The sequence below is a fragment of the Pseudomonas kuykendallii genome (genome assembly GCF_900106975.1).
Taxonomy (GTDB): Bacteria; Pseudomonadota; Gammaproteobacteria; order Pseudomonadales; family Pseudomonadaceae; genus Pseudomonas_O; species Pseudomonas_O kuykendallii.
Window position 1 is genome coordinate 1 of the sequence record NZ_FNNU01000004.1, and the last position, 112,127, is coordinate 112,127.

The 112,127-nt window shown below is 64.1% G+C and carries 108 protein-coding genes, 2 tRNA genes and 2 pseudogenes (1 of these 112 running past the window's edge); 58 read left to right on the plus strand and 54 right to left on the minus strand.

The genetic code is table 11. From position 1 onward, the window contains the following. Window positions 1-284 (minus strand): aldehyde dehydrogenase family protein (locus BLV15_RS13315; protein WP_139210727.1); only part of this gene is annotated, 284 nt, incomplete at its 3' end. A 221-nt stretch (window positions 285-505) separates the two neighbouring features. Then, on the minus strand, window positions 506-2,992 hold the full coding sequence (pqqF, locus tag BLV15_RS13320; RefSeq protein WP_090229113.1) for a pyrroloquinoline quinone biosynthesis protein PqqF: 2,487 nt from the start codon (window positions 2,990-2,992) through the stop codon (window positions 506-508). A gap of 186 nt (window positions 2,993-3,178) precedes the next feature. Between pqqF and BLV15_RS13325 the strand changes: the two genes are divergently transcribed. After that, entirely contained in the window at window positions 3,179-3,358 is a 180-nt protein-coding gene (locus BLV15_RS13325; protein ID WP_090229116.1) for a hypothetical protein, read from the plus strand. A gap of 195 nt (window positions 3,359-3,553) precedes the next feature. On the opposite strand, the gene BLV15_RS13330 is transcribed toward BLV15_RS13325, so the two are convergent. After that, window positions 3,554-3,805: a hypothetical protein gene (locus BLV15_RS13330; protein ID WP_090229119.1), complete on the minus strand. Its 252-nt coding sequence runs from the start codon at window positions 3,803-3,805 to the stop codon at window positions 3,554-3,556. Between the two features lie 169 nt (window positions 3,806-3,974). Between BLV15_RS13330 and fdhD the strand changes: the two genes are divergently transcribed. The 6 genes from fdhD (at window position 3,975) to moaA (ending at window position 11,418) form a co-directional block, all read left to right on the plus strand. Further along, entirely contained in the window at window positions 3,975-4,811 is an 837-nt protein-coding gene (gene fdhD, locus BLV15_RS13335; RefSeq protein WP_090230358.1) for a formate dehydrogenase accessory sulfurtransferase FdhD, read from the plus strand. Between the two features lie 140 nt (window positions 4,812-4,951). Next, window positions 4,952-8,002, plus strand: a complete 3,051-nt coding sequence (gene fdnG, locus BLV15_RS13340) for a formate dehydrogenase-N subunit alpha (protein ID WP_090229121.1) — start codon at window positions 4,952-4,954, stop codon at window positions 8,000-8,002. 17 nt (window positions 8,003-8,019) lie between these two features. Further along, complete coding sequence (gene fdxH / locus BLV15_RS13345; protein ID WP_273229345.1) at window positions 8,020-8,907, plus strand: formate dehydrogenase subunit beta; 888 nt, start codon at window positions 8,020-8,022, stop codon at window positions 8,905-8,907. Then, window positions 8,904-9,539, plus strand: a complete 636-nt coding sequence (locus BLV15_RS13350) for a formate dehydrogenase subunit gamma (protein ID WP_090229127.1) — start codon at window positions 8,904-8,906, stop codon at window positions 9,537-9,539. Before fdxH ends, BLV15_RS13350 begins: the two co-directional genes overlap by 4 nt. Beyond that, on the plus strand, window positions 9,536-10,426 hold the full coding sequence (fdhE, locus tag BLV15_RS13355; protein WP_090229129.1) for a formate dehydrogenase accessory protein FdhE: 891 nt from the start codon (window positions 9,536-9,538) through the stop codon (window positions 10,424-10,426). The genes BLV15_RS13350 and fdhE overlap by 4 nt, the downstream gene beginning before the upstream one ends. 14 nt (window positions 10,427-10,440) lie before the next feature. Further along, the gene (gene moaA, locus BLV15_RS13360; protein WP_090230360.1) at window positions 10,441-11,418 is read left to right on the plus strand and encodes a GTP 3',8-cyclase MoaA; all 978 of its coding nucleotides are present in this window, start codon (window positions 10,441-10,443) and stop codon (window positions 11,416-11,418) included. Here the strand turns inward: moaA and BLV15_RS13365 are convergent, their stop codons facing one another. After that, window positions 11,419-12,720 (minus strand): aspartate aminotransferase family protein, encoded by a 1,302-nt coding sequence (locus BLV15_RS13365; protein WP_090229132.1) that lies wholly within the window; start codon window positions 12,718-12,720, stop codon window positions 11,419-11,421. It abuts the gene before it with no gap. A gap of 105 nt (window positions 12,721-12,825) precedes the next feature. On the opposite strand from BLV15_RS13365, the gene BLV15_RS13370 reads away from it, so the two are divergent. Next, on the plus strand, window positions 12,826-13,680 hold the full coding sequence (locus BLV15_RS13370) for a LysR substrate-binding domain-containing protein (protein WP_090229134.1): 855 nt from the start codon (window positions 12,826-12,828) through the stop codon (window positions 13,678-13,680). Window positions 13,681-13,776: 96 nt separating this feature from the next. On the opposite strand, the gene BLV15_RS13375 is transcribed toward BLV15_RS13370, so the two are convergent. Further along, window positions 13,777-14,208: a hypothetical protein gene (locus tag BLV15_RS13375; RefSeq protein ID WP_090229137.1), complete on the minus strand. Its 432-nt coding sequence runs from the start codon at window positions 14,206-14,208 to the stop codon at window positions 13,777-13,779. Between the two features lie 162 nt (window positions 14,209-14,370). Continuing rightward, window positions 14,371-15,000, minus strand: a complete 630-nt coding sequence (ycaC, locus tag BLV15_RS13380) for an isochorismate family cysteine hydrolase YcaC (RefSeq protein ID WP_090229140.1) — start codon at window positions 14,998-15,000, stop codon at window positions 14,371-14,373. Between the two features lie 202 nt (window positions 15,001-15,202). Here ycaC and BLV15_RS13385 point away from each other — a divergent pair, with 202 nt between their 5' ends. The 3 genes from BLV15_RS13385 to BLV15_RS13395 all read left to right on the plus strand — a co-directional run bounded on the left by BLV15_RS13385 (window position 15,203) and on the right by BLV15_RS13395 (window position 19,213). Next, on the plus strand, window positions 15,203-16,105 hold the full coding sequence (locus BLV15_RS13385) for a LysR family transcriptional regulator (RefSeq protein ID WP_090229142.1): 903 nt from the start codon (window positions 15,203-15,205) through the stop codon (window positions 16,103-16,105). A gap of 103 nt (window positions 16,106-16,208) precedes the next feature. Beyond that, window positions 16,209-17,405 (plus strand): MFS transporter, encoded by a 1,197-nt coding sequence (locus BLV15_RS13390; RefSeq protein ID WP_090229145.1) that lies wholly within the window; start codon window positions 16,209-16,211, stop codon window positions 17,403-17,405. 98 nt (window positions 17,406-17,503) lie between these two features. Next, window positions 17,504-19,213 (plus strand): amidase, encoded by a 1,710-nt coding sequence (locus tag BLV15_RS13395; RefSeq protein WP_090229148.1) that lies wholly within the window; start codon window positions 17,504-17,506, stop codon window positions 19,211-19,213. Between the two features lie 53 nt (window positions 19,214-19,266). Here the strand turns inward: BLV15_RS13395 and BLV15_RS13400 are convergent, their stop codons facing one another. Beyond that, complete coding sequence (locus tag BLV15_RS13400) at window positions 19,267-19,692, minus strand: VOC family protein (RefSeq protein ID WP_090229150.1); 426 nt, start codon at window positions 19,690-19,692, stop codon at window positions 19,267-19,269. A 103-nt stretch (window positions 19,693-19,795) separates the two neighbouring features. Between BLV15_RS13400 and BLV15_RS13405 the strand changes: the two genes are divergently transcribed. From BLV15_RS13405 to tal, 7 genes are all read left to right on the plus strand, one after another. Further along, window positions 19,796-20,662: a LysR family transcriptional regulator gene (locus tag BLV15_RS13405; RefSeq protein WP_090229152.1), complete on the plus strand. Its 867-nt coding sequence runs from the start codon at window positions 19,796-19,798 to the stop codon at window positions 20,660-20,662. A gap of 161 nt (window positions 20,663-20,823) precedes the next feature. Beyond that, on the plus strand, window positions 20,824-21,078 hold the full coding sequence (locus BLV15_RS13410; protein ID WP_090229155.1) for a ParD-like family protein: 255 nt from the start codon (window positions 20,824-20,826) through the stop codon (window positions 21,076-21,078). Continuing rightward, window positions 21,075-21,866, plus strand: coding sequence for a type I methionyl aminopeptidase (gene map, locus BLV15_RS13415; protein WP_090229157.1), 792 nt, complete (start codon window positions 21,075-21,077; stop codon window positions 21,864-21,866). The genes BLV15_RS13410 and map overlap by 4 nt, the downstream gene beginning before the upstream one ends. A 124-nt stretch (window positions 21,867-21,990) precedes the next feature. Continuing rightward, the gene (locus tag BLV15_RS13420) at window positions 21,991-22,926 is read left to right on the plus strand and encodes a nucleoside recognition family protein (protein WP_090229160.1); all 936 of its coding nucleotides are present in this window, start codon (window positions 21,991-21,993) and stop codon (window positions 22,924-22,926) included. A 144-nt stretch (window positions 22,927-23,070) separates the two neighbouring features. Then, window positions 23,071-23,400, plus strand: a complete 330-nt coding sequence (locus BLV15_RS13425; RefSeq protein ID WP_090229162.1) for a hypothetical protein — start codon at window positions 23,071-23,073, stop codon at window positions 23,398-23,400. Window positions 23,401-23,579: 179 nt separating this feature from the next. Beyond that, window positions 23,580-24,587: a tRNA dihydrouridine(20/20a) synthase DusA gene (dusA, locus tag BLV15_RS13430; protein WP_255964481.1), complete on the plus strand. Its 1,008-nt coding sequence runs from the start codon at window positions 23,580-23,582 to the stop codon at window positions 24,585-24,587. 130 nt (window positions 24,588-24,717) lie between these two features. After that, on the plus strand, window positions 24,718-25,644 hold the full coding sequence (tal, locus tag BLV15_RS13435; protein WP_090229167.1) for a transaldolase: 927 nt from the start codon (window positions 24,718-24,720) through the stop codon (window positions 25,642-25,644). A gap of 73 nt (window positions 25,645-25,717) precedes the next feature. Here the strand turns inward: tal and rssC are convergent, their stop codons facing one another. Beyond that, window positions 25,718-26,200 carry an anti-sigma factor antagonist RssC gene (rssC, locus tag BLV15_RS13440; RefSeq protein ID WP_090229169.1) on the minus strand — a complete coding sequence of 161 codons (483 nt, stop codon included), beginning with the start codon at window positions 26,198-26,200 and terminating at the stop codon, window positions 25,718-25,720. Beyond that, window positions 26,197-27,381 (minus strand): two-component system response regulator RssB, encoded by a 1,185-nt coding sequence (gene rssB / locus BLV15_RS13445; protein WP_090229171.1) that lies wholly within the window; start codon window positions 27,379-27,381, stop codon window positions 26,197-26,199. Before rssB ends, rssC begins: the two co-directional genes overlap by 4 nt. Before the next feature lie 215 nt (window positions 27,382-27,596). Here rssB and BLV15_RS13450 point away from each other — a divergent pair, with 215 nt between their 5' ends. Continuing rightward, entirely contained in the window at window positions 27,597-27,896 is a 300-nt protein-coding gene (locus tag BLV15_RS13450; protein WP_090229174.1) for a PilZ domain-containing protein, read from the plus strand. Window positions 27,897-27,953: 57 nt separating this feature from the next. On the opposite strand, the gene BLV15_RS13455 is transcribed toward BLV15_RS13450, so the two are convergent. Further along, window positions 27,954-28,655: an MlaA family lipoprotein gene (locus tag BLV15_RS13455; protein WP_090229176.1), complete on the minus strand. Its 702-nt coding sequence runs from the start codon at window positions 28,653-28,655 to the stop codon at window positions 27,954-27,956. Window positions 28,656-28,959: 304 nt separating this feature from the next. Here BLV15_RS13455 and BLV15_RS13460 point away from each other — a divergent pair, with 304 nt between their 5' ends. Continuing rightward, window positions 28,960-29,226, plus strand: a complete 267-nt coding sequence (locus BLV15_RS13460) for a DUF4404 family protein (protein ID WP_090229179.1) — start codon at window positions 28,960-28,962, stop codon at window positions 29,224-29,226. Window positions 29,227-29,262: 36 nt separating this feature from the next. Here the strand turns inward: BLV15_RS13460 and queF are convergent, their stop codons facing one another. From queF to BLV15_RS13485, 5 genes are all read right to left on the minus strand, one after another. Then, on the minus strand, window positions 29,263-30,093 hold the full coding sequence (gene queF, locus BLV15_RS13465) for an NADPH-dependent 7-cyano-7-deazaguanine reductase QueF (protein WP_090229183.1): 831 nt from the start codon (window positions 30,091-30,093) through the stop codon (window positions 29,263-29,265). 83 nt (window positions 30,094-30,176) lie between these two features. After that, entirely contained in the window at window positions 30,177-30,716 is a 540-nt protein-coding gene (locus BLV15_RS13470) for a cupredoxin domain-containing protein (protein WP_090229185.1), read from the minus strand. A gap of 92 nt (window positions 30,717-30,808) precedes the next feature. Further along, a complete protein-coding gene (locus BLV15_RS13475) occupies window positions 30,809-31,588 on the minus strand; it encodes an ABC transporter permease (protein WP_090229188.1) in 780 nt (259 codons plus the stop codon). Continuing rightward, the gene (locus tag BLV15_RS13480; protein ID WP_090229191.1) at window positions 31,585-32,517 is read right to left on the minus strand and encodes an ABC transporter ATP-binding protein; all 933 of its coding nucleotides are present in this window, start codon (window positions 32,515-32,517) and stop codon (window positions 31,585-31,587) included. Before BLV15_RS13480 ends, BLV15_RS13475 begins: the two co-directional genes overlap by 4 nt. An 83-nt stretch (window positions 32,518-32,600) precedes the next feature. Beyond that, window positions 32,601-33,221 (minus strand): glutathione S-transferase family protein, encoded by a 621-nt coding sequence (locus BLV15_RS13485; RefSeq protein ID WP_090229193.1) that lies wholly within the window; start codon window positions 33,219-33,221, stop codon window positions 32,601-32,603. A gap of 254 nt (window positions 33,222-33,475) precedes the next feature. On the opposite strand from BLV15_RS13485, the gene BLV15_RS13490 reads away from it, so the two are divergent. Together BLV15_RS13490 and BLV15_RS13495 are read left to right on the plus strand one after the other, a co-directional pair. Beyond that, window positions 33,476-35,923 (plus strand): acyl-CoA dehydrogenase, encoded by a 2,448-nt coding sequence (locus BLV15_RS13490; RefSeq protein ID WP_090229196.1) that lies wholly within the window; start codon window positions 33,476-33,478, stop codon window positions 35,921-35,923. A gap of 106 nt (window positions 35,924-36,029) precedes the next feature. Continuing rightward, window positions 36,030-36,437 (plus strand): PA2817 family protein, encoded by a 408-nt coding sequence (locus tag BLV15_RS13495; protein ID WP_090229198.1) that lies wholly within the window; start codon window positions 36,030-36,032, stop codon window positions 36,435-36,437. Between the two features lie 117 nt (window positions 36,438-36,554). Here the strand turns inward: BLV15_RS13495 and BLV15_RS13500 are convergent, their stop codons facing one another. Then, window positions 36,555-38,003 carry an MBL fold metallo-hydrolase gene (locus BLV15_RS13500; RefSeq protein WP_090229200.1) on the minus strand — a complete coding sequence of 483 codons (1,449 nt, stop codon included), beginning with the start codon at window positions 38,001-38,003 and terminating at the stop codon, window positions 36,555-36,557. 4 nt (window positions 38,004-38,007) lie between these two features. Beyond that, window positions 38,008-39,927 (minus strand): gluzincin family metallopeptidase, encoded by a 1,920-nt coding sequence (locus BLV15_RS13505; protein WP_090229204.1) that lies wholly within the window; start codon window positions 39,925-39,927, stop codon window positions 38,008-38,010. A gap of 282 nt (window positions 39,928-40,209) precedes the next feature. On the opposite strand from BLV15_RS13505, the gene BLV15_RS13510 reads away from it, so the two are divergent. Next, a complete protein-coding gene (locus BLV15_RS13510) occupies window positions 40,210-41,229 on the plus strand; it encodes a patatin-like phospholipase family protein (protein ID WP_090229206.1) in 1,020 nt (339 codons plus the stop codon). Between the two features lie 117 nt (window positions 41,230-41,346). On the opposite strand, the gene BLV15_RS13515 is transcribed toward BLV15_RS13510, so the two are convergent. Both BLV15_RS13515 and BLV15_RS13520 read right to left on the minus strand, forming a co-directional pair. Beyond that, window positions 41,347-41,422: transfer RNA gene (locus BLV15_RS13515), tRNA-Gly, on the minus strand. Window positions 41,423-41,424: 2 nt separating this feature from the next. Next, window positions 41,425-41,500: transfer RNA gene (locus tag BLV15_RS13520), tRNA-Glu, on the minus strand. A 220-nt stretch (window positions 41,501-41,720) separates the two neighbouring features. Here BLV15_RS13520 and BLV15_RS13525 point away from each other — a divergent pair. After that, on the plus strand, window positions 41,721-42,491 hold the full coding sequence (locus tag BLV15_RS13525) for a hypothetical protein (RefSeq protein WP_090229208.1): 771 nt from the start codon (window positions 41,721-41,723) through the stop codon (window positions 42,489-42,491). A 9-nt stretch (window positions 42,492-42,500) separates the two neighbouring features. Here BLV15_RS13525 and BLV15_RS13530 read toward each other — a convergent pair whose 3' ends face one another. Next, window positions 42,501-42,983 (minus strand): GAF domain-containing protein, encoded by a 483-nt coding sequence (locus BLV15_RS13530; RefSeq protein WP_090229211.1) that lies wholly within the window; start codon window positions 42,981-42,983, stop codon window positions 42,501-42,503. Next, entirely contained in the window at window positions 42,980-43,870 is an 891-nt protein-coding gene (locus tag BLV15_RS13535) for an ATP-binding protein (RefSeq protein WP_090229213.1), read from the minus strand. Before BLV15_RS13535 ends, BLV15_RS13530 begins: the two co-directional genes overlap by 4 nt. A 101-nt stretch (window positions 43,871-43,971) precedes the next feature. Here BLV15_RS13535 and BLV15_RS13540 point away from each other — a divergent pair, with 101 nt between their 5' ends. Next, on the plus strand, window positions 43,972-46,284 hold the full coding sequence (locus BLV15_RS13540; RefSeq protein ID WP_090229216.1) for a hybrid sensor histidine kinase/response regulator: 2,313 nt from the start codon (window positions 43,972-43,974) through the stop codon (window positions 46,282-46,284). Window positions 46,285-46,295: 11 nt separating this feature from the next. Here BLV15_RS13540 and BLV15_RS13545 read toward each other — a convergent pair whose 3' ends face one another. From BLV15_RS13545 to msrB, 3 genes are all read right to left on the minus strand, one after another. After that, window positions 46,296-46,751: a MarR family winged helix-turn-helix transcriptional regulator gene (locus BLV15_RS13545; RefSeq protein ID WP_245728197.1), complete on the minus strand. Its 456-nt coding sequence runs from the start codon at window positions 46,749-46,751 to the stop codon at window positions 46,296-46,298. After that, complete coding sequence (locus tag BLV15_RS13550) at window positions 46,748-47,233, minus strand: glutathione peroxidase (protein ID WP_090229219.1); 486 nt, start codon at window positions 47,231-47,233, stop codon at window positions 46,748-46,750. Before BLV15_RS13550 ends, BLV15_RS13545 begins: the two co-directional genes overlap by 4 nt. Before the next feature lie 165 nt (window positions 47,234-47,398). Next, window positions 47,399-47,797, minus strand: a complete 399-nt coding sequence (msrB, locus tag BLV15_RS13555) for a peptide-methionine (R)-S-oxide reductase MsrB (RefSeq protein WP_090229222.1) — start codon at window positions 47,795-47,797, stop codon at window positions 47,399-47,401. A gap of 170 nt (window positions 47,798-47,967) precedes the next feature. On the opposite strand from msrB, the gene BLV15_RS13560 reads away from it, so the two are divergent. From BLV15_RS13560 to htpX, 3 genes are all read left to right on the plus strand, one after another. Continuing rightward, the gene (locus tag BLV15_RS13560; RefSeq protein WP_090229224.1) at window positions 47,968-49,179 is read left to right on the plus strand and encodes a pyridoxal phosphate-dependent aminotransferase; all 1,212 of its coding nucleotides are present in this window, start codon (window positions 47,968-47,970) and stop codon (window positions 49,177-49,179) included. A 16-nt stretch (window positions 49,180-49,195) separates the two neighbouring features. Continuing rightward, window positions 49,196-49,639: a hypothetical protein gene (locus BLV15_RS13565; protein ID WP_090229226.1), complete on the plus strand. Its 444-nt coding sequence runs from the start codon at window positions 49,196-49,198 to the stop codon at window positions 49,637-49,639. A gap of 116 nt (window positions 49,640-49,755) precedes the next feature. Continuing rightward, window positions 49,756-50,628 (plus strand): protease HtpX, encoded by an 873-nt coding sequence (gene htpX, locus BLV15_RS13570; protein ID WP_090229227.1) that lies wholly within the window; start codon window positions 49,756-49,758, stop codon window positions 50,626-50,628. Between the two features lie 58 nt (window positions 50,629-50,686). Here the strand turns inward: htpX and BLV15_RS13575 are convergent, their stop codons facing one another. Beyond that, complete coding sequence (locus BLV15_RS13575; RefSeq protein WP_090230365.1) at window positions 50,687-51,337, minus strand: thiopurine S-methyltransferase; 651 nt, start codon at window positions 51,335-51,337, stop codon at window positions 50,687-50,689. A 150-nt stretch (window positions 51,338-51,487) separates the two neighbouring features. On the opposite strand from BLV15_RS13575, the gene BLV15_RS13580 reads away from it, so the two are divergent. Together BLV15_RS13580 and BLV15_RS13585 are read left to right on the plus strand one after the other, a co-directional pair. Then, window positions 51,488-51,907, plus strand: a complete 420-nt coding sequence (locus BLV15_RS13580; RefSeq protein WP_090229229.1) for an OsmC family protein — start codon at window positions 51,488-51,490, stop codon at window positions 51,905-51,907. Between the two features lie 59 nt (window positions 51,908-51,966). Beyond that, complete coding sequence (locus tag BLV15_RS13585; RefSeq protein WP_090229232.1) at window positions 51,967-52,830, plus strand: pirin family protein; 864 nt, start codon at window positions 51,967-51,969, stop codon at window positions 52,828-52,830. 10 nt (window positions 52,831-52,840) lie between these two features. Here the strand turns inward: BLV15_RS13585 and BLV15_RS13590 are convergent, their stop codons facing one another. The 7 genes from BLV15_RS13590 to BLV15_RS13620 form a co-directional block, all read right to left on the minus strand. Further along, entirely contained in the window at window positions 52,841-53,623 is a 783-nt protein-coding gene (locus tag BLV15_RS13590; RefSeq protein ID WP_090229234.1) for a dienelactone hydrolase family protein, read from the minus strand. Between the two features lie 45 nt (window positions 53,624-53,668). Then, entirely contained in the window at window positions 53,669-54,661 is a 993-nt protein-coding gene (locus BLV15_RS13595; RefSeq protein WP_090229235.1) for an HD domain-containing phosphohydrolase, read from the minus strand. Further along, window positions 54,661-58,350 (minus strand): PAS domain S-box protein, encoded by a 3,690-nt coding sequence (locus BLV15_RS13600; protein WP_090229237.1) that lies wholly within the window; start codon window positions 58,348-58,350, stop codon window positions 54,661-54,663. Before BLV15_RS13600 ends, BLV15_RS13595 begins: the two co-directional genes overlap by 1 nt. Window positions 58,351-58,643: 293 nt before the next feature. Beyond that, complete coding sequence (gene htpG / locus BLV15_RS13605) at window positions 58,644-60,545, minus strand: molecular chaperone HtpG (RefSeq protein WP_090229239.1); 1,902 nt, start codon at window positions 60,543-60,545, stop codon at window positions 58,644-58,646. A 114-nt stretch (window positions 60,546-60,659) separates the two neighbouring features. Next, the gene (locus tag BLV15_RS13610) at window positions 60,660-61,961 is read right to left on the minus strand and encodes an MFS transporter (RefSeq protein ID WP_342741563.1); all 1,302 of its coding nucleotides are present in this window, start codon (window positions 61,959-61,961) and stop codon (window positions 60,660-60,662) included. Beyond that, a complete protein-coding gene (locus BLV15_RS13615; protein WP_090229242.1) occupies window positions 61,958-62,404 on the minus strand; it encodes a PaaI family thioesterase in 447 nt (148 codons plus the stop codon). The genes BLV15_RS13610 and BLV15_RS13615 overlap by 4 nt, the downstream gene beginning before the upstream one ends. Further along, complete coding sequence (locus BLV15_RS13620; RefSeq protein WP_090229244.1) at window positions 62,401-62,877, minus strand: PaaI family thioesterase; 477 nt, start codon at window positions 62,875-62,877, stop codon at window positions 62,401-62,403. The genes BLV15_RS13615 and BLV15_RS13620 overlap by 4 nt, the downstream gene beginning before the upstream one ends. Window positions 62,878-63,047: 170 nt before the next feature. On the opposite strand from BLV15_RS13620, the gene BLV15_RS13625 reads away from it, so the two are divergent. Continuing rightward, on the plus strand, window positions 63,048-63,311 hold the full coding sequence (locus BLV15_RS13625) for a hypothetical protein (RefSeq protein WP_245728198.1): 264 nt from the start codon (window positions 63,048-63,050) through the stop codon (window positions 63,309-63,311). Between the two features lie 77 nt (window positions 63,312-63,388). Here the strand turns inward: BLV15_RS13625 and BLV15_RS13630 are convergent, their stop codons facing one another. The 13 genes and pseudogenes from BLV15_RS13630 to sdhC all read right to left on the minus strand — a co-directional run bounded on the left by BLV15_RS13630 (window position 63,389) and on the right by sdhC (window position 78,050). Then, window positions 63,389-63,778 carry an MAPEG family protein gene (locus BLV15_RS13630; RefSeq protein WP_090229246.1) on the minus strand — a complete coding sequence of 130 codons (390 nt, stop codon included), beginning with the start codon at window positions 63,776-63,778 and terminating at the stop codon, window positions 63,389-63,391. Beyond that, window positions 63,775-64,509 carry a DUF599 domain-containing protein gene (locus BLV15_RS13635; protein WP_090229248.1) on the minus strand — a complete coding sequence of 245 codons (735 nt, stop codon included), beginning with the start codon at window positions 64,507-64,509 and terminating at the stop codon, window positions 63,775-63,777. Before BLV15_RS13635 ends, BLV15_RS13630 begins: the two co-directional genes overlap by 4 nt. A gap of 93 nt (window positions 64,510-64,602) precedes the next feature. Continuing rightward, a pseudogene (locus BLV15_RS22530) lies at window positions 64,603-65,118 on the minus strand (methyl-accepting chemotaxis protein); the annotation flags it as partial. A gap of 342 nt (window positions 65,119-65,460) precedes the next feature. Beyond that, a pseudogene (locus BLV15_RS22535) lies at window positions 65,461-66,564 on the minus strand (HAMP domain-containing protein); the annotation flags it as partial. 152 nt (window positions 66,565-66,716) lie between these two features. Next, window positions 66,717-67,604 carry a succinate--CoA ligase subunit alpha gene (sucD, locus tag BLV15_RS13645; RefSeq protein WP_090229252.1) on the minus strand — a complete coding sequence of 296 codons (888 nt, stop codon included), beginning with the start codon at window positions 67,602-67,604 and terminating at the stop codon, window positions 66,717-66,719. Continuing rightward, on the minus strand, window positions 67,604-68,770 hold the full coding sequence (gene sucC / locus BLV15_RS13650) for an ADP-forming succinate--CoA ligase subunit beta (RefSeq protein ID WP_090229254.1): 1,167 nt from the start codon (window positions 68,768-68,770) through the stop codon (window positions 67,604-67,606). The genes sucD and sucC overlap by 1 nt, the downstream gene beginning before the upstream one ends. A gap of 153 nt (window positions 68,771-68,923) precedes the next feature. Next, window positions 68,924-70,360 carry a dihydrolipoyl dehydrogenase gene (lpdA, locus tag BLV15_RS13655; protein WP_090229256.1) on the minus strand — a complete coding sequence of 479 codons (1,437 nt, stop codon included), beginning with the start codon at window positions 70,358-70,360 and terminating at the stop codon, window positions 68,924-68,926. 84 nt (window positions 70,361-70,444) lie between these two features. Continuing rightward, complete coding sequence (gene odhB, locus BLV15_RS13660; RefSeq protein WP_090229258.1) at window positions 70,445-71,674, minus strand: 2-oxoglutarate dehydrogenase complex dihydrolipoyllysine-residue succinyltransferase; 1,230 nt, start codon at window positions 71,672-71,674, stop codon at window positions 70,445-70,447. Window positions 71,675-71,738: 64 nt separating this feature from the next. Further along, entirely contained in the window at window positions 71,739-74,570 is a 2,832-nt protein-coding gene (locus tag BLV15_RS13665; RefSeq protein ID WP_090229259.1) for a 2-oxoglutarate dehydrogenase E1 component, read from the minus strand. Window positions 74,571-74,821: 251 nt separating this feature from the next. Next, the gene (locus BLV15_RS13670) at window positions 74,822-75,526 is read right to left on the minus strand and encodes a succinate dehydrogenase iron-sulfur subunit (protein ID WP_090229261.1); all 705 of its coding nucleotides are present in this window, start codon (window positions 75,524-75,526) and stop codon (window positions 74,822-74,824) included. Between the two features lie 11 nt (window positions 75,527-75,537). Continuing rightward, window positions 75,538-77,310, minus strand: a complete 1,773-nt coding sequence (sdhA, locus tag BLV15_RS13675; RefSeq protein WP_090229263.1) for a succinate dehydrogenase flavoprotein subunit — start codon at window positions 77,308-77,310, stop codon at window positions 75,538-75,540. Window positions 77,311-77,313: 3 nt separating this feature from the next. Next, a complete protein-coding gene (gene sdhD / locus BLV15_RS13680; RefSeq protein WP_090229264.1) occupies window positions 77,314-77,682 on the minus strand; it encodes a succinate dehydrogenase, hydrophobic membrane anchor protein in 369 nt (122 codons plus the stop codon). After that, on the minus strand, window positions 77,676-78,050 hold the full coding sequence (gene sdhC / locus BLV15_RS13685; RefSeq protein ID WP_090229266.1) for a succinate dehydrogenase, cytochrome b556 subunit: 375 nt from the start codon (window positions 78,048-78,050) through the stop codon (window positions 77,676-77,678). Before sdhC ends, sdhD begins: the two co-directional genes overlap by 7 nt. Window positions 78,051-78,405: 355 nt before the next feature. Here sdhC and gltA point away from each other — a divergent pair, with 355 nt between their 5' ends. Further along, window positions 78,406-79,692, plus strand: a complete 1,287-nt coding sequence (gltA, locus tag BLV15_RS13690; protein WP_090229268.1) for a citrate synthase — start codon at window positions 78,406-78,408, stop codon at window positions 79,690-79,692. A 60-nt stretch (window positions 79,693-79,752) separates the two neighbouring features. On the opposite strand, the gene BLV15_RS13695 is transcribed toward gltA, so the two are convergent. Beyond that, entirely contained in the window at window positions 79,753-80,361 is a 609-nt protein-coding gene (locus BLV15_RS13695) for an START domain-containing protein (RefSeq protein ID WP_090229270.1), read from the minus strand. A gap of 55 nt (window positions 80,362-80,416) precedes the next feature. After that, window positions 80,417-80,668, minus strand: a complete 252-nt coding sequence (locus BLV15_RS22330) for a YkgJ family cysteine cluster protein (RefSeq protein WP_090229273.1) — start codon at window positions 80,666-80,668, stop codon at window positions 80,417-80,419. Window positions 80,669-80,827: 159 nt separating this feature from the next. Between BLV15_RS22330 and BLV15_RS13705 the strand changes: the two genes are divergently transcribed. Continuing rightward, a complete protein-coding gene (locus tag BLV15_RS13705) occupies window positions 80,828-81,169 on the plus strand; it encodes a DMT family protein (protein ID WP_090229275.1) in 342 nt (113 codons plus the stop codon). 46 nt (window positions 81,170-81,215) lie between these two features. Here the strand turns inward: BLV15_RS13705 and BLV15_RS13710 are convergent, their stop codons facing one another. Beyond that, window positions 81,216-82,088 (minus strand): NAD(P)-dependent oxidoreductase, encoded by an 873-nt coding sequence (locus BLV15_RS13710; RefSeq protein ID WP_090229276.1) that lies wholly within the window; start codon window positions 82,086-82,088, stop codon window positions 81,216-81,218. A gap of 97 nt (window positions 82,089-82,185) precedes the next feature. Here BLV15_RS13710 and BLV15_RS13715 point away from each other — a divergent pair, with 97 nt between their 5' ends. The 5 genes from BLV15_RS13715 (at window position 82,186) to BLV15_RS22115 (ending at window position 85,687) form a co-directional block, all read left to right on the plus strand. Next, on the plus strand, window positions 82,186-82,737 hold the full coding sequence (locus BLV15_RS13715) for a 3'-5' exonuclease (protein WP_090229278.1): 552 nt from the start codon (window positions 82,186-82,188) through the stop codon (window positions 82,735-82,737). Between the two features lie 61 nt (window positions 82,738-82,798). Continuing rightward, window positions 82,799-83,080 carry a pyrimidine/purine nucleoside phosphorylase gene (gene ppnP / locus BLV15_RS13720; RefSeq protein ID WP_090229279.1) on the plus strand — a complete coding sequence of 94 codons (282 nt, stop codon included), beginning with the start codon at window positions 82,799-82,801 and terminating at the stop codon, window positions 83,078-83,080. A gap of 209 nt (window positions 83,081-83,289) precedes the next feature. After that, complete coding sequence (locus BLV15_RS13725) at window positions 83,290-83,829, plus strand: PAS domain-containing protein (protein ID WP_090229281.1); 540 nt, start codon at window positions 83,290-83,292, stop codon at window positions 83,827-83,829. A 500-nt stretch (window positions 83,830-84,329) separates the two neighbouring features. Next, window positions 84,330-85,295 (plus strand): methyl-accepting chemotaxis protein, encoded by a 966-nt coding sequence (locus tag BLV15_RS22335; RefSeq protein WP_245728205.1) that lies wholly within the window; start codon window positions 84,330-84,332, stop codon window positions 85,293-85,295. A gap of 215 nt (window positions 85,296-85,510) precedes the next feature. Beyond that, the gene (locus tag BLV15_RS22115) at window positions 85,511-85,687 is read left to right on the plus strand and encodes a PA1571 family protein (protein WP_175534360.1); all 177 of its coding nucleotides are present in this window, start codon (window positions 85,511-85,513) and stop codon (window positions 85,685-85,687) included. Window positions 85,688-85,744: 57 nt separating this feature from the next. On the opposite strand, the gene pdxB is transcribed toward BLV15_RS22115, so the two are convergent. Further along, complete coding sequence (gene pdxB / locus BLV15_RS13735; protein ID WP_090229285.1) at window positions 85,745-86,887, minus strand: 4-phosphoerythronate dehydrogenase PdxB; 1,143 nt, start codon at window positions 86,885-86,887, stop codon at window positions 85,745-85,747. A gap of 113 nt (window positions 86,888-87,000) precedes the next feature. On the opposite strand from pdxB, the gene BLV15_RS13740 reads away from it, so the two are divergent. After that, window positions 87,001-88,389: an MATE family efflux transporter gene (locus BLV15_RS13740; protein WP_090229287.1), complete on the plus strand. Its 1,389-nt coding sequence runs from the start codon at window positions 87,001-87,003 to the stop codon at window positions 88,387-88,389. Here BLV15_RS13740 and tusA read toward each other — a convergent pair. After that, window positions 88,386-88,625: a sulfurtransferase TusA gene (tusA, locus tag BLV15_RS13745; protein ID WP_090229289.1), complete on the minus strand. Its 240-nt coding sequence runs from the start codon at window positions 88,623-88,625 to the stop codon at window positions 88,386-88,388. The two genes, BLV15_RS13740 and tusA, sit on opposite strands and share 4 nt — an antisense overlap. A 48-nt stretch (window positions 88,626-88,673) precedes the next feature. After that, window positions 88,674-89,726, minus strand: coding sequence for a 23S rRNA (cytidine(2498)-2'-O)-methyltransferase RlmM (gene rlmM, locus BLV15_RS13750; RefSeq protein WP_090229291.1), 1,053 nt, complete (start codon window positions 89,724-89,726; stop codon window positions 88,674-88,676). Window positions 89,727-89,983: 257 nt separating this feature from the next. Between rlmM and acnA the strand changes: the two genes are divergently transcribed. Then, window positions 89,984-92,659 carry an aconitate hydratase AcnA gene (acnA, locus tag BLV15_RS13755; RefSeq protein WP_090229293.1) on the plus strand — a complete coding sequence of 892 codons (2,676 nt, stop codon included), beginning with the start codon at window positions 89,984-89,986 and terminating at the stop codon, window positions 92,657-92,659. Window positions 92,660-92,707: 48 nt separating this feature from the next. Here the strand turns inward: acnA and BLV15_RS13760 are convergent, their stop codons facing one another. Continuing rightward, a complete protein-coding gene (locus tag BLV15_RS13760; protein ID WP_090229295.1) occupies window positions 92,708-93,409 on the minus strand; it encodes an alpha/beta family hydrolase in 702 nt (233 codons plus the stop codon). A gap of 53 nt (window positions 93,410-93,462) precedes the next feature. Between BLV15_RS13760 and ccoN (BLV15_RS13765) the strand changes: the two genes are divergently transcribed. From ccoN (BLV15_RS13765) to BLV15_RS13840, 16 genes are all read left to right on the plus strand, one after another. Further along, the gene (gene ccoN, locus BLV15_RS13765) at window positions 93,463-94,887 is read left to right on the plus strand and encodes a cytochrome-c oxidase, cbb3-type subunit I (protein WP_090229298.1); all 1,425 of its coding nucleotides are present in this window, start codon (window positions 93,463-93,465) and stop codon (window positions 94,885-94,887) included. 12 nt (window positions 94,888-94,899) lie between these two features. Further along, entirely contained in the window at window positions 94,900-95,511 is a 612-nt protein-coding gene (gene ccoO, locus BLV15_RS13770) for a cytochrome-c oxidase, cbb3-type subunit II (protein ID WP_090229301.1), read from the plus strand. Window positions 95,512-95,515: 4 nt separating this feature from the next. Continuing rightward, complete coding sequence (locus tag BLV15_RS13775; RefSeq protein ID WP_090229305.1) at window positions 95,516-95,701, plus strand: cbb3-type cytochrome oxidase subunit 3; 186 nt, start codon at window positions 95,516-95,518, stop codon at window positions 95,699-95,701. Beyond that, window positions 95,698-96,636 (plus strand): cytochrome-c oxidase, cbb3-type subunit III, encoded by a 939-nt coding sequence (gene ccoP / locus BLV15_RS13780; protein ID WP_090229306.1) that lies wholly within the window; start codon window positions 95,698-95,700, stop codon window positions 96,634-96,636. Before BLV15_RS13775 ends, ccoP (BLV15_RS13780) begins: the two co-directional genes overlap by 4 nt. A gap of 327 nt (window positions 96,637-96,963) precedes the next feature. Then, window positions 96,964-98,391, plus strand: coding sequence for a cytochrome-c oxidase, cbb3-type subunit I (gene ccoN, locus BLV15_RS13785; protein WP_090229310.1), 1,428 nt, complete (start codon window positions 96,964-96,966; stop codon window positions 98,389-98,391). A 14-nt stretch (window positions 98,392-98,405) separates the two neighbouring features. Then, on the plus strand, window positions 98,406-99,017 hold the full coding sequence (gene ccoO / locus BLV15_RS13790) for a cytochrome-c oxidase, cbb3-type subunit II (RefSeq protein ID WP_090229313.1): 612 nt from the start codon (window positions 98,406-98,408) through the stop codon (window positions 99,015-99,017). 6 nt (window positions 99,018-99,023) lie between these two features. Further along, the gene (locus tag BLV15_RS13795; RefSeq protein WP_090230367.1) at window positions 99,024-99,212 is read left to right on the plus strand and encodes a cbb3-type cytochrome oxidase subunit 3; all 189 of its coding nucleotides are present in this window, start codon (window positions 99,024-99,026) and stop codon (window positions 99,210-99,212) included. Further along, window positions 99,209-100,165 carry a cytochrome-c oxidase, cbb3-type subunit III gene (ccoP, locus tag BLV15_RS13800; protein WP_090229316.1) on the plus strand — a complete coding sequence of 319 codons (957 nt, stop codon included), beginning with the start codon at window positions 99,209-99,211 and terminating at the stop codon, window positions 100,163-100,165. The genes BLV15_RS13795 and ccoP (BLV15_RS13800) overlap by 4 nt, the downstream gene beginning before the upstream one ends. 115 nt (window positions 100,166-100,280) lie before the next feature. After that, window positions 100,281-101,693 (plus strand): cytochrome c oxidase accessory protein CcoG, encoded by a 1,413-nt coding sequence (ccoG, locus tag BLV15_RS13805; protein ID WP_090229319.1) that lies wholly within the window; start codon window positions 100,281-100,283, stop codon window positions 101,691-101,693. 12 nt (window positions 101,694-101,705) lie between these two features. After that, the gene (locus tag BLV15_RS13810; protein WP_090229321.1) at window positions 101,706-102,203 is read left to right on the plus strand and encodes a FixH family protein; all 498 of its coding nucleotides are present in this window, start codon (window positions 101,706-101,708) and stop codon (window positions 102,201-102,203) included. 8 nt (window positions 102,204-102,211) lie between these two features. Next, a complete protein-coding gene (locus BLV15_RS13815) occupies window positions 102,212-104,680 on the plus strand; it encodes a heavy metal translocating P-type ATPase (protein ID WP_090229324.1) in 2,469 nt (822 codons plus the stop codon). Further along, a complete protein-coding gene (gene ccoS / locus BLV15_RS13820) occupies window positions 104,677-104,883 on the plus strand; it encodes a cbb3-type cytochrome oxidase assembly protein CcoS (RefSeq protein WP_090229327.1) in 207 nt (68 codons plus the stop codon). Before BLV15_RS13815 ends, ccoS begins: the two co-directional genes overlap by 4 nt. Continuing rightward, window positions 104,876-105,583, plus strand: coding sequence for a sulfite exporter TauE/SafE family protein (locus BLV15_RS13825; protein WP_090229330.1), 708 nt, complete (start codon window positions 104,876-104,878; stop codon window positions 105,581-105,583). The genes ccoS and BLV15_RS13825 overlap by 8 nt, the downstream gene beginning before the upstream one ends. A 227-nt stretch (window positions 105,584-105,810) precedes the next feature. After that, window positions 105,811-107,193: an oxygen-independent coproporphyrinogen III oxidase gene (gene hemN, locus BLV15_RS13830; protein ID WP_090229332.1), complete on the plus strand. Its 1,383-nt coding sequence runs from the start codon at window positions 105,811-105,813 to the stop codon at window positions 107,191-107,193. Between the two features lie 164 nt (window positions 107,194-107,357). Beyond that, the gene (fnr, locus tag BLV15_RS13835) at window positions 107,358-108,092 is read left to right on the plus strand and encodes a fumarate/nitrate reduction transcriptional regulator Fnr (protein WP_090229335.1); all 735 of its coding nucleotides are present in this window, start codon (window positions 107,358-107,360) and stop codon (window positions 108,090-108,092) included. Between the two features lie 108 nt (window positions 108,093-108,200). Next, a complete protein-coding gene (locus BLV15_RS13840) occupies window positions 108,201-108,749 on the plus strand; it encodes an adenine phosphoribosyltransferase (protein ID WP_090229336.1) in 549 nt (182 codons plus the stop codon). 8 nt (window positions 108,750-108,757) lie between these two features. Here BLV15_RS13840 and BLV15_RS13845 read toward each other — a convergent pair whose 3' ends face one another. Then, complete coding sequence (locus BLV15_RS13845) at window positions 108,758-109,435, minus strand: TetR family transcriptional regulator (RefSeq protein ID WP_090229339.1); 678 nt, start codon at window positions 109,433-109,435, stop codon at window positions 108,758-108,760. A 114-nt stretch (window positions 109,436-109,549) separates the two neighbouring features. On the opposite strand from BLV15_RS13845, the gene BLV15_RS13850 reads away from it, so the two are divergent. Further along, on the plus strand, window positions 109,550-111,091 hold the full coding sequence (locus BLV15_RS13850; protein ID WP_090229342.1) for a flavin-containing monooxygenase: 1,542 nt from the start codon (window positions 109,550-109,552) through the stop codon (window positions 111,089-111,091). Beyond that, the gene (locus BLV15_RS13855; RefSeq protein ID WP_090229344.1) at window positions 111,088-111,969 is read left to right on the plus strand and encodes an SDR family NAD(P)-dependent oxidoreductase; all 882 of its coding nucleotides are present in this window, start codon (window positions 111,088-111,090) and stop codon (window positions 111,967-111,969) included. Before BLV15_RS13850 ends, BLV15_RS13855 begins: the two co-directional genes overlap by 4 nt. A gap of 8 nt (window positions 111,970-111,977) precedes the next feature. Here BLV15_RS13855 and BLV15_RS13860 read toward each other — a convergent pair whose 3' ends face one another. Continuing rightward, window positions 111,978-112,127, minus strand: partial view of a hypothetical protein gene (locus tag BLV15_RS13860; RefSeq protein ID WP_139210728.1) — the 3' portion only. It continues 474 nt past the right edge of the window; only the last 150 of its 624 coding nucleotides appear in the window; its start codon lies beyond the right edge, outside the window — the gene reads right to left on this strand; the stop codon is at window positions 111,978-111,980.

The following is a 112,127-nucleotide window of genomic DNA, read 5'->3' on the forward strand; positions in this document are numbered from 1 at the left end:
AGGTTGGCTTCGATGCGGTCGGCGATCTTCAGCAGGATCAGCGAACGGTCCTGCACCGAGGTCTTGCCCCAGGCGTCGGCAGCGGCGTGCGCGGCGTCCAGCGCCTTGTCGATGTCGGCCGCCGAGGAGCGTGGGAACTCGCCGATCACCGAGCCGTTCACCGGCGAGGTGTTGGTGAAGTACTGGCCGTCCACCGGCGGCACGAACTCGCCACCGATGTAGTTGCCGTAGCGCGGTTTGAGGGTAACGACGGCGCCAGGGGTGTTGGGTTGGGCATAAATCATGATGCTTACCTCGTTGTTGTTCTGATCCGCTCGGTGAGCGGATCCCGATTGATCGGTGTCCTGCGCTCTAGCCTATTCCGCCGGAGGCCGACCACGACTCGTCAATTGGTAGTAGATGGCTCCCTTGAGAGCGTCAAGCCGGCGCGCAGAAAGCCCGGAATTAGCGGCGACTGGATGGGAAGCACAGCCCCGCTGCGCGTCAATCAACCGCAATGCGCCGCTCAGCCGAGCGACCAGCGCGGATCCGGTGGCGCCGCGTTGGCCAGCGCCAGCCAGCCGGCCTGTGCCTGGCGCACGCAAGCCAGGGCGTCGAGCAGCGCCGCACGATTCAGCTCCTGCACACACCGGGCGATCCGCTCGGCAGGCTGCTTGCCCGGCTGTGCGTAAAGCGCCCAGCGCGCTTCGGCCAGGGCGCGGAAGGTCGCGGGCGGCTGCCACAACTGCGCCGCCATCGGTTCGCGGAGCGTCTCCAGCGCCTCGTCGGTGAGTTGCCCGAGGCGCTCTTGCTGCCCTTCGAGAAATGCCAGCAGATGCCCGAAAATCTCCGCCACCGAGGCCTTCGGCGATTGCACGGCGAACAGCAGGCCGGCCTCCTCGCCCACCTGCCGATAGCCGCAATAGACGCCGTAACCCAGCTGCAAATCGGTGCGCATGTACGTGTAGAAAGCCCCCTGCAGCACATTGCCCAACAAGCGCCAGGCGGCTTCAGCCGGGGCATCGAGACCCGCTTGCCGGGCGAAGAGCAGCAAGGCCTGCTCCTTCTGCCCGGCCACTTCGATCCAGCGGCAGGTGGATCGGACGTTTACCGCCGACACCCCTTCGAAAAGCCCCTGGCCCGGCAGCTCGCCCAGAACGGCATTGATCGTTGGCGAAGGCTGGCCCAGACCGAAGGCGTCCCAACGGGCCTGGTGGTACAGCGCCCTCCACGCGCCGGGAAGCGCGTCCGCCGGCAATTCCGCCACCGACACCGAGCCTTGCAGCGCGCCAGGCAGTTCATCGAGCAACTGTCGCAGGAGCATCCCGCCGGCAGCTCGTGGCGCCGGGTCCAGCGCGTCGCGCCAGTCTTCCGCGGTGGGCTGCCGCAGGATTTTCAGCGCCTCCGGCAGAACCCGATCCACCACGCTGGCCAGGCCGCCAAGGCTGAGCACCCAGTCCCGTGCCGAGCATTGCAAGCGCAGCTCGACACCGGCCTCGCCGGCGGCTTGGACGAGCGGTGCCAGCGCCGCCTGCGCGGCACCGGCAAACACATCGGCAACCGGCGTCGACCAGCGCCAGCGCAGGAACAGCGCCGCGTGCCCGGGCGGAATGTCCGCGTCGTTCTGCCAGCGTAGCCCCGCAGGTACTGGACATACGGCGCGCGGCGCAGCAGCCGATTTCAGAAACGGGTTGCGCTCGGGCAGGCACCAGGCGACGGGCGCTCCGCGCGCACGGGACAATCCTTTCGAGCATCGGGCGCGCAACGCGAAGCCTGGCCGTTCCAGCAGCGGCAGCTCGCGCGTCGAGGTGACCACCGACACCATCGCGCCTGGCGTCAACTGCGTCAGCAAGGCGGCTAACGCGGGCGCCTCGACAGGCTCGTTGCCGCCCTTCTCGACCGCCATTCGCACCGCATCGAGGGCCGAGCAGGTCTGCCAACGGACGGAACGGATTAGGAACTCCTGCTCGCGCACGTCTGCCCAGTCGCTCCGGGTAGCGAAGAACTCCAGCCACGAAAACAGCAGCGTGACGATCTCGCTCCAGGTCGCCTCATCGGCCGACGCGCCCTCGATATCGATGGCGATCAGCGCCTGATCATCCGCCCGATAAACCCGCCGCGGCGAAACCCGCTCGGCGTATCCCCGCTCGCGCAACGTCGCCTGCAAGCCGCCTGACGGGGCACTGCGCAGCACCCGGAACAGGCACTCCAGCGCGGCGCCCGCCGCGGTCGGCAGCACCAGCGGGAAGTACAGCGCGAGCTGCGTCGGACCAGGCGCCTGCACCTCGACATGCGCCGGTTCCAGCCTTAAAGCCGGCGGCTGGGTGGAGACCCGGGCGCCTGGCGCAAGGTGCCGGCCATGCCGCTTGGCGAGGGCCGCTAAGGCGTCCAGTGGTTGCGCACCGGCGATCAGCACATGCGCCTGTCCCGCGTGATAGAAACGCCGATGGAAGCCATGCAACGCCTGCTGGAACGTCTCCTCCTCTACCGGCAGCGTCTCGCGGTTGCCGGCGTGGAAGTCGCCGAACGGGTGATGCGCCGCGAGCGCCAGGCCGAGCGCCCCATCCATCAGCGTTTCACGGTCCTCGCCGCGGGCGAGGAATTCGGCCTGCAGCACCTCGCGTTCGCGCCTCTGTGCGCCCGGATCGAGCGCCGGGCGCGCCAGCATGTCGAACAGCCGCGCCAGCGCGCCGTCCAGCGCGAGCGGAGGCACTTCGCAGAAGAAATCGGTGTGGCGCGCCTGGGTACTGGCATTCACCTGACCGCCGACGCCCTGTACGAACGCCATCAGTCCCTGGTCGGCGGGAAATCCCGCGCTGTCGAGAAACAGCAGGTGTTCGAGGAAATGCGCCAGCCCGGGATACTCGCGCGGCTCGTCGTGGCTGCCGGCGGCCACCCGCACCCAAGCCGCGCAATGCTGGGCCTGGGGCACCTGCAGCAGCGTCACGGCGAGGCCGTTATCCAGCGTCATGCGGCGCTGGATAACAGGCGCGTGCTCAGCGATATCGGTCATGCAGCGGTCCTTGAGACGAGAGCCGCCAGCATCGGCGAGCGCGCAGGCGGAGGCAAGAATACCTTCGGCGCATCTAAAGGTGCCGTTGGGCGGTGGGGATGGCCCATGGCCGCATGCGGGGGAAACCTTTTCGCCGGGCAGGGTCTACTCCATACACGGACGCGTTCCGTTACCGAGGATAAGACGATGTCTCCCGTACTCATGATCGTCATGCTGATATGCGCCTGGATGGCGGTTGCCCTCGCGATGCTCTGGGGCATGCTGCGGCTGACACGCCGGCACGCTCCAACCGCGAAGCAGAAGCCGCAGGAACCGCCTGTCGAGCGTCGCCGCCACGGCCATGGCCGGCCCCTGCACGGCCACTGAGCGCCGCTTCCACTCCCAATGAAAAAGGGCTGACCGCGAGGTCAGCCCTTTTTTTTGCGCCTCGCATCGGACGAGGCTGAATGAGAAAGCGGCAGGCCCCGGAACGGGCTGCCGACGGCCTGAGTGTCGCGCTGGCCATTTGGGGACGGCGCGATGATAACTGTTCATCCATACAGCCTTCAACCATGCGCGACGTCACTCGTCCGGTTCGTCATCCGCGCCGAAACAGGGAATGCCCTCTTCGTCGATGGTGGTGATGCGGTCGATGATGGCCGCTGCCGTGCGTTCCGCGGTTGGCAGATCGGGGAATTCGACGTTGGCGGTGATCTCGTAGACCCCGTCATGCAGGCCCCTCTCGCCGAGCACCATCACGAAGGCCTTGATGGTGTTGCCATCCTGCATCGCACCGGACCAGGCACGGTGATTATCGAAAACGCGTTGACCCATGACGGACTCTCCTCGTTTCGCGGCGCGGGTGGCCGTTGAAAACATAGGAGGCGAGATGGCCCAGGAAGTTGCCTGATCGAAAGATGGGTAGATGTCCGAAGGTCTATTAGCCTTACAGTTAAAGAGGATATAAACTCGCCACCGCCAAATTGCCGCAGTGTGTTTTTTCATGCCGACGCCGATCTCCAATTGCCGGTCCACGCCTCAGACGGAGGCGCTTCCTGACGTCTCCCATGCGTACCGATATGCCGAGATAGACGGCTCCCAGTCGTCCGGCGAAGCTGCCCTGGCGAGCGAAATCGCGCTGGCTATCAGCTACAACGGCCTGGCGCACGCGGTGATGATGGTGACGCCCGAGGCACTGGAGGATTTCGTGGTCGGCTTCACCCGAACCAGCGGAACCGTCCAGCGGATCGACGAAATCTACGACATTCGGATGGAAGGACACGGCGACGCCTGGCACGTAGACCTGCTCATCGGCAGCCGTGCCTTCTGGCAGTTGAAGCAGCAGCGCCGGCAGCTGGCCGGTAGCAGCGGCTGCGGACTCTGCGGTGTCGACAGCCTCGACCAGGCGCTGCCAACCCTCGCCGGCCTGCCCCGTTCGCCACTACCTGACGCCACGCACCTGCAGGGCCTGCGCGAACGCGTCGGCGAAGCGCAGTCACTGGCGCGGCGAAGCGGCGCGTTGCATGCCGCGCTGTTCGTCGATGACCACGGCGAGATACGCCTGTGCCGAGAGGACATCGGTCGCCACAACGCCCTCGACAAGCTGATAGGCGCGCTCGAACGCCAGCGCATCGACGCGGCCCGCGGCTTCGCGGTGGTCACCAGCCGTTGCGGCCTTGAACTGCTGCACAAGGCGGTGCGCGCCGGCCTCGGCACCCTGGTCAGCCTCGCCGCACCCACCGCACTGACGGTGGACTGGGCGCGCCGGCATAACCTCAACCTGATCCACCTGCCACAGCGCAGCGCTGCACGCGTCTACAGCCCGGCACCCGGCGGCTGAAACGCAACGACGCCAGCCCGGAGAACGCTGCCTGCGGACAGGTTCGGGCCTGAGAGAACGACAAAGACAAAGCAGAGCGTGGCCACAAGCACACGCTCATTCCGGCGCAAACCGTGATGCGCCGTTTTGGGGAGATCGATATGCAGATCGGCAGAAGACAGTTTTTCAAGCTATGCACCGTCGGTGCCGCCAGCGCGAGCGCCGCGACCCTTGGTTTCGCTCCTGGCGTCGCCCTCGCCAGCCAGTCGCGCCAGTACAAGCTGCTGCGCGCCCGTGAAACGCGCAACAACTGCACCTACTGCTCGGTCGGTTGCGGTGTGCTCCTGTACAGCCTCGGCGACGGCGCGAAGAACGCCAAGGGCAAGATCTTTCACGTCGAGGGCGACCCGGATCACCCGGTCAGCCGCGGCTCGCTGTGCCCCAAGGGCTCCGGCCTGGTGGACTTCATCAACAGCCCGGACCGCCTGAAATACCCCGAAGTCCGCGAGCCCGGCAGCAACGAATGGAAGCGCATCGGCTGGGACGAGGCCATCGAGCGCATCGCACGCCTGATGAAGGACGATCGCGACGCCAACTTCATCGAGCGCAACGACAAGGGCCAACTGGTGAACCGCTGGGCCAGCACCGGCTTCCTTGGCTCCTCCGCCGCCAGTAACGAAACCGGCATCCTCGACGTCAAGTTCGCCCGCGGCCTGGGCATGGTCCACCTGGAAAACCAGGCCCGCCTCTGCCATGGCCCCTCCGTCGCCGGCCTCGCGCCCTCGTTCGGGCGTGGTGCGATGACCAACAACTGGGTCGACATCAAGAACGCCGACGTCATCCTGGTGATGGGCGGCAACCCGGCCGAGGCCCATCCGGTGGGCTTCAAATGGGCGGTCGAGGCGAAGATCCACAACAACGCCCATCTGATGGTGGTGGATCCGCGCTTCAACCGTACCGCCGCCGTAGCCGATTTCTATTCGCCGATCCGTGCCGGTGCCGACTCGGCCTTCCTGCTCGGGGTCGCCCACTACCTGTTGAGCAACGACCGCATCCAGCACGAATACGTCAGGGCCTACACCAATGCGCCGCTGATCGTGCGCGAGGACTACGGCTTCGACGACGGGCTGTTCAGTGGCTACGACGCCGACAAGCGCGCCTACGACCGCGCCTCCTGGACCTACGAGCTGGGCGAGGATGGCTATGCCCTGCGCGACGAGACGCTGCAGCACCCGCGTTGCGTGTTCAACCTGCTGAAGAAGCACGTCGAGCGCTACACGCCGGAGATGGTGAGCAGCATCTGCGGCACCCCAATAAAGGACTTCCTGCACGTCTGCGAGAAGCTCGCGTCCACCAGTGTCCCCGACCGCACCACCAGCATCCTCTACGCGCTGGGCTGGACACACCATGTCGGTGGCTCGCAGATCATCCGCGCCTCGGCCATCGTGCAGTTGCTGCTCGGCAACATCGGCATGCCCGGCGGCGGCATCAACGCGCTGCGCGGCCATTCCAACGTGCAGGGCTTCACCGATCTCGGCGTGCTGGCGAACATGCTGCCGGGCTACCTGACGCTGCCGAGCGAAAGCCAGCAGTCGTTGCAGGCCTACCTGGACGAGCGCACGCCGAAGACCCTGGTGGATAAACAGATCAACTTCTGGCGCAACACGCCGAAGTTCATGGTCAGCTTCCTCAAGGGCATGTATGGCGAGAACGCCACCGCTGAGAACGACTTCGGCTACGACTGGCTGCCCAAGTGGGACCGCGCCTACGACGTGATGGCCTACGTCGAGCAGATGCACAAGGGCCAGGTCAACGGCTACGTCGTGCAGGGTTTCAACCTGATCGCCGCCGCGGCGTCCTCGGGTAAGGTGCGCGAGGGGCTGGCGAAGCTCAAGTACCTGGTGGTGATCGATCCGCTGACCACCGAGACCTCGTCCTTCTGGCAGAACCACGGCGAGTTCAACGACGTCGATCCGGCGCAGATCCAGACCACCGTGTTCCGCCTGCCGTCGTCCTGCTTCGCCGAGGAAGATGGCTCGATCGCCAACTCCGCGCGCTGGCTGCAATGGCACGCCGCGGCGCAGCCGCCACCGTTCGAGGCGCAGCACGACGGCAGGATACTCGGCAGCCTGATGACCAGGATCCGCGAGTTGTACCAGCAGGAAGGCGGCACCTGCCCCGAGCCCCTGCTGAAGCTGGACTGGCATTACCACGACCCGAAGAGTCCGCATTCGGAAGAGCTGGCCAAGCAGATCAACGGCTACGCCCTGGCCGATCTCTACGACGACAGCGGCAAGCCGATCGCGAAAAAAGGCGAACTGCTTTCCAGCTTCGCCCATCTGCGCGACGACGGCAGCACCAGCAGCCTGTGCTGGATCTACACCGGCCAATGGACGCCCGCCGGGAACATGATGGCGCGTCGCGACAACACCGACACCGGCTTCGGCAACACCCCGGGCTGGGCCTTCGCCTGGCCGGCGAACCGCCGTCTGCTCTACAACCGCGCCTCGGCGGACCCAAGCGGCAAGCCGTGGGACCCGAAGCGCGCCTTCCTGCACTGGGACGGCAACGCCTGGGCCGGCGCCGACGTGCCCGATTACCCGGTCGGATCGCCACCGAACAGCGGCGTGAGCCCGTTCATCATGCTGCAGGACGGCGTCGGCCACCTGTTCTCGATGGGCGCGCTGGTCGACGGCCCGTTCCCCGAGCACTACGAGCCGGAGGAAAGCCCGATTCCGGCCAACCCGCTGCATTCCGGCAGCGGCAAGAGCCCGGTGACGCGCATCTTCAAGGATGACCTGCCGAGCTTCGGCGGCCGCGAGGATTTCCCCTACGTGGCGACGTCGTACTCGATCACCGAGATGTTCCGCCACTGGACCAAGCACTCGCGGCTGAACGCCATCGTGCAGCCCGAACAGTTCGTCGAGATCAGCGAGAAGCTCGCCGCCAGCAAGGGCATCGCCGCCGGCGACACGGTCAAGGTGTCCAGCCAGCGTGGCTATATCCGCGGCAAGGCGGTGGTCACCAAGCGCGTGATGACGCTGCAGGTAGCCGGGCAGGAAGTGGAACAGGTCGGCATCCCGGTGCACTGGGGCTTCGAGGGGGTAACCCGCAAAGGCTTCCTGGCCAACATCCTGAGCCCGCGTGTGGGTGACGCCAACACGCAAACCCCGGAATACAAGGCCTTCCTTGTCAACGTCGAGAAGGCCTGAGGAAACCCGTCATGTCCATGCAGTCCCAAGACATCATCAAACGCTCCGCCACCAGTGCGCTGACCCCGCCTCCCCACGCCCGCGACCAGCAGGCGGAAGTGGCCAAACTGATCGACGTGAGCATCTGCATCGGCTGCAAGGCCTGCCAGGTGGCGTGCTCCGAATGGAACGACCTGCGTGACGAGGTCGGCGAGAACTTCGGCGTCTACGACAACCCGCGCGACCTGTCGGCAGAAACCTGGACGCTGATGCGTTTCGCCGAGTACGAGAACAGCGAGTCCGGCAAGCTGGAATGGCTGATCCGCAAGGACGGCTGCATGCACTGCGCCGATCCCGGCTGCCTCAAGGCCTGCCCGAGCCCCGGCGCGATCGTGCAGTACGCCAACGGCATCGTCGACTTCCAGTCCGAGCACTGCATCGGCTGCGGCTACTGCGTCGCCGGTTGCCCGTTCAACGTCCCGCGCCTGAGTGGCAAGGACAACAAGGCCTACAAGTGCACGCTCTGCGTCGACCGCGTATCGGTCGGTCAGGAACCCTCCTGCGTGAAGACCTGCCCGACCGGCGCGATCAACTTCGGCAGCAAGGCCGACATGCAGTTTCTCGCCGGCCAGCGCGTGGCCGAGCTGAACGGCCGCGGCTTCGCCAACGCCGGGCTGTACGACCCGCAAGGCGTAGGCGGCACCCACGTGATGTACGTGCTGCACCACGCCGACAAGCCCGAGCTGTACCACAACCTGCCCAAGGACCCGCGCATCAGCACGGCGATCCAGGGCTGGAAAGGCTGGCTCAAACCGATAGCCGCGGCGGCTTTCTTCGCCACCATCGCCGGCACCCTGTTCCATTACGTCGGTGTCGGCGCGCAGACCCTGGACCCTGAACAAGAAGACGAGGAGGAACAGGCATGAAGCGGAAAAACGCGATCCTGCGCACGCCCTACACGGTACGCATGTGCCACTGGCTGATGGTCGTCTGCTTCTTCTTCGTCGCGATGTCGGGCCTGTCGTGGTTCTTCCCCTCGCTGAGCTGGCTCAACAGCCTGCTCGGCGGCCCTCAGCTCGCGCGCATCCTGCACCCGTTCATGGGTGTGCTGATCTTCCTGTTCCTCGCCTACCTGTTCATGCGGCTGGTGCGCCACAACCTCCCGGAACCCGGCGACAGCAAGTGGTTCGCCGAAATCGGCCAGGTGCTCAAGGGCGATCACAACGAAGAGCTGGACACCGGCAAGTACAACGCCGGGCAGAAGGTGCTTTTCTGGGGAATCATGGGCCTGATCTCGCTGCTGCTGATCAGTGGCGTGCTGATCTGGCGGCCGTATTTCGCCCCGCTGTTCTCGATTCCGACGATCCGTATCGGCCTGTTCCTCCACGCCCTCGCCGGCATCCTGCTGATGCTGCTGGTGATCGGCCACATCTACCTGGCCTTCTGGGTGAAGGGCTCGGTGGACGCCATGTCCAGCGGCTACGTCAGCCGCAAATGGGCGCGCACCCACCACCCGCGCTGGTACCGCCAGGTCACCGGCAAGAAGGACGCACCATGAACAGCATCAGGCTGACCCCGGTCGAGCAGCCCCGCGGCGGCATCGGCCGGATCGAGCCGCTGCTGCTGCCACGTCTCGACGGTCTTTACAGCCGTCGCGCCTCGCGCCTGCGGGCCCTCGCCGAGGGCCACGCGATGGCTGACTACCTGAACTTCGTCGCGCGCATCGCCGCTGCGCAGCAGCGGTTGCTGGAACGCGCACCGCTGCCCGCGGAGGTCGGAACGCGGCTGGCGCCCGACGACGGGGCCCCCCTGGACGCCCTCAGGTTGCCGCGCGCCCCGTACTGGCAGCAATTGCTGCACGGGCTCGCCGATGAGTTGCTGGGCGACGCCACGCCGCCTGTGCGCAAGGTGCTGGAAGGCTTGCGCGAGCAGTCGCCCGCGCAACTGGAAACGCTGGCCGACGCCCTGCTTGGCGGCCGCCATGCCGAGCTCGGCAGCGATCGCGCGCTGTTCCTCTGGAGCGCCCTGTCGCTGTACTGGACGCAACTGGCCGCGCGCCTGCCGCTGCATGCCAGCGCCGGCCCCGGCGGGCAACGCCAGCTGTGCCCGATGTGCGCCCAGTCACCCGCCGTCAGCGTGATCATCGACGGCCTGCGCTACCTGCACTGCGGCCTCTGCGAAAGCCGCTGGCACATGGTCCGCGCCACCTGCAGCAATTGCGAGCATACCGGGCCGCTCGACTATTGGTCGCTGGACAGCGAGAACGCCACGATCAAGGCGGAGAGCTGCAACGAGTGCGAGAGCTACCTCAAGGTGCTCTACCTCGATCGCGATCATCAGCTCGAAGCCATCGCCGACGACCTCGCCAGCCTCGCGCTGGATGCGGACGTGGAGCGCGAGGGCTTCGCCCGCAGCGGCCTCAATCCCTTCCTGTTGCCCGGCTGACGGTGGGCGCCTTGCTGCGCGACGGCATCGGCCGCACGGTCGACTACCTGCGCCTGTCGGTCACCGATCGCTGCGATCTGCGTTGCGTCTACTGCATGGCTGAAGACATGCACTTCCTGCCGCGCCGCCAGTTGCTCGACCTCGAGGAGCTATATCGCCTGGCCCGGTTGTTCGTCGGCCGCGGCGTCCGGAAGATCCGCCTCACCGGCGGCGAGCCGCTGCTGCGTCCAGGCATCGTCGGGCTCTGCGAACGCATCGCCGCGCTGCCCGGCCTCGATGAGCTGGTGCTGACCAGCAACGGCTCGCAGCTGGTCAAGCTCGCGGCGCCACTCGCTGCCGCTGGTGTTCGCCGGCTCAACATCAGCCTCGACAGCCTCGATCCACAACGCTTCCGGGCAATCACCCGCAACGGCGATCTGCAGCGCGTGCTCGACGGTCTTGAAGCCGCGCGCCAGGCCGGCTTCGCCCGGATCAAGCTGAACACCGTGGTGATGAAGGGACGCAACGCCGATGAAGTGCTCGACCTGGTCGACTACGTCATCGCCCGTGGGCTGGACATCAGCTTCATCGAGGAAATGCCGCTGGGCGACGTCGGCCATTCGCGCGGCGAGCGCTTCTGTTCCAGCGACGAAGTGCGCGCGCTGATCGCCCGGCGTTATGCGCTGATCGACTGCGACGAACGCAGCAGCGGCCCGGCGCGCTACCTGCGTCTTCCCGACCATCCCGGCACGCGGGTCGGCTTCATCTCTCCGCACTCGCAAAACTTCTGCGCCAGCTGCAACCGCCTGCGCATTACCGCCGAAGGCCGCCTGTTGCTGTGCCTGGGCCATGCCGAAGCCCTCGACCTGCGCGAACTGATGCGCAACGAAGCCGATGACCGCGCCCTGCACGCGGCCATCGACGGCGCCATATTGGAGAAGGCCGCCGGCCACGACTTCAGCCTCGCCGGCGACGTGCAGGTGGCGCGCTTCATGAACGCCAGCGGCGGCTAGCTAACGCACGTTCTGCATCGCCTGCCCGAGCAACGCCAGGCCGAGGTCGATTTCCGCCTCGCTGACCGTCAGCGGTGGCGCGATGCGGAACACTCCGCCCATGCCCGGTAGCTGGACGATGTTCATGCTCAGGCCGAGCTTCATGCATTCACGGGTGATCGCGCTGCCCAGCTCCGAGGCCGGTTCCTTGCTCTGCCGGTCCTTGACGATTTCCATGCCCAGCAGCAGCCCGCGGCCGCGCACGTCGCCGATGCAGTCGAAGCGCTCCTGCAGCGCCAGCAGCCCGTTGCGCAGGCGCGCACCCATCAGGTTGGCGCGCTGCACCAGGCCGTCGCGTTCCACCACCTCGAGCACTTTGAGGCCGACCGCGGCGGGCAGCGGATCGGAGACATGGGTGGTGTAGAACAGATAGCCGAGTTCGTGGGCGCGCTCCTCGATCGCCGCCGAGGTGATCACCGCCGCCAGCGGCAGGCCGGCGCCCAGGGTCTTCGACAGGGTCAGGATGTCCGGCGTCACGCCCTCGCGCTCGCAGGCGAACATCATGCCGGTGCGGCCGATGCCGGTCTGCGCCTCGTCGAGGATCAGCAGCATCTCGCGCTCTTCGCACTTGTGCTTCAGCGCCGCCATGTAGCCGTCGGGCAGCTCGATGATCCCGCCGGAGCTGAGGATGGGTTCGGCGATGAACGCCGCCATGTTGCCGCTCGATTGCCGATCGATCAGGTCGAAGGCGTAATCCAGCTCGCCTCGCCAGTCGAACTCGCCGTTGCGCTCGAAGCGCGGGCGGTAGGGAAACGGCGCGGGAATCGCGAACGAGCCGACTGCCGCCGGTCCCACGCCGCGCCGGCCGGCGCTGTAGGTGGCCGACGCCGCGCCTCCGGTCATGCCGTGCCAGGACTGGGCGAACCCCACGATCTCGTACTTGCCGGTAACCAGCTTGGCCATGCGGATCGCCGCCTCGTTGGATTCCGCCCCTGTGCTGAGCAGCATCGCGCGATCCAGCCCGGCCGGCGTCTTCTCGGCGAGGCGCGTCGCCAGCTCCACCACCGGGCGCGAGAGCATGCCGCTGAACAGGTGATCGAGCCGCTGTGCGTATTCGCCGATCACCGCGCTGATGTCCGGGTGGCAATGGCCGAGCACCGCGCTCATCTGCCCGGAGGTGAAATCGAGGATGGCGCGGTCGTCGGCGTCGTAGACGAAGCTGCCGGCGGCGCGCTCGATGATCAGCGGCTCGAAGGTGCCGCCGTAGCGGATCAGGTGCTGGCGGGCGTTGCGCCAGAAGGTCGGATCGTCGTTCGCGGACATGGGCCATCTCCTTGCATCGGGCATCGGGGGACTTGCAGTCTAGGAAGGCCACGGTATTAACTGAAACGAATAGTTCTTATACGAGTCAGCAGGGAGGCTTATACCGTGGCGCTTTCGCTGGACATCGACCTGTTGCGCTCCTTCGTGATGATCGCCGAGGCCCACTCGCTCAGCCGCGCGGCGGAACGTATCGGCCGCACCCAGTCGGCATTGAGCCAGCAGGTCCGCCGTCTCGAGGAGATCGTCGAGCAACCCTTGCTGCAACGCACCGGACGCGGCGTGCTGCTGACCTATCAGGGCGAGCGCTTGCTCAATCATGCCCAGCGCATCCTGCGTCACCACGACGAGGCAATGGCCGAGCTCTCCGGCAAGGGCCTTTCCGGGACGCTGCGCTTCGGCTGCCCGGACGATTACGCCGCGGTGTTCCTGCCGCACCTGTTACGCGGCTTCGCCAGCCAGCACCCGCAGGCGTCGGTGGAAGTGGTCTGCGCGCCGACGCCGCGCCTGCTCGAACAGATCGACAGACACGCTCTCGACCTGGCGCTGATTTCGCTGGCCGAAGGCAGCGACAAGGCGGTGATCCGTCGCGAGCCGCTGGTCTGGGTCGGTTGTCCGGGCACCGGGGCGGCGGATTTCGCGCCCCTGCCGCTGGCGCTTTCGCAGCCCGACACCCTCGATCACCTGGCCGCCTGCAACGCCTTGCGCGCGCTCGGCCGCGAATACCGCATCGCGTACGCCAGCAGCAGCCTGGCCGGACTGATCGCCCTGGTACGCTCCGGCCAGGCCGTGGCGGTGCTGACCCAGACCGCGGTGCCGGCCGACCTGCAGATACTCGCCGGCGACGCCGCCCTGCCCGTTCTACCCAGCGTCGGCATCGCCCTGAGGTTCGGCCAGGGGCAACCGACGCCGCTGGTGGACGCGCTGGCCGAACACATCCGCCAGTTGCTCCCGAGCCTTTGAACGCGCGACCTCCTCCGATAAATGCCTATCGGCCGCTCGACCCTTGGCCCATGAAAAAGCCCCGCCTGGGCGGGGCTTGCGTCTGCCGCTGAACCGTCAGTCGGTTTCGTCGACGATGCCGATGGTGAAACCGCTGATCGAGGTGATCTTGCCGCGCCACAGCACGCCTTCGTTGGTGGGCACGAACTGGCCGCCGGTGAAGACCTTGGCGTCGCGCAGGTGGATGTAGGCGATGTTCTTCTCGTCGTCGCCCTTGACCGGCACTTCGTAGATTGCCTTCCACTCCTGCACGTATTCGAGCATCTTCGCCGCGGCGGCCTGGTCCCAGTAGCCGGTGAGTTGCGCGTGAAACGCGTCCAGGTATTCCTTGCCGCTGATGAGGATGCCGGAGACCAGCCCGGCCGGGATGGTCAGGGTGATCGGCGTGGGGATGCCCATGTTGGCGAGCAGTATGACCTTGCGTATCAACCAGTCGGCGTCCGGGGAATCGCCCCGCGATGCATTACTGAGTTCCGCTTCTTCCGGCATAACCAATGTCTCCGTCGACAGATGAGGGGCGTAGCTGCCTCAACGGTAGTCCATCCCGATGACAACCGCCTGACTGCCGTCACTCCGGCACGCGGTAGCGCACTCCTCCGGGCAGAAAAATGCCCGCGCGCGGCGGGCATTCTTCTCCAAGTGACAGCGGAATTACTTGGCGGTCAGCGCCGAGTAGCTGTTCATCAGGTTGCGGTAGTTCGGGATGCGCGGCGACAGCAGGTTGGCCAGGCCTTCCATGTCGTTGCGCCAGTCGATCTGCAGCTCGCAGGCGACCGAGAACCAGTTCACCAGCTGGGCGCCGGCAGCGGTCATGCGCGCCCAGGCGGCCTGTTGCACGGTTTCGTTGAAGGTGCCGGACGCGTCGGTCACGACGAACACCTCGAAGCCTTCGGCCAGCGCCGACAGGGTCGGGAACGCCACGCAAACGTCGGTCACGACGCCGGCAATGATCAGTTGCTTGCGGCCGGTGGCCTTGACGGCCTTGACGAAATCTTCGTTGTCCCAGGCGTTGATCTGGCCCGGACGCGGGATGTACGGCGCATCGGGGAACAGTTCCTTGAGTTCCGGAACCATCGGTCCGTTGGGACCGTTTTCGAAGCTGGTGGTGAGGATGGTTGGCAGTTTGAAGAACTTGGCCAGATCGCCCAGCGCCAGCACGTTGTTCTTGAACTCGTTCGGCGAGAAATCCTGTACCAGCGAGATGAGACCGGTCTGGTGGTCGACCAGCAGAACGACGGCGTCGTCCTTGTTGAGGCGGTTGTATGGTTTGGCAGTGCTCATGGTTCACTCCTGGGTAACTAGGGGTTCGGATCGAGCAGCCCCTGCATCGCAACGCGCTCGATACTCGGTAATACCCTAGTGATCGCCGCCTACGGCGAATTGGACGAATGTGCTTATTTCCAGAAGCCTGCCTGGCGGTGTTTCCAAAAGCGCCTGCGCCGGTATGCTTGCAGCCTGTTTTCGTCACGGGCAACGAGTGCACATGGACAAGCTGCTGGCGTTGAGGATGTTCGTCGGAGCCGTCGAAGCCGCCGGGTTTTCCGCCGCCGCGCGCCAGCTCGGCGTGGCCACCTCCTCGGTGACGCGGACCATCGACAACCTGGAAGCCGAGCTGGGCGCCGCCCTGCTCAACCGCTCGACCCGCCGGGTCAGCGTCACCGAGGCGGGCAACGCCTATTACCAGCATGCCCGCGACATACTCGCCGCGGTCGAACGGGCGGACGCCGCCGTCGCCGACCGAGGCAGCGAACCCAGCGGGCAGCTGCGCATCAGCGTGCCGGTGGAGTTCGGCCGACAGATCATCGCGCCGCGGCTGCCGGACTTCCTGCAGCGTTACCCGCGCATCGAGCTGAGCATGACGCTCACCGACGAGGTGGTGGACCTGCAGAGCGAACGGGTCGACGTATCGGTGCGCCTCGGCAGCCTGGTGGTCAGCGCGGACGTCATCAGCCGCACCCTCGGGCACTTCCAGCGCTGGCTGCTGGCGAGCCCGGACTATCTGGCCGCGCACCCGCCGATAGAGCGCCCTGGCGACCTTCTGGCCCACGCCTGCCTGCGCTTCGACTACGCCAACGGTTGCCCGGCGTGGACCTTCCGCCAGGCTGGCGAGGAGGTTCGCGTCGACGTCCAGGGCCGCTTCAAGAGCAACAACGCCGATGTGCTGCGGCGCATGGCGCTCGGCGGCGCCGGCGTCGTCCTGCTGGCCGACTGGCTGGTGCGCGAGGACGTCGACAGCGGTCGACTGGCCCGCCTGCTCGCCGAGCAGCAGATCAACCCGGGCGAGGCGCAAGCCAGCATCAACGCCCTCTTCCTGCCCAACCAGCGCGGCTCGGCACGGGTCGCCGCCTTTCTCGACTGGCTCGAGGACCTGCTCCAGCGACACTGAACGTTGTGCCGGGCGCAATGCTGCATTGCACGGCGACCCGATTCTCCCGCACGACCTCCTGACTTAACGTGGCCTCACCCTTTTCGCTCACCGAGAACCCGACATGACCGATTCAACATCCCACTCGGCCGCCGCTCCCCACCCGCTCACCCAGGGCATGGTGCTGCTGTTCGCCTTCTGCTGCGGCGCCATCGTGGCCAACCTCTACTACGCCCAGCCGATCGTGGCGCTCATCGCGCCCGCGGTGGGGCTTTCGCCGCATGGCGCCAGCCTGATCGTCTCGCTGACCCAGATCGGCTACGCGGCGGGGCTGCTGTTCCTGGTGCCCCTGGCCGACCTGCTGGAGAACCGCAAGGTGATGCTGGCGACCGCGCTGGTCGCCACCGCGAGCCTGCTGGCCGCGGGCTTTTCCAGCCAGCCGAACACCTTCCTGGCGCTGTCGCTGCTGATCGGCTTCAGCTCGGTGTCGGTACAGATCCTGGTGCCACTCGCCGCGCACCTGGCGCCGGAAGCGACCCGCGGGCGCGTCGTCGGCAACATCATGGGCGGCCTGCTGCTGGGCATCCTGCTGGCCCGCCCCCTGGCCAGCGTGATCGCCGACCATTTCGGCTGGCGCGCGGTTTACCTCGCCGCGGCGGCGGTGATGCTGGCGATCATGGCGGTGATCTTCTTCACCATCCCGCGCCACGAGCCGGACCACAAGGCCAGCTACGCGCAACTGCTGAACTCGCTCATCGGCCTGCTTCGCAGCCAGCCAGTACTGCGCCAGCGTGCGCTGTACCAGGGCTTGATGTTCGCCGGCTTCAGCCTGTTCTGGACCACCGCGCCGATCGAGCTGGCGCGCCAGCACGGGCTGTCGCAGAGCGCCATCGCGGTGTTCGCCCTGGTCGGCGCGATCGGTGCGATCGCCGCGCCCCTCGCCGGCCGCCTGGCGGACGCGGGCCACACGCGCCGCGCCTCGATGCTCGCCATGGGGCTGGCACCGCTGGCGTTTCTGCTCGGCCTCAGCGGGCCGGGCTACAGCGTGGTCGGCCTGGCGATCACCGGCGTGCTGCTGGATTTCGCCGTGCAGATGAACATGGTCCTCGGTCAGCGCGAAATCTACGCGCTGGACCCCAAGAGCCGTGCCCGGCTGAACGCGCTGTACATGACCAGCATCTTCGTCGGCGGCGCCTTCGGCTCGGCCGTCGCCAGTCCGCTCTACGAAGCGGCCGGCTGGCCCGCCGTGGCGCTGCTCGGTGCGGCACTCCCAACCACCGCGCTGGCGGCCTTCCTGTGGAACGCGCGGCGCCGCGGATAGAAGACGGCGAGCGCCGCCCGCACTGTTTCTGGAATAATCGAGCTCAGGAAAAACGGCGGCTCGCCGCATGAACCCACACGAAAAAAAGCGGTGCCCGCATGTTTGAAGTAACCGAGGTTTGCATTGCCGAGCTGCGTGCTGCGCTCGAGTCCGGCCGGACCACGGCGGTCGAGCTGGTGAAGGCGTATCTGGCCAGGATCGACGCCTACGACGGCCCCGAAACGCCCACCGCGCTGAATGCGGTGGTGGTTCGCAACCCCGAGGCGCTGGCCGAGGCCGAGGCGTCCGACGCCCGCCGCGCCCGCGGCGAAACGCTCGGACCGCTGGACGGCATTCCCTATACCGCCAAGGACAGCTACCTGGTGAAGGGGCTGACCGCCGCCTCCGGCAGCCCCGCCTTCAAGGACCTCGTAGCCCATCGCGATGCCTTCACCATCGAACGCCTGCGCGCCGCCGGCGCGATCTGCCTGGGCAAGACCAACATGCCGCCGATGGCCAACGGCGGCATGCAGCGCGGCGTCTATGGCCGCGCGGAAAGCCCCTACAACGCCGCCTACCTCACCGCGCCGTTCGCCTCGGGCTCCTCGAATGGCGCCGGCACCGCGACCGCCGCCAGCTTCGCCGCCTTCGGCCTGGCCGAGGAAACCTGGTCGAGCGGACGGGGCCCGGCGTCGAACAACGGCCTGTGCGCCTATACGCCGTCGCGCGGGGTGATCTCGGTCCGCGGAAACTGGCCGCTGACGCCGACCATGGACGTCGTGGTGCCGTACGCCAGGAGCATGGCCGACCTGCTCGAGGTGCTCGACGTGGTGGTGGCCGAAGACCCGGACACCCGCGGCGACCTCTGGCGGCTGCAGCCCTGGGTGCCGATCCCCGATGTCGCCTCGGTGCGCCCCGCGTCCTATCCGGAGCTGGCCGCCGGCGCCGACGCGCTGGCGGGCAAGCGCTTCGGCGTGCCGCGCATGTACATCAACGCCGACCCCGCCGCCGGCACCAGCGAAAAGCCCGGCATCGGAGGCCCGACCGGGCAACGCATCGAGACCCGTGCCTCGGTGATCGACCTCTGGGAACAGGCACGCCAGGCCCTGGAAGCCGCCGGTGCAGAGGTCATCGAAGTGGATTTCCCGCTGGTGTCGAACTGCGAGGGCGACCGTCCGGGCGCGCCGACAGTGTTCACCCGCGGCCTGGTGTCGCCGGAATTTCTCCATGACGAGCTGTGGGAGTTGAGCGCCTGGGCGTTCGACGACTTCCTGCGCGCCAACGGCGATCCAAAGCTCAACCGCCTGGTCGACGTGGACGGCCCGCAGATCTTCCCCCACGATCCCGGAACCCTGCCCAACCGCGAGGATGACCTGGCGGCCGGCATGGACGAATACGTGAAGATGGCCGAGCGCGGCATCACCCCGTGGGACCGCATCGCCACGCTACCCGACGGCCTGCACGGGCTGGAGCGGACGCGCAAGATCGATCTGGAAGACTGGATGGACGCGCTCGGCCTGGATGCCGTGCTGTTCCCGACAGTCGCCGACGTGGGCCCGGCCGACGCCGATGTGAACCCGGTTTCGGCGGACATCGCCTGGAGCAACGGCGTCTGGGTCGCCAACGGCAACCTTGCGATCCGCCATCTGGGCGTGCCGACGGTCACGGTGCCGATGGGGGTGATGGCGGACATCGGCATGCCGGTCGGGTTGACCTTCGCCGGCCGCGCCTACGACGACTCGCACCTCCTACGCCTGGCATCGGCGTTCGAGTCGAGCGGCAGCAGGCGGGCGATACCGCCGCGCACACCGCCCCTGTCACACGGCTAGGGCGGACGCTCGCCGGGCGCGGCGCGCCCTTCCCCAGGACGCGCCTGCCGCAGCTACTTCGCGAAGAGCTGGCCGATGTCCTTGAACGCCTTGAACTCCAGCGCATTGCCGCAGGGATCGAAGAGAAACATCGTCGCCTGTTCGCCGACCTGCCCCTGGAAACGAATGTAGGGTTCGATCACGAACCGGGTGCCGAAGGATTTCAGCCGCTCGGCCAGTGCCTCCCATTCGTCCCACTGCAGCACGATGCCGAAATGCGGCACGGGCACGTCGTGGCCATCCACCGCGTTGGTCCCGGCATGGCGCTGCGAGTCGGTCTCGGGGTGTTCGTGGATCACCAGTTGGTGGCCGTAGAAGTTGAAGTCGACCCAGTGCGCGCTCGAACGGCCCTCCTGCAGACCGAAGGTTTTGCCATAGAAGGTGCGCGCGGCGGCAAGGTCGTGCACGGGAATCGCAAGGTGGAACGGTGAAAGGCTCATTCGGCACTCCAGGCATCTCATGGGTTTTCGCCGCATCCTAATGAGCGACTTCCATTAATAAAAACAATATATATTTCTCAGATCCACAAACAGGATTGATCTAATGATTCGAGAGCTGAAGACGCTCATCGCCGTTTCTCGCGAGGGCACCTTCGCCGCCGCGGGCAAGCAGATCGGGCTGACGCAGGCCGCGGTCAGCGCCCAGATGCAACGCCTGGAGCGCGAACTGGGCTACGAACTCTTCGACCGCAAGGGCCGCGCGGCGCAGCTCAACGCGCGGGGGCGGCAGACGCTTTCACAGGCGCAGGAACTGATTCGTCTCTATGCCGGCCTCGGCGCGCCGAACGGCGCGCCGGCCGATGCGCTGGTCAGCGTCGGCGCCATCGCCTCGGTTCAACGCGCACTGCTGCCGGGCGTGCTGGCGAGGTTTCACCGGGAGAATCCGCACTGTCGTACCCGCGTGCTTCCCGGTTTGTCGATGGAACTGGTCAACCTGGTGGACGCCGGCGAGATCGACATGGCGGCGGTCATCCGTCCGCCCTTCTCGCTGCAGAGCGATCTGCAGTGGACGACCCTGGCCTGCGAGCCCTACCGCCTGCTGGTCCCGCGCGACGTGCCGGGCGATGACTGGGCGGAGCTGCTGTCCAGTCAGCCGTTCATTCGCTACGACCGCTCCTCGTTCGGTGGCCGGCAGGTCGAGCGCTTCCTGAGGCAGATGCATCTTCCCGTGCGGGATGTCTGCGAACTCGACGAGCAGGAGGCCATCGTCGCCCTGGTGGCGAATGGCGTGGGTGTAGCACTGGTTCCGCAGGCCGCAACCTACCGCCGCTGGCCGGCATCGGTACGCACCGTGGATCTCGGCAGCCACACCTTCCATCGCGATATCGGCCTGGTCCACCGAGCCAACCCGAATCCGAACGAGGCGTCCGCCCGGCTGATCCACCTGATCGGTGAAGCGGCCGCCGCCTGAGGAACTCGATGCTGGTCGCGATGCGCCAGTTCGCGGCACATGGGAATCATGCATCGAGGTGGTCAGAGCAAAGGCTGGCGCCTCGCGGGTCAGCGCCGAATTGCGAACCTCATCGTCAGCCACTAATATACGATACATAGTCGTTTCGTATAAGGCTCACCATGGGTATCGTGAAGATTTCCGAAGAGATGCACGAGAATCTGCGCATCGCCAGCACCGCATTGTCCCGTTCGATCAACGCCCAGGCCGAGCACTGGATGCGTATGGGCATGCTTGCCGAGCTGCACCCCGATCTCGACCACCGGGCGATCTGTCGATTGCTGGTACGTGCCGAGCAGGCCGGCGGCTTCAACCTGAGCCGGCTCTGCGAGCTTGAACGCGCCGCGACGGATTCGGTACCGGAGGTGGCGCCATGAGGCCGACCGTGGTCATTCACACCCCTGAAGAGATCACCCGCTCAGGCGCCGCGGGTGCCCTGGCGGCGCAAGTGCTGGCGATGATCGCACCGCACGTGAAAGCAGGCGTCACCACCGATTCGCTCGATCAGCTATGCAACGCCTTCATCGTCGACGAGCTGAAAGCCATTCCGGGCAACGTGGGCTATCACGGGTACTCGAAAACCCTGTGCATCTCGGTCAATCAGACGGTCTGCCATGGCATCCCTTCCGCGCGCGTGCTGCGCGACGGCGATATCGTGAACATCGACGTCGCGGTGGTGAAGGACGGCTGGTACGGCGATACCAGCCGCATGTACCTGGTGGGCGAGCCATCCCCGGAAGCGCGCCGGCTGGTGACCACCACCTACGACGCGCTGTGCGCCGGCATCAGGGTCGTCCGCCCGGGCGCCACCACCGGCGACATCGGTCATGCCATCCAGACGGTGGCGCAGAACGCCGGCTTCAGCGTGGTCCGTGAGTACTGCGGCCACGGTATCGGGCGGATCTATCACGACGAACTGCAGATTCTTCACTACGGCCATCCCGGTCAGGGGACGAGGCTGAAAACCGGGATGATCTTCACCATCGAGCCCATGCTGAACGCCGGCAAGCGCCACGTGGTGCAGCTTCCGGACGGCTGGACCGTGGTCACCAAGGATCAGTCCCTGTCGGCGCAGTGGGAACACATGGTGGCCGTCACCGAAGACGGCTTCCAGGTCCTGACCCAATGGCCGGACGGCACCGGCGAGTACCCCGCCATCGCGTGACACAGGCTGCCGAGGGCGGTGGGCGCAGACAACGGAAGGTCGCTCCCCGATAAAACGCTTTCATATCCGGTAGTATCACCGCCCCTCTGAAACCCGCACGCCAGGGCACTGACCGGAAACTCCCGTGGACATCATCAGCATCATCATGACGGCTGGCCGATCGGCCGTTGAACTCGCCCTGTTCGTCCTCCTGCCCATCATGGTCGTCATGCTGTCGGTCATGCGGCTGCTCGAAGCGGCCGGCATCATGGACTGGATCGTCGCGAAGATCGCCCCGGCGCTGCGGCCCGCCGGCCTTACCGGATTGAGCGTCTTCGCGCTGCTGCAGGTGAACTTCGTCAGTTTCGCGGCCCCGTTGGCGACGCTCTCCACGATGGAACGGCGCGGCACCTCGGACCGTCATCTCGCCGCCACCCTGGGGATGGTGTTCGCCATGGGCCAGGCCAACGTGGTGTTCCCGCTCATGGCGCTGGGGCTGAACCTCGGGCGGGTACTCGCGCTGTCCATCCTCGGCGGGCTGGTTGCGGCTATCGCCACCTACTACCTGTTCGGCAGGAAGCTGTCGTCCGAGGAAGCGACGCTCGATGAAAGCGTGGCTCACGCGACCCTCAACGACCCCAAGGGCGTCATCGCGGTCATCAACCACGCCGGCGCCGAAGCGGTGCGCATCGCCTTCGGCGCCATTCCAATGGTCGCCCTGGCGCTGGTGGCGGTCGGCGTGATCAGGGATGCCGGCGGTTTCGCCCTGATAGAGTCCATCGCCGCACCGGCCCTGCGGCTGGCGAACATCGACCCCGCGGTGATCATGCTCACCCTGACCAAATACATGGCCGGCGGTACGGCCGTACTCGGCGTGCTGGTCGACATGCAGCGCAGTGGCCAGATCGACACCGCGTTCATCAACGCCAGCGCCGGCTGGCTGATCCACACCCTCGATCTGCCCGGCGTGGCGATCATGATGTCCGCCGGTCCGCGCGTGGCGAAAGTCTGGAAGCCCGCCGTGGCCGGCGCCGCGCTGGGCATTCTCGTGCGTACAGTGGGCCAGGCGCTGCTGAGCTGAGCGGCACGCGTTCGGTGCCGGGCAACAGTGGCCCGGAGCCGGCGCAGTTTGCCGATCAGCGGACCTCGCCGATCGAAACTGCGCGGCGATTCGCCGGGTCTACCGCCCAGAGCAGCCACTTATCGCCCGAGCGAGCCCCGCGAGATGCACAAGATCCTGATCACCGCGTATCAGCACGACGAAGGCCGTATAGCGCGGTTGAACCGTTCGCTTGGCTATGCCGAAGCCGTTCTCGAACACCAGGGCGAGCCCTCGCTGTTTCCCTACCTGCGCTCGATCCACGATCACAAGGGCGAACTGGAAGTCGGCTGGCTCATCGAGCCGCGCGACCTGCAGCGAAAGGCGCTGGAACGCGCCTGGGAAAAGCTCGGCAACGAGACCGTCGACCGCGTCGAGCACCTGCTGCCCGACGGCGCCCCGGACCCGGAGTACCCGGAGGAACAGCGCGCGGTTCCCAGGGACCGCAAACCCTGAGCTTCGCGCAGGCCCGCCCCTTCACGCCAGGGCGCCACCGCCCATAACCCAGGCACCAATTGTTCCGGGTAAGCCTTACAATGCGCCCCTTCGCACGCATTCGGACGTTCGCCTCGACCGACGCGCCGTGCATCCACCTGCATACCGCATGCATCAACCGCTTCGCGCCGGGCTCCATCTTGCAAAAATCGACAGAAAAATCCCCTGCTCATCAGGGCGCTGTAAGCAGACGCTTCTCCGTCGCGCCGATGATGGACTGGACGGACAGGCATTGCCGCTTCTTCCTGCGCCTCCTCTCGCGCCATGCGCTGCTGTACACCGAGATGGTCACCACGGGCGCGCTGCTCAAGGGCGACCGCGAGCGTTTCCTGCGCTACGACGAGGCCGAGCACCCACTGGCGCTGCAACTGGGCGGCAGCGTGCCGGCCGAACTGGCCGCCTGCGCGGCTTTCGCCGAGCAGGCCGGCTACGACGAGGTCAACCTCAACGTCGGCTGCCCCAGCGACCGGGTGCAGAACAACATGATTGGCGCCTGCCTGATGGCGCACCCGACGCTGGTAGCCGACTGCGTGAAGGCGATGCTCGATGCGGTGAGGATCCCGGTGACGGTGAAGCACCGCATCGGCATCAACGGCCGCGACAGCTACGCGGAGCTTTGCGATTTCGTCGGCCAGGTGCACGACGCCGGTTGCACCCGTTTCACCGTGCATGCGCGGATCGCCATTCTCGAAGGTCTGTCGCCGAAGGAGAACCGCGAGGTTCCGCCGCTGCGTTACGACATCGCCGCCCAGTTGAAGCGCGACTTCCCTGGTCTGGAGATCATCCTCAATGGCGGGATCAAGACCCTCGCCGAATGCCGGACGCATTTGCAGACCTTCGACGGCGTGATGCTCGGCCGCGAGGCCTATCACAACCCCTACGTGCTGGCCGACGTGGATAGCGCGCTGTATGGCGAAAAGACACCGCCGATCAGCCGCGCCGACGCGCTGCGGGCGATGCGCCCCTACATCGCCCGGCATCTGGCGGATGGCGGCGCCATGCACCACATTACCCGGCACGTACTGGGCCTCGGCCAGGGATTCAACGGCGCCCGGCGCTTTCGCCAGCTGCTTTCGGTGGATGTGCACAAGACCCGCGACCCGCTCGGTTTGCTGGATCAGGCCATCGGGCTGCTCGAAGGGCACTGACGAATAAATCCCAAGGAACGCCCGCCGCCCAATTCGATCAAAGCCCTGCCCGGCCCGTCCGGCCCTCGCGCTCTTGAGCGGCGCGGGGCCCCTCGGGTAAGGTCAGGCCATCGCACAGGAAAGAGTCCTCATGACCTCGAAGCTGGAACAACTCAAGCAATTCACCACCGTCGTCGCCGATACCGGCGACCTCGACGCCATCACCCGCCTGAAGCCCGTGGACGCCACCACCAACCCTTCGCTGCTGCTCAAGGCCGCGTCCCTGCCCCGCTACGCCGAGCTGCTGGGCACCGCGGTGACCGGATGCGACGGCGACCTCGGCCTTGCCTCCGACCGCTTCGGCGTCGCGGTCGGCCAGGAAATCCTCAAGGTCATTCCAGGCCGCATCTCCACCGAGGTCGATGCACGCCTGTCCTTCGACACCGACGCCACGCTGCGTCGCGCCGAGCGCCTGATCGAGCTGTATGACAAGGCGGGTATCGGCCGTGAACGCGTGCTGATCAAGATCGCCGCCACCTGGGAAGGTATCCGCGCCGCCGAGGAGCTGGAAAAGGCCGGCGTGCAGACCAACCTGACCCTGCTGTTCTCCTTCGCCCAGGCCGCCGCCTGCGCGGATGCCGGCGTATTCCTCATCTCGCCCTTCGTCGGGCGCATCTACGACTGGTACAAGAAGGCCGAAGGCCGCGACTACGTCGGCGCCGAAGATCCCGGCGTCCAGTCCGTATCGCGTATCTACGCCTATTACAAGGCCAACGGCTACCAGACCGTGGTCATGGGCGCGAGCTTCCGCAACCTCAGCCAGATCGAGGAACTGGCCGGCTGCGATCGCTTGACCATCAGCCCGGAACTGCTGCAGAAACTGGACGAGGACCAAGGCGTCCTGGAGCGCAAGCTGAACACCGGCGGCCAGGGCGAATCGCGCCTGGTGCTGGACCAGAGCCGTTTCCGCTGGGCGATGAACGAAGACCCGATGGCGACCGAGAAACTCGCCGAGGGCATCCGCCAGTTCGCCCGCGACCAGGAGAAACTCGAGCTGCTGCTCGCCGCCAAGGTCTGACGCAGTCGCCCAAACGAAACGGGCGATCTCCCTGCGGAGATCGCCCGTTTTGCATTATGGATTGCCTGAGCGGTCAGCTACGTTCGAGTGCGTTCACCAGATCGTGGAACGCCTCGCGATTGGACTCGTTGAGCCCCATCAGGATGCGGTGCGCCTCGAGCACCTTGGCGCGCACAACCTCTTCCGACTGATCCTGCGACGGCAGGTCGGTCAGGCACTCGGGGCACGGCAGCGGGCTGTCGACGATGTTGAACACCTGGTCGAAGCCCATGGATTGCAGCAGGCGCGTGATGTCCGGATGGGTGGTGACCACGGTCGGCAACAGGCCGACCTTCTGCCGCGAGAGAATCGACAACTTGGCCAGCAGGCCGAGGGTAGTGCTGTCGATGCTGCGCGTTTCGGTGAGGTCGATGACGATCGCCGAGAAATTCAACGCCGTGAAAATCTGCTCGATCGTGGCATCCAGCGCCGAACACAGGGTCAGGCGTATCTCACCGACGAACTTGAGAACGAAGGTGCCTTCCTGCTCGGCAAACTGAATTCTACCGCTACTCATGCAAGGTTCCTGCTCAGGACCAGGAGGGCAATGTCATCCGGCATTTCGCCCAGCGTGGCCAATCCGAAAACCTGACGCAACCCGTCTAGGGTGCCGCCAGCCGACCGCACTAGCTGCGGTAACTCGGCTTCCTTGTCTTTGAGCGTATCGCCCGGCAAAAGGTCCAAAATCCCATCCGAGAGCAGCGTCAGGCTGAACGCCTCCGGCAACTCCAGGAGGTTGTCCTCGTAGGTGGCCTCGTTGAACAGGCCGACCGGCAATCCCTTTCCCTGTAGGTAACGCGCTTCCTTGCCATCGAAGAGCACAGGCAGCGGCAGATGCCCGCCGATGCTGTAGGTCAGCGTACCGCGCTCCTCGTCGATCACCCCCCCGACCATGGTCACGTGCTTGCCCAACTTGGTGTTGATCAGCCCGCGATTGATATGGCCGAGCACTTCGGACGGTTTGAAGTCCGGAAGCATTCCGTTGCGCCGCGATTCGTAGAGCAGCCGGGTGGTCATGAACTTCAGCAGCACGGTGACGAAGGCGGACGAGGCGCCATGCCCGGAAACGTCCGCGAGGTAGAACACGATCCGCCGGTCGTCGACGCGAAAGTAGTCGACGAAGTCCCCCGACAGATACAGCGAAGGAATGATCTGGTGGGCGAAATGAAGGCCGTCCGAGGTCCAGGGCGTCACTGGCAGCATGTTCATCTGCACGTGGCGACCGGCATTCTGGTCTTCCTGGAGCAGGTGCAGGCTGGCCTGCAGCTCGCGGTTGGCGTTTTCCAGCTTGACCCGGTAGCGGTCGTTTTCCGCCCGCAGGTAGGCACGATCCAGAGCGCGGCGTACCGAGTGCTCGAGCACGGCCAGGTCTTCCAGCGGCTTGATCAGGTAGTCGGCGGCGCCCAGGCGCAGGGCCTCGACGGCATCGCTCATCACGCCGGCACCGGAAACGACGATGACCGGCGTCTCGACCTCCAGGGCGCCGATACGACGAATGAGCTCGAGCCCGTCGACCTGAGGCATGCGCAGGTCGCAGATCACCAGATCGGGATGTTCGCGTTCGAAGATCTGCAGGCCGGAAAGGCCATTGCTCGCTTGCAGAACGCTGAAGCCGCTGTCTTCCAGATAGGCCGCGAGGCTTGCACGTACGGCCTCGTCGTCATCGATGATAAGCAGCTTGGCACTGGGATTGTGCATGAGGTATCCAGGCAAACGGCGCCGCGGACGGTTGGACTTATGCTCCTGGCCGATCAGCCAGGGCGCTTCACCGGTTCGATTCAGGCGCAGACGGTACTCCCATCCGCCAGTCGATTCAAGCATCTGGCCAGCATGGCCGGAGTGGCCTTTACACCTGAAATCGACGGGGGTTATAAGAGCCGGAACGCGCCGTACAATAACGAGAGGACACGGCCATGAGCCAGAATGATCACGCCTACAGCGAGAAACGCGATTTCATCCGCATGCGAGTCGAAGCCCCCGTGGTTCTCAGGCACGCCGGCCAGGAGATCCCCGCGCTGTGCCTGAACCTCTCCAGCACCGGCATGCAGCTGGAAGCCGAGTGCGCGCTGGCCATGGGCGACAAGGTCCAGGTGCACATCGGCTCCGATCACGCCCAGCTAAAGAGTCTCGATGCCGAGGCCGAAGTGGTGCGTGTCGCCGACCTGGGCGACGGGCGGCAATCCCTCGGCCTCGCGATCCTGTCGATGAACTGAACCTGCAGAGACGAAGAAGGCGGCCCATTGGCCGCCTTCTTCATTTCTGCATCCGACTCAGAAGTCGTCTTCGACGTCGCCATCCTTGACCCGGAACTCGCGGTTCTGCAGGTAGGCGTTGCGCAGGAACACGTACTTGTCGCCGCTGATCATCTTCTCCGCGTCCAGCAGGCTGGCGCGGGTGTCGATGGTGTCGACGGCGAAGGTCACGTTGCGGGTCGGCACATGGTCGATGTACGGATAGACGTTGAGGAAGCTGTCCGGGATGCGCGCCGGCGCATCGCGCAGGGTGCTCGGACCGAGCAGCGGCAGCACCACGTACGGGCCGCTGCCGACGCCCCAGGCGCCGAGGGTCTGGCCGAAGTCTTCGTCACTCTTCTGCAGGCCCATGTACTTGGCCACGTCGAAGAAGCCCAGCAGGCCGAAGGTGGTGTTGAAGATCAGGCGGCTGGTATCGACGCCGGCGTCATGCACTTTCCCCTGCAACAGGTTGTTGACCAGGTTGGTGACGTCGCCGATGTTGCCGAAGACGTTGTGAATGCCGTCCTCGAGGAACTGCGGGGTGACCGCCTGGTAGCCCTGGGCGAGCGGCTTCAGAGCGTAGGTATCGAGGGTGTCGTTGAAGCGGAAGATGCCGCGGTTGACGCTCTCCCACGGATCTTCTTCAGCGGCGTGGGCGACCAGCGGAAGCAGTGCCAGGGCAACACAGGCGAACGAGCGTGCGACGCCCTGAATCCAGCCAGTACCGATGTCGCGCATGAGGTGTCTCCTTGAAAATCCTGTGGCAGCCCGCCACGTCCGGGCGCGCAGTATAGGGCTTGATACAAAACCCGTGAAGCGGGCTCCGGCGCCGGTAGCGCGTCAGTGCCGGTTTCGCGGGGCGTTTTGTGCGCCTATCGACGCAGGGCTTGCCCGCGGTCAGCGAATCCGCTCGAACGCCGGCGGACTCATTGACCCACGCGCCCGCCGCGGCGTTCCCGGTGATAACCTGAAACCAATCTCACGGACCTTTCGAATCGGTGCAGGGTCCATGTTCTGGCTCATACAAGAAGGGAGAATCGCCATGTCTGCAAACGACCTGCAGCTGCAACTGGAAGACCTGCGCAAACAGCTGGACCAGGAACCGCCACTCAACGATGAGGAGCGCGCGTCGATCATCGAGGTAATGAACCAGATCGAGATCCAGCTGGCCTACGAGAACACCCAGCCGCCCAGCCCGAACCTGGTGGACGGCGTGAACCTGGCGGTCGAGCGTTTCGAAGTCAGCCATCCCACCCTCGCCGGCACCCTGCGCAACGTGATGCAGACTCTCGCCAGCATCGGCATCTGATGCCGTCCACGCCCCGGCAACGCCGGGGCGCCTGCCTCACTGCCGGGCGAGTCGCCGGTTGTCGAAGGTCGTCGCGTGGTTGCTGCGATACGGGTTGATGTCCAGGCCGCCGCGGCGCACGTAGCGCGCATGCACGCTGAGACGCTCCGGCTGGAGCAGATCGAGCAGATCCAGGTAGATGCGCTCCACGCACTGCTCGTGGAAATCCGAGTGCTGGCGGAAGCTCACCAGATAGGCGAGAAAACGCGCGTGGTCCAGTTTCGGACCGCAATACTCCACCACCAGGGTGCCCCAGTCAGGCTGACCGGTGACCGGGCAGTTGGACTTGAGCAGGTGGCTGTGGAAACTCTCCTCGATCACTTCGTCCGCGTTGCAGCGCAGCAGCTCGGCCCGCGGCCGGCTGAAGTCGTCGATCTCCACATCCAGCTCGTCGATGCACACGCCGGCCGGCTCGGCGATGCCTTCCTCCGCCACCCGCCCCAGCGTCTTCAAGGTCACCGCCACCGTCGCACCCGCGGCGGCGGACAGGTCGCGGGCCAGCAGAGCCTGTAACTCGTCACCGGATGCGAAGCGGGTCTGGTTCAGCGAATTGAGATAGAGCTTGAACGACTTGGACTCGATGATGTTCGGTGAGTCCGCCGGAATCGCGAACTCGCCCACCGCCACCACCGGCTTGCCCGACACCGTCAGCCAGGACAGCTCGTAGCAGTTCCAGTAATCCACGCCCGAATACGGCAGGCTCTGCGCGGTCAGGCCCAGCTCCGCCCATTTCGGCGCGCGCGGGATCGGAAACAGCAGCGACGGCGTGTAGGTAGAGACGTACTCGCTGGACTTGCCTAGCGGCGAGTGTTCGGCGGGATGCTGCATGGCGATGGACCTGACGGGGCGAAAAACGCGGCAAGTCTATACAGTCGCCGCCCCGATAAAAACCGCAGGTGCCGGAAGGTGCCTCAGTCGATGCGGATTTCGCCCACCATGCCGGCCTGGTAATGGCCGGGCACGTTGCAGGCGAACTGCAGCCCGCTGGCCTCGGTGAAGGTCCAGACCAGCTCGCCGGTCTGTCCCGGCTGCACGAGCACGCTGTTGGGGTCGTCATGGGCCATGCTTGCGGCCGGGTTCGCCTCGCCATGGCTCATTTCGACGCCGTGATCCATGCCCGCCATGTTGGCGTGCCCGGCCAGCGCGCCGGCGCTCTGCATGTCGAGCATTTCGCGCTGGTGCGCCGCGTGCATCTGCGCATCACCGAGGTTGAATTCGTGGACCAGCTTGCCCTCGTTCTTCAGCACGAAGCGCACCGTCTCGCCGGCCTTCACTTCCAGCACCTTCGGCGCGAAATAGATATCGCCCAGCGTCACCTCCACCGTCCGGGTGGCATCGACAGCCTTGCCGGGCGCGCCGAAAACGAAGACCTGGGCGGGCGCATGGGCCTGGGCGAGTTGGCAGAACAGCGCCAGCGCGCCGCAGACGAGGGTGGAAGAACGTGACGGCATGCTGAACTCCTGAAAGTCGACGGGTGCGAGTCGCCCGAGTATAGGAAGCAGCGCCGTCGCCGACGCTGCCGTGGATCAGCGACCGCCCCCGCTCACTGGCGCATGCCGCGACCGCTCACCAGCAGGCGGATGCACACCAGATAAAGGACCGCGGTCGCGCCCAGCATGAACACCACGGCGGTGCCGATATGGATGTCGGATACGCCGAGGATGCCGTAGCGGAACGCGTTGACCATGTGCAGGATCGGGTTGGCCAGCGACACCACCTGCCAGAACGGCGGCAGCAGATGGATCGAATAGAACACCCCGCCCAGGTAGGTCAGCGGCGTCAGCACGAAGGTCGGGATGATCGAGATATCGTCGAAGTTGCGCGCGTAGACCGCGTTGACGAAGCCGCACAGCGAAAAGATCGTCGCCGCGAGGAAGATCACCAGCACCGTGATGCCCAGGTGATGCAGCGTCAGGTGGGTGAAGAACAGCGACAGCATCGTGACGATCGCCGCCACCGCCAGCCCACGCAGGACGCCGCCGATGACGTAGCCGATGAGGATGATGTGCGGCGATACCGGCGAAACCAGCAGTTCCTCCACCGAGCGCTGGAACTTGGCGCCGAAGAAGCTCGACACCACGTTGCCGTAGGCGTTTGTGATCACCGACATCATGATCAGCCCGGGCACGATGTACTCCATGTAGCTGAAGCCACCCATCTCGCCGATACGCGCGCCGATCAGCCGGCCGAAGATCACGAAGTACAGCACCATCGTGATCGCCGGGGGCAGCAGCGTCTGCGGCCAGATACGCAGGAAGCGCCGTACTTCGCGGTAGACGATGGTCTGCAGGGCGACCAGGTTGGGACGCAGTTCGCCGCTCATTTCGCCACCTTCGCCAGGTTCTGTTCGACCAGAGACACGAACAGCTCCTCCAGCCGATTGGTCTTGTTGCGCAGGCTCAGCACCTCGATGTTCTGCGCCGCCAGTTGGGCGAACAGGTCGGTGATGCCGAGACTCTTCTCGACTTGCACCTCGAGGGTGTGCGAGTCGATCAGGCGCGCCGGATAACCCTCCAGCTGCGGTTCGATCAGCAGCGACTCCTTGAGGTCGAGGAGGAAGGTTTCCGCATGCAGCTTGGCCAGAAGCGCCCGCATGCTGGTGTTCTCGACGATCTGCCCGTGGTCGATGATGCCGATGTTGCGGCACAGCTGTTCAGCCTCTTCCAGATAGTGCGTGGTGAGGATGATGGTGATGCCCTTCTTGTTCAGCTCGGTGAGGAAGCTCCACATCGAACGACGCAGCTCGATGTCCACGCCGGCGGTGGGCTCGTCGAGGATCAGCAGGCGCGGCTGGTGAACCAGCGCGCGGGCGATCATCAGGCGCCGCTTCATCCCCCCGGACAGCTCGCGGGACGCGGCGTTGCGCTTGTCCCACAGGCCCAGCTGGGTGAGGTATTCCTCGGCGCGCTCGCGGGCCTGGCGCAGCGGAATCCCGTAATAGCCGGCCTGGGTGGTGACGATGTCGAAGACCTTCTCGAACTGGTTGAAGTTGAACTCCTGCGGCACCACGCCGATGCAGCGCTTGAGCGCCGACGGCTGGGCGTCGAGGTCGTGGCCGAACACGTTGACCGTGCCGCCGCTCTTGTTCACCAGGGTCGAGAGAATGCCGATGGTGGTGGACTTGCCGGCGCCGTTGGGGCCGAGCAAGGCGAAGAAATCGCCTTCGGCCACTTCCAGATCGATGCCCTTGAGCGCCTGGAAGCCGTTGCCGTAGGTCTTGGTCAACTGCCGGATGGACAGTGCAGAACTCATAGTGGATGCACGCGCGAGAAAGAGAGTGGATTAGATAGGGGCGGAAGGTTCCGATTGCAACCGGGTATTTCCTGGAGCGGCGCTCAGGTGAGCGCCGTCATCACCGCACGCTGGAAGGCCGGACGCTCGCGCAGACGCGCATACCAGGCTTCCAGATGGGGCAGCGAGGGCCGTTCGATCGGCATCTCGAACCAGGCGTAGATGAAGCTTCCCAGTGGAATGTCGCCCATGCCGAACGCCTCGCCGGACAGCCACGGCTGCCGGGCCAGAGCCTGCTCGGGAACCGCCAGCAGCTTGGCGCAGAGGCTACGCGCCGCTTCGATGGCGGCGACGTCGCGGTCGGCTTCGGCAGTGCGCAGCATTCCCCAGAATACCGTGCGGTAGGGCGCAGCCAGCGACGAGGTCATCCAGTCCATCCAGCGATCGGCACTGGCGCGCGCCTGCAGTTCCGCCGGCTGCAATCCGCCGTCGGCATGCTTGGCGCTCAGATAGCGGACGATGGCGTTCGACTCCCAGAGCACGAAACCGTCGTCCTCGATCAGCGGGACCAGGCCGTTGGGGTTCTTCGCCCGGTACTCCGCGTCGCCGACCACGCCGAAGGCGCCACCGGCGTCGATCTGCTCGTACGGCAGGCCCAGTTCCTCGGCGCACCAGAGCACCTTGCGCACGTTGTTGGAGTTCTTGCGGCCCCAGATCTTCAGCATCACGTACCTCGGCTCGTTCCATTGCAATGGTCGAAGTCTACCTTCCCCGAGACCGTCATGGGCCATGACGATGGGCGAACTCCCCTATCCGCCGGGGGTCACTATCCACGAAGCGGTCGGCTCGAGATGGACGATGATCCACCCAGGATCGCACCATGGCGATCCGCTCGAACCGCTCCTGCCGCCACCACGAACGGTGGCGGCCAGTTCCAGACAGCACTGCCTTCGAATGCTGTCTTCACGGAGGACTTCACATGCTGGTCGTTTGGTTGCTGGTTCTTGTCGTCGGCATCGCCCTGCTCGCCCACTGGCGCGTATCGCCACTGCCGTCCCTCGCCGTCGTCGCGGTCTACCTGGTCGCCATGGGCGTTTCCGGCGATGCGCCGGTGTTGCTCATGCTGGTCCTGTGGCTGCTGTGGTTGGCCATCGCGGTGCCGCTGCTGCTGCCCGATTTCCGCCGCCGGGTGTTCAGCGGGCCGCTGTTCAACTGGTTCCAGAAGGTGCTGCCGCCGATGTCGGCCACCGAAAAGGAAGCCATCGATGCCGGCACCGTATGGTGGGACGGCGAGCTGTTCAGCGGCCGGCCCAACTGGGACGTGCTGCTCGACTATCCTGCGCCCAGGCTGACCGACGAAGAACGCGCCTTCATCGAGGGGCCGACCAACGAACTCTGCGCCATGGTCAGCGAATGGGACATCGCCCAGCGCATGGACCTGCCGCCCGAAGCCTGGGACTTCATCAAGGCCAACGGTTTCTTCGCCCTGATCATTCCCAAGCAGTATGGGGGCAAGGGCTTCTCCGCCTACGCGCACTCGCAGATCGTGATGAAGCTGGCCACCCGCAGCGGCGACCTGGCATCCACGGTGATGGTGCCCAACTCCCTCGGTCCGGCCGAACTGCTGCTGCACTACGGCACCGAGGAACAGCGCAACCACTACCTGCCAAGCCTCGCCAGCGGCCAGGATATCCCCTGCTTCGCCCTCACCGGCCCGCATGCCGGCTCCGACGCCGGCGCGATGACCGACAGCGGAATCATCTGCAAGGGTGAGTGGGAGGGCCAGGAAGTGCTCGGCCTGCGCCTGACCTGGGAAAAGCGCTACATCACCCTCGGGCCGGTCGCCACCCTCCTCGGCCTGGCCTTCAAGACCTACGACCCGGACCATCTGCTCGGCGAGCAGGAGGAGCTCGGCATCACTCTGGCGCTGATTCCGACCTCCACGCCGGGTGTCGAGATCGGCCGCCGCCATGTCCCGCTGGGCGCGGCGTTCATGAACGGTCCGAACTCCGGCAAGGACGTCTTCGTCCCGCTGAGCTACATCATCGGTGGCGAGGAAATGATCGGCAAAGGCTGGATGATGCTGATGAACTGCCTGTCTGTCGGACGCTCGATCTCGCTGCCGGCGGTGGGCACCAGCGCGGCCAAGGCCACCGGTTACGCCAGTGGGCGTTACGCGCAGATCCGCGAACAGTTCAACGTGCCGCTGTCGGCATTCGAGGGCATCCAGGAAGCGCTGGCGCGCATCGGAGGCAACGCCTGGCTGATGGATGCCGCCCGCGTGCTCACCGCCAATGCGGTCGACCTGGGCGAGAAACCCTCGGTGCTCTCCGCGGTGCTCAAGTACCACCTGACCGAGCGCGGTCGCGAGTGCATCGCCCACGCCATGGATATCCACGGCGGCAAGGGGATCATCATGGGGCCGAAGAACTACCTCGGCCGATCCTGGCAGGCGGCGCCGATCTTCATCACCGTTGAAGGCGCGAACATCCTGTCGCGCAACCTGATGATCTTCGGCCAGGGCGCGATTCGCTGCCATCCGTTCGTGCTCAAGGAAATGGCCCTGGTCCACGAACCGGACCGCGACGCGGCGCTGGTGAAATTCGACCGCCTGCTGATGCAGCACATCGGCTTCGCCGTCAGCAACGCCGCCAGCACGCTGGTGCTCGGGCTCAGCTTCGGCCTGCTCGGCAAGGCGCCGGGGCGCGGCTTGTCGCGCCGCTATTTCCGCTCGCTGAACCGCCTGGCAGCCGCCTTCGCCATGCTCGCCGACCTCAGCATGATGCTGCTGGGTGGGGAGCTGAAGCGCCGCGAACGGCTCTCCGCGCGCCTCGGCGACGTGCTCAGCTACCTGTATCTGGGCTCGGCAGCGCTCAAGCGCTTCCATGATCTGGGTTACCCGGCGGAGCAACAGGCGTTGCTGAGCTGGTCGCTGGAGGAATGCCTGGGCAAGGCGGAACTGGCGCTGGAGGGCATTCTCGCCAACTTCCCGAACCGCCTGCTGGGTGCCCTGCTGACCCTCGTGGTGTTCCCCTTCGGTCGCCGTCACCCCGGCCCGAGCGACGAGCTGGACGCCGAAGTAGCCGCGATCCTCGGTCGCCCCGAAGGCGACCCGGCGCTGGAGCAACTGCTCGACGGCTGCTTCCGCCCGCAGGACCCGAACGACGCGGTGGGCGGCCTGAAACACGCCTTCGACCTGCTCGCGTCCAGCCACGCCACCTCGCGCAAACTGCACAAGGCGCTGAAGGACGACCAGTTCCAGCCCAAGGCCGGGCAGAACCCGATCGATGCCGCCCTTGAGGCTGGCGTGCTCAGCAGCGAGGAGGCGCACACCCTGCACCAGGCTGAAATCGCCCGACGCGCGGTGATCGACGTCGACGACTTCGCCAAGGAAGACCTACTGCCCAGCGCCGACAAGGTGCGCTGAATCCCAACGGCGCGCCGGGCCGGGGTAACCCGGCCCACATCGGCTAGCCACATGGCCTGGCCTACGCGGCCCCGCTATGATGCGTGCCCCACTTCACAGGTATCCCATGGCCACTTCATACATCAATCACAACCTGACCCTGCTGGCCCACCTGCGCGGCATCCTGATCGCGCTCGGCGAGGCCGAACAGATTCCGGATGAAAGCCATGCGCTGTTCGTCGAGCGTTTCGACGAGCTGGTCAAGGCGCTGCCGAACATCCCCGAGGAACGCCACCTCGGCCAGGACATGATCTGCCAGGTGTTCCACCGCTACCCGCAGATCGCTCACCTGGTGCCGCGCGATCTGCTGTGGTTCTTCGGCGGCGACTGCCTGCATTTCATGCCGGAGGAGGAAATCGCCCAGTTCCAGGACCTCGAGGAACGCCGCTTCGCAGCCGAAGAGAAAGGTGAACCCTTCGACTGGGGCCAGGAGCGCCAACTCCTGTCGCTGCCCGAGCAGACCGCCAAGCACTAACGAGCGCGCCAAAAAAGGCCCTCGTGAATCGATCGCGAGGGCCTTTTTTTGTCTGCGGGGTGCTCGCCTTCAGGCGGCCGGCCGGCATCGCCGAAATCAGGCCCAATCATCGGCGCGTCATACCACGCAGCGAATACCCAGCTCGACCCACAACCCATCCTGCGCATAGCTCAGCTCCGCCGGCGCGCGGCTGCTGGTGGGGTTCTGCGCGAAGATACCGGCCTCGCGCTCGGGATCGCTGTCGCCGACCAGCACGCGGCGTTGCGTGCGCGCTTGCAACGCCGTCAGCAGTTCCGGGTAAGGCATCTGCCAGCCCTTGCCCTCGGCGACGGCCGCGACCACCGGGATCATCGCCACGAGGCGCGAGTCGGTCATCTTCTCGAGGCCAAGGGCCTTGGCGGTGGCGTTGTGGCTGCAATGGTGGCCGACCTTGTACAGCGTGACCCGCCGCAGGATGTCGTCCAGCACCTGTGGCGCCGGCTCGCCATCGATGGCGGCGCGCGGATAGGTCTGGTCGCCCCAGAAGATCCAGTTGCCGACCTGGGCATCGCCGGGGAACAGCAGTACCTGGCCATCGGGCAACTCGAACGCTAGCACCAGGCTGGTGTTGTTGGTGTCGGAATCCATCTTCAGGGCAATGCACTCGGCGCTGTCGAGCCATTCGTCCTCGATGTTCCGCCACGCCTGGGCGTCGTCGAAGTAGCGCTGCTCGATGCTCGCCAAAGGACCGGAAGGCCGGGCCGTCCCCGCCTTTCGCGCCTCTTCTCGGCTGCGCCGATGCGGCTGGGCGAAAGGCGAACCCTGCTCCACCACGGGTTCCCCCAGCGCCCGCAGGGCGTGGTCCTCCAACGCGATCGCCTCGTCGAGACTGCTCAGGTAAACCTCCTTGCCGGCGCCCGCCGAGGGAAGGTCCTTGCGCAGGCGCTGCTCGTCGCGCGGCGGCCCCATCACGTTGACCTTCAGGGTCGGTGCCGCCCGCGGCCGGACCACGTCGCCCGGTTCCAGGTAGCGCGTTGCCTGCCCGCCCGCCTTGCGCCGCAGCCGTTCGATGATCGACTGCTTGGCGCCTACTGCATCACCGCCGTCGGCAGACGGGATGAATTCCGCCAGCGCCGCCACCGTGCCGATCCTCGGGTCCTGGCTGAAGGCGCTGCTGGAACGGGCGATCGCGGTAACTTTCGCCAGCGCGCTTTTCACCTTGTCGAATCGGGCGTGCAGACGGATCGCCTGGGGATCGCTCGGGTTCTCCGTCCACGCGAGCCAGAGCTCGTCGATGGTGAACGCGTCGCCGAAGAAGCGCTCCTTCTCGTAGAGGAAACCGGACAGGTGATCGTGGTGCTCGTGGGTCAGCACCACCAGATCCAGCACCCCGCCGGTGGTGGCGTGGAGGTCGTCGACGATGCGCTTCATTTGCTCTTTCGCGCCCTTCACGCCCTGCAGCACGCCGCAATCGATGAGGATGTGGATGTCGCGTCCGGCCTGGCCGTAGCGCAGCAGAAAGCAGTCACCGAGGATGCCGCGGTACATGCGTACCGCCATGGAGCCGTTGGGAATGGATGTGCCCATGGGGTCAGACTCCGCGGTGAGTCATGGCGAACGGATTGTCCTGCTTGCGCGGCCCCCGGTAGGTCATCGCCAGTCCGGCCTGCCCGGACTGCAGGAAATGGCGTTGCGCATCGAGGCGAACACCGTCGTCGATGCGCTTGCGGATCACGTAGCGCAGCGAGCCGTCGCGCAGATCGATGATCAGCGTGGCGCCGCCGCGAAAGGTGAAATCCCAGCTACCGGGTTCCGCCGGTGCCAGCGGGAGAGCGTCCTGCGCCAGTTGTCGTTCTTCGGAGAAGTAGCCGCGACGACGCTGGGTGATTTCGATCACCAGTTGCCGCAGATCCTGCCCGTCCGGCCCGGCGCGCCGGCTGGTGCGCACCGAGTGGACTTCTACGGCAGGCTGCCTGGCGTGCCCGCGCGTGCCGGGGAACAGCGAACCGGCGATGCCCTCGGCCGCCTCGCGGGCCATGAACCAGACACCGAGCGTGCGCTCCCATTGCGGGTCGCTGGCCTGGGAGCGCATCAGCCACTGCCAGACCAGCAGGCGGTTCTCCTCGGATTGGGCGAAGGCCTTGTCGCGCTGGTACTGCGGCGTCAACCGCAACTGGGCGGCGGTTTTCCCGTGTGCCGAGTATTTGAACTGCAGCAACTCGTCCACCGCCGGCGGGTCGATGGGCGACTCCCAAAGCAGGCTGTCCGGCGCCAGCGACAGGCACCGGTCGGGCAGGATGCCGCGGCGGCGAAACGCCTGGATCACCGCCAGGCGGTAGTGCATCGGATCGTCCGGCACCAGATCGGTGTCGGCGGTGACGATGGCGCGCAGGAACTCGCCGAAGTGCACGTCCACCGGCGGCAGGTAATCCAGCGCGCGGATGCACAGGCGCAGCACATGATCGGCGGACTTCACCGCCTCGCGGGTCAAGCGGTCGATCAGTTCGGGCGCCAGCGGCCGCGGATTCTGCTCGTCGCCACCGAAAAGGCGCATCAGGTCCGCCGTGCGTTGCTCGTAGATGGTGACGAAGGCATCGAAGATGGCTGCCACCAGGATCGCGCCCCGCTCGTGCGGCTCGGTCAGCGTCGCCAGCAATGTGGGATCGGGCAACTGGTCGCCGTTCTTGTCGTCGATGGCTTCGCGCAGCGCCGCGTAGCGCCCGGTCGCCTCGCCGAACTGGCGCGCCAGCCCGGTGAGCCAGGAACGTTCGGACAGGCGACCGCGGCGCATCGCCAACTGGCTGGAAACGACTTCCGGCAGGGTGAAATGCATCATCAGTGCGACGATGTCGGCGAATGCCTCGTGGAAAGCCAGGCTGTCGACGCTGGTCGACTCGATGTAACGCCGGTGCAGCCCGTCGAGGATCGCATGGGTGGTTTCGTGGGCGATGATGTCGTGGGACAGCGCGGTGAACACCCAACCGCCCGGCAGGTTCACCCCCGGATCGCTCAGCGACGCCTTGAAGTAGCCGAACAGCAGGGCCTTCTTGCTCGGACTGTAATAGGCGTTGGCCTCGCGCAGCGCATGCGGATAGATGCGCAGCTTCGGCACCGGCTGGTACTGCTCGCCATTCCAGATGGGCGACCAGAAGATCTTGCGCCCCAGCGCCCGCTCGAACAGCTTGATGGTCTTCATGGCCACGGCGAATACCATCTGCTGATGGAAACGCGGATCGCCCTCGGACGGCGTCAGGCCATCCTGCGCCAGCAGATGCGGGTGGTTGAGGTCCACCGGCTGGTAGAACTGGTCGCTGGCGGGATCGACGTCAATGACCTCCAGGTATTCGTTCACCGGCCCCGGCGAAATGCCCTCCTCCCAGCGTTCCTCCCAGGGAATCGACACCGTGGCGTGGTTGATCCGCGCCGTCTCGATCAGCGTCGAGGCCTGTGGATCGAGGGCGTACACGCGCAGCTTGCGCATGGCCGGTCGCAGGTACTCGGAGTTGCCCATCGGATGCCTCCTTGCCAACGGCATTGACCGAGCGTGGTGAACGGCAGGAAGACCCAAGCGCTGCCGGGGTGCTTGCAGTCAAGAGTCGAATCAGACCGCTGTCAAAAGCCGTTCATAGACCGATTAGGCCTCATCGTTATCGCCACATCGACTAGCTGTATGACGATTTTGCCCGCCCCAGCCGTTGGCGGACGCAGCCGCGCTGCTAGCCTATCTCCCTGCTTGAGCCAGCGATGTCCGCGCTTCTGGCCAGAGGCACCCGCAGCCACAGAGGACATCGACATGGCGATCGAGCTGAATGGACAAAGCAAACGCATCGGGCTGGCGCTGTCCGGCGGAGGATTTCGCTCGGCGGCGTTTCATCTGGGCGTGATGCGCCAGCTCGAGGCGCTCGGCCTGCTCGGCAAGCTGGACCTGATCAGCTGCGTCAGCGGAGGCAGCATCGCCGGTGCCAGCGTGGCGCTGAACTGGCAGGCGCAGAACAGGCTGGGGCCGCTCGACAGCTACCTGCGCACCCAATCGATCGCGGTGGCCTCGTTCATTGGTGGCGCCCTGGACATCTTCGAGACCCGCCTGGAGAAACTCGCCGACTCCTACGACAAGCATCTGGTCGGCGGAAAGACGCTGGCGGCCTTGAGCGCGGGCCCACGCCTCTATCTGAACGCCACCAACCTGGCGACCGGCAACCTGTTCTTTTTCGTTTCCGGCGGCGGCAAACCCAGCGAACTCGGCGAATACGAACTCGGCGTGATTGAAGCTCCGGCCTTCCCCCTGAGCCTGGCAGTCGCGGCGTCCTCGGCGTTTCCACCGGTCTTCCCGCCCCTGCGCCTAGGACCCGACCGCTACCAACCGAGGGCCGAGTTCGCCATGGAGTACGTGACCCTGACCGACGGTGGCGTCTACGACAACATGGGCATCAACCCGCTGCTGGCGAAGAGAAATGCACTGGACTACCTGATCGTCAGCGACGGCGGCAAACCCTTCGCTCTCGACAGCCGCCCAACGGAATCCGGCGCCATCGTCCTGAAGGCCGGGCTGGACATCATGATGGAACAGATACGTGGCCTGGAATTCGACCGCCTCGAGCATCGCGCTCTGGCCGGCGTCGGGCCGAAACCGATGTGGTTCTCCATAGACAGCACCGAAGGCGAGACCCAGGCCGGCGACGCCGCTTTCGCCTCGGCCATCGATACCAACCTGAGGCGGCTGTCCGAAGCGGAAATGAACGTACTCACCCGGCATGGCGCCGCACTGGTGAAAGCACGCCTCGAGAGGTACGCACCGGAACTGCTGGCCGGCTAGCTTCGCTGGGGACGCCGCGCGGGAGAGAACCGCGCATGGGAAGAATGAGAAACGAAAAAGGCGGCCCGGAGGCCGCCTTTTTTGGCTATCAGGCTTTGGTGAGCCTGACTGCAGATTTGGAGCGGGAAACGAGACTCGAACTCGCGACCCCGACCTTGGCAAGGTCGTGCTCTACCAACTGAGCTATTCCCGCAATGGCGTCCCCTAGGGGACTCGAACCCCTGTTACCGCCGTGAAAGGGCGGTGTCCTAGGCCACTAGACGAAGGGGACGCAGCCCGGAACTTACAACTTCTTTTCCGGCTTCCGGCGTTTCGCTTTTGGCTTCACGCTGGAAGTGGCGCGCATTCTATTTAGCCTTCGAAAGGTCGTCAAGCACCCTTCAAATATTTTTTTAAATCAACGACTTCAACTGCTGTCAGCGCGCCACTATCGGATGACACGTCAAGTCTCTACACTCGGGCAAAACGCGCACACTACTAAGGTGAAGAAGATGTCACCCATCGTCATTTCGGTCCTGGTAGCCGCCGGCATCCTGCTATTGCTGGGCATCGGCTACATCAACCACATGGTGGAAAACAATGCGCTGGAGAAAGCGCGGCTGCGCGCTGACCTCACGGACCGCACCCGTCGCATCGGCGATCTGTCGGAGGTCTTCCCCGGGCAGTACATGACGCCGTCGCTCAAGCTGCTGCTGGTCGGGCTGGAGCTCAAGCTCAGCGAACGGCTGCTGACGGTCGACAAGAACAACGCCGAGCTGCGCGCCCGCATCGCCTACCTGCAGCCGCTGTTCGCCCAGGGTGAAGGCATAGTCCCGGGCAACCCGCCGCAGCCGATCAACAATGACGGTCAGGCCAAGGAAGTGCGTTTCCAGCTGGAAACCCTGCACGGGCAGATCACCCGCGCCGCCCAGGAAGGCCTGCTCTCGGCCAACGATGCCAAGCAGTGGATCGCCAACGTGCGGCACATTCTGGTGCTGCTCCACATCGAATTCTTCACCAACCTCGGCCAGCAGGCGCTGCAACAGAAGCTGCCGCGTCAGGCGCGGCTGGCCTACGAGCGTGGCGTGCAGTTCCTGCGCAAGCAGCCCAACGTCGCGCAGTACAAGGCGGAGCGCGAGAAGCTGGAGCAACAGCTGGCGCAGACCGAAGCGATGATCCTCGCCTCCGACCAGCCGCATCTGGAAGAAAACACCGAGCTGAATGCCGGCCTGTCGCAGCTGGAGGAGGATGACGTCTGGCAGAAGAAGAAAATCTACGACTGAGGACTGCGCTCAGCAGTCGGTCAGCCGCAGGAAGATCGCCGCCAGGCGCTCCAGGCCCTGCTGGTCCGCCTCGCCGAAGCGGGCCAGGTCGGGGCTGTCCAGATCGAGCACGCCGATCAGTCGCCCGTCCTTGAGCAATGGAATGACCAGTTCGCTGTTCGAGGCGCTGTCGCAGGCGATGTGGCCCGGAAATGCATGCACATCCTCGACCCGCTGGGTCTTCCCGCTTGCCGCCGCGGTGCCGCAGACGCCACGCCCGAAGGGAATCCGTACGCAGGCCACCTTGCCCTGGAACGGCCCCAGCACCAGTTCCTTGCCACGCGCCAGGTAAAATCCCGCCCAGTTCAGGGCGCCAAGCTCGTGAAACAGGAATGCCGAGAACTGCGCAGCGTTGGCGATGAAATCGCGCTCGCCGGCCAGCAGCGATTCCAGTTGCGCCGCTAGCAGGCCGTAGCCTTCGAGCCCCTGGCCAACCTCGTCGAGCGCGATCATGCCTCGGTCCCCAGCAGTTGCAGCCCGACCCACTGGCGGGCGAACTGGTACGCGCAGCGCCCGTTGCGGTTGCCACGGCCCGAAGCCCAGCGGATCGCCTGCTTCTCCAGCTCCTCGCTACAATGCCATTGCAGGCCCGCCTGCTCTGCCATGCTGCCGATCCAGTGGCGCACGACATCGAGGAAATGCTCCTGGGTGAAGGGGTAGAAAGACAGCCACAGGCCGAAGCGGTCGGACAGCGCAATCTTGTCCTCCACCGCCTCGTTGGGGTGCAGCTCGCCATCCACCATCTGCCAGTTCTCGTTGTCGCTCTGCTTCTCGGGCACCAGATGGCGGCGGTTCGAGGTGGCGTAGAGCAGCACGTTCTCCGGCGCGCGCTCCAGCGAGCCGTCGAGCACACTCTTTAGCACGCGGTAGTCGCCCTCGCCCGCCTCGAACGACAGGTCATCGCAGAACAGCACGAAACGCTGCGGCAGACGCATCAGTTGCTCGACCACCCGCGGCAGATCGGCCAGGTGATCGCGCTCGATCTCGATCAGGCGCAGGCCGGCGGCGGCGTTTTCAGCCAACAGCGCCCGGACCAGCGACGACTTGCCGGTGCCGCGCGCCCCCCAGAGCAAGGCGTGGTTCGCCGGCAGGCCGTCGAGGAACTGCCGGGTGTTGCGCGCCAGTTGCTCGCGCTGCCGGTCGACGCCGATCAGGTCGTCGAGGTTCAGGTCGAGGCTGACCTGCAACGGCAACAGGAAACCGGAGCGCCCTTCGCGCTGCCAGCGCGCGGCCAGGCATTGGCTCCAGTCGAGCGGCGGGCGCACCGCAGGGAGCAGCGGATCGAGGCGGGCCAGGACGCTTTCGGCACGTTCCAGAAAGGCGGACAAACGGGGTTCCATCGAATACTCCTGCGACTCGTCGATGACGCGCCGAGCGATGCCGGCGACGCGATTGATTGGGCTATGCTTGGACGGCGACGGACTCGAGTTGGCCGCTACCCATGGATATATCGTTCACCGACCGCTTGTCATTCAAGCAGGCCAGCCTGACGGTACTGGTAGCATTCATTCTCGGCACGCTACTGAGCCTGATCCAGGTTGGCGTCGATTATGCCAGCGAAGATGCGTCCATCGATCGCGAGATGCAGACGCTGCTGGAAATCGCCCACAACCCCGCGGCGCGCATCGCCTACAACATCGACGCGGAACTGGCGCAGGAACTGGTCGAAGGCCTGCTGCAATCCCCCGCCGTGATCCGTGCGGAAATCATCGACAACGACGGGGTGACCCTGGCGAGCGTCAGCCGGACACCGCATGTCGACGGCTATCGGCTATTCAGCGACATGCTGTTTGGCGAGCACCGCGGCTTCGAATCGACCCTGTTCGTCGACCACGACCCCGGCGAGAACCTCGGTCTGCTGCGTCTGCAAGTCGACACCTATGCCTTCGGCGACCACTTCCTGCGCCGCTCGTTGATCACCCTTCTTTCCGGCTTCGCCCGCAGCCTGCTGCTTTCGCTGATCCTGCTGGTGATGTTCTACGCCATGCTGACCAAGCCGCTGGCCGGCCTGGCGCGCGCGCTGAGCACCCGCGACCCGCGCGATCCGCATCAACGGCTGGAACTTCCGGCGGGCCACGAGCACGACGAAATCGGCGTGCTGGTGCAGGCCATCAATCAGCAACTGCAGCTGACCAGTGCCGAGATCGAGCAGCGCCGCGAAGCCGAGAATCGACTGACGCACTACCTCGGCGAACTCGAAGGCATCGTTTCGGCGCGCACCGCCGAAGTGGAAGCGGCTAACGCGCGCCTCACGGCCTCCAACCGCGACCTGCAGGCCGCCAAGCGCACCGCCCAGGAAACCGCTCAGGCGCGTGCCGCCTTCCTCGCCCACATGAGCCACGAAATCCGGACACCGTTGAACGGCCTGCTGGGGATGCTTTCGCTGTCGATGGACGGCCCGCTCGGCACCGAGCAGCGCCAACAGCTGTCGATTGCCCACGATTCGGGCAAGGTCCTGGTGGAACTGCTCAACGATATCCTCGACCTGTCCAAGTTCGAGGCCGGGCAACTGGAGCTGGAGCGGATTCCCTTCGATCTGGGCAGCCTGGTGGAGGACACCGCCAGCCTGCTGTCACAGAACGCCAGCCCCGGCGTGGAGTTGACCTGCCTGATCTCGCCGGGGCTGCCGAGCCAGTTGCTGGGCGATCCGACGCGTGTCAGGCAGATCGTCAGCAATCTGCTTTCCAATGCGCTCAAGTTCACCCGCACGGGTCGCGTCGATGTGAAGGTCCGGCCCAGCGCGAACGGTGTCTGCATCATCGTCCGCGACACCGGGATCGGTATCCCGCCCGCGGCCCAGGCGCGGATCTTCCATCCGTTCGCCCAGGGCGGCGCCGGCATTACCCGCCAGTACGGCGGCACGGGGCTCGGCCTGGCGCTGGCACGGCGGCTCTGCGAAGCCATGCAAGGCGAGTTGGAGCTGGATTCGCGCGAAGGCGAGGGCAGCCAGTTCATCGTCGACCTGCCACTGCCGGCGCACCAGCTCGCCGCGCCCGTCCACCGCATGAACGGGCGGGTCGTCGCGCAGATCGCCGCCGACAGCGGCCTGGATGAACTCCTCGATACCTGGCTGCCGGTGTTCGGCCTGGAATACCGGCGCCAGGACCCTTCGCAGTCGCTCTCCGGGACGCAGGTCGATCTGCTGATCAGCGATCGCGCGGAAAACCTGCTTGGCCTGCGAGCCGAAACCTCGGCGCCGCTGCTGCTGATCACGGCCTACGGCAACTTCCTGCCGACCGAGGAAACGGCGCACCTGGCACCGCTCGAGCAGTTGGCACGACCGCTGTCGCGCGCCGCACTCGCGCAGTCGCTGTCACGCCTGCTCGGCCAGGAGCCGACCAACGTCGACCCACAGCAGCGCGAGGAAAAGCCGTTGCGCCGCGCACGGGTGCTGCTGGTCGAAGACAACGCGGTCAACCAGCTCGTGGCCAAGGGCATGCTCGGCAAGCTGGGCTGCGAGGTGGCCGTTGCCGGACATGGCGCCGAAGCGCTGGCGTACCTGGAGGAGCAGGACGTCGATCTGGTGCTGATGGACTGCAACATGCCGGTGATGGACGGCTACGAAGCCAGCCGGCGAATTCGTCGCGACGGACGCTGGGCCGACCTGCCGATCATCGCGCTCACCGCCAATGCCCTGCCGGACGAACGCGAGCGTTGCCGCAGCTGCGGGATGAACGATTACCTGGCCAAGCCGTTCCGCCGCGAAGAACTGGCAGCGATGCTCGACACCTGGTTTTCACCCTCCGCCCACTAGCGAACCGCCCTTCAGCGATCGAGCAGGTGCAGCAGCCGGTCCAGACGTTCGCGCAGCTCGATCAGCTCACCAGCATCCACATCCGCCATGCAGTGCAGGCGCTGCTGCACCGGCGGAACCTGGCCACGCAAGGCCAGGCCAGCCTCGGTGAGACCGAGGTGCACTTCCCGCTCGTCCCGAACGGCGCGCTGCCGGCGCACCAGGCCGAGTTGCTCGAGGCGCTTGAGCAACGGCGTCAGGGTCCCGGAATCCAGCATAAGGCGCTGGCCCAACGCCTTGACCGTCGGCTGCCCGGGGTCGCTGGCCTGCCACTCCCAGAGCACCATCATCGCCAGGTACTGCGGATAGGTCAGGCCGAGCGCATCGAGCATCGGCTTGTAGCCACGGATGACCGCCCGCGAGGCGGCGTACAGCTTGAAGCAGACCTGCTGATCCAGCGCCAGACCGGCCTCCTCGGCTGGACTCACTTGAGCAGCGCCTCGATCTCGCCGGTGAGTTCCTCGGGCTTGGTGGTGGGCGCGAAGCGCTTGACCAGCTGGCCATCGGCGCCGATCAGGAACTTGGTGAAATTCCACTTGATGCCCTGGCTGCCGAGCAGGCCGGGAGCGCGCTTCTTCAACTGGACGAACAGCGGGTGCGCGGCGGCGCCATTGACGTCGACCTTCTTGAACAGCGGGAAACTGACACCGAAGTTCAGTTCGCAGAATTCGGAGATGGCGCTCTCGTCGCCGGGTTCCTGCTTGCCGAACTGGTTGCACGGGAAGCCGAGCACCACCAGGCCACGGTCCTTGTAATCCTGCCAGAGCTTCTCCAGGCCCTGGTATTGCGGGGTGAAGCCACACTTGCTCGCGGTGTTCACCACCAGCAGGGCCTTGCCACCGAAGTCGGCGAGGGATTTCTGTTCGCCCTTGATGGTGGTGCAGGGTATGTCGAGGAGTACGTCGCCCATGGTCGTTGTCCTTATCGAGGGAAGAAGGCGAAACATAGCAATCAATTGAATTGCACACAATTTATCTTGATCCGCAGGACCTTTTCAGTTCGCCAATTGCTACGTCACAGCGCCAGGTAAGGTGGGCTGAAGCCCACCCTACGGAAGGCGGTGCGTCTGCCGGAATCAGGCGTCGCGCGGTTCCAGCTTCAGCGACGCCGAGTTGATGCAGTAGCGCATGCCGGTCGGGCGCGGACCATCGGGGAACAGGTGGCCGAGGTGGGCGTCGCAGCGCGCGCAGCGTACTTCGACACGGTGCATGCCGTGGCTGAAGTCCTCCAGTTCGCGGATCGCCTCGGGCGACACCGGCTGGAAGTACGCCGGCCAGCCGCTACCGGAGTCGTACTTGGTTTCGGAGTCGAACAACGCGGCGTCGCAGCAGGCGCAGCGGTAGAGGCCGGGCGTCTTGCTGTCGTTGTACTTGCCGGTGAACGGGCGCTCCGTACCGCCCAGGCGGCAGATGTGGAACTGCTCGTCGGAGAGCTCCTCGCGCCAGGCGTCCAGGGGTTTTTCAAGCTTATCCATGGGGTTACCTCGTAGCGGAAAAAAGCCCGGGCTGTACCTTTTCCGGTCATCGGGCCGGACGTATCATGCCTGACTTTCGACAGCGGCCTGGCGTCCGGGTTGCGGCCCGCCCCCTCTCCGCCCTCCTCCAAGCGCGACCGTCCGCCGCGCCATTCGGGACATCCAGCCTCATGCAGTTCAGCAAATCGAACAAGCTCGCCAACGTCTGCTACGACATCCGCGGCCCGGTGCTCAAGCACGCCAAGCGCCTGGAAGAGGAAGGCCAGCGCATCCTCAAGCTGAACATCGGCAACCCGGCGCCGTTCGGTTTCGAGGCGCCCGAGGAAATCCTCCAGGACGTGATCCGCAACCTGCCCACCGCGCAAGGCTACAGCGACTCGAAAGGCCTATTCAGCGCACGCAAGGCGGTGATGCAGTACTACCAGCAGAAGCAGGTCGAAGGCGTCGGAATCGAGGACATCTACCTGGGCAACGGCGTTTCCGAACTGATCGTGATGTCGATGCAGGCGCTGCTCAACAACGGCGACGAGGTGCTCATCCCGGCCCCCGACTACCCGCTGTGGACCGCCGCGGTGGCGCTTTCCGGCGGCAAGCCGGTGCACTACCTATGCGATGAACAGGCCGGCTGGTTCCCCGACCTCGCCGACATGAAGGCCAAGATCACGCCGAACACCAAGGCGATCGTGCTGATCAACCCGAACAACCCGACCGGCGCGGTGTACTCCAAGGAAGTGCTCGAGGGCATCGTCGAACTGGCGCGGCAGAACGGGCTGGCGCTGTTCTCCGATGAAATCTACGACAAGATCCTCTACGACGAGGCGGTGCACATTTCCACCGCTTCGCTGGCGCCGGACGTGCTCTGCCTGACCTTCAACGGGCTGTCCAAGTCCTACCGCGTGGCGGGTTTCCGTTCCGGCTGGGTGGCGATCTCCGGGCCCAAGCAGCATGCGCAGAGCTACATCGAGGGCCTCGATATCCTCGCCAACATGCGCCTGTGCGCCAACGTGCCGAGCCAGCATGCGATCCAGACCGCGCTGGGCGGCTACCAGAGCATCAACGACCTGGTACTGCCCAACGGCCGCCTGCTGGAACAGCGCAACCGCACCTGGGAGCTGCTCAACGACATCCCAGGCGTCAGCTGCGTCAAACCGATGGGCGCGCTCTACGCGTTCCCGAGGATCGACCCGAAGGTCTGCCCGATCCACAACGACGAGAAGTTCGTCCTTGACCTGCTGCTCTCGGAGAAACTGCTGATCGTCCAGGGCACCGCGTTCAACTGGCCGTGGCCGGACCATTTCCGCGTGGTCACGCTGCCGCGCGTCGACGATCTCGAACAGGCCATCGGGCGTATCGGCAACTTCCTCAAGACCTATCGCCAATGAGCCAGCGGGGCGCCTGATGGATCTGCAGATCGACGAGTTCTACAAGGATGCCGCCGCCGGCATGCTGCTGCTCTATCAGGCGTTTCCGCGCAAGGTGGGGCTGTACGTCGTCGACCTCATCGGCTTCGAGGAGCCCGACGAGTTCGGCCTGCCGAGCAAGCGTCACCAGAGCTGCCTCGGCGCGCTGATCTGGCTCGCCGACGAGGGCTATATCCGCTACGAGTCGAGCATCCGCTACGAAGCCCTCGATCAGGCGGTGCTCAGCGAAAAGGGCTTCCTGCGCCTGTCCAGGCCAGTGCCGCATGTGGCCGGCGGCGCCGAACTGCCGGCGGCCGTGCGCCGTGTGCAGGGCACCCTCGCCCATCAGTTACGCGAGGCGCTGGCCGAAGGCCAGAGCGAGCGCATCGCCCGGCTGGCCCGGCTGATCTTCGACCGTGCGCCGACATCCTGCGCCGAATGACCCGCCCAGAGGCGCCCAGGACACAGTTTGATACCAGAGCTTGGTTGAACTGGCCGATGGCGCCCCTTATATAGCCGACGTACTTACTCTGTTATCCCGTGAGGATCGTTTTAACCATGATGCGCATCCTGTTGTTCCTGGCCACCAACCTGGCGGTACTGGTCATCGCCAGCATCACCCTCAAGCTGCTCGGGGTGGACCGCTTCACCGGTCAGAACTACGGCAGCCTGCTGGTCTTCTGCGCCGTCTTCGGTTTCGCCGGCTCGCTGATTTCGCTGTTCATCTCCAAGTGGATGGCGAAGATGAGCACCGGCACGCAGATCATCAGCCAGCCGCGTACCCGCCATGAGCAGTGGCTGCTGCAGACCGTCGAGCAACTGTCCCGCGAAGCCGGCATCAAGATGCCCGAAGTGGGCATCTTCCCCGCCTACGAGGCGAACGCCTTCGCCACCGGCTGGAACCGCAACGACGCCCTGGTCGCTGTCAGCCAGGGCCTGCTCGAGCGTTTTTCGCCGGAGGAAGTGAAAGCCGTACTGGCCCACGAGATCGGCCACGTGGCCAATGGCGACATGGTCACCCTGGCGCTGATCCAGGGCGTGGTGAACACCTTCGTGATGTTCTTCGCGCGGATCTTCGGCAACTTCGTCGACAAGGTGATCTTCAAGAACGAGGACGGCCACGGCATCGGCTACTTCGTCGCGACCATCTTCGCCGAGCTGGTGCTGGGCATCCTCGCCTCGATCATCGTCATGTGGTTCTCGCGCCGTCGCGAATTCCGCGCCGACGAAGCCGGCGCCAACCTGGCGGGCACCAACGCGATGATCGGTGCGCTGCAACGCCTGCGCTCCGAGCAGGGCGTGCCGGTGCAGATGCCCGACAGCCTGACCGCGTTCGGCATCAACGGCGGCCTGAAGAATGGCCTGGCCGGCTTGCTGATGAGCCACCCGCCGCTGGAGGAGCGCATCCAGGCGCTGCGTCAGCGCGGCTGATTCGGGCAGACATGAAAAAGGGCGGTCTCGACCGCCCTTTTTGCTGCCTGCGACTCGGCTATCGATGCAGCCTATAGACGCTCTCCTCCAGCCGCGTCAGCCCGCGCTGGAGGAACCTCCAGTTTTCACCCAGCACGTCCAGCGACTCCAGCGTGTCGATCCGCCAGCCCGCGTACAGCTGGCGAACCTCCGCGTCGGCGACGGCGAACGGCGGGCCGCTCATCTGCGCCTGGTCATAGTCCAGGGTGATCAACAAGCCTTCGCTGCGGGACGGCAGGATACGCTCCAGGTGCTCGACGTAGGCCCGGCGCATCGGCGGTGGCAGTGCGATCAGCGCGGCGCGGTCATAGATGGCCACGCAATCGGCGACGTCCTCGGCGCTCAGCGCGAAGAAATCGCCACACCACAGTTCGACGTCGCCATGCCGATGCACGCTGAACGCGCCGCGCTGCTCGACCTGCGCCTCCAGCCCGCGCTCGGCGAAGAAGTCCTGCACCGCCCGCTCCGCCAGCTCGACGCCGATCACGCGCAGACCGTTCGCCGCGAGCCAGTCGATGTCCAGGCTCTTGCCGCACAGCGGCACCAGCACCTGAGCGCCCTTCTCCACGCCCAGCGCGGGCCAGTGACGGCGGAGGTAGGGGTTCACCTCATCGAGGTGAAAACCGATTTCGTTGCGTGACCAGCGTGCCTGCCAGAAATCCGCTTGCATCGTGTTCGTCTGCTCCATCGTGGTCGGTGCCTGGCAGAATAATCCAATCGGCGTGCCTGCGGCGCCTCCCGCCCACGACTTTCAAGCGGCAGGGAACGTCGTCGATAATAAGCGCTCCATTGGGTAGCCTTCCCGCATGAGAGAACAACGATGAGCGTGATCGTCAGCAGCGAATCCAGCGACAACTACCGCCAGCGCATCGAGGTGGACGAACGCCACGAGCTCTACACCGACCTGCCGACCTCGGCCGGCGGCGAAGGCAGCGCGCCCGATCCACACGATTACTTCGACGTCGCCCTGGGCACCTGCAAGGCGCTCACCGTGACCCGCTACGCCCGCGACAAGGGCATTCCGCTAACCGGCGTGAGCGTCGAGGTCAGCCACGATGGCAGCGAGGAGCGCCAGGGCCGCTATGCCATGAGCGTGGTGCTTACGCTCAAGGGATCGCTGACCGCCGAGCAGCGCGCCAGCCTGCTGCGCGTAGCGGACAAATGCCCGCTGCACAAGCTGATGACCACCGCCGAGGTGAGCATCGACACCCAGCTAAGCGAAGGCGCCTTCAGCCAGTAGCGCTTTTCTGCCGGTCGTAACGCGGGCATCCTCCTCGCACCTTCAACTGGAGCGTCGTCATGTCCGAACTTCGCCTTCTGCGTGCCCACCGCGAGGAACTCGCCGGCCAGGCCATCCTGCGCAGCCTGCCGGCTGCGCAATGCCGCAGCGTCGGCCCCTTCGTGTTTTTCGACCACATGCTGCCGACGCAGTACGCGCCCGGCCATGGCATGAACATCCAGCAGCACCCGCACATCGGCCTGTCCACCCTCACCTACCTGTTCGAGGGCGAGCTGCTGCACAAGGACAGCCTCGGCTCGGCACAGCGGGTGCGCCCTGGCGAAGTGAGCTGGATGACCGCCGGCAGCGCGGTGGCCCATGTCGAGCGCACGCCCGAGGCGCTGCGCGAACGCGGCTCGCAGCTGCACGGCCTGCAGGTCTGGCTGGCGTCGCCACGCGCGGACGAATGCGGCGAGCCCTGCTACAGCCATCACCCGGCCGAGAGCCTGCCAGCCAGCGAAAACCTGGGCGTGCATATCCGCCTGATCGCGGGAGAGGGTTTCTGCCTGAAGTCACCGGTGCCGGTGCTCTCGCCAACGCTGTACGCCGAGCTGCGCCTCAGCGCAGGGGCGTCGCTGGTGATTCCGGCGGAACACGAGGAACGTGCGCTCTACCTGATCGATGGCGAGGCGCTGGTGGAGGATCAGCCGCTGACGGTGCAGACGCTGACGGTGTTGCCGCCCGGCGAAGCCCTGACGCTGAGCGCCTGCGCGGGCTCGCACCTGGTGCTGATCGGCGGTGCACCGCTGGACGGGCCGCGACGGATGAACTGGAATTTCGTCGCCAGCGACCCGGCGCTGATCGAGCGCGCCCGTCAGCGCTGGAGCGCGGGCGACTGGCCGCAAGTGCCCGGCGAAACCGGGCGCATCGAGCTGCCAGCCTAGAGCTGCCCGATCAGGCGCGCGGCGCGAAGGCTTCGCTGAAGAAGTCGTCGAGCGCGCGGAACGCCCGCGCCGCGACTACCGGATGGTATTCGGTCATCCCCGGCATGTTGGCCGCCGGGTTGCTGAACGAGTGCACGGCGCCACCGTATTGCACCAGTTGCCAGTCAACGCCGGGCGCCGCCTGCATCTCGGCGATGAAGCCCTGGACCTGAGCTTGCGGCACCAGCGGGTCATTGGCGCCGTGCAGCACGAGAATCGAGCCGCGGATATTGCGGGCGTCTTCCGGGTTCGGCGTATCCAGGGTGCCGTGCAGGGAAACGAAGCCCTTCAGCGGCACACCGGCGCGGGCCATTTCCAGCACCGTACAACCACCAAAGCAGAAGCCGATGGCGCCCAGACGATCAAGGTCGAGCTGCGCTTCGCCGGCCTGGGCCTGGAACGTCGTCAGCGCCGCTTGCGCGCGCTTGCGCAGCAACCCGCGGTCGGCGCCCAGCGGGCCAATGGCGGCGCCCGCCTCGTCGGCATTCTGCGGACGCACGGCGCTGCCGTAGAGATCCGCGACGAAGACCACGTAACGCTCGCCGGCGACACGCGCGGCCTTCTTCAATGCATTGCCGGTCACGCCCATCCAGTTCGGCACCATCAGCAGGCCGGGCCGCGGCGCGGCCAGCGAGGCGGAATGCACCAGCCAGCCTTCGTGGGGCGTCCCGTCGATTTCATAGGCAACCGGTTTGGCCAGCACCTGGGCGGCAGCCAGCTCGGCTACGGCGTCCTGCAGGGAATTCGAGGTCATCAGGTTTCTCCGTTGGAATGAAAAGTCGGTCCGCCGGAGCGGGATTCACTCCTCCGCCCAGCGGGCCTTGATTGCGAGTACGTCCGGCAGACAACCCATGAACAGCTCGACCAGCCGCGGATCGAAATGCCGTCCGCTTTCACGCCGGAGCAGGTCCAGGGCGTCCTCCACCGTCCATGCCGCCTTGTAGGGGCGCACGCTGGTGAGCGCATCGAAGACATCGGCAATCGCGACGATACGCGCCTCGAGCGGGATGGCTTCGCCTGCCAGCCCGAGAGGATAACCCGAACCGTCCCATTTCTCGTGATGCCCGAGCGCGATGCGTTGCGCCGTGCGCAAAAGGCCGGAGGGGTGCTCGCCGATGATCCGCGCGCCGATGGTCACGTGGCTGCGCATGACCCGCCATTCGTCTTCGTCGAGGGCGCCGCGCTTGCGCAGGATCGCGTCGGGGATGCCGATCTTGCCGACGTCGTGCATCGGCGCGGCGTGCAGCAACTCCTCCGCCTGGGCCGCGCTGTAGCCGGCCGCACGCGCGAGCACCTGCGAGTAGTGACTCATGCGGATCACGTGGAGACCGGTTTCGTTGTCCTTGTACTCCGCCGCCAGCCCGAGCCGCTGGACGATTTCCAGGCGGGTCTGGCGCAGCGTCTCGACATGCACCAGCGACAGATGAGTGCGCAGTCGCGCCTTGACGATCGGCGGGCTTACCGGCTTGGTGATGTAGTCCACGGCTCCGACCTCGAACCCCCTGGCCTCGTCGTCGATGTCCGCCAGGGCGGTGACGAAGATCACCGGTATGCCCGCGGTGCTTGGCTCGGCCTTGAGTGTGCTGCACACCTCGAAGCCGGTCATGCCGGGCATCATCACGTCGAGCAACACCAGATCGGGCGACTCGGTGAGGGCCAGCTCGAGAGCCTTGGCGCCAGATTTGGCGAAGAGCAGGCGGTAGTCGTCCTGCAGGATGTGCCGGAGCACCTGCAGATTGGTCGCCTCGTCGTCGACCAGCAGCAGCTTTGGCCGACTGTCCACTCGATCCATCAGGCGACCTCCTTCCCGCTCAGCCTGTCCTGCAGAGCCCGCAGCTGTTGTGCCGCCCGCTCGAATTCGAAATCGTCGAGCGCCTGCTCCAGCTCCGCCGCCGCGACGGCCCCGCCGAGGGCGCCGCGCACGGAGGCCCATAGCGGCTCGTTCAGCTCGCCATGTTCCAGGCTGTCGATGAAGTCCGGCAGCAGCGCCTGCAGGGCCGCTGCATCGTAGGGCATGCCTTGCGCATCGCGCTGCGGGGCGGACCGCGGCTCACGCTGCGCCAACGCGTCGGTGACCGCGGCTAAGGCGCTGGCCAATTGCGCCTGGAGATCGTCGAAGGCGTTCATCGCCGGATTCTTCAGCGCCTGTTCCAGCGTCGCGGCGCACTCACGAACGTCGCCCAGCGCCAGGTTGCCCGCCACCCCGCGCAGGCGGTGAACCAGCGCGAGGGCGGCGTCCCGATCGCCGCCAAGCAATGCCTCGCGGAGCCGCGCGCCGGCTTCCCGGTTCTGCTCGTGGAAACGCTCGATGGCGTCGCGCAAGGCCGCTTCGCCGCCCCAGAGACTCACGCCCCGGACCCAGTCGATGGCGCCGCCAGGGGCCGATTCGCCCACCGACGGCGCGCTGACCGCGGGCCGCAGGCCGAATACCCGGGCCAGCTCGGCGAACAGCGCGGCCACGTCGATCGGCTTGGAAGCGAAGCCATCCATGCCGGCTTCATGGGCGCTGCGGCGGTCCTGGTCGAGCACGCTGGCGGTGATCGCGACGATCGGCGTCCGCGGCATGCCTTGCTGCGCCTCGATGGCGCGAATCCGCCGGCTCGCCTCCAGCCCATCCATGCCGGGCATCTGCACATCGAGCAGGAGCATGTCGAAGCGGCCGGACTCGAACGCCACGACGGCTTCGGCGCCGTCGCGCGCCTGCACGATACGGTGGCCCTGCTCGCCGAGGATCATGCTCAGCAGCTCGAGGTTCTGCGGCACGTCGTCGGCCAGCAGGATGTCCAGCGGCGGCAGCTCCTGACGCAGCGGCGCCAGGGCGAGCGGGCCGGCGTCGACCGCCTTCAGCGGCAGCAGCACGTGGAACACGCTGCCGACGCCCAGCTCGCTCTCCACGGTGATGTCGCCGCCCATCAGCTCGCACAACTGGCGCGCGATGGTGGTACCGAGACCGGTGCCGCCGAAGCGCCGGCTCATGGAGGCGTCGGCCTGGGCGAACGGATCGAAGATTTTCTGCAGACGATCGGCGGCGATGCCGATACCGCTGTCCTCGATGCGCAGGTGCACACGCCCCTGGTCGTCGAACACCGCCAGGCGCACGCCGCCCTTCTCGGTGAACTTCACCGCGTTGCCGAGCAGATTGGTCAGCACTTGCTGCACGCGCAGCGGGTCGCCGGAGAACCAGTCGCCAAGCTCGGCCGAATAATCCAGCGTCAGGCTCAGCCCCTTGGTCTCGGCGCTCAGGCTGAGCGAGGCAACCAGTTGTTCGCACAGCTCGCGCAGCGAGAACGACACGCTCTCCAGCTCCAGTGCGCCCTTTTCCAGTTTGGCGGTGTCGAGGATGTCGTTGAGCAGCCCCAGCAGCGAACGCGCGGAGTGCCGCACGGTTTCCAGATGGCGACGCTGGGTCGGGTCCAGCGAGGTGCCGAGCAACAGCTCGGAGAAGCCGATCACCGCGTTCATCGGCGTCCGGATCTCGTGGCTCATGTTGGCCAGGAACGAGGTTTTCGCGGCCGCGGCCTGTTCGGCGCGCTCCTTGGCGAGGCGCAACTGGTTCTGGATTTCATGGCGGGCGCTGACGTCGGTGGCGAACTTGACGATCTTGAACGGTTTGCCATCGCTATCGAAGATCGGGTTGTAGGACGCCTGAATCCAGATGTTTCGCCCGTTCTTGCCACGTCGATGGTATTCGCCGGCATCGTATTCACCCGCGCGCAGACGCCGCCAGAAGTCCTGGTACTCGTCGCTGGCGACGTAGTCGGGATAGCAGAACAGGCTATGGTGCCGGCCCTGGATTTCCTCCAGCGTGTAGCCGGAAAGCGCCAGCAGGTTCGCGTTCGCGGTGAGTACGCGCCCCTCCAGATCGAACTCGATCATGCCCATCACGCGACTGATGGCTTCCACGGTGCCTTCGTATTCGGCGTTGCGCAGCTTACTCTCGGTGATGTCCAGCATCACCCCGTCGACCCATTGCGGCTGGCCCTGGTCATTGAGCACGGCGCTGCCGCCCTCCCAGATCCAGTGCTCGTGACCCTCGCGATCGATCAACCGGTACTCGATCACATAGCTTTGCCCGGCCGCGATGGAGGCCCTCACCTCGTCGTCGAACGCTTTCATGTCGTCGGGATGAATCAGTTCGCCGATGCGCACTTCCTGCGCCATGAACGCCTCTGCCGGCCAGCCGGTCAGCCCCTCCACCGCGTCGCTCATGAACAGGGCGGTCCAATACTTGTCCAGCAGCACGCGGAACGACACCCCGGGGATGTTGCGAATCAGCGAGCGGTATTGCTGCTCGCTTTCGCGCAGCGATTGCTCCATCGCCTTGCGCTCGCTGATGTCAGAAATGAAACCGACGAAGAGGACCTGGTCAGGCAGCATCGCCATGCCCAGCGCGAGGCGGATCGGCAGCAAGGTGCCGTCGCGGCGCAGCCCGAGCGTTTCGCGGCTCTGTCCGACGATGTCCACCGGCTCCCCGTGCACGTAGGCATGCAGGTAGCCGGCGTACTCACGGCGCACGGATTCCGGCATCAGCATCTCGAAGTGGCGGCCGATCAGCTCTTCGGTAGACCAGCCGAACAGCCGTTCGACCAGGCGGTTGGCGCTGACGATCTGGCCCCGCTGGTCGAGGGTGATGATGCCGTCCACCGCCGTGTCCAGCAGCGTGCGCATCTTCGATTCGCTGCTCTGCATCTGCAGGTACATCAGCCGGTAGCGCAGCAGGCTGTTGGCGGCCAGCACGAACACGCTGAGGGTCAGCGCGATCAGGGTCACGGCGAGGGCGATGTAGTTCGCGTGCAGCGCGCTCTGGGCAACTTCCAGCGTCGGGCTGCCGACGAAACGGGCGCCGATCATGCCGGTGTAGTGCATGCCGGAAATCGCCACCCCCATGACGCTCCCGCTGACCAGCACTGCCTGGAACGAGGACAGATTCTTCACGCGCGCCAGGCGAAAACGAATCCACAACGCCAGCACGGCAAGGCCGACCGCCACCACGATCGACAGGGCGAACCAAATCGGATCGAAACGCAGCAGCGGGCCCATGCGCATGGCCGCCATGCCGGCGTAGTGCATGGCGCCGATCCCGGCGCCCACCAGCAGGCCGCCGACCCACAGGGCACTGGCGCTCAGGCGCGGTCGCGAGAGTAACTGCAGGGCGACCCAGGACGCACCAAGGCTCGGCACCACCGACAACACGGTGATACCCGGTTCGTAGCTGACTTCGCTACAGAGCTGCAGGGCCAGCATGCCGATGAAGTGCATCGACCAGACGCCACCGCCAAGGGCCAGCGCACCGGTACCGATCGCCACCTGGCGATAGAGAAGGCTGACGCTGGCGCGCGCCACACCGGCCATTTGCAGCGCCATGCTCGAGGTGAACACCGCGATAGCCAGCGAAAGCAGCACCAGCCACGGGTTGTAGCTGGCGAGCAGGAGCAGGCCCGGGTCGCGGGTATCGCCGAACAGGGAAATCAGTTCATTCATGGGGCGGTTCTACGTGCACTCAGGAGCTGACAGCTGACGAGCCCTAGCCGGCAAGCCTGGGGAGCGCCTCGGGGCGCTTATGATCGATTGAAGACGACGGCCCGATTCGGTCGCGCAGCCGAGTGACATCAATATGCCACCATGATACCTCAGCGGCGCGCCCAGCCTAAAGCCTCCTCGCGGAAGGGCCTCATTGATCCTCTGTAACGACCCGATTGGTTTTTTCTGTACCCGAAACGACAAAAGGCCCGCCTCCGGAAAGAGACGGGCCTTCTGCTGACCGCTTACTCAGCTCAGGCGGAAAGCTCGACCAACAGCTTGTTCAGCCGGCGCACGTAGCTGGCCGGGTCCTTCAGGCTGTCTCCCGCAGCCAGGGCAGCCTGGTCGAAGAGGATGTGGCTCAGCTCGCCGAAGCGGTCCTCGTCGGGCTCGCGATCGAGTTTCTCGATCAGCGGGTGCGTCGGGTTGAACTCGAAGATCGGCTTGGAATCTGGCACCTTCTGCCCGCTGGCTTCGAGGATCTGGCGCATCTGCAGGCCGAGATCGGCCTCGCCAATCGCCAGGATCGCCGGCGAATCGGTCAGGCGGTGCGACACGCGCACCTCCGCCACCTGTTCGCCCAGCGCCGCCTTGAGGCGTTCGACCAGGCCTTCCTTGGTCTTCGCGACCTCTTCCTGGGCCTTCTTGTCCTCTTCCGAATCCAGCTTGCCGAGGTCCAGATCGCCGCGCGCGACGTCGACGAAATGCTTGCCGTCGAATTCGGTGAGGTAGCTCATCAGCCACTCATCGATGCGGTCGGTGAGCAGCAGCACTTCGATGCCTTTCTTGCGGAAGACTTCCAGGTGCGGGCTGTTCTTCACCTGCGCGTAGCTTTCGCCGGTCAGGTAGTAGAGCTTGTCCTGACCTTCCTTCAGGCGCGAGACGTAGTCCGCCAGGGAGACGCTCGGCTCTCCGGATTCGTCGGAGGTCGAGGCGAAGCGCAGCAGACCGGCGATCTTCTCGCGGTTGGCGAAGTCTTCCGCCGGACCTTCCTTGAGCACCTGGCCGAAGTGCTTCCAGAAACTCTTGTACTGCTCGGGCTCGCCCTTCGCCAGTTTCTCCAGCATGTCCAGCACGCGCTTGGTCAGCGCCGACTTCATCGAGTCGACCACCGGGCCGGACTGGAGGATTTCGCGCGAGACGTTCAGCGACAGGTCGTTGGAGTCGATCACGCCCTTGATGAAGCGCAGGTACAGCGGCAGGAACTGGTCCGCCTGATCCATGATGAACACGCGCTGCACGTACAGCTTGAGGCCCTTGGGCGCTTCGCGCTGGTACAGGTCGAACGGCGCGCGGGCCGGGACGTAGAGCAGCGAGGTGTACTCGAGCTTGCCCTCGACCTTGTTGTGGCTCCAGGCCAGCGGGTTCTCGTAGTCGTGGGCGACGTGCTTGTAGAACTCCTGGTATTCCTCGTCCTTCACCTCGGTACGCGGACGCGTCCACAGGGCGCTGGCGCGGTTTACGGTTTCCCACTCGGTTTCGGCCGGCTTCTCTTCGTCGCCGTGATGTTCCTTCGGCAGCTCGATGGGCAACGCGATGTGGTCGGAGTATTTCTTGATGATGTTGCGCAGGCGCCAGCCATCGGCGAACTCTTCCTCACCCTCTTTCAGGTGCAGGACGATGCGCGTGCCGCGCTCGGCCTTGTCGATGTTCTCGACCTCGAATTCGCCCTCGCCCCTCGACGACCAGAGCACGCCTTCGCTGGCCGGCTGGCCGGCGCGGCGGGTGAACACCTCGACCTTGTCGGCGACGATGAACGCCGAGTAGAAGCCCACGCCGAACTGGCCGATCAGGTGGGAATCCTTCTTCTGGTCGCCGGAAAGGTTCTTCAGGAAGTCGGCGGTGCCGGATTTGGCGATGGTGCCCAGGTGCGCGATCACATCCTCGCGGCTCATGCCGACGCCGTTGTCTTCGAGGGTGACAGTCTTGGCGTCCTTGTCGAAGCTGACGCGAATCTTCAGCTCGGCGCCGCCCTCGAGCAGCTCGGGCTTCGCCAGCGCCTCGAAGCGCAGTTTGTCGGCGGCATCGGAGGCGTTGGAAATCAGCTCACGAAGGAAGATTTCCTTGTTGGAATACAGGGAATGGATCATCAGGTGCAGCAGTTGCTTCACCTCGGTCTGGAAGCCCAGGGTCTCTTTGCGAGTTTCCACACTCATCGTCATCGAACTCCACATGGATGGCACAAGCCGCAGTAGCGGCGGATGTCACCAAGGTGGGGGCTTCGTCTGGGATTTCAAGTGTTTAGCCAGGATCGCAGGGATAACGGGCGGCTAGGGTTCGAGCAGCTCGATGGCGCTGACCTGCTCCGGGGAGAAGCGGAACAACGCCTCGCCGGGCAGCTTCACGGCGCGACGGATCACGATGTGCCCGTCCGTATCGAGCCCGCCGAAGCGTCCCTCGGCATTCACGCCACGCTCGCTGCGCAGGCGGATCAGCCTGCCGCGATAACGGGAAGGCTGCTGGAGCAGGCGCTCGACGCTCAGCGGCCGGGGCTCGCTGGCGACAGGCTCAGGCGGGCTGGCCGGCGGCTGCGGATCGGTCGCCTGGACCACCGGCCGGCGTGGCGAATCCACCGGGGCCGGCCGCTCATCCGGCACGCGGGGATAATGATCGCCCTGCACGAACCAGCCACGCTGGGGGGTCTTGCTCAGCTGCAGCGTCAGGCGCTGCGACCTGCCGGCGATCGATGCCTGCACGACGACGTCGGCGCGGCTCGCCGGCCACGCCAGCCCGGCGAGCGGTTGCACGCGCACCTCGCGGGTGGCGAAGCGGCGCTGCAGGTAATCGGTGATCACGTAGCGCAGCGTGTCTTCGTTATCGAGATGGGTATCGACCCCCTCCTCGCGGTAACGCAGCCGGTCGGCGAACAGTTCGACACGGCCGTTGAGGCGGGTGGCGTACGGCGCCGGTAGCGACAGGTGGAATTCGCCGGCCAGCTTGTTCGGCGCCAGCGGTTGCAGGTCGAGGTGCAGGCTGTAACCCTCGCTCAGGCTTCGCACCTGCGGCAACTGGCTTCCCGGCGCCAGCCAGCTCAGCTCGACGTCCGCCACGCCCGGGCGATCCTCGGGAAGTACGTCGAGGCGCACCACACCCGTCACCGGGCGGTGCAGACGGATGCGCAGCTCGCGGTGAGCGGCGCCCTCGCCCTCCTCGCGCAGGCTGAGCACGCCGTCGATCAGCTCGCCCTGCTGCGGTGCGAAGCGCTGGCCGTTGAGCTGGCCGTTGAGGCGGATGTCCAGTTCCGGCGGCGACGTCGGCTCGCGTCTGGCCCAGTCGAGGCTGAAAATCCGCTCCAGACGCTGAGGATCGCTGCCGGCCATCATCGTCAGCCCGACCACCAGCGGAATGACGCCCAGTGCGCACAGCAGCACGGCCCTGCGTGCCAGGTTCCAGCGGAACAGCACGAACAGCAGGGTCAGCGGCGGCAGCAACGCACCGATGCCCCACAGCAGGCTGCTGCGAAAGGCCAGCAGCACCAGCCAGAGCAGCCCGATGGCGATCAGCAGCACGCCGCTGCCCGCCAGCAGCGTCGCCATACCGATGTCGCTCAACCCGGAAAACGCTTCGTTCAAGGCTTGTCGACCTTGAAATGCGCCCGCGCGGTGGCGATCGGCTCGCTCTGGCGGCTCTGCCAGGCGGTGATCGCGACATTCGCCACGCGCCGCCCCTGGCGCCAGACCTGGCATTGCGCGTAGGTATCGCGGTAATGCCCGGCACGCAGGTAATCGATGGAGAAATCGATGATCTTCGGCATGTGCGGAATGCCCATGAACATCAGCAGGTGCAGCAGACCGGCCTGCTCCATGAAGCCGGCGATGACCCCGCCGTGAATCGCCGGGAGCGTCGGGTTGCCGATCAGATCCTTGTTCGCCGGCAAACGGAACACCATGTCCTCGCCCATCCGCAGGCACTCGACGCCGAGCAGCCGCGCGTAAGGAATCAGGGCGATCAGGCCGTCGTAGTCGTTCCTCTCATGGGCGTCGCGCACCTGCTGGTTGAGATCGAGCGCGGTCATGCGCCACCGCCCTGGATGTCGCGCGTGACCGGAGCACCCGCGCGGGCGTTCTTGCCCATCCGCATGAAGGTGCCTACGACATGGGCGATCGGCTGCTGCGGATCGTCCTGATAGGCGTAGCCGCGGGTGAAGATGACGTTCTCGGTGACGCGGTAGCACTCGGCGAAGCCGAAGACATCCTTGAGCGGTTCGGCCGGATGCATGTAGTCGATGCGCAGGTCGAGCGTCGGGCAGATCTCGAACTCCGGCAGCACGCAAACCGTCGAAATGCCGCACGTGGTGTCCATCAGGGTGGTGATCGCGCCGCCGTGGATCACGCCTGTTTCAGGGTTGCCTACGATCTGCTGGCTGTACGGCAGGCACAGTGTCAGCCCCTGTGCATTACCGGCATGTACCTGCATGCCGAGCACCTGACAATGGCGCAATGCGGAGAGGAAGCGCGTGGCTTTCTCGACGATGGCGGTTTCACTCATACGACATTTCCGGGTGATTTTTATGCCGCCGATGATACCCGCTCCACCGCGCGCCAGGCAGCTTAGCAACCCTCGGCGAGAATTTTTGCTCGATAGATAAGGAACTTAGGCGCAAACGTACCGTTCAAACGGGGTGAGATTTGGAAGGTCACTCTGAGGAGAAATACAAAATGAACAAATCCCTGTCCCTCGCCTTGATTCTGGCGGCCAGCATGGGCCTTGCAGCCTGCGACAGCGGTTCCGAGAACAAGAAGCAAGATGCTCAGGAACACGCCAACGAAGCTCAGGAGCATGCCAACAAGGCAGCCGAAGAGCAGAGCAAGGCGGTCGAGGACACCAACGAAGCGAACCAGGAAGCCGCCGAGGAAGCGAAGGACGACGGTCAAACTCCGCCGCCACCTGCCGCCACTCCGGCACCGGAAGCCAACAAGTAAGATCGTATCGCGACCTTACCGTAGGCATGAAAAAGGCCCGCCAAAAGCGGGCCTTTTCTTTTGTCGGGAAAAAGCGCTCAGAGCGTCGGCGTGAGCATCAGCAACAGGCAGCAAGCGAGGCCGACGAACCACACCAGGCTGCGCTGCCAGGTCAGCCCGATGTAGTAAAACCACAGATAGACGAGGCGGCTGATCACGAAGATGACCGCCAGTGCGTCGACCAGCCAGCCGTGGGTCTGCGTGGTATGCGCCATCAGCACGCCGGCAAGGAACAGCGGGAAGATCTCGATGCTGTTGAGGTGGGCGGCCAGGGCCCGCGCGCCGGCGCCCGTCAGGTTAGCCTGCTGCGCGCGCGGATGGCGGTTATCGTAGCCGCCGTTTTCGGCGTTCATTGCCTTGGCCACCGGCAGCTTGGCGAGGTAGATCAGCAAAGCGGCGATGAATACACACCAGAAAGGTACGCTCATTCATTTTTCTCCTTGGGCGGCTCTGCCGCGTGAGTGGGGGTGTAGACCATGACCTTCAATACATCGGAGTGGAACTCGCGGCGGTAGAGAACGAGCACCACCCCCGCGGTGACCAGCATGAACAACCACGGATGGATGAACCAGCCGAGCATCGCCATACCGAAATAATAGGCCCGCAGGCCGAAGTTGAACTGGTTGGCCGCCATGGAGATCACCCGCGCCGCGCGCTCGGCGAAGGATTTGCGCTCCAGCTCGTTGACGTGCCGCTCCCCCACCATCGGCGCGGAACCGACCAGCGTCGAGGCGAAGTTGTACTGGCGCATGCACCAGCTGAACGTGAAGAAGGCGTAGACGAAGACCACCGCCAGGCCAAGCAGCTTCAGCTCGGACAGCGGACGGGTAGCGTCCTTGACGAACGGCAGGTCGGCCAGCAGCGACACCGCACGGTCGCTCGAGCCGAGCACGGTAAGCACACCCGCGAGAATGATCAGCGTGCTGGAGGCGAAGAAGGAGGCGTTGCGCTCCAGGTTGCCGATCACGTTGGCATCGGCGATCCGGTTCTCGCGCAGCAGCATGCGGCGCATCCAGTCTTCCCGGTACAGGTGCAGCACGCTGGCGAGGCAGGCGGTATCGCGCCCTTTCCAGCTGGCGTAGAGCGTGTAGCCGATCCAGCAGAAAATGAACCAGCACAGGGCCAGCAGATCGGGCAGATAAGCGGTGGGCACGAACATGGGACCTCCTTGTGAGCCGGCGCGATTATAGCCAGCCAGCCACTGCGAGCGCCCGACATAAAGCGCCCACCCCGACGCCTCCCATCCGCCAATTCAGACCTGGAACTGCTCGATCAATTGAACCAGCTGACCTTCCAGCAGGTGGATCTCCTGCGCCGAACGCCGCGTGCGCTCGACGGTATCCGAGGTCTGGGCGGTGATCTGGTTGGCCCGCAGAACGCTATTGCCCACCATGTCGGCGACGCTCGCCTGCTCATGGGCCGCGGTCGCCATCGCCTGGATGTTCTCGTCGATCGCATCCACCGCGACGGTGATTCCGCCGAGCGATTCGCTGGTCTGCTCGGCACGCTCGCGGGCATGACCTACCGCCTGCTGGCTATCGCTCATCATCTCGATGGAGGACGCCGTGCGTCGCTGCAGGGTCTGGATGATCTCCTGAATCTCCTCGGTGGACTGTTGCGTGCGCTGGGCCAGCGAGCGCACCTCGTCCGCCACCACGGCGAAGCCGCGGCCCATTTCGCCCGCCCGCGCCGCCTCGATGGCGGCGTTCAACGCCAGCAGGTTCGTCTGCTCGGCGATCCCGCCGATCACCCCCAGCACCGAACCGATACGCCCGCTGTCCTCGCGCAGCGACTCGATCACCGTCGCCAGACTGTCGACCTTGCCGGACAGAACCAGCATGGCCTCCTGATTCGCCCGGACCCGTGCCAGGCCGACACCCGCGGCCGTGCGTGCATCCTGCGACAGCGCCTGGCCGGCGCGCGCATTGCCGGACATCTCCTGCGCACTCGCTGCCATCTCCACCATCGCCGAGGCGATCTGGTCGCTTTCCTCGCGCTGCTGCTGCACGTCGCGATGCGCGCGCTCGGCGGATTCCTGCAGGTCTTCGGCGGACTTCTGCAGGGTGTGCGAGGCGCTGGAAACCTCGGCCACGGTGCGCCTGATCTTCTCCACGAAACGGTTGAAGTTCTGCGCCAGCTGGCCAATGTCGTCCTGCCCCTGGACCGGCAGGCGCCGGGTCAGATCGCCCTGACCGGCTGCCATGTCCTCGAGCATCAGGTTGATCCGCGCCAGCGGGCGCACCAGCGCCGCGCCGACAGCGTAAGCCGTGAGCCCGGCCACCAGCAGCGCCGCCAGCACCAGCCCCCAGAACAGCAGGTTGGCACGCGCCACGGTGCTGTCGGCGTCTGCCGCCGCGGCATCCATCGACTGCATGATGCTTCGCTGCAACTGGCTGGCGAGGTCGGCGATCTGCGGGTCGATGGCATCCATCTTCTGCAGTGTCGCGTTGCGCGCGCCCACCAGTTGCACGGCCTTGTCCGCTGCGGCCTTGTACAGCTCAAGGCTCTGCAACGCGCCGTTCAGTTTGTCCTGGGTACTCTGACTGCTGGTTCGGTCGCGCAGAACGCTCATGGTGCTCTGCGCGTTGCCCAGTTCGGTCTGGAACGACTTAACCTGATCGGGCTGGTTCTCCTGCAGGAACTGGTAGAGGTACTGGCTTCCCAGCAGCAGATGGCGCATCGCTGCGCTGGAATAGAACACCGCGTCGAGGTTGAAGTCCTGCTGGGCGTTTTCCAGGATCGAGCTGAGAACCTTCTCGATCGCCGGGCCTTGCCGGCCGAGTTCGCCGCTGATCAGCTTCTGGTGTTCCTGGCTGAGCGGCACCAGTGATTCGCGGAACAACTGGCTGTACTGCGCATGCAGCCTCTCCATGGAGGCCAGCAGTTGCATGCGCTGCGGATCCCTCAGGTGCGCGCTGGTCTGCTCCAGGGCAGCGCCGAGATGGCGGTCCAGTTCGAGAAACTCCTGCTCGGTCGCCTGATCGCCGCTACGCGCGTAGTGCCGCACGCTCAACTGCAGCCGCGCCATGCTGTCGGCGACCTTGGCGACCCGGTCCATTCCCGGCCCGAGGTTCTGGGTGACCACCTCTACGCGGCTGGCGATGCTGCGCAGCGACAACGACGAAACGACGCCGAGCGCTATGAGCAACAGACAGAGCATCGCGGGAACCACGGCCATTTTCAGTGCTATACGCAGGTTGGCGAACCACTGCATGGAACGGTTTCCTCGGTTACATGAGCCAGCGCGGACAGCGTGCGGGCGATAACGACTTATCGACCGCTCTGCCTCAGGCTTGAGCGCTGGATTTCGTAAGGCGGAAAAGAAAAAGGCCACCCGAAGGTGGCCTTTTTCACATCAAGTCAGCCTCAGGCTTTCTTGACTTCCCAACCGGTCAGCTCGGCCAGGGCCTTGCCGATGTCGGCCAGCGAACGAACGGTTTTCACACCGGCGTCCTGCAGCGCAGCGAACTTCTCGTCCGCAGTGCCTTTACCGCCGGAGATGATGGCACCGGCGTGGCCCATACGCTTGCCTGCCGGAGCAGTCACGCCAGCGATGTAGGACACCACCGGCTTGGTCACGTTGGCCTTGATGAAGGCAGCGGCTTCTTCCTCGGCGGAACCACCGATCTCGCCGATCATGACGATCGCTTCGGTCTTCGGATCAGCCTGGAACAGCTTGAGGATATCGATGAAGTTCGAGCCCGGAATCGGGTCGCCACCGATGCCTACGCAGGTCGACTGGCCGAAGCCGGCGTCGGTGGTCTGCTTGACGGCTTCGTAGGTCAGGGTGCCGGAACGCGACACGATGCCCACTTTGCCCGGCAGGTGGATGTGACCCGGCATGATGCCGATCTTGCACTCGCCAGGAGTGATGACGCCCGGGCAGTTCGGCCCGATCAGGGTCACGCCCAGCTCGTCGCACTTGACCTTGGCTTCCAGCATGTCGATGGTCGCGATGCCTTCGGTGATGCAGACGATCAGCTTGATGCCGCCGAATGCCGCTTCCAGGATCGAGTCCTTGCAGAACGGAGCCGGAACGTAGATCACCGAAGCGGTAGCGCCGGTGGTCTCGACGGCTTCCTTGACGGTGTTGAACACCGGCAGGCCCAGGTGCGTGGTGCCACCCTTGCCCGGAGTCACGCCGCCAACCATCTGGGTGCCGTAGGCGATCGCCTGTTCGGAGTGGAAAGTCCCCTGCGAACCGGTGAAGCCCTGGCAGATGACTTTGGTGTCTTTATTGATCAGGACGCTCATTACTTGCCCTCCGCAGCTTTGACCACTTGCTCTGCAGCGTCGGTCAGGCTGGTTGCCGCGATGATGTTCAGGCCGCTTTCAGCCAGGACCTTGGCGCCCAGCTCGGCGTTGTTGCCTTCCAGACGGACGACCACCGGAATCTTCACGCCGACTTCTTTCACGGCGCCGATGATGCCTTCGGCAATCATGTCGCAACGAACGATACCGCCGAAGATGTTCACCAGAACGGCCGCGACGTTGCTGTCGGAGAGAATGATCTTGAACGCTTCGGTAACGCGTTCCTTGGTAGCACCACCGCCGACGTCGAGGAAGTTGGCCGGCTTGCCGCCGTGCAGGTTGACGATGTCCATGGTGCCCATGGCCAGGCCAGCGCCGTTGACCATGCAGCCGATGTTGCCTTCCAGGGCAACGTAGTTCAGTTCGAACTTGGCAGCGTGGGCTTCGCGCGGATCGTCCTGCGACGGGTCATGCATCGCACGCAGCTTCGGCTGGCGGTACATGGCGTTGCTGTCGATGTTGATCTTGGCATCCAGGCAGTGCAGGTTGCCGTCCTTCTTGATCACCAGCGGGTTCACTTCCAGCAGAGCCAGGTCGTAGTCCTGGAACAGCTTGGCCAGGCCGACGAAGATGTGGGTGAACTGCTTGATCTGGTCGCCCTTGAGGCCCAGCTGGAAGGCCAGTTCACGGCCCTGGAACGGCTGAGCGCCGACCAGCGGATCGATGGTGGCCTTGAGGATCTTCTCGGGAGTGTCGTGAGCGACCTTCTCGATGTCCACGCCACCCTCGGTGGAAGCCATGAACACGATACGGCGGCTGGAACGGTCGACGACGGCGCCGAGGTACAGCTCCTTGTCGATGTCGGTGCAGGACTCGACCAGGATCTTGGTGACCGGCTGGCCGTTGGCGTCGGTCTGGTAAGTCACCAGACGTTTGCCCAGCCAGTTGGCGGCGAACGCCTTGGCGTCTTCCTTGCTCTTGACCAGTTTTACGCCGCCCGCTTTACCGCGGCCGCCAGCGTGAACCTGAGCCTTGACGACCCACTCGGTACCACCGATTTTGTCGCAGGCTTCTGCGGCTTCTTCCGGGGTGTCCACGGCGAAGCCTTTGGATACGGGCAGGCCGTACTCAGCGAACAGCTGCTTACCCTGATATTCGTGAAGATTCATGCTTATCTACCGTCTTCGTTAGGTATTGCGCATTCGGCGCTGCGTTAGTGCTGCCGCGCCACCTGTGACTGCCCTTTTGAGGAAACAGTCCGATGGGCATTCCGCGGCAAGCCTGGTGGCAGGATACGGGCAACCCATCGTGGTTCTGATCGCTTAGCGCTTTTTGCGGTTGGCGATATGAATGGCATGGCCATTCACTGCCAGAGCGGCTTCATGCAGCTGCTCGGACAGGGTCGGGTGCGAGAACACCATCATGCCCAGGTCTTCGGCACTGGTGCCGAACTCCATGGCGATGGCGCCCTGCTGTACCAGCTCGGCGGCGCTAGGGCCGATGACGTGAACGCCCAGCACGCGGTCGGTCTTGGCGTCGGCGATGATCTTGACGAAACCGGCGGTGTCATTGGCAGCCATGGCACGGCCACTGGCGGCGAACGGCGCGACACCGACGTTGACTTCGACACCTTCGGCCTTGAGCGACTGCTCGCTCTTGCCGACCCATGCGATTTCAGGGTGGGTGTAGATCACGCCCGGAATCAGGTCGTAGTTCATCTGCGCCTTGTGCCCGGCGATACGCTCGGCCACTACCACGCCCTCTTCCATTGCCTTGTGCGCGAGCATCAGGCCACGGACCACGTCGCCCACGGCGTAAACGCCGGGAACGCTGGTGGCACAGAAGTCGTCGACGAAGATGTAGCCACGCTCGTCGAGGTCCACGCCGCTGTCCGCGGCCAGCAGGTCGGTGGTGACCGGACGACGGCCGACGGCGACGATCAGCTTATCGTAGGTTTCCTTCTGCTCGCCGTTGGCGTCGGTGAAGGTCACGGTGACTTCGCTGCCGTTGATCTCGGTGGCGGTCACGCGCGCGCCCAGACGAATCTTCAGACCCTGCTTGGTGAGGATCTTCAGCGCTTCCTTGGCGACCTGGTCATCGGCGGCCGGGAGGAACTTGTCCAGCGCCTCGAGAACGGTCACTTCAGCGCCCAGACGGCCCCAGACCGAACCCAGTTCGAGACCGATGACGCCAGCGCCGATCACGCCCAGGCGCTTGGGCACGGACTGGAAGTCCAGCGCGCCGGTGGAATCGACGATGACGTTCTGATCGATCGGTGCCGGCGGGATTTCCACCGGGCGCGAACCCGAGGCGATGATCACGTTGGTCGCTTCGAGGATCTCGGTGCTGCCGTCACGGCCGGTGACTTCTACCTGCTTGTTAGCCAGCAGCTTCCCGTGGCCTTCGAAGGAGGTCACGCCATTGGCTTTGAACAGTGCAGCGACGCCGCCGGTGAGGTTGCGGACGATCTGGTCCTTGCGGGCGATCATGGTCGGCACGTCGATGGTGACGCCGCTGGCCTCGATACCGTGGACTTTGAAGCCTTCGTGGGCTTCGTGGTACTTCCAGGTGCTGTCCAGCAGCGCCTTGGATGGGATGCAGCCGACGTTCAGGCAAGTACCGCCGAGAGCGATCTTGCCTTCCTTGCCGACATACTTCTCGATGCAGGCGGTCTTCAGACCGAGTTGCGCGGCGCGAATGGCAGCCACGTAGCCGCCAGGGCCGGCACCGATCACTACCACGTCGAATTTCTGGCTCATAACAATCTCCATCAACTTTGAGCTTCAAGCGGCGAACCGCCAGCGGATCCTGTTAAGGCTCGGCTGGCGGACAGCGGCCGTGGGTTAGATGTCCAGCAGCAGGCGCGCAGGATCTTCCAGCAGGTTCTTGATGGTCACCAGGAAGCTGACCGCTTCCTTGCCGTCGATCAGGCGGTGATCGTAGGACAGCGCCAGGTACATCATCGGACGGATGACGACCTGACCGTTGACGGCCATCGGACGCTGAAGAATGTTGTGCATACCGAGGATCGCGGCCTGCGGCGGGTTGACGATCGGAGTCGACATCATCGAACCGAAGGTGCCGCCGTTGGTGATGGTGAAGGTGCCCCCGGTCATCTCGTCGATCGACAGCTTGCCGTCACGGGCCTTCTTGCCGAAGGTGGCGATGCCGCTCTCGACTTCGGCCAGGTTCATCAGTTCGGCGTTACGCAGTACCGGAACCACCAGACCGCGGTCGCTGGAGACGGCGACGCCGATATCCTGATAGCCGTGGTAGACGATGTCGGTGCCGTCGATCGAGGCGTTGACCGCCGGGAAGCGCTTCAGCGCTTCTACCGAGGCCTTGACGAAGAACGACATGAAGCCCAGGCGCACACCGTTGTGGGTCTTCTCGAAGAGGTCCTTGTACTTGGAGCGCAGGGCCATCACTTCGGTCATGTCGACTTCGTTGAAGGTAGTCAGCATGGCCATCGAGGACTGTGCCTCGACCAGACGCTCGGCGACCTTGGCGCGCAGGCGGGTCATCGGAACACGCTTCTCGACGCGCTCGCCGGCAGCGAAGATCGGCGCCTCGGCGGCTGGAGCCGACGGTTTGGCGGCTGCAGCGGGAGCGCTCTTCTTGGCTTCGATGGCGGCGACGACGTCTTCCTTGGTCACACGGCCGCCCTTGCCAGAGCCTTTGACACTGTTCGGATCGATGCCGTTTTCTTCAGCCAGCTTGCGCGCGGCAGGCGCCAGCATCGGCTCCTCACCAGCGGCGGCGGCAGGCGCTGCAGCTTGCGCCGGAGCGGCGGCAGGGGCAGCAGCGGCAGGAGCCGGAGCAGCCGCACCAGCACTACCTTCGGTCAGACGGCCGAGCAGTTCGCCGCTGAGCACGGTATCGCCTTCGTTCTTGACGATTTCGGCAACCACGCCATCCGCTTCGGCGAGGACTTCCATCACCACCTTGTCGGTTTCGATATCAACGATCAGCTCGTCACGTTTGACGGCGTCACCCGGCTTCTTGTGCCAGGTAGCGACGGTGCCGTCGGCGACCGATTCCGGGAAAGAGGGGGCTTTGATCTCGATAGCCATTATCAGGGTTCCTATTGATTCGGTTTCTTCTGGAGGCGGCTATGGCCGCCTCGGCACGAAGGCGTTAAACGTTGAAAGCGTCCTGGAGAAGTTTTTCCTGCTGCTCAGCGTGCAGGGAAGCGTAGCCACAGGCAGGCGCAGCGGAAGCGTCACGACCGGCATATTCCAGGAACAACTCCGGTTTCTGCGCAACGGCGACTCGACGCATGTGGTGCTGGCTGCAATACCAGGCGCCCTGGTTCATCGGCTCTTCCTGACACCAGACGATGTGCTTGAGGTTGCCGTACTGCGACAGCACTTCCGCCAGATCGTCCTCAGGGAACGGATAAAGCTGCTCGATACGAACGATTGCCGTATCGGTGCGGCCTTCCGCACGACGCTTCTCAAGCAGGTCGTAGTAGACCTTGCCGCTGCAGAGGATCACGCGTTCGACCTTCTGCGCGTCGAGTTGATCGATCTCCGGGATGACGGTCTGGAAGGAACCGTTGGCGAGATCTTCCAGGGTCGAGATCGCCAGCTTGTGGCGCAACAACGACTTCGGCGTAAGGGCGATCAACGGCTTGCGCAGCGGACGGATCACCTGGCGACGCAGCATGTGGTAGACCTGCGCCGGAGTGGTCGGTACGCAAACCTGGATGTTGTGCTCGGCACTTAGTTGCAGGTAGCGCTCGAGACGCGCGGAGGAGTGCTCCGGCCCCTGCCCTTCATAGCCGTGCGGCAACAGCATGGTCAGCCCGCACAGACGGCCCCACTTGTGCTCGCCACTGGTGATGAACTGGTCGATCACCACCTGTGCGCCGTTGGCAAAATCGCCGAACTGAGCTTCCCAGATCACCAGCGCGCTTGGCGTGGTGGTCGAGTAGCCGTATTCGAACGCCAGGACGGCCTCTTCCGAAAGGAAGGAGTCGTACAGGTCGAAACGTGGCTGATCCTTGACCAGATGCTGCAGCGGGATATAGGTCCCGGCGTCCTTCTGGTTGTGCAGTACCGCGTGACGGTGCGAGAAGGTGCCACGGCCGATGTCCTGGCCAGTCATGCGAACAGGGTGGCCTTCGAACAACAGAGTCGCGTACGCCATGGTTTCGGCGAAGCCCCAGTTGATCGGCAGCCCGCCGGCAGTCATTTTCTGACGGTCTTCGAGGATCTTCGAAACCTGACGCTGGACGACGAAACCTTCCGGTACTTCGAGCAGCTTGTTCGACAGTTCCTGCAGCGTCTTGAGGTCGAAGCGGGTGTCGTGACGCGCGGTCCAGGCATGGCCCAGATACGGACGCCAGTCGACGAACAGCTCCTTGTTCGGCTCCTTGACCAGGCTTTTCACCACGTGCAGGCCGTTGTCCAGGGCGGTACGGTACTCGTCGATCTTCGCCTGAACGCGCTCGGCATCGAGCACGCCAGCCTGGGTCAGAGTCTCGGCGTAGAGCTCGCGCGTGGTGCGCTGCTTGGCGATCTGCTGATACATCAGGGGCTGGGTGCCACTCGGCTCGTCGGCCTCGTTGTGGCCACGACGGCGGTAGCAGACCAAGTCGATGACCACGTCACGCTTGAACTGCATGCGATAGTCGATCGCCAACTGGGTGACGAACAGCACGGCTTCCGGGTCGTCGCCGTTCACGTGCAGGATCGGCGCCTGGACCATCTTCGCCACGTCGGTCGCGTACTCGGTGGAGCGCGCGTCTTCCTGACGGCTGATGGTGAAGCCGACCTGGTTGTTGATCACGATACGAATCGTGCCACCAGTCCTGAAGCCGCGGGTCTGCGACATCTGGAAGGTTTCCATGACCACGCCCTGCCCCGCGACAGCGGCATCACCGTGGATGGTTACCGGAAGCACCTTGTCACCGGAAAGATCGTTGCGACGATCCTGACGGGCACGCACCGAACCCTCGACCACTGGAGAGACGATTTCCAAGTGCGACGGGTTGAACGCCAGTGCGAGGTGAACCTCACCGCCGGCGGTCATCACGTTGGACGAGAAGCCCTGGTGATACTTGACGTCGCCGGAACTCAGACCCTCGACCTTCTTGCCTTCGAACTCGTCAAACAGGTCGCGCGGGTTCTTGCCGAAGGTATTCACCAGCACGTTCAGGCGGCCACGGTGGGCCATACCGATGACGATTTCCTTGTTGCCGTAGGAACCCGAGCGCTGAATGATTTCATCCAGCAGCGGAATCAGGCTCTCGCCACCTTCCAGGCCAAAACGCTTGGTACCCGGATACTTGGTACCCAGGTATTTTTCCAGGCCTTCAGCGGCGGTGAGGCGCTCGAGCAGATGGCTACGCACTTCGGCGGAAAACGCCGGGCGGCCGCGCACGCTCTCCAGACGCTGCTGGAACCACTTGCGCTGCTCGGAGTCGACGATGTGGGTGAACTCGGCGCCGATGGTGCGGCAGTAGGTCTGCTGCAGGGCTTCCTGGATTTCACGCAGGGTGGCTTCTTCCTTGCCGATGTAGAGCTCACCGGTACGGAACGTGGTATCCAGATCGGAATCGGTCAAGCCGTAGTGATTGATCGCCAGATCGGCAGGAGTCGCGCGCTGAGCCAAACCCAGCGGGTCGAGCTTGGCAGCCTGGTGGCCACGCATGCGGTAGGCCTGGATCAGACGCAGGACTTCAACTTGCTTCTTCTCGTGCTCGCTGCTTACGCTCCCGGCGGATACCGGCTGAGCGCGACGCTGATTCTTGGCGAGCAGAACGAAGTGATCGCGGACCGTAGAGTGCGAGACATCGGTGGCAGCGCTGCCATCGGTCGGCAGCTTCTGGAAATAGGTGCGCCACTCTTCTGGCACAGCGTTGGGATCGTGCAGGTAGAGCTCGTAGAGCTCTTCCACATAGGCAGCGTTACCACCGGAAAGGTGGGCACTGTCCCACATGCGCTGCATTACGCTTTCTTGCATGCTTGGTCACCCTCGGTAAGGGGACACCATCAGCGTGGTCACCGCTCAAGACCGGTCTGGACTACAGCTCAGACAGATTCAAACGGACCTCACAGATAGCCCGGGTACCAGCCCGGATGCCCCTGCTGGTCTTCATATTTTTCGAATAGGGACCACGACTTTTTGGGCTGAGGTCCTGACTAAAACTGCAGTGCCGGTTGAAAACCGGCGCTGCAGGCACTACTGGCGTTGCAGGTATAGCAGATCGTGAATCAGGTCCCGCTTTGCAGAAGCATGTTGCGAACGTGGCCAATTGCCTTGGTCGGATTGAGACCTTTCGGACAAACGTTCACGCAGTTCATGATCCCACGGCAGCGGAACACGCTGAACGGATCGTCCATAGCAGCCAGACGCTCTTCGGTCTGGGTATCGCGGCTGTCGGCCAGGAATCGGTAGGCCTGCAGCAGCGCAGCGGGGCCGAGGAACTTGTCGGGATTCCACCAGAACGAAGGGCAAGAAGTCGAGCAGCAGGCACACAGGATGCACTCGTACAGGCCATCCAGCTTCTCGCGCTCTTCCGGCGACTGCAGACGCTCGATGGCCGGAGCCGGCGTGTCGTTCTGCAGGTACGGTTTCACCTTCTCGTACTGCTTGTAGAAGATGCTCATGTCGACGACTAGATCACGAATGACTGGCAGACCCGGCAGCGGACGCACCACCAGGGTGTCGCCTTTCACGACTGCGGACAGCGGCGTGATGCACGCAAGGCCGTTCTTGCCGTTGATGTTCATCCCGTCGGAGCCGCAAACACCTTCGCGGCAGGAGCGGCGATAGGAGAAGGTCACATCCTGCTCCTTGATCAGCGCCAGAACGTCGAGGACCATGATGTCCTTCCCGTCGGTGTCGACCTGGAACTCCTGCATGTGCGGAGAGGCATCCTGCTCGGGGTTGTAGCGATACACACTGACTTTCAACATGGCAGCCACCCTTAGTAAGTCCGAACCTTGGGTTCGAATGGCGGAACGGTCTTCGGCGCGAAGTTCACCGCGCGCTTGGTGACACGCTTGTCACCCGGGAAATACAGCGAGTGGCACAGCCAGTTCTGATCGTCACGATCTTCAAAGTCCTCGCGGGCATGAGCGCCGCGGGATTCTTTGCGCTCTTCGGCGGCAATGGCGGTAGCCTCGGCCACTTCCAGCAGGTTCTGCAGCTCCAGCGCCTCGATGCGCGCGGTGTTGAACGCCTGGCTCTTGTCGGCGATCTTCACGGTGGAGATACGCTGACGCAGATCGGCCAACTGGGTAATGCCCTTCTGCATGTACTCGCCGGTGCGGAACACACCGAAGTAGTTCTGCATGCAGTTCTGCAGTTCCTTGCGCAGCGGCGCAACGTCTTCACCCGAGGTGCGTTCGTTGAGGCTGTTGAGGCGGGAAAGCGAGGACTCGAGATCGGTTTCGCTGGCGTTGCGATAATCGATGCCTTCCTTGAGCGCTTTCTCCAGGTGCAGACCGGCGGCACGACCGAAGACGACCAGGTCGAGCAGCGAGTTGCCACCCAGACGGTTGGCACCGTGTACCGACACACAAGCGACTTCGCCCACGGCGAACAGACCCGGGATCACGGTATCGACGCCATTGGCGTCCTGAGTGATCGCCTGCCCATGGATGTTGGTGGCAACGCCGCCCATCATGTAGTGGCAGGTTGGGACGACCGGAACCGGAGCGACGACCGGATCGACGTGCGCGAAGGTCTTGGACAGTTCGCAGATACCTGGCAGCCGGCTGTGCAGCACTTCCTCGCCGAGGTGATCGAGCTTGAGCATCACGTGGTCGCCATCCGGACCACAACCGTTGCCGGCAATGATTTCCTTGACCATCGAGCGTGCAACGACGTCACGACCGGCGAGGTCCTTGGCGTTGGGCGCATAGCGCTCCATGAAGCGCTCGCCATGCTTGTTGATCAGATAACCGCCTTCACCGCGGCAACCCTCGGTAACCAGCACACCGGCCCCGGCGATACCGGTCGGGTGGAACTGCCACATCTCGATGTCCTGCACCGGCACACCAGCACGCAATGCCATACCGACACCGTCGCCGGTATTGATCAGGGCGTTGGTGGTGGAGGCATAGATACGTCCGGCGCCACCGGTGGCAAGCACGGTAGCCTTCGAGCGGATGTAGGCGGTTTCACCAGTTTCGATGCATATGGCGATCACACCGACGATCACGCCGTCCTGGTTTTTCACCAGATCCACGGCATACCACTCATTGAGGAACGTGGTGTTGTTCTTCAGGTTGGCCTGATACAGCGTGTGAAGCAGCGCGTGACCGGTACGGTCGGCAGCCGCGCAGGTACGAGCCGCCTGGCCGCCCTTGCCGAAGTCCTTGGACTGACCACCGAACGGGCGCTGATAGATGCGGCCCTGCTCGGTACGGGAGAACGGAAGACCCATGTGCTCGAGCTCGAACACGGCTTCCGGACCTACGGAACACATGTACTCGATGGCGTCCTGGTCACCGATGTAGTCGGAGCCCTTGACGGTGTCGTACATGTGCCAGCGCCAATCATCGTTCGGATCGGACGACGCAATGGCGCAGGTGATGCCGCCCTGAGCGGAAACAGTGTGCGAGCGAGTCGGAAAAACCTTGGTGACTACTGCTGTCTTGAAGCCGGACTGAGCGAGCTGCAGCGCAGCGCGCATACCGGCACCGCCGCCGCCAACGATGATGGCGTCGAACGAAAGCGTACGAATGTTAGCCATGAATCAGATACCCCAAAGAATCTGCACACCCCAGACGAAGTACGCGAACATGGCAATGCCGCAAACCGCCTGGAACAGGAAACGCACGCTGGTGGCCCACTTGCCGATGGCCATGGCGGTCAGGTAGTCGGTGGAGATCGTCCACATACCAACCCACGCATGAACCCCGAGCGCAACCAGAGCCAGCAAGCTGAAAATACGCATCCAGTTATGGGAGAACAGACCGTGCCAATCCGCATAGCTCAGATTGGGATGGAAAAGCAGGTAACCAAGCAGAAAAAGAAAATAAGCCGCCAGAACAACGGCAGAAACGCGCTGCGCCATCCAGTCATAGAGGCCCGAACGCGAAAAGTTCGTAACGTTAGTTACCATATCCACACCCCCGCCAGAACGATGAGCACCACCGAGACGGCGATGACAATCTTCGAGCCCGTCTTGCCGCCTTCCAGTGTCTCACCAACACCGGTATCCATGACCAAGTGGCGCACGCCGGCCACCAGGTGATACAACAAGGCTGACAGCAGGCCCCAAATCACGAACTTAGCCAGCGGACTGGTCAGGTACATCTTCACGTCGGCGAAGCCTTCCTCGGACGAAAGCGACTTGTCGAGCACGAAAAGCATGACGGCAAGGCCTACGAAAAGGATGACACCGGAGATGCGGTGAAGAATGGACGTATAAGCGGTGATAGGGAGTTTTATGGTCCTAAGATCTAGGTTTACAGGTCGTTGGCTATTCACGGCTGTTTTTTTCACGCTGAGGCCCCAACAATCAGGGCAAGTTGTAGGGAAGTGCGCTGGTCAGGTCCCACTACCCAGGGAGTGACAACCCCAGAATACAGGCCTTAAAGCCCTGGCGGTCGGGCATCGAGTATAGACAGTTAGGACACTAATGACAACGCAATCACCTGCCCCAAAGAGCGGATTGCGCTGGCCTCACAAAAGGCGTAAATAGCCGATTTTCAAGACCCTCAATCACCCTCAAAGCCGTCTACCGCCTAGCCTCCACGCAAATTGACTTTCGGATTTATCACTCTATAGTGATGCGGGCCCTGCATGGGGGCAGGATGATACCAAGCATAAAATAGGAGGCCTCATGGCTGACAAAAAAGCGCAGTTGATCATCGCAGGCTCTGACCCTGTAGAACTGCCCGTTCTGACCGGCACTGTTGGTCCCGATGTAGTTGACGTACGGGGCCTCACCGCCACGGGTCGTTTCACCTTTGATCCTGGCTTTATGTCCACCGCCTCTTGCGAGTCGAAGATCACCTATATCGACGGCGACAAAGGCATCCTTCTTCATCGTGGCTACCCGATCGAGCAGCTCGCCGAGAAGTCCGACTACCTGGAAACATGCTACCTGCTGCTAAACGGCGAACTGCCGAATGCCGAGCAGAAGGCCCAGTTCGTCGGCACCGTGAAGAACCACACGATGGTTCACGAGCAGTTGAAGTCGTTCTTCAACGGTTTCCGTCGTGATGCTCACCCGATGGCGATCATGTGCGGCGTGGTCGGCGCGCTTTCGGCCTTCTATCACGACTCCCTGGACATCAATAATCCCAAGCACCGCGAAATCTCCGCGATCCGTCTGGTTGCCAAGATGCCCACCATCGCCGCCATGGTTTACAAGTACTCCATGGGCCAGCCGATGATGTATCCGCGCAACGATCTGAACTACGCGGAAAACTTCCTGCACATGATGTTCAACACCCCGTGCGAGATCAAACCGATCAGCCCGGTGCTGGCCCGCGCGATGGATCGGATCTTCATCCTCCACGCCGACCACGAACAGAACGCTTCCACCTCCACCGTTCGCCTGGCCGGTTCTTCGGGTGCCAACCCGTTCGCCTGTATCGCTGCCGGTATCGCCGCCCTCTGGGGCCCGGCGCATGGTGGCGCCAACGAGGCCGTGCTGGCGATGCTCGACGAGATCGGCGACGTATCGAACATCGACAAGTTCATCGCCAAGGCGAAGGACAAGGACGATCCGTTCAAGCTGATGGGCTTCGGCCACCGCGTCTACAAGAACTTCGATCCGCGCGCCAACGTGATGAAGAAGACTTGCGACGAAGTCCTCGCCGAGCTGGGCATCCACGATCCGCAACTGGAACTGGCGATGAAGCTGGACGAGATCGCGCGCAACGATCCTTACTTCAAGGAGCGCAATCTGTACCCGAACGTCGACTTTTACTCGGGGATCATCCTCAAGGCGATCGGCATTCCGACCAGCATGTTCACGGTCATCTTCGCCCTGGCACGCACCGTGGGCTGGATTTCCCACTGGAAGGAAATGCTTTCCAGCCCGTACAAGATCGGTCGTCCCCGTCAGCTGTATACCGGCTATCCGCAGCGCGACTTCACCGAACTGGACAAGCGCGACTGACATCTGGCGAACAAGAAAAAGGCTGCCGAGGCAGCCTTTTTCTTTGCCCGGAAGAAAGTCCTACTTCTTCTCAGCGCGCTCGCGCAACCCCTTAAGGGTATTGAACGGCGCATCGACCACGAAGCTGTTGGCCAGCCACGAAGGGACGCTGCCACCCGGCTCGGTCTGTACCTGATAGGTCACTTCGGTCTGGCCCGGGCCTTTGGGCGTCAGCTTCCACAGGCCTTCAACCTTGGCTACGCGTACATAGCCGTTTTCCTCGGGCAGGTAATCGGCGACCCCCTCCAGGGTACGAGTCAGACTGCCGTCGGAACCCTGTGTAGTCGTGATGTGCAGGATCGAATCACGCGCAGTGACCGGCCACGGAGGCGTGAAGTAGGTGTGGGTCCAGGCCTGGTCGCCCTCCTGCTTGAGCAGCTTCTGCTCCTTGCACTCGAAGATCCACGCACAGGAACCGCTGACATCCTCCTGCAGCGCACGAATGGTGGCGATGTCCGCCTTGACGGTGGTGACGCCGCGATAAGCCTTGTACTTGGAGCCGGCTACCGGGCTCAGGTAGATGCTGATGCCCGCCTCCTCCTTCTCCAGCTTCCAGTCATCGGCATGAACGATCGTGGGCAGTACGGCTGTGAATCCGCAGACCAGCGCCAGTTGATGCAAAAGCCTCATTTATTTTTCTCCTTATCAAAGACTCGAGCGACTCGACGAATCCGTCGAGCGCACGCTAAGCGGTCGCCTGCTCCAGCCAACCGAGCAGGCTGATCGCCTCTTCGCGATTGCTCCCGCAAACCGAAGGTTCGGCCTGGAACTGCGAGCACACGGGCGGCCTACCCGGAGCGCCGAACAGCGCGCACAGGTAGTCGACCGAAAGATGGATGCAACGTTCGCCCGCAGGCTTGCCGTGGGGCATCCCTGGAATGGGCGAACTTATCGAAGGGGCGATGCAGCAAGCACCGCAACCGGGACGGCATTGCATGGCGACAGGCGACCTCGTGAAACGGGACCAAGGGTTCTACGGGCGGCGATATTACCTGCACGCCGCACGGATGGCAGCCATCCAATTGATGGCAGCGAGGCTTGGCGGCGCGATGGGCAGGCAGTAGGCTCAGCGCCCTTACATTCCGGAGCTTCGCCGATGCCGATCTGGTTGCAAACCGCTGCCCTGTTGAGCCTTTCCAACATCTTCATGACGTTCGCCTGGTACGGCCACCTGAAGACGCTGCACAGCAAACCGTGGTTTGTCGCTGCGCTGATCAGTTGGGGGATCGCACTGTTCGAATACATGATCATGGTGCCGGCGAACCGGATTGGTTACACGACGATGTCGGTGGGCCAGCTGAAGATCATGCAGGAAGTGATCACGCTGTCGATCTTCGTGCCATTCAGCGTGTTCTACATGCAGCAACCGCTCAGGCTGGACTACCTGTGGGCGGGCCTTTGCCTGCTGGGCGCGGTGTATTTCATCTTCCGCGCCTAGGGCTCAGTGAAGTGGGCGGACGGCCGAGCGCCCGCCCGCATCGCCGTCACTTGGTCGGCTTGAGCCGCGCCAGCAGGCTCGAGGTATCCCACCGGTTGCCGCCCATGGCCTGGACTTCGCCATAGAACTGGTCGACCAGCGCCGTCATCGGCAATTGCGCGCCGTTGCGACGGGCCTCTTCCAGCAGGATCGAAAGGTCCTTGCGCATCCAGTCGACGGCGAAACCGAAGTCGAACTCGCCGGACAGCATGGTCTTGTGGCGGTTGTCCATCTGCCAGGATTGCGCGGCGCCCTTGCCGATCACCTCCATCACCGCCAGGCCGTCCAACCCTGCCTGCTGCGAGAAGTGCACGGCTTCCGCCAGCCCCTGTACGACACCCGCGATGCAGATCTGGTTGACCATCTTGGTCAGCTGGCCGCTACCCACCTCGCCCATCAGTCGCGACATCCGTGCGTAGCTCTGGATCACCGGCTCGGCGCGCGCGTAGGTTTCCGCCGCGCCACCAACCATTATCGTCAGCACCCCGTTCACCGCGCCCGCCTGACCGCCGGAAACCGGCGCATCGAGAAAGCCCAGACCGCGTTCTTTGGCGGCGGCTGCCAGTTCGCGCGCGACCGTCGCCGAGGCGGTGGTGTGGTCCACCAGTACGCTGCCTGCGGCCATCCCGGCGAAGGCTCCCTCGTCGCCAAGAACCACGCCACGCAAGTCGTCGTCGTTGCCGACGCAGACCATCACCAGCTCGGCGCCCTCAGCCGCTTCGCGGGGAGTGGCGCCACTGCTGCCGCCATGTTCGGCGACCCACTGCTCTGCCTTGGCCGCCGTGCGGTTGTACACACGCACCTCGTGCCCTTTGCTTGCCAGATGCCCGGCCATGGGATAACCCATGACGCCCAGGCCGATAAAAGCAACTTTCGCCATGACACACCTCTAGATTTGCGGTGTCGAAGCCTAGCACGGCATCCATCCCGTTCTGAACGCCGTTGAGCGCGCCCCACCCGATCACTGGAGGAAGCCTATGGGACACTGGCTGGTACTCGATCTGGAAGCCACCACCGAGGAAGGTGGCTGGCCGGTCGACGAAATGGAGATCATCGAAATCGGCGCCAGCCTGGTGGACGCCACGGGTCGTGAAATCGACCACTTCCAGCGTTTCGTCCGCCCGCTTCGGCGCCCCTTGCTGACTACGTTCTGCCGCGAACTCACCCATGTAACGCAGAACGACATAGATGCCGCGCGGCCACTGAGCCAGGTCTGGCCCGCCTTCGAGCGCTGGCTGGAGCCGCATCACCCACGACTTCAGGGTTGGGCGAGCTGGGGTGATTACGATCGGCAGCAGTTGCACCTGGAGTGGCAACGTCAGCAACTGGGCAGTCATCTCTCCAGCCTTGCCCATACCGATCTCAAGCGCCACTTCGCCAAGGTCCGTCAACTGAAACGTCCGGTAGGCCTGCATGCCGCGCTGGCGCTCGCCGGCATGAGCTTTCAGGGCCAACAGCATCGGGCCCTCGACGACGCCCGCAATACCGCGCGCCTGCTGCCGCTGGCGTTCGACGGCCGAACGGGATGACGCACCGCAGCGGCTTGGGCATACTGGCCGCCCAATTTGAATCCCCCTTCGAGGAGCCCGCATGTTCAAGGTAAACGAGTACTTCGACGGTACCGTAAAATCCCTTTCCTTCGAGCTGAACCAGGCCCCGGCCACCGTCGGCGTCATGGCCCCCGGCGAGTACGAGTTCGGCACCAGTCAACTTGAAGTCATGCACGTGATCGCCGGTGCGCTGACGGTCAAACTGCCAGGCAGCGATGCCTGGGAAACCTTCGACGCCGGCACCCGCTTCACCGTACCGGCGAACAGCAAGTTCCAGCTCAAGGTGTCCGTGGATACCGCGTACCTCTGCGAATACCACTGACCCGCCGTCGACCCCGTAACCGGCGGGGTCGCCTCCCTCCCCGCGTCATCGTGCTCATCGAATCCTGAAACGCCGCCCTGCGGCTCCGCGCTTAAAAACAGCTCTGCCCCCTATCCCTGAGCCCGTCTCTACGATGCCGAATTGATCCCGAGCATTCGGCGGCGTATTGGGGTGCGGCAAAATACAGCACTCACCAGGGGAGTGCGCGGATGAAGAACAGCATCAAGCCGACGGGAAAAGAAGTCCGGTTCAATGATCGGGAGATGATCATCTCCAAGAGCGATCTCAGCGGGCGAGTGACGTACGCCAACCGCTGCTTCATGCGTGTCGCCAACTATTCCGAGACTCAGGTGCTCGGTCAGCAGCACAGCCTCATCCGCCACCCGGACATGCCGCGTGGCGTGTTTAGACTGCTCTGGGACACCCTGCAGCAGAACCGCGAGTTCTTCGGCCTGGTGAAGAACATGAATTCGGACGGCGACTTCTACTGGGTCTTCGCCAACATCACCCCGGATTGCGACCTCCAGGGCAACATCATCGGCTACTACTCCGTCAGGCGCCCGGCTCCGGCCTCGGCGGTGCGCGTCATCGAGCCGGTGTACCGCCGGATGCTGGAGATCGAGCGCAACGAACCGAAGAACGAGGCGCCCCTCGCCTCCCTTGCCTATCTGATGGAGCTGCCGGCGCAAGAAGGCCTCAGCTACGACCAGTTCATCCTCAACCTCTACCAGCAAGGGGAACGGCAATGAGCCAGGCCATGCGCAGTCAGACCAGCCGACACAGCCCCTTCCTCAATCAGAAATTCATCATCTGCTGCACGGTCTTCGTCACGCTCAACCTGCTGCTGGCCGGCTGGCAGATGCTGACCCTGGGTTTCAGCTGGCCGCAGGTCCTGGTGCCCTGCATCTCGATCGCCTTCAGCCTGTACGCCATCGCCCACAGCAAGCGGCCCATAGCGACGCTCAACCAGATGGCGCGGGTGATCCTCTCCTGCCGCGAGGGCGATCTGCACCAGCGCATCACCCACACCGCCGGCCTGGGCGAAGTCGGCAAGGTCGCCTGGGAACTGAACGAGTTTCTCGATCTGGTGGAAACCTACTTCAAGGAAATCAACACCTGCTTCGGCATGGTCGCCGAGCGCAAGTTCTACCGCCGCGCCCTGTCGGCCGGGCTTCCCGGCGAGTTCGCCACCTCGCTCAGCCATATCAACCAGGCAATCACCGCGATGGAGGAAAACACCCGCTACGTGATGCGCAACCGGTTGTCCTCCAGCCTGCATGCGCTGAACACGTCCAACCTGCTGACCAACCTGCGCGGCAACCAGAACGACCTGAACGTCGTCGCCGCGGAAATCGAATCGGTTGCGGCGATCGCGGAGCGCAACCGCGACAACGCCCATGACAGCCGCCAGGAAGTCGATCAACTCAACGACTCGCTGGCCCACATCAACGAACGCATGCAATCGATGGCGGAGTCCGCCGATGCGCTGGGCAACGCCAGCGGCAGCATCGGGCAGGCGCTGCGGATCATCGCAGAGATCGCTGAGCAGACCAACCTGCTGGCGCTCAACGCGGCGATCGAAGCGGCCCGCGCGGGCGACATCGGCCGCGGCTTCGCCGTGGTCGCCGACGAGGTGCGTGCCCTGGCACACCGCACCAAGCAGGCCACGGGCGAGATTTCCGGAATCATCGGCGGGTTCCGCGAGCGCGTGGGAGTGATGGTCGAACAGACGCTGAGCACCGGCCAGCAGAGCGCAAAGGTCAGCGCACAGGTGGACGCCTTCCGCAGTCGCTTCAGCGAATTCGCCAGCAGCTCGCAGTCCACCATCGAGCAGCTTAGCCGCGCCAAGGACCTGTCCTTCGCCTCGCGGGTGAAGATGGACCACATCATGTACATGCAGAACGCCTACGCACGCGTCGAAGGCACCGATAGCCAGTACGGCATCGACGAGGGCAGCCCGCAGGACTGGTATCACAACGGCACGGGCCAGGCCCTGTTCGGGCAGACCAGGGCCTATCGCGACCTGGAGCGCCCGCAGTCGGACATGCATCAAGCCGTGGCCAAGGCCATGGACCTGTCCGCCCAGGACTGGGAGAGCGACGAGCAGGTGCACGATGGCATCGTCAATGCCTTCAACAGCGCCGAAGGCGCCAGCCGCGAGGTGATCCGGCAGATCGGCAACATGGTCGACGAAAAGCACCGTGCCCAGGCGTGAGTGCCGGCCCGGCGCAGCGACCGCAGGTCGAGAACCACAGACGCGCGTTTCATTTCGCGAACTCCGCGCCGACAAGCAAGGTCAACCACGAGAGCCGGGCGGACGCGATTGCGGACAGGCCGGCCTTCGTTTTCTGGCGCCTCGACAGGTGCCCAATGTCACGGTGCGTTCATCTGGGTTGCCTAGACTGCGCGCGAACCGATGAGGAGACAGCGATGAATCAACCCCATGACGACAATGAACCCCGCGTGGTCCATGTCGACCCGCAACAGCCGGTCGGCGGCGCCATCATCGATGCGCACGGCCAGGAAGTGCCGATCACCGAGAAGATGATCCAGCACGCCTGCGAGGAGCTGGATGACGAATGGTTCCTGGCGCCCGCCAAGAACTGAGCCCTCGCGCACAATGAAAAAGCCCGGCACAAGCCGGGCTTTTTCATTGATGCCGGATCAATCCAGCGTGCAGCCCAGGGCCCGAACCCAGCGCGCCAACTCGCCGGCCTCCCCGTCCAGGGTAACCCGCAGGCCATCGATCTCGCGGCGCAGCGGGTAATGCTTGCGCAGCGCATCGAAGGCGCCACGACGCGACGAGGGATCGCCGTGCAGGCTGCGGCGGAAATCCGCGTCGTCACGCCGAGGGTCGTACACGGCGCGACAGAGCGTAGCCAGGGCCCATTCGGAATCGGCGTCGGCCTGCAACGCGAGTTGCGTCAGCCAGGGCGCGGGAAGCAGAGCGTCCAGGCTCACTTCGGCGGCAACACCCAGCCACTCGCAAAAGGCGCCATGGATCTGCGCCGTGCCACGCAGCTTGCCGTCCAGGCTGTAGCCGGCGATGTGCGGCGTAGCGAGGCGGCACAGCGCCGCCAGTTGCGGATCGGCCAGCGGCTCGCCTTCCCAGACGTCGAGCACCGCGTCGAGATCCGCTCGCCGCTGCAGGATGTCGCTCAGTGCAGTGTTGTCGACCACCGCGCCCCGCGCCGCGTTGATCAGCCACGCCCCCGGCCTGAGCGCCGCAAGCTGCTCGCGCCCTATCAAATGATGGGTCGGCCAGGCGCCCTCGCGCGTCAGCGGCGTGTGCAGGCTGATCGCATCGCACTCGCGCAGGATGGTCGGCAGGTCGACGTAATCGCCGCCCTCCAGCGCCTGCCTGGGCGGATCGCACACCAGCACCCGCCAGCCCAGCCCGCGCAAAACGTCGAGCAGGCGCCCGCCGACCTGGCCAGCACCGACCACCCCGTAGCAACGCTCGCGCAGCGAGACGCCGTGGTGCTCCGCCAGGGCGAGCAGGCTGCCGAGCACGTAATCCACCACACCGCGTGCGTTGCACCCCGGCGCGCTTGCCCAGGCGATGCCGGCTTCATTGAAATAGTCGAGATCGAGGTGGTCGGTGCCGATGGTGCAGGTGCCGACGAAACGCACCACGCTATCCCGCAACAACTCCCGGCTGACGTCGGTCACCGAGCGCACCAGCAGGACCTCGCTGTCGCCTAGCGCCGCGCGATCGATGCCGCGGCCGGGCTGGCGTCGAATGGGGCCGAAGGCGCCGAAGAAGGCATCGACCAGGGGAATGTTTTCGTCGGCGAGGATTTGCATGCACGGGCTCCAGTTCGAGGCGGCCATTCTAAGCCATGCGACGACATCCGGGTTTTCCGCCCCTTCGTCGCTGCGTACACTACGCGGCCTTTCCGCACCCGCTCAGGATCACCATGTCGTTGAAATCCCGCTGGGGCCGGGTGCGCCAGGAGCTTGGCGCGCTGTTCCGCCTCGCCACGCCGATCATCATCGCCCAGTTCACCCATACCGCCATGGGCTTCACCGATGCGCTGATGGCCGGGCGGGTGAGCCCACGCGACCTCGCCGCGGTGGCGCTGGGAAACTCGATCTGGGTGCCGCTGTACCTGTTCATGACCGGCGTGATCCTGGCGACCACGCCCAAGGTTGCCCAGCGTTTCGGCGCAGGCCAGCCGCAGGAGATCGGCCCGCTGGTTCGCCAGGCGTTGTGGCTCGCGCTGTTCCTCGGCTGCAGCGCCGCCACGCTTCTTTGGCATGCGGACGTGGTCCTGCGCGCCATGGGCGTCGAGACCAGCCTGATGGAGCCCAGCATGGGCTACCTGCGCGCCATGGCCTTCGGTTTTCCGGCCGTGGCGATGTACCAGGCGCTGCGCTGCTTCAGCGACGGTATCGGCTATTCCCGGCCGAGCATGTTCCTCGGCATCTTCGGGCTGCTGATCAACATCCCGGCGACCTATGTATTCGTCTTCGGCAAGCTGGGCCTGCCGGCGATGGGCGGCGTGGGCTGCGGCTGGGGCACGGCGCTGGTGATGAACTGCATGCTGCTCGGCCTGCTGGGCTGGATCAAGCTGGCGCCGCGCTACCGCCCCAGCCAGCTGTTCGCTCACTTCGAGACCCCGTCGTGGCAGCCGATACGCGGCCTGCTGACGATCGGCCTGCCCATCGGCATCGCGATCTTCGCCGAGTCGAGCATCTTCGCCGTGATCGCGCTGCTGATCGGCGGGCTGGGTGCGACGGTGATGGCCGGCCACCAGATCGCGCTCAATTTCTCTTCGATGATCTTCATGCCGCCGCTGTCGCTGGGGATCGCCGTCACCGTGCGGGTCGGCCAGGCGCTGGGCCGCGGCGAGCCCCGCGAGGCGCGCTTCTGCGCCGGTGTCGGGATGTTCTCGGCGCTCTGCTATGCCTGTTGCTCGGCGACGCTGGTGATGCTGCTCAGCGAGCACATCGCACGCATCTACACCGAGGATTTGGCGGTGATCGCGGTGGCCGGCAGCCTGCTGTTCTACGTCGCGCTGTTCCAGTTCTCCGACGCCATCCAGGTAACCGCCGCCGGCGCGCTGCGCGGCTACCAGGACACCCGTGCGACGATGATCTTCACGCTGCTGGCCTACTGGGGCGTCGGGCTGCCGGTGGGTTACGCGCTCGGCCTGACCGACTGGCTGGGCGAGCCGTCCGGGCCACGCGGGCTTTGGCAGGGCCTGGTGGTCGGCCTGAGTTGTGCGGCGGTATTGCTGGCCACGCGCCTGGCACGCAGCTCTCGCAAGAGGATCTACAAGGCGGCGCGGCGCGCGAGGGCCTAGTCGGCCTTCTTGCGTATCCAGTAGAGGTAGGTGCCGCCCTCCTCCTGCTGTTCGACCAGATCGTGGCCGAGAAAGACGCAGAACTTGGGGATGTCGCGCCGCGTCGACGGATCGGTGGCGATCACCTTGAGCAGCCCGCCGGCGGGCAGGTCACGCACCTGGTTGTGCAGCATCATCACCGGCTCGGGGCAGTTGAGACCGGTGGCATCCAGAACGGCATCGTGTTGCAGGGACATCGAGGTACTCCAGAAAGGCTGGCGGTCATTGTCGCCGATGCGCCGCGCTCAGGACAGGCGGCGCAGATGGCAGGTCACTTCCTCGCGGTCGTGATAGAGCTGTTTGCAGGCAATCGAGACCTTGATCCGCCGCGCCGCGAAACCCTCTTCCAGGCGTTGCAGCAGGCGCCTGACCTCAGCGTAGCGCTGCTTCATCGGCAGTTTGAGGTTGACCACCGCCTCGCGGCACAAGCCCTCGCCGATCCAGGTTTCCAGCAGCGCCGCATTGCGTGCCGGCTTCTCGACGATGTCGCAGACCATCCAGTCGACCGGCCGCTTGGGTTTCCAGGTGAAGCCGTCGACCATCAGGTGCTGGACCAGTCCGGTATCCATCAGGCTTTGCGCCATCGGACCGTTGTCGATGGCGGTCACCAGCATGCCGCGACGCACCAGTTGGTAGGTCCAGCCACCGGGAGCGGCACCGAGGTCGACGCCGGTCATGTCGTCCGCCAGCCGCTCATCCCACTGCTCGCGCGGAATGAAGGTGTGCCAGGCCTCCTCCAGCTTCAGCGTCGAGCGACTCGGCGCCTCACGGGGGAACTTCAGCCGCGGGATGCCCATCGGCCAGAGCGCGCTGTTGCCCGCGTCGGCGATGCCGAGAAACACCTCCCGTCCGCTCCGGAACGTCAGCAGCAGGCGCGGCTTGCTCGCATCCTCGACCAGCCGACCGGCCTGCAGCAACGCCTTGCGCAGCGGCGCCTCGAACTTCCTGCAGAAAGTCGACAGTTCCTTGCCTTCGTTGGTATCGAACACTTCCAGCCACAGGCTGCCGCACACCGGGTAGCGCTGCAGTTGCTCGAGCAACACCTCGATACGCTTGGCCTCGGGCAGTTGCTGGTACTCACCGCGCGCCCACTGGCGAGGAAAGATCAGTTCGGAAAACGCCAGCTTGTGCATCAGCCTGGCGCTGCCGCCGGCCTCGCTGCAGACGAACTCGGCATAGGCGCTGTTCGGTTTCGCCTTCGAATAGCCCGCCACCTGCAGACGCGCCGCATGTTCGGCGATCTCGGCGCAGACTTCGTTCTCGAAACCGGGGCGGCAATGCAGCAACAGGGTATCCACGTGACGCTCTCCAGAAGCGGGCAACCGCGTGATGCGGCCCCCGGGCGGGGCGCGCATGATAGCCGACGCGGGAACCGGGGGCGTATCGGTCTGTCCAGTGAATGGCGGCGTGAGTAAAGCCGGCCCATCTTCCACAGTCGGCCGCACGCGGCTTCGACAGGCCAGTATTCGCCGCACCCGCTACCGTACTCAAGGCGCCGGCTCGATCCGGCACCACCGGCAACGCCCTCGACCGTGGGCCGCAAGGAGATACGCAAATGCCCTCCCTGGATAGCCTCAACTGCCGCCGCAGCCTCGATGTGGGCGGCCGTACCTACCATTATTTCAGCCTTCCGGAGGCAGCCAAGCGACTCGGCGACATCAGCCGCCTACCGGCTTCACTGAAGGTTCTGCTGGAAAACCTGCTGCGCTGGGAAGACAACCAGACCGTGCGTGGCGAAGACCTCCACGCCCTGGTCGACTGGCTGAAGACGCGCAGCTCCGACCGCGAAATCCAGTACCGCCCCGCGCGCGTGCTGATGCAGGATTTCACCGGCGTGCCGGGCGTGGTCGATCTTGCGGCGATGCGTGACGCGGTGTCCAAGGCCGGCGCCGATCCGCAGAAGATCAACCCGCTGTCGCCGGTCGATCTGGTGATCGACCACTCGGTGATGGTCGACCGTTTCGGCGATGACCAGGCCTTCGGCGATAACGTGAAGATCGAGATGCAGCGCAACGGCGAGCGCTATGCCTTCCTGCGCTGGGGACAGCAGGCCTTCGATAATTTCCGCGTGGTGCCGCCGGGCACCGGCATCTGCCACCAGGTCAATCTGGAATACCTGGCCCAGGTGGTCTGGACTCGCGAGGAGAACGGTGACACCTACGCGTACCCGGACACCCTCGTAGGCACCGACTCGCACACCACCATGGTCAATGGCCTGGGCGTGCTGGGCTGGGGCGTAGGCGGGATCGAGGCCGAAGCGGCCATGTTGGGACAGCCGGTGTCGATGCTGATCCCGGAAGTCGTCGGCTTCCGCCTGGTCGGCAAGATGCGCGAGGGCGTTACCGCCACCGACCTGGTGCTCACGGTCACGCAGATGCTGCGCAAGCAGGGCGTAGTCGGCAAGTTCGTCGAGTTCTACGGTCCCGGCCTGGACAGCCTGCCCCTCGCCGATCGCGCCACCATCGGCAACATGGCGCCCGAATACGGCGCCACCTGCGGCTTCTTCCCCGTGGATCAGGTCACCATCGACTACCTGCGCCTCTCGGGCCGCGACGAGCAACGCATCGCGCTGGTGGAGGCGTACAGCAAGGCCCAAGGCCTGTGGCGCGATGCGAACAGCCCTGAGCCTGTGTTCACCGCCAGCCTGGAGCTCGAACTGGACAGCGTCCGGCCGTCCCTGGCCGGACCGAAACGTCCTCAGGATCGTGTCGACCTGCCGGACATCGGTGCCAGCTTCGATCTGCTGCTGGAAACCAGCGGCCGCCTGCAGCAAGCCGATACCGCCGTGCCCGTGCAGGGCGAGTCCTTCAGCCTCAAGCATGGCGCCGTGGTGATCGCAGCGATCACGTCCTGTACCAATACCTCCAACCCCAGCGTGCTGATGGCTGCCGGCCTGGTGGCGAAGAAGGCCGTCGAGCTTGGCCTGCGTTGCCAGCCGTGGGTGAAGACCTCGCTCGCTCCTGGCTCCAAGGTGGTGACCGACTACCTGGCGAACGCCGGGCTCACCCGATACCTGGACGAACTCGGCTTCAACCTGGTCGGCTATGGGTGCACCACCTGCATCGGCAACTCGGGGCCGCTGCCCGAGGCGATTGGCGAAGCCATCGTCGACAACGACCTGATCGTCTCGTCGGTGCTTTCGGGCAACCGCAACTTCGAGGGTCGCGTTCACCCCATGGTGAAGGCGAACTGGCTGGCCTCGCCGCCGCTGGTGGTCGCGTTCGCACTCGCCGGCACCACGCGGATCGACATGGGCAAGGACCCGTTGGGCGTTAACGGCGAAGGCAAGCCGATCTACCTGAAGGACGTTTGGCCCAGCAATGCCGAAGTGGCGGCAGCCGTCAGCGCGGTGGATGGCGCCATGTTCCGCAAGCAATACGCCGACGTGTTCAGCGGCGATGCGAACTGGCAGGCGATAGAAACCAGCGCCGGCGACACCTACGAGTGGGACTCCAGCTCGAGCTACGTGCAGAACCCTCCGTTCTTCGAGGACATCGGCCAGCCGCCGAAAGCCCCCGAGAACATCGCGGGGGCGCGAATACTGGCATTGTTCGGGGACTCGATCACCACCGACCATATCTCGCCCGCAGGGAACATCAAGGCCAGCTCGCCGGCCGGCCTCTACTTGCAGGGGCTTGGCGTGGCGCCGGAGAACTTCAACTCGTACGGCGCCCGACGCGGCAACCACGAGGTAATGATGCGCGGCACCTTCGCCAACATCCGCATCCGCAACGAAATGCTCGGTGGCGAGGAAGGCGGCAACACGCTGTTCCAGCCCGAAGGCAGCAAGATGTCGATATATGACGCGGCCATGCGCTACCAAGCCGAGGGCACGCCCCTGGTGGTCCTGGCGGGCAAGGAATACGGCACAGGTTCGAGCCGTGACTGGGCTGCGAAAGGCACCACCCTGTTGGGGATCAAGGCCGTGATCGCCGAAAGCTTCGAACGCATCCACCGCTCCAACCTCATCGGCATGGGCGTGCTCGCGTTGCAGTTCGTCAACGGCCAGACCCGCACGAGCCTGGGGCTGACCGGTTCGGAGGTGTTGTCCATCAACGGACTGTCAGCCGACATCAAGCCGCATCAGATGCTGTCCGTGGGAGTTACCCGCAACGATGGCACATCGTTCGAATTCGACGTGCTGTGCCGCATCGACACGCTCAACGAGGTGAAGTACTTCAAGGCCGGCGGAATCCTGCACTACGTTCTGCGCGAATTGATCGCCAAATAGGGCACCCAATGCCGGCCGGCATCGAGTGGTTGGCGATTGGGCAGCCGGTCAATCAGCGACTGTCGCAGCGACGCGCTCCAGAAAAGCGGCGACTGCGACAGCCGTCCTCTCCAGATAGTCAGCGTGGGTGAACCCCGACACCTTCGTTGGCTTGAGATCGTGATCGCCGGACTCCAGCCAGAGCACCTCGACACCCGGCGCAAGTGCATAGCCTTCGACCTCCGCCGCCGCGCCCATGCGATCGCGCGTCCCCTGCACGATCAGAGCCGGCGTTCGAAGCCCCTCCAGATGCGCAACACGCGGTTTGTCCTGCTTGCCTGGTGCGTGGAATGGATAGCCCAGACAGATCAGTGCATCCGCGCCCAGCTCGTCCGCCAGCATGCTCGCCATGCGTCCCCCCATGGACTTGCCACCTATTGCCAACACACCTGTGACCTGGCGTCGCACACTGGCGTAGACCTGACGCCACGAATCAAGCAGCTGTGCCTGTGGATTGGGGGGACGCCGGATCCCGTCCTGGCGGCGTGCAGCCATGTACGAAAACTCGAAGCGCACAACCGCCACACCCCGTACCGCTAAGTGCTGCGCCATCGACTCCATGAACGGGCTATCCATCGGCGCTCCCGCCCCATGGGCGAGCAGCAACGTCGCATGCGACGAGGCGCCCGGAAGCGTCCAGAACCAAGGCTCAGAAGCACCGTCCTGAAGACGTTGATCCGTATCAATACCCCTCCCGCCCCCTTTCACCATCCTTGCCCCGCTTTATTAGAAATCTGCCCAAAACCGTGGATGGAAGCCCATACATGAACACAGCAACCAGTACCGCCTACAACTACAAGGTGGTCCGCCAATTCGCCATTATGACGGTGGTTTGGGGAATCGTCGGGATGGGGCTCGGCGTATTCATCGCCGCCCAATTGGCCTGGCCGGAACTTAACCTTAATCTTCCCTGGACCAGCTTCGGTCGTTTGCGACCACTGCATACCAATGCGGTGATCTTCGCTTTCGGCGGTTGCGCATTGTTTTCCACCACCTACTACGCGGTGCAACGCACCTGCCAGACGCGCCTCTTCGCACCGAAGCTGGCGGCTTTCACATTCTGGGGCTGGCAATTGGTGATCGTGCTCGCAGCGGTAACTCTGCCGCTGGGTTACACGACCTCGAAAGAATACGCCGAGCTGGAATGGCCCATCGACCTGTTGATCACGGTAGTGTGGGTAAGCTACGCAATCGTCTTCTTTGGCACCCTGATCACCCGAAAAACCACCCACATATACGTGGGTAACTGGTTCTTTGGAGCGTTCATCCTGACCGTCGCCCTGCTGCACGTGGTGAACAACCTGGAAATCCCGGTTACCTTCACCAAGTCCTACTCGCTTTACTCGGGTGCGACCGATGCAATGATCCAGTGGTGGTATGGCCACAACGCAGTAGGCTTCTTCCTCACTGCAGGCTTCCTCGGAATGATGTACTACTTCGTACCGAAGCAAGCCGGTCGTCCGGTTTACTCCTACCGCCTCTCGATTGTGCACTTCTGGGCACTGATCGCCGTTTACATCTGGGCAGGTCCTCACCACCTGCACTACACCGCGCTTCCAGACTGGGCCCAAAGCCTAGGCATGGTTATGTCGCTGATTCTTCTGGCTCCGAGCTGGGGCGGCATGATCAACGGGATGATGACGCTGTCTGGTGCCTGGCACAAACTGCGTACAGACCCGATCCTGCGCTTCCTGGTCGTATCGCTTGCCTTCTACGGCATGTCGACCTTCGAAGGCCCGATGATGGCGATCAAGACCGTCAACGCGCTCTCTCACTACACCGACTGGACGATCGGTCACGTACACGCCGGCGCTCTTGGCTGGGTAGCGATGGTCTCCATCGGTTCGCTCTACCACATGATTCCGAAGATCTTTGGCCGCGAGCAGATGCACAGCGTCGGCTTGATCAACGGTCACTTCTGGCTCGCAACCATCGGCACCGTACTCTACATCGCCTCCATGTGGGTAAACGGTATCGCCCAAGGCCTGATGTGGCGCGCAGTCAACGAAGACGGAACTCTGACCTACTCCTTTGCTGAAACGCTGGTAGCGAGCCACCCAGGCTTCGTAGTCCGCGTTATCGGTGGCGCGATCTTCTTCAGCGGCATGCTGCTGATGGCCTACAACACCTGGCGCACCGTGCGTGACGCCGAGCCGGCGCAGATCGAAGCTTCGGCGAAGATGGCCTAAGGAGAGCTCGCGATGAAAAAGCATGAAATTCTTGAGAAAAACGTCGGCTTGCTCGCCCTGTTCATGGTTCTGGCAGTAAGCATCGGCGGCCTGGTTCAGATCGTGCCGCTGTTCTTTCAGCAGGAAACTACGCAGCCGGTCGAGGGCCTCAAGCCCTATACCGCACTGCAGCTGGAAGGCCGCGATATCTACATTCGTGAAGGCTGCGTAGGTTGCCATTCGCAAATGGTCCGTCCGTTCCGCGCCGAAACTGAGCGCTACGGCCACTACTCGGTCGCCGGTGAAAGCGTATGGGATCACCCCTTCCTCTGGGGCTCCAAGCGTACCGGCCCGGACCTGGCTCGTGTCGGCGCTCGCTACTCTGACGATTGGCACCGTGCGCACCTGTACAACCCGCGCAACGTCGTCCCCGAATCGAAGATGCCTGCATATCCCTGGCTGGTCGAAAACCGTCTCGACGGCAAAGATACCGCAGCGAAACTAAAGGCCATGAAAACCCTGGGTGTTCCTTACACCGATGACGACATCGGCTCCGCTGCCGATTCCGTCAAAGGAAAAACCGAGATGGACGCGTTGGTCGCCTATCTGCAGGTTCTGGGAACCTCACTGAAGAATAAACGGTAACGCTATGGATATCGGGACTCTACGCGGGCTGGGCACGGTGTTGGTGTTTGTAGCTATCGTCGGCGTCGTGCTTTGGGCCTACAGCAGTCGGCGTAAGCAAAGCTTCGATGAAGCCGCCAATTTGCCTTTCGCTGATGAGCCCAAAACCAAAGCGTACGACCAGCAAGATTCTAGGAGTAACAACGAATGACTTCTTTCTGGAGTTGGTACATAACCCTCCTGACCATCGGCACGTTAGTGGCGCTGCTCTGGTTGGTTTTCGCCACTCGCAAGGGCGAACAAAAAGGCAGTACCGATCAGACGCTGGGGCACTCCTTCGATGGCATCGAGGAGTATGACAATCCGCTGCCGAAATGGTGGTTCCTGCTTTTCGTTGGGACTATCGTCTTTGCAATTGTTTACTTGGCACTCTATCCGGGCCTTGGCAACTGGAAAGGTGTACTCCCGGGTTATGAAGGCGGCTGGACTCAAGACAAGCAATGGCAGCGTGAAGTTGACAGAGCGAATGCCGAGTACGGCCCCATCTTTGCCAAGTACGCATCGATGAGCATTGCCGATGTTGCTAAGGATGAGCATGCTCTGAAAATGGGCGGACGCCTCTTTGCAACCTACTGTTCGGTTTGCCACGGCTCGGATGCCAAAGGCGCGGTTGGCTTTCCCAATCTCACCGATAGCAACTGGCGCTGGGGCGGCGACCCCGACACCATCAAGACCAGCATCCTGCAAGGTCGCATTGCCGCCATGCCAGCATGGGGGGAGATCCTCGGCGAAGATGGCGTGAAGAACGTAGCGGCCTACGTTCGGCAGGAGCTAGCCGGGCAAAAGCTGCCGGAAGGTGTCCAGGTTGACGTCGCGGCAGGCCAGCAGGTTTTCAATGGAAACTGTGCGGCGTGCCACGGGGCAACGGGCCAGGGCACGCCAGTGATGGGCGCACCTGACCTGACACACCCTGCTGGTTGGATCTATGGCTCCAGCCTCGCGCAAATACAGCAGACCGTACGCTATGGCCGTAACGGCCAAATGCCAGCACAAGAAGATCACCTTGGTAACGATAAGGTCCATCTGCTTGCTGCCTATGTGTACAGCCTTTCGCAACAGCAACCTGAACACGTAGCAGGTAAATAAGCCTCAGCTGATGGCGGCGCGAAAGCGCCGCCATTGTTCTTTCGCAGAAACCCATATGCGACCAAGCGTCGCACTACCTATCGACACCCCTCCCCCTCCCCAAAAGCCATCCGCTAAGCTCTAGTGCTCTTGCGGCGCCGGCTACCCCCCAACTCATGGGCTATACCCATTAGCCGCCACCCGACTAATAAGCAGATAGTCCGCTATCACAACGCCTAGCGATAGATCGAGCTGCCGGCAACATCATTGCATTGGCTAGGGGCTTTCTACATACTGCCGCCGCTTTTTTGTCCCTTTGATTCCTCCATTAACCGTGGAACCCTTAGCATGAGCACAGCAATCCATCAAACTGCTTATAACTACAAGGTGGTCCGCCAGTTCGCCATTATGACGGTGATCTGGGGGGTCGTTGGAATGGGACTTGGTGTCCTGATTGCTGCGCAGCTAGTATGGCCGGAGCTCAATTTCGACACTCCCTGGGCCAGCTTTGGCCGCTTGCGACCGCTTCATACGAACGCAGTAATTTTCGCTTTCGGAGGATGTGCGCTCTTTGCTACATCTTATTATGTCGTGCAGCGGACATCGCAAACGCGCCTTATTTCTGACGGCCTCGCTGCGTTTACATTTTGGGGATGGCAGGCGGTAATAGTGTTAGCAGTGATAACCCTGCCGCTGGGTTACACTTCTTCGAAGGAATACGCTGAGCTTGAATGGCCCATCGACATACTGATCACCATTGTATGGGTCAGTTATGCAATCACTTTTTTCGGCACGATAGTCAAACGCAAGACCAAACATATCTATGTTGGAAACTGGTTTTACGGCGGATTCATTTTGACGGTCGCTTTGCTCCATGTCGTGAACAACATGGAGCTGCCTGTAGGTGCCTTCAAGTCTTATTCCCTTTACTCGGGCGCCACTGATGCGATGATTCAATGGTGGTATGGCCATAACGCCGTCGGTTTCTTTCTGACTGCGGGCTTTTTGGGAATGATGTATTACTTTGTTCCCAAACAAGCCGAGCGCCCTATCTATTCCTATCGTCTCTCAATCGTGCACTTCTGGGCATTGATCTCTGTCTATATTTGGGCAGGTCCGCACCACTTGCACTACACCGCGTTGCCGGACTGGGCGCAGAGCCTGGGCATGGCGATGTCGATCATCCTCCTGGCGCCGAGCTGGGGCGGCATGATCAACGGGATGATGACGCTGTCTGGTGCCTGGCACAAACTGCGTACAGACCCGATCCTGCGCTTCCTGGTCGTATCGCTTGCCTTCTACGGCATGTCGACCTTCGAAGGCCCGATGATGGCGATCAAGACCGTCAACGCGCTCTCCCACTACACCGATTGGACCATTGGCCACGTGCACGCTGGCGCGCTCGGCTGGGTAGCGATGATCTCAATCGGCTCGTTGTACCACCTGATCCCCAAGGTTTTTTCTCGTCAGCAAATGCACAGCGTGGGATTGATCAATGCACACTTCTGGCTCGCAACGATTGGCACGGTGCTCTATATCGCATCGATGTGGGTTAACGGCATCACCCAAGGCTTGATGTGGCGTGCAATCAACGAAGACGGCACTCTCACCTACTCCTTCGTCGAAGCGCTGGAAGCCAGTCATCCTGGTTATCTGGTTCGCATGATCGGTGGCGCGTTCTTCCTCAGCGGCATGTTGCTGATGGCATACAACACATGGCGCACTGTGCGCTCAGCCAAGCCGGCGGAATATGAAGCTGCCGCTCAGATCGCCTAAGGAGCCGACGTAAAATGAAGCAACATGAAATAGTCGAAAAGAATGTAGGTTTGCTGGCACTGTTCATGGTCTTGGCGGTGAGTATCGGCGGTCTCGTTCAGATCGTCCCGCTGTTTTTCCAGGCCGAGACCAATACGCCCGTTGAGGGCATGCAGCCACGCACCGCGCTTCAGCTTGAAGGCCGCGATATCTACATCCGCGAAGGCTGCGTTGGCTGCCACTCACAGATGGTTCGCCCGTTCCGCGCCGAAACGGAACGCTACGGTCACTATTCGGTTGCCGGCGAAAGCGTATGGGATCACCCCTTCCTCTGGGGCTCCAAGCGCACCGGCCCGGACCTCGCGCGGGTAGGCGGACGCTACTCGGACGACTGGCAACGTGCGCACCTCTACAACCCCCGCAACGTCGTCCCCGAATCGAAGATGCCGGCTTATCCGTGGCTGGTCGAAAATCGCCTGGATGGAAAGGACACCGCCCGCAAGCTGGAGGCGATGCGCACCTTGGGCGTGCCATACACCGACGAAGATATCGCTGGAGCCAGGGATGCCGTTAAAGGCAAGACCGAAATGGACGCGCTCGTCGCGTTCCTGCAGTCCCTGGGCACCTCAATCAAGAACAAACGGTAACGCATGATGGACATAGGGACTATTCGTGGGCTGGGCACCCTGCTGGTGTTCGTCGCCTTTGTCGGTCTGGTGATCTGGGCCTATAGCAGCAAACGCAAAAGAAGCTTCGACGAAGCTGCCAACCTGCCTTTCGCCGATGAACAGACCCCGTCCGCAGAGCGCGACGAGCAAGCTTCTAGGAGTAAAAGCGAATGACCACTTTCTGGAGTTGGTACATCACTCTGCTGACCAGCGGGACGATACTGGCCCTGCTGTGGCTGATCTTCGCGACGCGCAAGGGGCAACGCCCCGAGGCGACGGAAGACACCGTGGGCCACGCGTTCGATGGCATCGAGGAATATGACAATCCGCTGCCGAAATGGTGGTTCATGCTGTTCCTCGGCACGATCATTTTTGCCATCGGCTATCTGGTGCTTTATCCCGGAATGGGCAACTGGAAAGGCCTTCTGCCGGGTTATACCGAGGTCAAGGAAGGCAAGCCGTTTGAAAATGGCCAAGCCGGTTGGACGGGCGTGCACCAGTGGGAAAAGGAGATGGACCGCGCCGAGCAGCAGTACGGCCCGCTGTATGCGAAGTACGCAGCGATGCCGGTAGAGGAAGTCGCCAAGGACCCTCAGGCATTGAAAATGGGCGGGCGTCTGTTTGCCTCAAACTGCTCGGTCTGCCATGGTTCTGATGCGAAGGGAGCTTATGGCTTCCCGAATCTGACCGATAAAGACTGGCTGTATGGCGGCGAAGCGGCCACGATCAAGACCACCATTCTCAAGGGTCGCCAGGGCGCCATGCCGGCATGGCTGGCAGTCATCGGCGAGGACGGCATCAAGAACGTGGCGGGTTACGTGCGTAGCCTTTCCGGGCTGAAAAATCCGGACGGAATCGACCTTGCCGCAGGTCAAGAGATATTCAAAGCCAACTGTGTAGCCTGTCACGGACCTGAAGGGAAAGGCACCCAAGCCTTGGGCGCCCCGAATCTCAGTGACAAGATTTGGCTGTACGGCTCAAGCTTCAATCAGGTTCAGCAGACTCTGCGCTATGGCCGTAACGGCCGCATGCCCGCTCAGGAAGAGCACCTCGGCAACGACAAAGTGCACCTTCTGGCCGCCTACGTTTACAGCCTTTCGCAACAACCTGCTGGCGCGGAGAAGTAACGCTCAAGCGCGATCCTGCCGAACATCGACAGGGCCACGCATGACATACGCGGCAGGAAAACTGACCCAGGCCGGCATGTACCGGTCTGGGCATTCTTAAAGCCGTGGTATGAGTATGACTGAGCAGATCCCCGTTCGAGATGTCACCCCACCGGTCAAAGCCGTCGACAACGTCGACCTTTACGCCAAGCGTGAAAAAATCTACACGCGAGCCTTCACCGGGTTGTTTCGCAACCTTCGCCGTGTAGGCGGCGCACTGCTCTTCCTTCTCTACTTCGGCACTGCGTGGATCAATTGGGGCGGCCATCAGGCGGTCTGGTGGAACCTGCCAGAACGCAAGTTCTATATCTTCGGCGCCACTTTCTGGCCGCAGGACTTCGTTCTGCTCTCCTGGCTGCTGATCATCTGCGCCTTCGGCCTGTTCTTCATCACGGTGTTCGCCGGGCGCGTATGGTGCGGGTACACCTGCCCACAGAGCGTTTGGACCTGGATATTCATGTGGGCGGAAAAGGTCAGTGAAGGCGACCGCAACCAGCGCATGAAACTGGATAAGGCGCCGATGAGTGCCAACAAGTTCTTCCGCAAGCTGGCCAAGCACAGCATTTGGATTGGCGTCTCGCTGATCACCGCCATCACCTTCGTCGGTTATTTCACACCGATACGTGAGCTCGTACCTCACCTGCTCGCATTCAACATTGATGGCTGGGCGCTGTTCTGGGTTGGCTTCTTTACCCTCGCGACTTATGGAAATGCCGGCTATCTGCGTGAGCAGGTCTGCGTCTACATGTGCCCCTATGCACGCTTCCAGAGCGTGATGTTCGACAAGGACACCCTGATCGTGTCCTACGACCCACGCCGCGGCGAAACACGCGGGCCGCGCAAGAAAAGCGTCGACTACAAGGCCCAGGGCCTGGGCGATTGCATCGACTGCACCATGTGCGTCCAGGTGTGCCCCACCGGCATCGACATCCGCGACGGTCTGCAGATCGAATGCATCGGCTGCGCCGCCTGCATCGATGCCTGCGACACCATCATGGACAAGATGAACTATCCGCGCGGGCTGATCAGCTATACCACCGAGCACAATCTCTCCGGACAGAAGACCAACCTGCTGCGCCCTCGCCTCATCGGCTATGCGGTCGCACTGGTGGCGATGATCGGTTTGTTCGCCTATGCGATCTCGGCCCGCCCACTGGTTCAGATCGATGTGCTCAAGGATCGTGTGCTGTACCGCGAGAACGAAGAAGGCAGGATCGAGAACGTCTACACGCTGAAACTGATGAACAAGGCCCAGCATGACGTGACCTTGGTGATCGAAGCGGACGGTATCGAAGGCCTGCAGTATCAGGGCAAGGCGGAGGTCCGAGTCGCGGCAGGCGAGGTCCTCTCGATCCCCGTCGAGCTTTCCGTCGACCCAGAGAAACTGCCATCAAGCACCAACAAGGTCATGTTCCGCATCAGATCCGCCGATGACTCCACCCTCGAAAACGAAGCCGACAGCCGATTCATTGGCCCAAGCGTTCGCTAACTAAGGATTCTTATGCAAGCCGAAGTAGTAAGCAGTTGGTACAAGCAACCTTGGGCGTGGTTCGTCATCGCATTGCTCGCATTTTCCGTAGTTCTTGGGCTTTCCCTGCTGACGATCGCAATCCGCAACTCCGACAGCCTCGTGGTGGACAACTATTACGACGCCGGCAAGGGCATCAATACATCGCTGGACCGTGAGGTGCTCGCGCGCCAGTTGAAGATGAGTGCCGAGTTGGTGATGGACGAAAACACCGGCGTCGCTGAAATCCATCTTAAGGGCATCAGCCAGCCGCAGCAGATCGTGCTCAACCTGATCTCGCCCACCCAGCCAGAAAAAGATCGGCGAATAGTGCTGCAACCGCAGGGCGACGGCGTCTACCAGGGGCAAACCCAGGAGCCGATCGAAGGCCGTCGCTTCGTTGAGCTGCTTGGCACGGAGGGCGGCAAGGACTGGCGCCTGTTCGAAGAAGAGGAAGTCGCTCCCGGTCGGCAAATCCTGCTCGGCGACTGAGCCGCCGCATGAGCAGTACGCCCATATCTTGCTATCACTGCGGCCTGCCGGTCACCACCGGAGACCGCTTCCAGGCCCGCGTGCTGGGCGAGACGCGGGCCTTGTGCTGTCCAGGTTGCCAGGCGGTCGCCGAAGCGATCATCGCTGGCGGACTGGAGAGCTACTACAAGCACCGCAGCGAAACCTCGGCGAATCCGGAAGCCCTGCCCCGTGCCCTCACCGATGAACTCGCGCTGTACGACCGCAGCGACGTACAGCAGCCGTTCGTGCGCCACGAGAATGATCTCGCCAGCACCAGCCTGATGATCGAAGGGATTAGTTGCGCGGCCTGCGGCTGGCTGATCGAAAAGCATCTGCGCGGTGTCGATGGCATCGCCGAGGTGCACCTCAATCTGTCCAATCAGCGTCTACAAGTAAGCTGGGACGATGCCCGAGTTCCATTGAGCCAGTTGCTTCAGGAGTTGCGTCGGATCGGCTATGCCGGCTACCCGTATCAGGCCGACGCAGCCGCCGAGCGGCTCAATCAGGAAAACCGCCGGGCACTGCGACAGCTGGGACTGGCCGGGCTGCTGTGGATGCAAGTGATGATGGCGGCCATGGCTACATGGCCAGAGTTCAACCTCGATCTGTCGCCAGAGTTGGACAAGATCCTGCGCTGGGTCAGCCTGTTCCTCACCACACCGATCGTCTTCTACTGCTGCGGCTCGTTTTTCCGCGGCGCACTACGCGACCTGCGCACCCGTCACCTGACCATGGACGTCTCGGTGTCGCTGGCGATCGGTGGCGCCTACCTCGCCGGCATCTGGTCGACGGTGACAGGCGTCGGCGAGCTGTACTTCGATGCCGTCGGCATGTTCGCCTTGTTCCTTCTCTCCGGCCGCTATCTCGAACGCCGCGCCCGCGAACGCACCGCCGCCGCCACCGCGCAACTGGTCAACCTGCTGCCGGCCTCCTGCCTGCGATTGGATTCGGCGGGCCAGAGCGAGCGCATTCTGCTCAGCGAGCTGGCGATCGGCGATCGGGTGCTGGTGCCGCCGGGCTCGCTGCTGCCTGCCGACGGGCGCATTCTCGAGGGTCAGTCGAGCATCGACGAATCGCTGCTGACAGGCGAGTACCTTCCCCTTGCACGCGCCCAGGGCGACAGCGTTACCGCAGGCACGCTCAACGTCGAAGGCCCCCTGAAGGTCGAGGTTCAGGCCTTGGGCGACGATACCCGTCTTTCGGCGATCGTCCGCTTGCTGGAGCGTGCCCAGGCGGATAAACCACGGCTCGCGGAACTGGCCGATCGTGTGGCTCAGTGGTTCCTCCTGATAGTGCTGGCCATCACGGCCGCAGTCGGCCTCTACTGGTGGCAGATCGATCACCAGCGTGCCTTCTGGATCGTCCTCGCCCTGCTGGTCGCCACCTGCCCCTGTGCTCTATCGCTGGCAACGCCTACCGCGCTGACCACGGCCACCGGAAGCCTGCACAAGCTCGGCCTGCTGCTTACCCGTGGGCACTTCCTCGAAGGCCTGAACCGCATCGATACGGTGATCTTCGACAAGACGGGAACGCTCACCGAAGGTCGGCTGACCCTCGGCGGGATTTACCCGCTGCGTGATCTCGATGCCGACACCTGCCTGGCCCTCGCCGCCGCGCTGGAGAACCGCTCCGAGCACCCGATCGCCAAGGCGTTCGGCCGCGCGCCCCAGGCCGCCGAACGGGTCGAAAGCGCCCCGGGGCTTGGGCTCGAAGGCTGGGTCGAGGGCCGCCAGCTACGCATCGGTCAGCCCGCCTTCGTCGCCTCGCTCACGGCCGGGTCGGCTCCCGAGATACCGGGTGATCAGGGCCAATGGTTGTTGTTGGGTGACAACCTGGGGCCGCTAGCCTGGCTGGTGTTGAACGACCGTCTGCGCGCGGATGCTCCCGCGCTCGTCGACGCCTGCCGCGCGCGCAACTGGAAGGTACTGCTGCTCTCCGGCGACAGCTCGCCGATGGTGGGCGAGATCGCCGCACAGCTCGGCATAGACGACGCCCGCGGAGGACTTACCCCCGAAGCCAAGTTGACCGTTCTTCGCGAGCTGCGCGACAGCGGAAGGCATGTACTGATGCTCGGTGACGGGATCAACGACGTACCGGTGCTCGCCGCCGCGGACATCAGCGTCGCCATGGGCTCGGCGACTGACCTGGCAAAAACCAGCGCCGACGCCGTGCTTCTCTCCAATCGCCTCGACAGCCTGGTTCAGGCGTTCCGTATCGCCCGGCGCACTCGACGCATCATCATCGAAAACCTCGGTTGGGCGTGCTTGTATAATGGCTGCGTCCTGCCCTTCGCGGCGGTTGGCTGGGTGACTCCGCTGTGGGCGGCATTGGGTATGTCGCTGAGTTCGCTGCTGGTAGTACTGAATGCGTTGCGTCTGTCCCTGGAGAGCGACGACATCCGGCCCGCGCCCCCCCTGTCTGCCCGGCCTGAGACCGTCCAAATGGAGCATCCATGACCGCGCTGTACGTAATGATTCCGATCGCCGTTATTGTCGTCGGCCTCGCCATCTGGCTGTTCTTCTGGGCCGTCGATTCTGGCCAGTACGACGATATGGAAAGCCCGGCCCACAGCATTCTTTTCGATGACGAAGACCCACGCCACCAGGCGGGCATCGACGAAGCCGAAGGGCGTCCTGCCAAGGAACGCCCGCTTGACTGAGTTGCTGCCACTACTGGTCTCCGCGTTCATCCTCGGCCTGCTAGGCGGCGGTCACTGCCTGGGCATGTGTGGCGGCCTCATGGGGGCGCTGACCATGGCCACCCCACCCGAGCAGCGCGGACGCCGGCTACAGCTGCTGATTGGCTACAACCTCGGACGGATACTCAGCTACGCCAGCGCCGGACTGCTGATCGGCAGCGCCGGCTGGGCAGTCGCGAACAGCCCGGTGGCCCTGGGCATGCGCATCGCGGCGGGCCTGTTGCTGATCGTCATGGGGCTGTATCTGGCCGGCTGGTGGAGCGGCCTCGTCCGCATCGAGGGGCTTGGCCGGCGGCTCTGGCGCTACCTCCAGCCGCTGAGCAAACGCCTTTTGCCCGTCAACAGCCTCCCACGCGCGCTACTGTTCGGCGCGTTGTGGGGCTGGCTGCCCTGCGGGCTCGTCTATAGCACACTGCTGTGGTCGGCCAGCCAGGGCAACGCGCTGCATAGCGCGCTGTTGATGCTGGTGTTCGGACTTGGTACTTGGCCCGTGCTGCTCGCCACCGGCCTCGCAGCCGAGCGCCTGACCGCCCTGCTGCGAAAGCGCGGCGTGCGCATCGCCGGAGGGCTCTTGGTCATCCTCTTCGGCATCTGGACCCTGCCCGGCCCACACCAGGCCCTGCTGATGGGGCACGCTGGGCACACTTCAAGCCAGCATTGACGCAGCTTTGGGCATCATGTGTCAGCCGTGGCAGCGCCACCACCGCGCACGCTGAATGCGAGGCAGCTCGTCTCTGTATCGATAGCGAATCCAGACCGAAAGACCTCGCCAACCGACCGCTCGGGACGTACGAAAAGCCCTCTGCCAGAGCTGGTTGATGCAGGTCAAGGAGGCCCATGGCCGCGCCTCCTAGACTTGCCCGACCTGAATGCTACGGTACCGCCGCAATGCACGACTCCATCTGCTGGGACACCAATCTGATCCGCCGCTACGACATGGCCGGACCACGCTACACCTCCTACCCAACGGCAGTGCAGTTCAACAACGGCGTCGGTTCGTTCGATCTGCTTCATGCGCTTCGCGACAGCCGCAAAGCCATGCGCCCGCTTTCGCTTTACATCCACGTGCCGTTCTGCGCCAACATTTGCTACTACTGCGCCTGCAACAAGGTGGTCACGAAGGACCGCGGTCGCGCACTACCCTATCTCGAGCGGCTGGAAAAAGAGATCGAACTGATCGCCTGTCACCTCGACCCGCACCAGACCGTGGAGCAGCTGCATTTCGGCGGCGGCACGCCGACGTTCCTTAGCCACGACGAACTGCGTCGGCTCATGGGCCATCTGCGCAAACACTTCAATCTGCTGGATGACGACTCAGGCGACTACGGCATTGAGATCGACCCGCGCGAAGCCGACTGGTCGACCATGGGTCTGCTCCGCGAACTCGGTTTCAACCGCGTGAGCCTGGGTGTTCAGGATCTCGATCCCGACGTACAGCGCGCCGTGAACCGTCTGCAGAGCCTCGAAGAAACGCGCGCCATCGTCGATGCCGCACACACCCTGCAGTTCCGCTCGGTAAACATTGACTTGATTTACGGCCTGCCCAAGCAGGACCCGGAACGCTTCGCCCGGACGGTCGAAGAAGTCATCGCCTTGCAACCGGATCGCCTGTCGGTGTTCAACTATGCGCACCTGCCGGAACGCTTCATGCCGCAGCGGCGGATCAACGCTGCCGAGCTGCCGAGCCCGGCGAAAAAACTGGAAATGCTGCAGACCAGCATCGACCAGTTGACCGCGGCAGGTTATCGCTACATCGGCATGGACCACTTCGCCCTGCCGGACGACGAGCTGGCCATCGCCCAGGAAGATGGCACCCTGCAGCGCAACTTCCAGGGCTACACCACCCATGGCCACTGCGATCTGATCGGCCTTGGCGTCTCGGCCATCAGTCAGATCGGCGATCTTTACAGCCAAAACAGCAGCGATCTGAACAACTACCAGCAGAGCTTGGACAGCAATCAACTGGCGACACTGCGCGGCCTGCAGTGCAACGAGGACGACCGGGTCCGCCGGGCGGTCATCCAGCAACTTATCTGCGAGTTCCAACTGGATTTCGCCGATATCGAACGAGCCTACTCGATCGATTTCCGCAACTACTTTTCCGAAGTCTGGCCGCAGCTGCAGCAGATGGCGCGCGACGGGCTGATCGACCTGACGGAGGAACGCATCGAGGTCCGTCCCTCGGGACGCCTGCTGGTACGTTCCGTCTGTATGCTGTTCGATCATTACCTCGCACAGCAGAACACCCAGCGCTACTCGCGGGTCATCTGAAGGCGCATGCCTCTGCGGCATCGCAGAGGCTCGCTCGGCACACTACACCTCCCAGCGCCCCTTTGCCCCGACGCCCTTGTAGGGGGGCGGACATCTGTCGACTGGCCCTTGTTCCCCGGCTGGAGTAACCTTGCCGCTGAATTCGTCAGACCAGGTACCCCCTCATGTCCGAGTCGATCAAGGTTCGTGGACAACATCAGGCTCACTGCAAGGATTGCAGCCTGGCTCCGCTGTGCTTGCCGCTATCGCTGAATATGGAAGACATGGACGCGCTCGACGAAATCGTCAAGCGTGGCCGTCCGCTCAAAAAGGGTGAATTCCTGTTCCGCCAGGGAGATGTCTTCGGTTCCGTGTTCGCGGTGCGCTCCGGGGCGTTGAAAACCTTCAGCGTGACCGACGACGGCGAAGAGCAGATTACCGGCTTCCACCTGCCCAGCGAGCTGGTCGGCCTCTCCGGCATGGATACGGAACTCTATCCGGTCTCCGCGCAAGCGCTGGAAACCACCTCCGTTTGCGAGATACCTTTCGAGCGTCTCGACGAGCTTTCGGTACAGTTGCCGCAGCTGCGTCGCCAGTTGATGCGCGTGATGAGCCGCGAGATCCGCGACGACCAGCAGATGATGCTGTTGCTGTCGAAAAAGACGGCCGACGAGCGCATCGCCACCTTCCTGGTCAACCTGTCCGCGCGCTTCCGCGCCCGCGGCTTTTCCGCCAGCCAGTTCCGTCTGTCGATGTCGCGCAACGAGATCGGAAACTACCTCGGCCTCGCGGTCGAAACCGTCTCCCGCGTGTTCACCCGCTTCCAGCAAAACGGTCTGCTGGCTGCCGAGGGCAAGGAAGTTCACATCCTCGACCCGATCGAGCTGTGTGCCCTGGCCGGCGGCAACCTGGAGGGCTGATTCCCCCCTCCGATCCGATTCAAACGACGCGCCTGCGGCCTCCTTGCCCAGGCGCGTTTATCTTGGCGCGCCATGGCGCCAGTTCCCACTCAAGTCACAGGTTCCTCGATGATCTTCGACGAATTCGCCATCAAATCCGTTATCCGTCCGGTCGTGGACTTCCCCAAGCCGGGCGTGGTGTTTCGCGACATCACGCCGCTGTTCCAGTCGCCGCGCGCGTTGCGAATGGTCGTGGACAGCTTCATCCAGCGCTATGTGGAAGCAGAATTCAGTCACGTCGGCGCCCTTGATGCCCGCGGCTTCCTGCTAGGCCCCATCATCGCCTACGAGCTGAACAAGCCGCTGATCCTGTTCCGCAAGAAGGGCAAGTTGCCGGCCGATCTGCTGGTGGAAACCTATTCCACCGAATACGGCGATTCGGTCATCGAAGTGCAGCGCGACAGCCTGTGCGAGGGCGACTCCGTGTTGCTGATGGATGACCTTATCGCCACCGGCGGGACGCTGATCGCCGCCGCCAACCTGGTCAAGCGCATGGGCGCCAGCGTCTACGAAGCCGCCGCGATCATCGACCTTCCGGAACTGGGCGGCTCGACCAAGCTGAGCGACGCCGGTATTTCTACCTTCACCCTCACCGCATTCGCCCTCGACGAACGCTGAATCGCGGTTCAGGCGCGCCGCTGCAGGCCATCGAGCAGGCTCGCGCCGATGAACAGATCGATGATCATCTCTTCCGCCTCGGCACTCAGCGAGGCGCGCCGATCAACCTGCTCCAGATAGTCCAGTGACGACTGGAACAGGTGGCGACTGACCAGCGAAGACAGCCGCAGCAGCGTTTCTCCCTCGAGCCCTCCGAGAAGCCCGAGCTCCAGCATATCCTCGGCCATGTCACGGGCGAACGCCTCCATCACCTCGCGCAACGCGGCGCGCAGGACCGGGGAAGCACCGTGCAACTCGCGGACACCCACGATGAAACCGCTGGGATTCTGCTCGACGAAACGGAAGTACAGGCGAACCGTTTCGCGGCACACCAGGCGACTGCGCCCCAGGTCGACCCCCAGCACCATCGGCCCTATCGGTCCGTTCGCTTGCGCGCGCTGCGCCGCCTCCCGACGCAGTTCGCGCAGCGGCTGGCGCAACTGCTCGGAGAGGTCCTGGATCAGCGCCAGCCCCAGCGCATCGAGACTGTCGAAATGCCGATAGAAGGTGTTTGGATTGAGCCCCGCCTCGCGCGCGAGCTCGCGCAAACCCAGGCTGCCCAGGCTGCGCGACCCCGCCACCAGGCGTAGCGCCGCCTGCATCAACTGTTGCTTCCCCGCTGCCCTTTCCTGCTGAAGCCGAACCATCGTTTGCCTCGCGCCGCACACCCAACGGAGGTTAGGTTGCGCGATAGGTATACAGTTGTCTACCTTTCGTGGGAGTCGCTTTCAATCGCGGCGAACTACAAGAGGATTCCCGCCATGACGCTCCCCTCGGCTACAACTCCCGTCGCTCGCTGCAAGATCGCCATCATCGGCACTGGGTTTTCCGGCCTTGGCATGGCGATGCGCCTGAAACAACGCGGCGAAGAGGACTTCCTGCTGTTCGAGAAGGACCAAGGCGTCGGCGGGACCTGGCGAGTCAACAACTACCCCGGTTGCGCCTGCGACGTGCAATCCCACCTCTACTCGTTTTCCTTCGAGCCGAACCCGAACTGGACGCGGATGTTCGCCTGCCAGCCGGAAATCAGAAGCTACCTGGAAGCCTGCTGGACGAAGTACGGCCTGCAGGAGAAAACCCGGCTGGGCTGCGAAATCACCCGCCTGAGCTGGGACGAGCCCGAACAGTGCTGGCGGATCGAAGATCGACATGGCCGGCACTACAGCGCGCAATTCGTCGTTTCCGGCATGGGCGGCTTGTCCACGCCCGCTATTCCGACGTTGAACGGGCTGGAGAACTTCGCCGGCGCCCGGTTTCATTCGCAGCAGTGGGACCACGACTACGACCTCGCCGGCAAGCGCGTGGCGGTGATCGGCACTGGCGCCTCGGCGATCCAGTTCGTGCCGCAAATCCAGCCGCGGGTCGCGCACCTGGACCTCTACCAACGCACGCCGCCGTGGATCATGCCCAAGCCGGATCGAACGATCAGCGCGCGCGAGCAAGGGCGTTTCAGACGCTTTCCCTTGCTGCAGAAGGCCTGGCGCGGTGCGCTCTACGGCATGCTGGAAAGCCGCGTGATCGGCTTCTCCCTCAGCCCTCGGCTGATGAAATTCGCCGCGGAGATCGCCAAGCGACACCTTTACAAGCACGTCCAGGACTCGGCGCTGCGGGCCACGCTCACGCCGGACTACGTGATGGGCTGCAAGCGCGTGCTCATTTCCAACGACTACTACCCCGCGCTGACCCGGCCCAACGTCGCCGTGATCAGCAGCGGGATCCGCGAGATTCGCGCCAACAGCATCGTCGATCTGGACGGAAGGGAGCGGCCCGTCGACGCGATCATCTTCGGTACAGGTTTCACGCCCAGCGATCCGCTGCCGCGCGGGGTGATCTTCGGTCGCGACGGCGTCGACCTGCTCGACACCTGGCCGCTCGGCCCGGAGGCCTACAAGGGCACGCTCACCGCGGGCTTTCCCAACCTCTTCTTCCTGATGGGCCCCAACACCGGGCTCGGCCACAACTCGATGGTCTACATGATCGAATCGCAGATCAGCTACGTGCTCGGCGCGCTGGAACACCTGCAACGAGGCGATCTATCGAGCCTGGAGGTCAAGGCCGAGGCACAGCGCCAATTCAACGGAACGTTGCAGAGCAACCTTGGCAATACGGTATGGAATGCCGGCGGTTGCAAGAGCTGGTATCTGCACCCCATCAGCGGTCGCAATTGCACGGTGTGGCCCGGGTTCACCTGGCGTTTCCGCCAACTGACCAGGCACTTCGACGCCGACGCCTACCACTTCGCGAAACTGCAGCCAGCCCTCGCGCCTCGGCCTGCCATTCAACCGCAGGAGGTTGAAGCATGAAGACGTTCGCCAACAAGGTCGCCGCCATCACCGGCGCCGGTTCCGGCATCGGCCAAGCGCTGGCCCTGGACCTCGCGCGTCGCGGTTGTCACCTGGCACTCAGCGACGTGAACGAGGACTCATTGCGACATACCGCCGAACAGGCCCGCACGCGTGGTGTGCAGGTAAGCGAATCCCGCGTGGACGTCAGCGATGCCGTCGCCATGCAGTGCTGGGCAGACCGGGTGGCGGCCGAGCACGGCAGGATCAACCTCATCTTCAACAACGCCGGGGTCGCCCACGGCGGCACGGTCGAGGGCAGCGAACTGTCCGACTACGAATGGATCATGGGCATCAACTTCTGGGGAGTGGTGCACGGCAGCAAGGCGTTCCTGCCTCACCTGCGCGCTTCCGGGGACGGACATGTGATCAACGTCTCCAGCGTCTTCGGTCTCTTCGCCCAGCCAGGCATGAGCGCCTACAACGCCAGCAAGTACGCGGTGCGCGGCTTCACCGAATCCCTGCGCCAGGAGCTGGACCTCGCAGCCTGCGGGGTATCCGCCAGTTGCGTGCACCCCGGCGGGATACGCACCAACATCGCGAAAACCGCGCGGATGAATGACAGCCTGGCGGCGATCACCGGCCAGGACAGCGAGAAGGCGCGCCAGCAGTTCCATGACCAGTTGCTGCGAACCGCACCCGAGCGGGCAGCCGCGGTGATCCTCGACGGCGTACTGCGCAATCGCCGGCGAATTCTCATCGGTTCGGATGCCCGCGCTGCGGATTGGATGCAGCGGCTGCTGCCGGCGCTCTATCAGCGGCTGGTCACGGCGGCGACGCGCCTCGGTGCGCGCAGGTCGAGCAGGACGGGCGACAAGATCGGCGGCGTCACGGACTGATCGTTCGCTCAGAGCGGCGCGGCGATCCAGAACAGCGGACGCTCCAGCAACGGCACGCTGGTCTTGTGCTCGCTCTCGAAGACCTGCCGTACGCCCGCGCATTCGTGCACGAAGGCATAGGCGGCCAGACGATGGCTGCCGTCCACCAGGTAGGCGTT

Bases quoted from the DNA above. Each gene is read 5' to 3' on its own strand.
- pqqF (WP_090229113.1), bottom strand. From the start codon at position 2,992: ATGACCGATATCGCTGAGCACGCGCCTGTTATCCAGCGCCGCATGACG.
- BLV15_RS13325 (WP_090229116.1), top strand. From the start codon at position 3,179: ATGTCTCCCGTACTCATGATCGTCATGCTGATATGCGCCTGGATGGCG.
- BLV15_RS13330 (WP_090229119.1), bottom strand. From the start codon at position 3,805: ATGGGTCAACGCGTTTTCGATAATCACCGTGCCTGGTCCGGTGCGATG.
- fdhD (WP_090230358.1), top strand. From the start codon at position 3,975: ATGCCGACGCCGATCTCCAATTGCCGGTCCACGCCTCAGACGGAGGCG.
- fdnG (WP_090229121.1), top strand. From the start codon at position 4,952: ATGCAGATCGGCAGAAGACAGTTTTTCAAGCTATGCACCGTCGGTGCC.
- fdxH (WP_273229345.1), top strand. From the start codon at position 8,020: ATGCAGTCCCAAGACATCATCAAACGCTCCGCCACCAGTGCGCTGACC.
- BLV15_RS13350 (WP_090229127.1), top strand. From the start codon at position 8,904: ATGAAGCGGAAAAACGCGATCCTGCGCACGCCCTACACGGTACGCATG.
- fdhE (WP_090229129.1), top strand. From the start codon at position 9,536: ATGAACAGCATCAGGCTGACCCCGGTCGAGCAGCCCCGCGGCGGCATC.
- BLV15_RS13365 (WP_090229132.1), bottom strand. From the start codon at position 12,720: ATGTCCGCGAACGACGATCCGACCTTCTGGCGCAACGCCCGCCAGCAC.
- BLV15_RS13375 (WP_090229137.1), bottom strand. From the start codon at position 14,208: ATGCCGGAAGAAGCGGAACTCAGTAATGCATCGCGGGGCGATTCCCCG.
- ycaC (WP_090229140.1), bottom strand. From the start codon at position 15,000: ATGAGCACTGCCAAACCATACAACCGCCTCAACAAGGACGACGCCGTC.
- BLV15_RS13385 (WP_090229142.1), top strand. From the start codon at position 15,203: ATGGACAAGCTGCTGGCGTTGAGGATGTTCGTCGGAGCCGTCGAAGCC.
- BLV15_RS13390 (WP_090229145.1), top strand. From the start codon at position 16,209: ATGACCGATTCAACATCCCACTCGGCCGCCGCTCCCCACCCGCTCACC.
- BLV15_RS13395 (WP_090229148.1), top strand. From the start codon at position 17,504: ATGTTTGAAGTAACCGAGGTTTGCATTGCCGAGCTGCGTGCTGCGCTC.
- BLV15_RS13400 (WP_090229150.1), bottom strand. From the start codon at position 19,692: ATGAGCCTTTCACCGTTCCACCTTGCGATTCCCGTGCACGACCTTGCC.
- BLV15_RS13405 (WP_090229152.1), top strand. From the start codon at position 19,796: ATGATTCGAGAGCTGAAGACGCTCATCGCCGTTTCTCGCGAGGGCACC.
- BLV15_RS13410 (WP_090229155.1), top strand. From the start codon at position 20,824: ATGGGTATCGTGAAGATTTCCGAAGAGATGCACGAGAATCTGCGCATC.
- map (WP_090229157.1), top strand. From the start codon at position 21,075: ATGAGGCCGACCGTGGTCATTCACACCCCTGAAGAGATCACCCGCTCA.
- BLV15_RS13425 (WP_090229162.1), top strand. From the start codon at position 23,071: ATGCACAAGATCCTGATCACCGCGTATCAGCACGACGAAGGCCGTATA.
- tal (WP_090229167.1), top strand. From the start codon at position 24,718: ATGACCTCGAAGCTGGAACAACTCAAGCAATTCACCACCGTCGTCGCC.
- rssC (WP_090229169.1), bottom strand. From the start codon at position 26,200: ATGAGTAGCGGTAGAATTCAGTTTGCCGAGCAGGAAGGCACCTTCGTT.
- rssB (WP_090229171.1), bottom strand. From the start codon at position 27,381: ATGCACAATCCCAGTGCCAAGCTGCTTATCATCGATGACGACGAGGCC.
- BLV15_RS13450 (WP_090229174.1), top strand. From the start codon at position 27,597: ATGAGCCAGAATGATCACGCCTACAGCGAGAAACGCGATTTCATCCGC.
- BLV15_RS13455 (WP_090229176.1), bottom strand. From the start codon at position 28,655: ATGCGCGACATCGGTACTGGCTGGATTCAGGGCGTCGCACGCTCGTTC.
- BLV15_RS13460 (WP_090229179.1), top strand. From the start codon at position 28,960: ATGTCTGCAAACGACCTGCAGCTGCAACTGGAAGACCTGCGCAAACAG.
- queF (WP_090229183.1), bottom strand. From the start codon at position 30,093: ATGCAGCATCCCGCCGAACACTCGCCGCTAGGCAAGTCCAGCGAGTAC.
- BLV15_RS13470 (WP_090229185.1), bottom strand. From the start codon at position 30,716: ATGCCGTCACGTTCTTCCACCCTCGTCTGCGGCGCGCTGGCGCTGTTC.
- BLV15_RS13475 (WP_090229188.1), bottom strand. From the start codon at position 31,588: ATGAGCGGCGAACTGCGTCCCAACCTGGTCGCCCTGCAGACCATCGTC.
- BLV15_RS13480 (WP_090229191.1), bottom strand. From the start codon at position 32,517: ATGAGTTCTGCACTGTCCATCCGGCAGTTGACCAAGACCTACGGCAAC.
- BLV15_RS13485 (WP_090229193.1), bottom strand. From the start codon at position 33,221: ATGCTGAAGATCTGGGGCCGCAAGAACTCCAACAACGTGCGCAAGGTG.
- BLV15_RS13490 (WP_090229196.1), top strand. From the start codon at position 33,476: ATGCTGGTCGTTTGGTTGCTGGTTCTTGTCGTCGGCATCGCCCTGCTC.
- BLV15_RS13495 (WP_090229198.1), top strand. From the start codon at position 36,030: ATGGCCACTTCATACATCAATCACAACCTGACCCTGCTGGCCCACCTG.
- BLV15_RS13500 (WP_090229200.1), bottom strand. From the start codon at position 38,003: ATGGGCACATCCATTCCCAACGGCTCCATGGCGGTACGCATGTACCGC.
- BLV15_RS13505 (WP_090229204.1), bottom strand. From the start codon at position 39,927: ATGGGCAACTCCGAGTACCTGCGACCGGCCATGCGCAAGCTGCGCGTG.
- BLV15_RS13510 (WP_090229206.1), top strand. From the start codon at position 40,210: ATGGCGATCGAGCTGAATGGACAAAGCAAACGCATCGGGCTGGCGCTG.
- BLV15_RS13525 (WP_090229208.1), top strand. From the start codon at position 41,721: ATGTCACCCATCGTCATTTCGGTCCTGGTAGCCGCCGGCATCCTGCTA.
- BLV15_RS13530 (WP_090229211.1), bottom strand. From the start codon at position 42,983: ATGATCGCGCTCGACGAGGTTGGCCAGGGGCTCGAAGGCTACGGCCTG.
- BLV15_RS13535 (WP_090229213.1), bottom strand. From the start codon at position 43,870: ATGGAACCCCGTTTGTCCGCCTTTCTGGAACGTGCCGAAAGCGTCCTG.
- BLV15_RS13540 (WP_090229216.1), top strand. From the start codon at position 43,972: ATGGATATATCGTTCACCGACCGCTTGTCATTCAAGCAGGCCAGCCTG.
- BLV15_RS13550 (WP_090229219.1), bottom strand. From the start codon at position 47,233: ATGGGCGACGTACTCCTCGACATACCCTGCACCACCATCAAGGGCGAA.
- msrB (WP_090229222.1), bottom strand. From the start codon at position 47,797: ATGGATAAGCTTGAAAAACCCCTGGACGCCTGGCGCGAGGAGCTCTCC.
- BLV15_RS13560 (WP_090229224.1), top strand. From the start codon at position 47,968: ATGCAGTTCAGCAAATCGAACAAGCTCGCCAACGTCTGCTACGACATC.
- BLV15_RS13565 (WP_090229226.1), top strand. From the start codon at position 49,196: ATGGATCTGCAGATCGACGAGTTCTACAAGGATGCCGCCGCCGGCATG.
- htpX (WP_090229227.1), top strand. From the start codon at position 49,756: ATGATGCGCATCCTGTTGTTCCTGGCCACCAACCTGGCGGTACTGGTC.
- BLV15_RS13575 (WP_090230365.1), bottom strand. From the start codon at position 51,337: ATGCAAGCGGATTTCTGGCAGGCACGCTGGTCACGCAACGAAATCGGT.
- BLV15_RS13580 (WP_090229229.1), top strand. From the start codon at position 51,488: ATGAGCGTGATCGTCAGCAGCGAATCCAGCGACAACTACCGCCAGCGC.
- BLV15_RS13585 (WP_090229232.1), top strand. From the start codon at position 51,967: ATGTCCGAACTTCGCCTTCTGCGTGCCCACCGCGAGGAACTCGCCGGC.
- BLV15_RS13590 (WP_090229234.1), bottom strand. From the start codon at position 53,623: ATGACCTCGAATTCCCTGCAGGACGCCGTAGCCGAGCTGGCTGCCGCC.
- BLV15_RS13595 (WP_090229235.1), bottom strand. From the start codon at position 54,661: ATGGATCGAGTGGACAGTCGGCCAAAGCTGCTGCTGGTCGACGACGAG.
- BLV15_RS13600 (WP_090229237.1), bottom strand. From the start codon at position 58,350: ATGAATGAACTGATTTCCCTGTTCGGCGATACCCGCGACCCGGGCCTG.
- htpG (WP_090229239.1), bottom strand. From the start codon at position 60,545: ATGAGTGTGGAAACTCGCAAAGAGACCCTGGGCTTCCAGACCGAGGTG.
- BLV15_RS13615 (WP_090229242.1), bottom strand. From the start codon at position 62,404: ATGACCGCGCTCGATCTCAACCAGCAGGTGCGCGACGCCCATGAGAGG.
- BLV15_RS13620 (WP_090229244.1), bottom strand. From the start codon at position 62,877: ATGAGTGAAACCGCCATCGTCGAGAAAGCCACGCGCTTCCTCTCCGCA.
- BLV15_RS13625 (WP_245728198.1), top strand. From the start codon at position 63,048: ATGAACAAATCCCTGTCCCTCGCCTTGATTCTGGCGGCCAGCATGGGC.
- BLV15_RS13630 (WP_090229246.1), bottom strand. From the start codon at position 63,778: ATGAGCGTACCTTTCTGGTGTGTATTCATCGCCGCTTTGCTGATCTAC.
- BLV15_RS13635 (WP_090229248.1), bottom strand. From the start codon at position 64,509: ATGTTCGTGCCCACCGCTTATCTGCCCGATCTGCTGGCCCTGTGCTGG.
- sucD (WP_090229252.1), bottom strand. From the start codon at position 67,604: ATGAGCGTCCTGATCAATAAAGACACCAAAGTCATCTGCCAGGGCTTC.
- sucC (WP_090229254.1), bottom strand. From the start codon at position 68,770: ATGAATCTTCACGAATATCAGGGTAAGCAGCTGTTCGCTGAGTACGGC.
- lpdA (WP_090229256.1), bottom strand. From the start codon at position 70,360: ATGAGCCAGAAATTCGACGTGGTAGTGATCGGTGCCGGCCCTGGCGGC.
- odhB (WP_090229258.1), bottom strand. From the start codon at position 71,674: ATGGCTATCGAGATCAAAGCCCCCTCTTTCCCGGAATCGGTCGCCGAC.
- BLV15_RS13665 (WP_090229259.1), bottom strand. From the start codon at position 74,570: ATGCAAGAAAGCGTAATGCAGCGCATGTGGGACAGTGCCCACCTTTCC.
- BLV15_RS13670 (WP_090229261.1), bottom strand. From the start codon at position 75,526: ATGTTGAAAGTCAGTGTGTATCGCTACAACCCCGAGCAGGATGCCTCT.
- sdhA (WP_090229263.1), bottom strand. From the start codon at position 77,310: ATGGCTAACATTCGTACGCTTTCGTTCGACGCCATCATCGTTGGCGGC.
- sdhD (WP_090229264.1), bottom strand. From the start codon at position 77,682: ATGGTAACTAACGTTACGAACTTTTCGCGTTCGGGCCTCTATGACTGG.
- gltA (WP_090229268.1), top strand. From the start codon at position 78,406: ATGGCTGACAAAAAAGCGCAGTTGATCATCGCAGGCTCTGACCCTGTA.
- BLV15_RS13695 (WP_090229270.1), bottom strand. From the start codon at position 80,361: ATGAGGCTTTTGCATCAACTGGCGCTGGTCTGCGGATTCACAGCCGTA.
- BLV15_RS22330 (WP_090229273.1), bottom strand. From the start codon at position 80,668: ATGCAATGCCGTCCCGGTTGCGGTGCTTGCTGCATCGCCCCTTCGATA.
- BLV15_RS13705 (WP_090229275.1), top strand. From the start codon at position 80,828: ATGCCGATCTGGTTGCAAACCGCTGCCCTGTTGAGCCTTTCCAACATC.
- BLV15_RS13710 (WP_090229276.1), bottom strand. From the start codon at position 82,088: ATGGCGAAAGTTGCTTTTATCGGCCTGGGCGTCATGGGTTATCCCATG.
- BLV15_RS13715 (WP_090229278.1), top strand. From the start codon at position 82,186: ATGGGACACTGGCTGGTACTCGATCTGGAAGCCACCACCGAGGAAGGT.
- ppnP (WP_090229279.1), top strand. From the start codon at position 82,799: ATGTTCAAGGTAAACGAGTACTTCGACGGTACCGTAAAATCCCTTTCC.
- BLV15_RS13725 (WP_090229281.1), top strand. From the start codon at position 83,290: ATGAAGAACAGCATCAAGCCGACGGGAAAAGAAGTCCGGTTCAATGAT.
- BLV15_RS22335 (WP_245728205.1), top strand. From the start codon at position 84,330: ATGCGCAACCGGTTGTCCTCCAGCCTGCATGCGCTGAACACGTCCAAC.
- BLV15_RS22115 (WP_175534360.1), top strand. From the start codon at position 85,511: ATGAATCAACCCCATGACGACAATGAACCCCGCGTGGTCCATGTCGAC.
- pdxB (WP_090229285.1), bottom strand. From the start codon at position 86,887: ATGCAAATCCTCGCCGACGAAAACATTCCCCTGGTCGATGCCTTCTTC.
- BLV15_RS13740 (WP_090229287.1), top strand. From the start codon at position 87,001: ATGTCGTTGAAATCCCGCTGGGGCCGGGTGCGCCAGGAGCTTGGCGCG.
- tusA (WP_090229289.1), bottom strand. From the start codon at position 88,625: ATGTCCCTGCAACACGATGCCGTTCTGGATGCCACCGGTCTCAACTGC.
- acnA (WP_090229293.1), top strand. From the start codon at position 89,984: ATGCCCTCCCTGGATAGCCTCAACTGCCGCCGCAGCCTCGATGTGGGC.
- BLV15_RS13760 (WP_090229295.1), bottom strand. From the start codon at position 93,409: ATGGTGAAAGGGGGCGGGAGGGGTATTGATACGGATCAACGTCTTCAG.
- ccoN (WP_090229298.1), top strand. From the start codon at position 93,463: ATGAACACAGCAACCAGTACCGCCTACAACTACAAGGTGGTCCGCCAA.
- ccoO (WP_090229301.1), top strand. From the start codon at position 94,900: ATGAAAAAGCATGAAATTCTTGAGAAAAACGTCGGCTTGCTCGCCCTG.
- BLV15_RS13775 (WP_090229305.1), top strand. From the start codon at position 95,516: ATGGATATCGGGACTCTACGCGGGCTGGGCACGGTGTTGGTGTTTGTA.
- ccoP (WP_090229306.1), top strand. From the start codon at position 95,698: ATGACTTCTTTCTGGAGTTGGTACATAACCCTCCTGACCATCGGCACG.
- ccoN (WP_090229310.1), top strand. From the start codon at position 96,964: ATGAGCACAGCAATCCATCAAACTGCTTATAACTACAAGGTGGTCCGC.
- ccoO (WP_090229313.1), top strand. From the start codon at position 98,406: ATGAAGCAACATGAAATAGTCGAAAAGAATGTAGGTTTGCTGGCACTG.
- BLV15_RS13795 (WP_090230367.1), top strand. From the start codon at position 99,024: ATGGACATAGGGACTATTCGTGGGCTGGGCACCCTGCTGGTGTTCGTC.
- ccoP (WP_090229316.1), top strand. From the start codon at position 99,209: ATGACCACTTTCTGGAGTTGGTACATCACTCTGCTGACCAGCGGGACG.
- ccoG (WP_090229319.1), top strand. From the start codon at position 100,281: ATGACTGAGCAGATCCCCGTTCGAGATGTCACCCCACCGGTCAAAGCC.
- BLV15_RS13810 (WP_090229321.1), top strand. From the start codon at position 101,706: ATGCAAGCCGAAGTAGTAAGCAGTTGGTACAAGCAACCTTGGGCGTGG.
- BLV15_RS13815 (WP_090229324.1), top strand. From the start codon at position 102,212: ATGAGCAGTACGCCCATATCTTGCTATCACTGCGGCCTGCCGGTCACC.
- ccoS (WP_090229327.1), top strand. From the start codon at position 104,677: ATGACCGCGCTGTACGTAATGATTCCGATCGCCGTTATTGTCGTCGGC.
- hemN (WP_090229332.1), top strand. From the start codon at position 105,811: ATGCACGACTCCATCTGCTGGGACACCAATCTGATCCGCCGCTACGAC.
- fnr (WP_090229335.1), top strand. From the start codon at position 107,358: ATGTCCGAGTCGATCAAGGTTCGTGGACAACATCAGGCTCACTGCAAG.
- BLV15_RS13840 (WP_090229336.1), top strand. From the start codon at position 108,201: ATGATCTTCGACGAATTCGCCATCAAATCCGTTATCCGTCCGGTCGTG.
- BLV15_RS13845 (WP_090229339.1), bottom strand. From the start codon at position 109,435: ATGGTTCGGCTTCAGCAGGAAAGGGCAGCGGGGAAGCAACAGTTGATG.
- BLV15_RS13850 (WP_090229342.1), top strand. From the start codon at position 109,550: ATGACGCTCCCCTCGGCTACAACTCCCGTCGCTCGCTGCAAGATCGCC.
- BLV15_RS13855 (WP_090229344.1), top strand. From the start codon at position 111,088: ATGAAGACGTTCGCCAACAAGGTCGCCGCCATCACCGGCGCCGGTTCC.